We start from the raw sequence: 112653 nt of genomic DNA, 5'->3' as shown, positions 1-112653 counted from the left end.
AGGCATCTCAGGCGCAACCTTGGGCGCATCCTCCGGTGGTGCCTCCAAAGGCATCTCAGGTGCAGCCTTGGGCGCATCCTCCGGTGGTGCCTCCAAAGGTATCTCAGGCGCAACCTTGGGTGCATCCTCTGTTTTTGCTTCTAATAATTCTGGTTTTGTAAGTTCGGGTGCAAATGTTTCTGACGTGTTCTCGCTTGATGGTGGCGATGCTGTTTCAACGGGACGCGGCTTTTCCTTTGGTTGAAATGGTGCAAGACTATCTATTTGTCCCTCTCCAATATGGCGTGCATCTTCTTTCTCTTGTGGCTGCATAGTTGGTTTGACGGCAGGGATTGCACGGATAGGAGCCCTCACGGCTCCTTGTTGAGAGGAAAACTCGTCCACCAAAGGAGCAAGAGTGATGGGAATTGCTTCCAACGGTTGTGGTAAAGAGACAGAGTTTGTAAACTGAACGGCTCCCCAACTGAGAAAAATGACATGGACCACAAGGGATAAAGCCAAGCCTCGTTTCATACTATGATAGGAGTCTTTGTTCATTCTTTATGCCTTACTTATGCCTTACATTTTTTCATTTTTAATCACTCTATGCTCTTTTAAAAACATCTTAAAAACAACCGGTTATGCACAATTTTATTACTTATTATTTATTGTGCTAAACTTGCTAACGCGACTTGAGAAAACCCCGCTTTTTGAATATCTGCCAGCAGTTTTAATACTTGCTGATATTCAACAGTTTTAGCAACCCGTACAAAAACCCGTTGATCTTTTTGTGTAGCATCTGCTTCCAGAAGAGTTTTCAGGTGTGCAATCAGGGACTGTGACGTTTCATAATAATCTTGATTAATGGCAAAGCGCCCTTGCGCGTCAAGTGAAACCGTAAGAGGTGTTTTTTGAGCTCGTACGGGACCCGCTTGACTACGAGGCAAATCTAGAGGAACACCGTTCACTAAAAGGGGGGCAGAGACCATAAAAATAATCAACAAGACCAGCATGACATCCACAAAAGGAGTGACATTGATCTCACTCATCAGTTGGCTTCGTGAATGATGCCGCCTACGTGTATTTTTGCGAGAAGAAGAAGCAACAGAAAAGCCCATGGGATAAGATCCTTTTTATAAAGAGGAAGGTGCTGTGCGTGTTTCATCAATACGCCGCGATACAATTGTTGAAAATTCATCGGCAAAATTTTCTATTTGTGCAATGATGCGCGCACTTTCATGAGTCAACTTGTTATAAGCAATAACAGCTGGAATTGCTGCAAACAAACCAATAGCGGTTGCCAAAAGCGCTTCTGCAATCCCTGGCGCGACAATGGCAAGTGATGTATTTTGAGAAGCTGAAATAGAAAGAAAAGATTCCATAATACCAATAACTGTTCCAAAAAGTCCGATAAAAGGTCCCGCAGATCCCAGTGTCGCAAGAAAACTTAATTTTGATTCTATTTTTTCACTTTCACGTCCCAGCGTCAAATCCATAGCCTTATCAATTCTGCTCTGCAAACTTTTCGATGTATGGGTCCCTTTTTCAAGAGATTTTTTCCATTCAACCATTGCTGCCATAAAAACTGCGGATATACTATTGGTACGTTGACTTTTGCATGATGCATAAAGATCTTCTAGCGCTTTGCCAGACCAAAATGTGCGTTCAAACTGCTTTATTTCACGCCGTATTCTCCGATACGTAAAAATTTTATCAAAAATAATTGCCCAACTCCAGATAGAAGCGAGCAGCAACCCGATCATAACACCTTTCACGATCCAACTCGCTTGCATAAACAAATGCAACATTCCAATTGTTTCTGGATTCGTTAGTTCTAAATGCGGCATAATTTTTGTCCCTCTAAATGAAAGATGCATTTTTAAAATTTATAAAACAGATTATTTTATAGTTTCTAAATTTAAGTAAAGACTCTAGTCTCACATAAATCCATGCGCTAAAACAAGACTTGTTTCTTAAATTTCCTTAAAAAGTGATGACGAGAGACATCCCTCAATGCACGCCCCTCTCATTTCACAACAGCATTTATGAAAAATATAACGATCAGGATTTCTCCATAAATGCTATAAAAATAAAAGATATAAAAATGCATGATATAAAATCTATTATGCACCACCATCTTTACGCTTATGAAAAGAACGCTAAATCATCATACGCGTTTCTAGCTTAAAATGCTGCAATAAGTCTTAGCACTTGAAAAGATTCATAAGAGGCATTTATTCCTTTCTTAAGTGTTTTTGTACCCACTCACCAACTCCGCTTGTGACATGTAAGAAAATGTTTTTGATTAATTCGCGGCAATAGAGCTTGAAAAGAAAAAGTTTTACAAGTTTCAGAATTATCTGAAAGTGACAACGCAATGTATTATCATTGTAAATAAATATGTTATCATCATAAAAGATGACGCTTTGCCTCAGGCTATTGTTTCTCTCATTCTTTAATAAGATCACACCATCGGGCACAAAAAACGACACTAAACCACCCTAAAACGCCTCACAACAATGCACCTCACCTAGGCCCCCTATAAGTCCTATATAATCTAGTGTAAGTCTCATGTAATCTCATTGTGTTGTGAATTAGCCCCTTTCAATGCCTATCATCTCTCTGGCACCTTGGTATAACGTACAAGCTTCTGTGACATGAAAAAAGCCTTTTCACATTTTTACCTCATCAAAACCGGCTTCTTCGCTCTCTTTGCTCACTTGCGATATTTGATCATTATTGCATTGAGAATGATCCATAAGGAACATTTTTACAATTTTTTCAATGGTTTATATTGTTCTCTTATGATGTATAAGCAAATGATTTTAATTGTTTCAACATGAACAGATCTGAAATGAAAGTATTTTATTCTATTCCTCTATTGGGGTTTGTGCCCGTGAGAAGTGATAATATATCTTTTTAAGTCAATATATTATATAGAATAATATGCTTTTGAAACTTTAAATGCAAGAATGCATTTCTGCTTTGTATACATTGATCTCTCACTCATTCACTACGTTTAGAAGCGCACATAAAGTTATGCATGATGGATAGAAATGGATGAGAGACGCGCTCTTGTGAGACCAAATGACAATCCAGTAAAAAAACAAATCAAATTGCTTAAAAACACCCTTTGGGTGTTTTGAGACAATTTTCGACCTAATAGCTTATTATCCCTTTATTGCAATATGTTGCTGGGTATATACATTTTTATTTTTTTATATTTTGTACCTTTTCGCTGTTTTCTGATGCCAACAAACCTTTCTTCAAAAGAAAGAAAAATATCTTGAGCTTATAGCAGAAAATGGATGATATGACATTGATTTCGAATCATAACATGGATGGGGCGTGTTTAATTTTGTGGGATATCATCTTCAATTTATTGTAGTTATTGTAGCAGAGGTGCTTTCTTTTGCTGTATCATATAACCTTATTGAAAAACATTTAGGCTATAATAAATGTATAGTCTTAGATTATAGATTACTTTATATCTGCTGATCTCTCCTGAAACTGCTAATTCAATGAATAACACTTTTAACCAAGCATTTTTGCAAAAAGCTCTTTGGGTAAACGTCGCGGTTTTGCCTCCTCATTAATCAGAGCAATTTCAACTTTGGCTGTTACCAACGTGGTCATCTCATGCAAAATAGATTGCTCCATAAAAAAGCGGGCCCCTTGGATATGAGTAACACGTGTTTTAACGACTAAAAGATGATCAATTTTAGCGGGTCTTGAAAAATTAATTTCCATATGACGAACAACAAAAAACAGTTTTTCCCCCTCACCCCCTGCTGCTAACATCTTATTATTAAAACCGGTATCGCGTAAAAACTCTGAACGTCCTCGTTCAAAAAACTCAAGATAACGCGCATGATAAACTACACCGGAAAAATCTGTATCCGCAACATAAACGCGGACCTGAAAATTATGAAAAGCGTTTGTATGATTGCTCTTAAAAGGTGTTATTTCTGTCATCGACTTCATATCCCATAAAATCATCTAATATAGCAAATTATCTATCAATCAAAAGATTGAACACATTTTTGTGTTGAAGTTGTGAAAAGCAAAAGCAAAAAATCTTTAATAGTGCCAAACCTTTTTAGCCAGAATATGCTAAAAGAAGGCACGTCTCTTGTATTTTATGACCTTGCTATAAAATATTCACATAGTTTCTTTTAACAAAGAGAATGCCTTAGTCATCTTCCCCATCCCATAAAGATGTCTGAAGTGATGAATTGTCTTGAGCATCAGAAAGTTGAGAACGCCTTTGTATAGACGTTGTAGAGGCTGGAGCAGAAAGCCCTAAATGGCTCCAAGCCTTTTCAGTTAGAATGCGTCCACGAGCGGTTCTTTGAATAAAACCTTGTTGAAGCAAATACGGTTCAACAATATCTTCAATGGCATCGCGTGGTTCTGATAAAGCAGCAGCAATTGTTTCAATCCCCACCGGCCCCCCTAAAAAAGTTTCCGCAATCAGGAGCAAGTAGCGGCGGTCAAGCGGATCAAGCCCAAGATGATCAACCTCAAGGCGCGAAAGGGCTTCATCGGCGATTTTTTGGTCAATTTGTTTTGCCTGTTTAACCAGAGCAAAATCACAAACGCGCCGTAAAAGCCGTCCGGCAATACGAGGCGTCCCGCGTGCTCGGCGTGCAATTTCATGAGCACCATCATCACTGATCTTAACGGCAAAAAGTCGTGCATTACGCTGCACAATATATTCCAATTCTTCTATCGTATAAAAATTGAGACGAATTGGGATGCCAAAACGGTCTCGTAGAGGTGTGGTTAAAAGCCCCAAACGTGTGGTTGCTGCCACCAAAGTAAATTTAGCCAGATCAATTTTCACCGAGCGTGCGGCCGGCCCCTCCCCAATGATCAAATCAAGTTGATAATCTTCCATGGCTGGATAAAGAATTTCCTCAATCGCCGGATTTAAGCGATGAATTTCATCAATAAACAAGACATCACGTTCTTCAAGATTGGTCAAGAGAGCGGCTAAATCTCCTGCTTTAGCGATGACCGGCCCTGAAGTAGAGCGAAAATTAACGCCTAATTCTTTTGCCATAATCTGTGAAAGCGTTGTTTTTCCCAACCCCGGTGGCCCTACAAACAAAACGTGATCCAGCGCTTCTTGCCGCGTTTTTGCTGCTTCAATAAATATTTTTAAATTAGCCCGCGCCGCTTCTTGACCAATAAAGTCATCGAGAACTTGTGGCCTCAAGGAACGATCTGGATCGTTAGGAAGGGGGGCGGAACCCAGAAGGCGTTTATCTTCATCTTTATGCATTGTTACCTTGATTTTAAGTAGGAGAAGAAAGCAATTTGAGACTATGGCGGATCAGCAGGGCAGAAGAAACAGTTTCCCCCTCAAGAGCATTCATCGCAAGAGCAAGAGCACGAGATGCATGCTCCCGTTCAAACCCTAGCTTCATCAACGCGGAAAGCGCATCATGCGCAGGTTGATTGGTCATCTCACGCTGAGAAACCGAAACAGTCTTGACCGCTTGTTCAAAGGGGAGTGTTTTACTTTTCAGTTCACCCACAATTCTTTCACTGACTTTTTTACCAACGCCTGGCGCTCGACTAATCATCGCAACATCGTTTAAAGCAATAGCCTGTGCAAGTTCATCTGGCGATAAAGTACCCAAGATTGCCAAAGCAACCTTTGCCCCTACTCCAGGAACATTTTGTAGAAGACAAAACCACTCCTGTTCAGCTCTTGTAGCAAAACCAAAAAGGCGGATTGCGTCTTCCCGAACATGCGTTTCAATAAAAAGGCTTAACGCCTCCCCAACAGAGGGTAAAGAAGGACGCAGCCGATTTGACACAAAAACAACATACCCCACACCGTGAACATCAAGAAGGATATGATCATCAAAGATATGTTCAAGAGTGCCCTTTAATTTGCCAATCATGCTTCCACCCCACTCATATCGCCATCCTTGCCTGATAAGATCGGTCAATACTGTTACGGTGCATACTATGACAAAGAGCAAGAGCAAGAGCATCAGCCGCATCACTGCTATCAAATTCAGCCCGTGGGAGGAGAACTTTGACCATCATATGGATTTGTTCTTTAGCCCCATGTCCAACCCCAATAACTGATTTTTTCACTTTGTTGGGCGCATATTCAAAAACAGGAAGATTTGCTTGCGCAGGAACCAGCAGTGCAATTGCACGCGCTTGGCCAAGTTTTAAAGTTGCTGTAGCATCTTTGTTGACAAATACATGTTCTACAGCGGCTTCATGGGGCATAAATTGATGCACAACCTCTGAAAGACCTTTGTGGATCTGACATAGTCTGGAAGCCAGCTCACACTGTACATCAGAAGAAACCGTCCCTGCTGCAATAAACTGAAGACGATTACCCGCAACATCGATAACGCCCCACCCTGTACGCCGTAATCCGGGATCAATACCTATAATACGAATCGTCTCTGCCATAAACTACAGTCTATACACTTTTCCCCCCTGTGAATAAAGATGTGAATAAAGACAAGACCACAAAGAAACCAGCAACCCAAGACAAAACCAGTAAAAAGATAATCATATCCCCCAAATTTATACAATTATAACACACAACGAACAGCATCTTTATGGAATACACTTTATGAAGCATAACTGAAATCAATCAAAACCATTCACACATCACAAGCAAGCACCTTATCAAGCACCCTCTAAAGCATAAAAATTCCCTTTCTGTATCATTTCCAATGCCATAATGGTTAAACATCGCAAACGAGCAAATAGATCAGTGCTGGATTGCACATTCATAAGTATAAAGAGGCTATGCAATGGATAGTATACACTTTACGGAAACTTTTTACATTATAGCATGACGCTACCACAATAACTCAACACATTGATTTACAAAGATAATTAATTATTTTGTATGTTGCATAAGAATCCCGAATATCCTAAGATTTTCTCATTACAAATCTGTTTATATTGAAGCAATCAAAACCATTCTCTTACATATGAAACGTGGGATTGCCGTATAGAGTGAAACTGTACAAGAAAGGACTAAAAATGCCTCTAATAAATTGACTCAAGTGCCAAGAGCTTGTCGCAACATTGGGGACTGGCAAAGATGATGATAGTGTCGGCTTTTTCCTTTGCAAACGTAAAGATGAGGAGAGCTCAACGAATGTGAATAAGAACTGAGAGGTGTTTTTGAGTATACTCATCACACCACAATGACATTGCATATAGAGGGACATTGCATAGGGGCACAGGGAACCCATGGGACATTCATTATATGGCACTTTATTTTGGATATTTTATTTTACGCGAGGGAAAATAACTTCCATTCAAAACAAAAGAAGCCCCAAAACTGCAACAATGTGTATCATCCTCATTAACACACACTTTACAGCAGCTTTATAGGCATAAATTATAGAGCATAAATAAATTGATGTACAAGCCCCTACTCTATCTTAGAGCCAAAACAAAATCACACGATAGATCAACAGAAAGTGTTCCAGCTGCAATCAACCAAAGCCGATTTCCCACAAAACCAACCATACTCCATCCCATGCCATATTCGAAATCAATACTTATACACCCCCTCTAAGCTATAAGCTCAAGATATTTCTACGCCAAATAGAAATTAGGCAGAAAAAAACACTCTAGATTAGTTTTAATTGTGAAATTTCGGTTGTAAAAAAAATGGGTATACTGCTCTAAATATCGTAAGAAAGAAGCAAGGAGCTATTCTTCTCAGAACGCCCAAAAGCTGTTTTCAGTAATTCAATTTATTTTCCCACTGGATTATCATCGCTTAAACGTACAGCCGCCGCTTATTGACCAAAGCGCTTAAACTACAGCCGCATCTCTAAATGAAACAAAATGCACGCTTCTAAACGTAATGAATGAGAACAAATTGACGGAAAGTTTCTGGCAATTCATGCCAATGAGGGGTTTCAAGTTCCAATGTCGGTGTATGAAGTGACACTTTTACAATTTCTTTTTTTATTTGTTCTGATGATATTTCCCCTTCGCACAAAGCAAGGGAGTACCTCTAAGAACGCCCAAAGGCTGTTTTGAGCAATTCGATTTGTTTTCCTACTGGATTATCATCTTCTAGAGCAGAGGAGGCCGCAGTTTCCCACCCAGCACGCATATAGGTTATCCGCGCTTCTAAACGCAATGAATGAGAAACAAATTGGCGAAAAATTTCTGGCAATTCATGCCAATAAGGGGTTTCAAGTTCCAATGTCGGTGTATGAAGTGATACTTTTACAATTTCTTTTTTTATTTGTTCTGATGACATTTCCCCTTCACGCTCTGCGCGAAGAAGAAGGAGTTGAGAAGCGATTTGCATAAGTCGTGTACTTAAATACATAGCCTCTTTCGCATAAACTGCAGAAACCTCTGCCGAAAGAGAGCGTGCTACTAATTTCCCTTCTGAGTCAATATACGCTGCGGTTTTTTCAATCAGCGCCATTGTTTCTTCATAGAGACGATTAAAAGCATTTTCAAAAGCATTATGCTCAATCATGATAATAGGTTCATCATATGGACGTTTATGTACACTCACGCTTTTATACTCCAAGTATCAGCACAAAATCATACCCCTTAACGAATAGAGTATTAAAAAGTTTCTTTTGTTGCTGTATAGAACGCTTTTTTTTAAAACTGCTACCTCTTTTAATTTTTTTGCGCAACGCACTTTTTATACTAAGGTTAACGTGCCCAACAAACACTACAGGAATATTTTTTATAAACGGATCATTTTCCTTGAAAAGGACCACTGCCAAGATTGCCGTTTTTCACAATAATAAGCGACTCCAAATTGCAAAGCAATACCCGTTATTATTAAGAGGGTATCGGAAAAAAACGTTTCTGTCATCACTGTTTTTATAATTTGTCCAAACATCGCAAAAATGGTTCCCGTTACAAAGACCGGTAAACTATGTTTTCCTAAGATTGCTAAAGGATGTTTTGGAGAGACATAAAACCATTTATTGATGCGCGGCAAAGAAAGAATGAGAAAGGCTAATGCAAGAACATGGAGTAAACGTGGCAAGCTTAAAAAGGTTTTATTAAAGTTCAACAATGGGGAAGACCAGCCAAGCCACCCCAAAATGCCCCACCAATTTAAGCGAACCCATGACAGCGCCAACAAGAGATACGCTGCCGCACAAACAATCCAAAAAGACTGAAAAGCGATTTTTTTTCCTTGTTTAAGCGCTAAAGTACTGGTCAATCCTATGACAAATAAGAATTGCCAAGACAAAGGATTTAAAAACCACTTTCCCTTTAAAGGATAAGAAGGAGGAGCAATTTTGTAAAATCCGCAGATAAGATACAATGTAAAGGAGCCCAAAAGCAGCCATTTTGTCTGCTTACAACTCAAATAAAGGATAAAAGGCGCAAAAAACATCAAAACGATATAAAGAGGAAGAATATTATTATATCCCAATTGATGCCCAAAGCTTAAGGTACTCAAAAATGCGATACTAGGCTCTTTAAAAAAGAGTCCCACATTGTTCATCGATAAAAGTTTTTCTGTTCGCCATAATAAAAAGGCAGCAAAAAAAAGACTTAACGTGACAAAAGTCGTAAAAAGATATGCCCCATAGAGCTGCAGAGCTCTGTACCAAAGTTTTCGGATAATAAAAGCAAAGGATTTTTGCTGTAATCGTCCATGAAAGCTTAACCCAAGAGCAATCCCTGAAAGCAAAACAAACACTTCTGCACAATCAGAAAAACCGAAGTTTCTATGAGTAAAAGACTCATAGATCGTTCTGGGAATATGGTTGATGAAAATCGTCAATAAGGCCAAAGAACGAAAAACATCAATGCGTGTATCACGATGAGAAGGTTGAGTATTATGCTCAAGAATACCTTGGTATTTCATCAGTGGACTCCCACACGTTGCACCCCCCTTGAAGTCCCATAAAAATGGTGCTTACCCTTATTGCCAACAAGCATGAACAGGATGAAATTTTAATTTTTAAGAGTCAAGTTTCATTTTAAGCGTTTATTTTTTTAAAAGCAAAAGTTTTTTAAAGGCAAAAGAACGAAAAGCGTCCATACGTGTATCACAACAAAAAGGCGACATATTATGCTTAAAAACACTCTCATTTCTCATAAACAGGCTTCCACACACCCACAAATCCTTTAAATTACGTGAAAATGGTGGTCAGTTTCATCGCAAATAAGCATAATAGAATGAAACTTTAATTTTTAAGCGTTATTTTTTCTAAGAAACAGGGATTTGACATGACACAACAAAAAAATAAACCAATTGATCCACCTCTTTTCCCTCAGTTGATTTTAACACTTGATGTTCGGCGCAACACCCCACACACATTTTTGCAGCAAATTTTACAAACAAAGTCTTTTGCATGCGTCATCCTCTATGATTCTGAAAAATTGAAAGATGATAGCTCTTTTTTACAACAACAAGCGCAAACTTACGCAGAAGATATTCAACATCATGACGCAGCCCTTCTCATTGCTGATGACAGCCGCATTGCTGGGCGCATAAAGGCTGATGGATTGCACATAGAAAATGATCTTAACGCTCTTGAAAGCTTCAAAAATCAGCAAAAGGAACAAAAAATTATAGGCTTTGGCAATTTACGCAATCGCCATAGTGCTATGCTTGCAGCGGAAACAGGTGTTGATTACCTGTTCTTTGGAAAACTCGGTGCTGATAAAAAACCCCAAGCGCACCCCCGCAATCTCCAGTTAGCAACATGGTGGGCAGAAATTATGCAAACCCCCGCCATTATCCAAGCAGGAAGCGATTTTTCAACCTTTGATGAAGTCTTAAAGACTGGATGTGAATTCATTGCTGTAGAAGAAGTCATTTTGAGGAACAACAACCCCTTAATACTGCTTAAAACAATGCAAGAAAAATGTGAGAACACCCCCTTGTAATATAGGAGGAGAATTTATAAATAAAGCGTTAACTTTCGTGTTTCTTATATAGAGAACATAATGGAATATATAAATAGGAGAAAAATTCGTTTCGTTCATTCACAATTCAATCAGATCGCTTCATCACGCAGTAAAATTTCCCATCATTTAGTCAAGTTTTCCCACGTTTCAATCAATTGAATGGAAGGTGACCGTCTCTTTTTGTGCATAGTATAAGAAAATGAAATCATAAAGCTATTTAAATTCAAATAGTTATAAAAATAAATCAACATTTTATATTAATAACCAGCGATATTGAAAGAATATAAACAGTGAAATATAGCGGCACCTTCGAAGACCTTAAAGATATAGTTAAAACAGCTGGATATAAAATCATAGAAACTAAGTCTCTATCACTTAATTCTTCTAAAGGATATCAGATCAAAACCTCCGAAGGAGGCGTTATTAATTGGTATGAAAGCACAGGAAAACTTCAAGTTCAAGGCAGCGAAAACATAAAACAAAAGTTAATAGAAGATTTAGCAAAGCATATAGAAGAAACATCAACGATTCTTCTCTCAAAAATGGCTTCCAATCCTTCAAATAAAAAAATCTTTATCGTTCACGGTCATGATCGTACTGCCCTAAAGCAACTTACATCTATTCTTAATGATTTTAATCTTGAACCATACATTTTACAAAATACGAGTGGTAATGGCTTAACCATCATTGAAGCTTTAGAAAAAGGAATCTGTAGCGATTTCATAAAATTTGGTATTGTGCTGCTTACTCCCGATGATATAGGCTATGCCAAATCTGCCGGCAAAAAAGCAGCACAACCCCGTGCACGACAAAACGTTATTTTCGAAATGGGCATGTTAATCGCTGCACTTTCTCGCAAAAATGTCGCTATTCTAAAAAAACAAGACCTTGAACTCCCTTCAGATATTAATGGAATTATATACCTTCCTTTTAAAGAACACGTAAAAGAAACACTTAAAGATCTTTCTCATCGACTATGTGAAGCCGGCTTCAATTTAGATGCGAAGAAAGTTACTACAGCATCACGTTAAATTTGAATAATGCTTATGTTTATTTTTTTTAAGTGCACGCCCAAAAACACGTAGCACCCCACCACATGCCACAGACACACCCATTCTATAGGCTCAAAGAAACGATTCCCCTCACCCTTTTTCAAACAGCAAGCAATTGTGCAAATTTAAATGAAGGGACAGCAATTCACTACCGTGGAAGAAATCATTTTAATCCCTTTGATAAACACGGAGGCTGTTGTCATGATTTTGACAATCATTCCAGAAAGGTTTAAGAGGCAGATAGCCTCTGATTAGATTAAAGAAAAATAGGAAATTCACGTCGGGCATGTACTACAGCTACAATTTCGATTTTATGTGCAGCTACTCGATACAATATAAGGTAATTTGGATGCGCTACAATTTCTCGTAATCCTAATACCTTCTCACTCTGTCTGTATAAATATGGATGTTCAGCCAATGGCAATACAGATGCTTCCAAAAACCTTTTCATTCGGCGCGCAGCAGATGGTTTCTCGCGAGCAATATAGGTAACATCTGACGCAAATTGTCGCGCGCCGAAGACAACCAAACAACCGGAAGCATCACTTGTCCTGTTCAGCTTCAAGCTGACTGATTATAACTTCCATTTCAGCCATAACCTCATCATGCGGAATAGGAGGATATGGATTTGCAAGACTGCTCGCTACCTTATCGCGCAGCCATGCAGTGTAGCTGCTTTCCTGTTCAACGGTTTCGAACTCTGAAATTAGCGGAGAAAGGGTGGTCTTCATAATATATGTCCTTTCTATTCCTGAATATTGGAGATAATTACTCTTGTCTATGTTGTCAATATTAGCGAATTGAAAATGTTTAACTTTTAAGCGTCCAAAGTTCTTTTGATCTTAAAACTTAAGGCTTTTTAACCCTCTCAAAAAACACGGGGGCTGATGTCATGATTTTGACAATCATTCCAGAGAGATTTAAGAAGCAGATAACCTCTCATAAAAAAACAAATTTTGTAAGTAAAAAACTATTTTTATTGTAAATTTCCTGAAATTACTTTATGAATTAAAAGATGTTTTGGTCGCATACGCAACGACCAAAAGGGGCCTTGAAAACCCTAAGTTCTAGCGTAAAGATGAGCCCACTTTGTGGGTATCCCGGAATTCCGGGAGTTTTTGCTATGTCCAGGTGCTTTAAGCACTAAAAGCAAAAAGGCTGATTTGAGTTCAGTATTTTCAAGCTCCCGGAATACTCATGCGAGGGCGCTCGCAACCGGCGGGGAAAAATGCAATCTCAAAATCTTAATATTGATCTTTTTATTGGCAAAAAAATTCGTTTGAGACGAAAAATGCTAAAAATGTCTCAAACAACTTTAGGGCACGCTTTAGGCGTAAGCTTCCAACAAATTCAAAAATATGAAAAAGGCTTAAATCGTGTCAGCGCAGGGCGTTTAATGGAAATTTCTGATATTTTGAATGTTCCCATTGCCTTTTTTTATGCCGATATCATTACAAAACACCAGCCCCCGTATCATCATGATGAAATCGCATCAAGCACAGAGGAATACCTGCTGCTCAAAAGATTTAGAGTTCTAACAACGGTAAAAAAGAAAGCCTTTTTACAGCTGATCTCTGATGAGAATGCAAGCTAACATCACGCGATAGTGTGTGCTATTCAAAGTCCCCTTTGTGAACACTTTATTGCTTGAATGCAAAACATGCCACCCCTCCATTTTAAGAAACGACACGTTAAGAGACACTATTTTAATTTTTATTGTAAATTTCCTAAAATTACTTTATGAATTAGAAGATGTTTTGGTCGCATACGCAACGATCAATAGGGCCTTGAAAACCCGAAAACTCAAACATGAATTTATCCCACTTTGTGGGTATCCCGGAATTCCGGGAGTTTTTGCTATGTCCAGGTGCTTTAAGCACTAAAAGCAAAAAGGCTGATTTGAGTTCAGTATTTTCAAGCTCCCGGAATACTCATGCGAGGGCGCTCGCAACCGGCGGGGAAAAATGCAATCTCAAAATCTTAATATTGATCTTTTTATTGGCAAAAAAATTCGTTTGAGACGAAAAATGCTAAAAATGTCTCAAACAACTTTAGGGCACGCTTTAGGCGTAAGCTTCCAACAAATTCAAAAATATGAAAAAGGCTTAAATCGTGTCAGCGCAGGGCGTTTAATGGAAATTTCTGATATTTTGAATGTTCCCATTGCCTTTTTTTATGCCGATATCATTACAAAACACCAGCCCCCGTATCATCATGATGAAATCGCATCAAGCACAGAGGAATACCTGCTGCTCAAAAGATTTAGAGTTCTAACAACGGTAAAAAAGAAAGCCTTTTTACAGCTGATCTCTGATGAGAATGCAAGCTAACATCACACGGATAGCGTGCGCTATTCATAAGCATTCATACGTATTTTAAAAAGCAACCTCCATTGTAAGAATTTTTTCATTTTAGGGGGATAAGCCCTTGATATAATAGAAGATAAGCATCTTTACATACGATAACCCTTCATCATTATTATTTTTAACAGAACTGTTTTAAACAGTCTGTCTCTCGTCGACATTTATGCTACTTTTTTAACTTACCCAATCCTACCTTGAACCAAGACGAAAAACTGAGAGATAAAAAGTAATATAGAAATGAAATTCTTATACGGCTTGTAATGATGAAAAAAAAATGTGAAAATTCTGATCGGTAATGAGGAGAAAACACCATGATCAAGAGAAGCGTGAAGCTGCTCATCTTAGGCGTGATTGGGCTTGCAAGTTCTGCTGTAAGTTCAGCGGGAAACACTGAAGAAATCTCAAATTCTGAAAGCTCTTTCAATACGATTCAAGAAGCTTCAAACACTCAAGAACCCTTTCAGCCCTTAAAAGCTGGAGACTATGACCAAGCCTATGACTATTACATCCAAGGTTATTATTTAAAAGCTTTTCGTGAAGCACTCCGACGTGCTGAAAAAAATGATCCTTTTGCACAAACTCTTCTTGCCCGAATTTATATGGAAGGATGTGCTGTTCCTATTGACGGTGCGCGTGCTGCTTTATGGTTTGAACGTGCTGCAAAACAGGGGGAACCCCAAGCACAACTACGCTATGGACTTATGTTGTTTGATGGTAACTTTATAAAACAAAATCAAGAACTTGGTGCGCAATTCATTCAAAAAGCTGTCAAAGCAGGCGTCAAGGAAGCCTATTTTTATTATGGACAACTGCTTCTTTATAAAGCCTCACAGGAAAAACAAGCTCTCCCTGGTGTTTCTTCCCAAAGTCGTGAAAATGAAGCAATAGAGCAAGCCTTAAAATGGTACTTAAAAGGTGCTGCTCTTGGGGATGCTGAAGCGGCTTTTTCTGCTGCAAAAATTCTTTCCTTAGGCACATTAAAGCGACCAAAGGATGATCGCAATGCCCGCAAGCTCATGGAGGTAGCGGCTCAAAACAACCACTTAAAAGCTCAACTTCATTTAGCACAATGGCTTGTACAGGGGCGTGGAGGAGAAACAGATTTTCAGCGTGCTTTTCATTTACTTCAAAGAAATGCGATCAACATGATTGCACCAGCACAGATTTCCCTTGCAAGGCTTTATCGAGATGGCACAGGAACAAAAGGCGATATAATAATGGCAGCGGCATGGTATATGCTCGCAAAGGAGGCAAAAATGCAAGCTCCTGATCTTGAAATAATGCTCCAAGGCATGGATAAGGCACAACTAGAAAAAGCGCACAAAGAAGCAATAAAGCTCCTTCCTGTTTTTTAAAATACTCCTCTCTGCATCAAAAAGATAAAATTTATAGAAATTCCGGGAGATTTTGCTCTGTCTAGGTGCTTTAAGCACTAAAAGCAAAAAGGCTGATTCGGATTCAGTATTTTCAAACTCTCGGAATACCAACGCGAGGGCGCTCGCAACCGGCAGGGGCTTTAAAATGCGAGCCAAAAATCTTGATAATGACATTTTCATTGGTAAAGAAAACGCACTGGTATCATTTGCTTAAGCAAACAATATCCAATAAGCAAAAGAGCTAGGCTATCCCGAAAATTCCGCAAGCTCTATTTTTTCATTCTTTTTGCTTGGATGAAAAACACGCCAACTCTCATTAAAAAACTATTTTTTATTGCCAAGCCTCCGAAATTACTTTACATATTGAAAGGTGTTTTGGTCGCATACGCAACGACCAATAGGGCTCTAAAAACCCGAAACCTCGTACATAAATTTACCCCGCTTTGCGGGTATCCCGGAATTCCGGGAGATTTTGCTATGTCCAGGTGCTTTAAGCACTAAAAGCAAAATGCTGATTCGAGGTCAGTGTTTTTAGACTCCCGGAATACCAACGCGAGGGCGCTCGCAACCGGCGGGGGCTTTAAAATGCGAGCCAAAAATCTTGATAATGACATTTTCGTTGGCAAAAAAATTCGTTTGAGACGAAAAATGCTAAAAATGTCTCAAAAAACATTAGGTCAACATTTAGGTGTTACTTTCCAACAAATCCAGAAATATGAGAACGGCTTAAATCGTGTCAGCGCAGGGCGTTTAAAAGAAATTGCCGATATCTTAAATGTTCCACTTGTCTTTTTCTATGCAGATATCTTAACAAAACAACAGCCCCCGTACTCTCATGATGAAATCGCATCAAGTACAGAAGAATACCTACTGCTCAAAAGATTTAGAGTTCTAACCTCGATAAAACAAAGAGCCATTTTACAATTACTCTCTGATCAAAATGAAAGCTTTTAACATCATAATATAAGGCGCTACACTCTCTGTTCTTGACTTGCCTCCCACCCCTCAAAGGACAGAAGCCCCTTCCCTATCCAGTTGGGAAACAATCCGTCTTCTCAGAACAGAACTCTTTTAGCTTCCCATTTTATGTGGTTCATTTCACAAGATTATCCGGACAAGCTCTCCCTCAAATATTCACCACACACTCTCATAAAAACATCACATGTACAAAGTTTTATGCCTTACAAACACCACACCTCAAACGACAGTATTTTACAGCAAACAGAATAAGCATTCATACGTATTTAAAAAAAGACAGCCCTCAAAAAGCAATGCTTGAAAATTTTTTTGGTCGATCTGGAACAGAACCTAACGCATCATTTTATAATGGTGATAGAGGACATGATCTTAACATGCAAACGCAAAAAATTGCTTTTTTATCATAATCACTAAAAGCAGCTGTTTATTAAAATATACGCCACCAGAAGCACTTCAAGCAGCCTTTACAGCTGAAACCATTATTCATTGATTAATTAACCGATTGATTAGATACCGATATGTTGTTAATGTGCTATAAGTAAAGTTGCTCTTAATTTCTGGAAGAGGAGCTTCGCAAATAAAGAGCAACAATAAGTAAGGGGAATTAAAGATGTTAAAATATTTATTGCTGTCACCGGTTGTGTTGGTGGCTGGTTGCGCATCTGTAGGCAATTATTCATCAAATTATGTTGATCAAAGTCTTACAAAGCGTCAGGCACAATTAGTTGCTAACAAATTTATTAGCGATATCAAGAGATCTCTACCACCAGCTACAACCACACTTCTTATAAAGAAAAATAATACAGCAGACAACTTTACTCCTTTATTTATCAATCTGTTGCGACGGAATGGATATAATGTGATCTATACAGATCAACCTCAAAAGCAACAAAATATGGGTGTAACTTTGAGTTATAGAATAAGATTAAATAGTAGAGTTATAGTGTCTCTTCTTCAGTATAATGTGAACGGAGAACCACGTGCTCATATAAGTACTCAGCCCAAATGAACCCGCTATTTAATGTAAACATTCTCTATATTTTACACGTAAAGACTTAAAAGTTCTTGCGAAAGGCAAAGAGATTTGCACCTCAATAAAAAACCTCATTTTTAGCCAGAGTGGATAAATTTTATTATAGATTGTGACAATACAAAATAGTGTAAATTATAGCTTTGAGATTAAAGAAGAATACTAAAAATAATGAAAATGCCCCACACCCTAGTGAATTGTTACGCGAAGATGTAAATGCAAAACTTGGCTTATCTGTGATTGAAGCAGCTGAAGAGTTTTCTATATCCCGTGTAGCATTTTCTAGGGTTTTGGTAAAAATCCTTATAACGACATTTTCAGCGGCAAATTCATTGGCAAAAAAATTCGTTTGAGACGAAAAATGTTGAAGATGTCTCAAAAAACATTAGGTCAACATTTAGGTGTTACTTTCCAACAAATCCAGAAATATGAAAACGGCTTAAATCGTGTCAGCGCAGAGCGTTTAAAAGAAATAGCCGATATCCTAAATGCTCCACTTGTCTTTTTCTATGCTGATATCTTAACAAAACAACAGCCCCCGTACTCTCATGATGAAATCGCATCAAGTACAGAAAAATACCTGCTTTTAAAAAAATTTAGAGTCCTGACCTCGATAAAACAGAAAGCCTTTTTACAGCTGATCTCTGATAAGAATACAAACGAACACCCCGCGATAACACACACCACGCTCTATCCCATGAGACACTCATAATAAACTCCGTATTCACATATTCATCACATATTCTTAATTAAAAACACCTCATGGTTTTAGGGAACTTATATCATTGCCATCAATTATATTATTGCCATCAATGATGATATTTTACGACACAACGGGATAAATTTCCCCAAAAATTCTAAAAAATTTTTGTGCAAATTTTTAAAAAGCTTGCGTCTGAGCGCTTTTTATGGTCTTGCAAAGAACTGAAAAGCAAAAATACATAAAGGTCCTTTTTTACTTAAGCTTTTCTCTTTGCAAAAAGTAGGAGAAAGCCCATAAAGAGCACACAGGACCATGAGAGAGCCGCAAGGTTAATCAAAGGGATTTTAGCCCGAAAATAACAAAAGAGCTTGACTGTTAAAGGCAGCAAAGAAAAGCGCCATAAAAACAACAAGAGAGTTCTTTTTGCAAGAATAGAATTGGATAGAAACGATGAAAATTAATGGCAATGAAATTCGCCCTGGTAATGTGATCGAACATCAAGGAAGTTTATGGGTTGCTGTTAAATGTAACGCTGTAAAACCAGGAAAAGGTGGTGCATTTAACCAAGTTGAAATGAAAAATTTGATTGATGGTACAAAACTTAATGAACGCTTTCGTGCTGCTGAGACAGTTGAACGCGTGCGCCTTGAACAAAAGGATTTCACATTTCTTTATCAACAAGGGGATGCTTTGGTCTTTATGGATTCAGAATCTTATGAACAACTTGAACTTCAAAAGGATTTTGTTGGTGAACGTGCTGCGTTTCTCCAAGATGGGATGACTGTTACAGTTGAACTTTATCAAGAAAAGCCTATTGGCATCTCACTTCCTGATCAAGTTGCTGTCACGATTGCAGAAGCCGACCCTGCCATCAAAGGACAAACGGTTACCTCCTCTTATAAACCCGCCATTCTTGAAAACGGGATTCGTATTCTTGTTCCCCCCTTTATGAATGCTGGTGAACGTATCATTGTAGACACCAATGAGTTGATTTATTTGCGTCGTGCAAATGAAAAAGATAAATAAAGGAATAAACAATGGCCCATTCTGCAGTCATGAATGTCATGGTGCAAGCTGCAATGAAAGCAGGACGCTCGTTGGTACGTGATTACGGTGAAGTGCAAAATTTGCAAGTGTCTTTGAAAGGACCAGCAGATTATGTCAGCCAAGCAGATCGCAAAGCGGAAAAAATTATTTTCAATGAATTAAGCAAAGCGCGCCCCAAATTTGGTTTTCTGATGGAAGAGTCAGAAGAAATCATTGGAGAAGATTCACAACACCGTTTTATTGTTGACCCTTTAGATGGCACCACAAATTTTCTCCATGGCATTCCTTTTTTTGCTGTTTCCATTGCCTTAGAAAGCCAAGGAAAAATCGTTGGTGGTGTCATTTACAATCCCGTGAGTGATGAACTCTTTACCGCAGAACGCGGGTGTGGTGCTTTTTTCAATGACCGCCGCTGTCGCGTTTCTGCTCGACGCAGACTAGAAGATTGTGTCATTGCTACAGGAATGCCTCATTTTGGTCGCCCAAATCATGGAGCCTATCTTATTGAATTACGTAATGTGATGGCAGAGGTTGCCGGACTTCGCCGTTTTGGTGCTGCTGCGCTTGATTTAGCTTATGTTGCTGCTGGAAGAACCGATGGCTTTTGGGAAGATAACCTGCAAATTTGGGATATGGCTGCTGGAATATTGATGGTTCGTGAAGCAGGTGGTTTTGTCACCGATAAAGAAGGCGGCAACAATATATTTCGCAAAAAAAATATCATTGCCGGCAATGAACACATTCGCCTAAAATTAGAAAAAACCCTCAAAAAAGGCATTTAAGCCTAAAAAAATCCAGCAGATTACCTCAGCCAAGCAGATCGCAAAGCGGAAAAAATTATTTTAAATGAATTAAGCAAAGCGCACCCCAAATTTGGTTTTCTGATGGAAGAGTCAGAAGAAATCACTGGAGAAGATTCACAACACCGTTTTATTGTTGACCCTTTGAGATGGCACCACAAATTTTCTCCATGGCATTCCTTTTTTTGCTGTTTCCATTGCCTTAGAAAGCCAAGGAAAAATCGTTGGTGGTGTCATTTACAATCCCGTGAGTGATGAACTCTTCACCGCAGAACGCGGGTATGGTGCTTTTTTCAATAACCGACGCTGTCGCGTTTCTGCTCGACGCAGACTGGAAGATTGTGTCATTGCCACGGGAATGCCTCATTTTGGTCGCCCAAATCATGGAACCTATCTTATTGAATTACGCAATATAATGATGGAAGTTACTGGATTGCGCCGTTTTGGCGCTGCTCTTGAGTTTATCTTATGTCGCCGCAGAAAAAACCGATGGTTTTTGGGGAGATAACCTGCACATTTTTGATAAAACTACCAGCATACTGATGCTTCGCAAAACCGGTGTTTTTGTCACTGATAAAGAAGGCGGTAGCGATATATTCCGCAAAAAAAATATCATTGCCGGCAATGAACACATTCGCATCAAACTATAAAAAAAACTTCAAAAAAGCATTTAATTCTTACAGTTTTTTACAAAACCCTTAGAACCTTAAACAAACACATGAAGAAAGAGTTTTTAATTTTCTTTCAAATAACGATAGGAAATAACTGATTAGATAGTGACAAAAAACATCACCACGAACAAAAAATGTACTTGCTATAAGCCCCCACAAAAGCAATCCCCAATAGCTTACCTTATTGACGTTTCTGTTATTCAAATTCCCCTGCAAACAAGCTGCAAAAGGCAATAAACACAAATCCCATCATAACCAAACGCCACAAGAAACAATTATCGCACCTGAGGCAAAAACCTCTCCTACTTCTCTTGAGAGATCACTCTTACACTGCGCGCAAAAACTTGACTCTAGAAGAGCCCACTCTCTCCTTTTTGGTAAGAGCTGCGGCATATACCTCTATTCTCTTTTCACAAAAATACGCAATTATGCCAATTTCCATTAATATATTAATTCATACAATTGTTATCAGCTTCTCCTTCTTTTCAGCATTATTCTAAAGTATGTATCAAATAGGCATGGGATTTATAAAAATGCACATTTTTGTTCTCGAGAATTGCTTCTTGAAATTCGCTCACGAACTGTTCTTGATCTTTTTTGATAGCCTCTTCCAGTGCATTTACCTTTTCATCACCAAAAATGATTTTTAATTTTTCTTTTGAATTTCCTATTTTGACAAGCATTTTCCAAAAGATCCATTGATTATCACATTTCTTACTTGACCACTTCATCCATTCTATGACTCCTAATTTATAGGCTTTTTCATATGTTGGAGTCTCTTTAGCAATACGCAACCCCTTTTTCTTTTCTTTATCTTTCTCTCTACAAACATCAATGTCATTTCTAACCGTGGAGTAACGACAATCCTTATCAAAGGCCATATATCCTTCTTTTACCGTATCAATAAGCTGCTTATAGTAAATAAAAGTTTTTCTTGCCGCTTTATAAGCACTGGAAATATCATACAATAATGCTAGAAGCTCTCTTTTACAAATGCATAGTAATTCAGCATCTCTAGGCAGACTAAGATACCAACAAGACAGTATCTCTTCTAGCGTTTCATATTCTGTATATTTAGGTATATCTTCATAATAAATTTCCAAAGACTTTAACTCTTCATAGTATCCTGAAGCCTTGTCTTGTAGTTGCTGTTCATATTCAGCCGTAATCATATCATCAATCATATATAACCACCAATGAAACAACAGCATTGTAGGCTTATAGCGCTTTTTTTTCGTCAAAGGGTCCACAAACTTTCGTAATGTGACACCATTCTGTCTCATGAATCGCACAACTTTAGGATAAGTTTCTTTAAAAATTGGACGCATCATTAATTCATTTATTTTTTTGATATGTTCATCAGTCAGTTCTTTTGTCAGCGCCTTTTCATACAAAAACCACGCTTCTCCATATCCTTGCATACAAATATCTTTTACCATCAAAGGCCATTGTCCGCTCGATTCAGAAGATAGCCAATGTTCAGGATTTTTTATCTCCAGTAAATCTCTTTCCCAATGCTTTGCTTCTTCATCCCATTGTTTAATCCATTTTGGCGATATTTTTTGAGTTTTTTTAACAAGCCTTTGTTCCCATTGTGCAATAATATCGTGGTATATCGCGCACTCTCGATCTTTTAGCTGCAGTAATTTCTCATATTGCTCAAGTTGTTCACTTAATTGCTTTTTCTGATAATTTGCTAACCAAAGACTATAGATTATGCTCCCTATTATAACTATTCCTACTATAACTATGAAAGTATCGTGATCACTCATTCTTGCTTTCTTCTATCCTCACCAACATTTAACGCAGCTCTTTTATCGACTTCTCGATATTGCATCATTATGTGTATATCTGATTTGAAAATCACTACATATTCTATTTTAATAAAAACAATACACAAAATATAGATGTTTTTATTGGTAAAATAAAACAATTTGTATTTAATTGTACTGCTCTAATGATTTATGCACTTTTAAGAAGAGCTTTATAATTCTTAAAATGCACTCCCACAATATTGGTTCAAAGTACTCAAAAGCCTAACACAGCAAAACATGGCTGCGTGCTCACCTTGTTTTATAAAATTGATAAAAAGCGTCTTTTTACTCATTTATCGGCTCTTTTTTAGTAAAGCGACATCATCATACACTTTCCTAATCCCCTCAATATTACTACAGCCCCTAAAACTTGAGACGATTCATAAAGAGGACTTATTCTTTCTAAAGTGTTTTATTCACGCGAGCTCTCTCTGCTTGCCACATACAAGAGACATGGTTTTGATTGATTTAATATAACTACATTTGGCATGAGAAAATCCTATGTTTTTCATGATCTTTCATGAAAAACAATGAATTATCCTTATAAATCAACGTGACAGTGCTGTTATGAAGAGAACTCCTTGCTCATCTTAATAGTCCATAGCGATTTAACTGGGTATTATTTTATATTCTGTACACAGAAGTGTCTTTATAAAAATACTTCATCTCAGGCAAAAAAAGAACAGCCCGTTAAAAAAGAAAAACACCTCAATGCTTGCCTTTCTTTTTTCCATGAGAGTTTCAAATTGATAAGCCTGTCTGAAAAGAGTGCTGTTTATGCCCTTAAAAATACTGCTTTTGTATCAAGATCACTTACTCAGATGAAAATTGCAGTTGAGCCAAATGCGCATAAACATTATTTTTTATAATGAGTTGTGTGTTCCTTCTTCCACAAGGGCGCCTTTATCCATCACAAGAATGCGATCTGCTTTTAAAATTGTTGCCAAACGATGTGCAATGACTAGGATTTAGGATTTTGCATCAATCCTTCTAAGGTATCTTGCACTAACTTTTCACTGTTTGCATCTAAAGAAAATGTTGCTTCATCAAGCAGCAACATTTTGATTTATAATAATAATTCATTATTTTATAGGTTGAATGAGAATCCCGAATACCGTAAGATTCTCTCATTTCAAACCTGTTCCATGGTGAACCAACCAAAACCATGTCTTTTGCACGTACCAAGCGGAGAGAGCCCGCGTGAATAAAAAACTATTAAGAAAGAACTTAAAATGCCTATAATAAATTATCTCAAGTGCCAAGGGCTGTAGCAACATCCACGAGTTGGCAAATATAATGACGGTGCCAGCTTGCAACAAGAGGGCTGCATTTCTTAAAAAATGCGTTGTTTTTGCCCCCCAGAAAGCATAGTACCACGTTCTTCTACTTGCGTATCCAAGCCATCTGGTAAAGCTTGAATAAATTCAAATGCATTGGCAGCTTTAGAAGTGGCCAAAATTTCCTCTCCATGGGTATGTTCAGTTCCAAAAAAAGAAGAAAAGTTTACAATTATTTTATTTCAAGTCTTTATACTCTAGGGAAGAAAGGATTTATGCATATATTCAAAATGATTTTTGAATTTAAAAACGCAACCACAATGATTTATAAGTGTTTAAGACCCATCTGTTTATGTCGGATGCGTTTTTGAATTAATATTTAAAGTGCACTCTTTGATAGGATAAAAAACTCATCGTTTGCAATCGATTTGTTTAAAACCCTTGTTCCCCATAAAAAGGAGGCTTTTACATGCCAATATTACCAAAACGATTTTTGAATTTAGAAAGACGACCACCACGATCTACGAGTGTTTGGGAGCCACCTGTCCATGCCGGATGCGTTCTTGGATCAATATCTAGATTAAGAGTATCGCCTTCTTTTCCCCAAGTAGAGCGCGTCGTATATTGGGTTCCATCCGTCATAACAACGGTAATTTTATGATAATTGGGGTGAATATTCGCTTTCATGCGTCAAACCTTTTGCGTTTATAGAATGAAATAGCACTTGCTTGTTTTTTTAAGTGCACTTCCTTTGTCTTTTTGATACATTGATTAAAGTATTTATTTCTATAACTGAGCACGCATCAAAAAACAAGTGTTCAAGATACATCATTGTATCAAGTGTTACAAATCCAATACAGTGAGCAAAATTTTATGACATTACGTTATCGTTCAGAAAAATCGACAAAGTCTTCCCCTAAAAAATCTTCATTCTCTTCGCTTGCAATTTTTGTTCCTTATCTTTTGCGCTATCGTTGGTTGTTTATCTTTGCTTTTCTAGCGTTATCTGTTGCTGCTCTAGTCACATTAGCTTTGCCTGTGGCTATCCGCCAAATGTTTGATCATGGGTTTTCTACTTCAAGCCATGGACATATCAATTTTTACTTTGGAATTTTGTTTATCTTAGCCTTGTTTCTCGCATTTGCTTCAGCAGCCCGTTATTACTGTGTTATCACCTTGGGAGAACGGATTGTTGCCGATTTACGGCGTGATGTGTTTGTCCATATTATGAAACTTTCTCCTGCTTTTTTTGATCGATCACATTCAGGAGAGATTGTTTCAAGGCTTCTAACAGATACCACACAAATAAAATTAGCTGTGGGCTCTACCGCCTCTACCGCTTTGCGTCAGCTGATTATCGTGATCGGAGCCGTCGTAATGATGGTGATCACCAATGCTAAATTGTCTTTGTTGGTTTTAGCAGCTATTCCTGTTGTGGCCATTCCCTTAGTAGTCTTTGGACGTAAAGTTCGCTCTCGTACCCGCGCGGCGCAAGATCGTCTCGCAGATGCCAATGCTGTTGCTACAGAGCAGGTAAGTGCTATTCGCACTGTGCAAGCTTTTACCGCTGAAAAACGCGTTACAATACGTTTTTCACAATTGATAGAACGTGCTTTTCAAACAGCACGTGCTTCTGTAATCTTGCGCTCCTTTTTTACGGGGTTTGCAATTTTTTTGGTTTTTAGCAGTGTGGTTGCTGTTTTATGGATTGGATCGCGCGATGTTTTGAATGGAACGATGACAGGAGGGACATTAGGGCAATTTGTTCTTTATGCGGTTTTTGGAGCTTCTACTTTTGCGCAATTATCGGAACTTGGGGCAGAATTAATCCAAGCAGCAGGCGCTGCTGAACGGCTTGCCGAATTATTACAAGAACAACCTACTATTGTAGCACCTAAAAATCCTTTATCATTAGAGCAACCTATTCGAGGTGAACTTGTTTTTGATCAGGTTGATTTTACCTATCCTTCTAGACCACAAGAGAAAGTTTTACGCTCGCTTTCATTTTCTGTAAAAGCAGGCGAAACGGTTGCTTTTGTTGGGGCTTCTGGAGCAGGAAAAAGCAGCATTTTTTCTTTGATCCTTCGTTTTTATGATCCGACAAATGGAACAATTCGGTTGGATGGCATGGAAATTAATCGCCTTTCTTTACAAGATTTACGCAGTGCAATTTCCTATGTTCCACAAGATGTTGCCATTTTTGATGGAACATTGCGTGATAATATTATTTTTGGAACTGAAAATACCCATGAAGAGGAAATCCTTGCTGCCGCTAAAGCGGCTAATGCACTTGAATTTATTCAAGCTTTACCAGATGGCTTGGATACGCAAGTAGGAGAACGCGGTACCATGCTTTCTGGGGGACAAAAACAACGCATTGGTATTGCGCGGGCAATTTTAAGAAATGCACCCCTGTTGCTGCTTGATGAAGCAACATCTGCTTTAGATGCAAACAGTGAAAAGTTGGTGCAAGACGCCTTAGAAGGGTTGATGCAAAACCGCACAACCTTGGTCATTGCACATCGTTTGGCAACAATTTTAAAAGCAGATCGCATTCTTGTGATGGATAAAGGCGCCCTTGTGGAAGAAGGAACCCATGCCGAACTTGTGGCAAAAAATGGCGTTTATGCTTACCTCGCAAAATTGCAATTTTCACCCGAATAAGTAATCTTGATACAAGAGCAATATCTTTAAGGGCATAAACAGCACTTTTTTCAGACAGGCTTATCAATTTAAATCTCTCATGGAAAAAAGAAAAGCAAGCATTGAGATGTTTTTCTTTTTTAACGGGCTGTTCTTTTTTCTGCGCAAGATGGAGTATTTTTATAAAGACACTTCTGTGTACAGAATATAAAATAATACCCAGTTAAATCTCTATGGGCTATTAAGATGTGCAAGGAGTTCTCTTCATAACAGCACTGTCACGTTGGTTTATAAGGACAATTCATTGTTTTTCATGAAAGATCATGAATACCATAGGATTTTCTCATGTCAAACCCTCATAGTGAGTCAAACAAAATCTCTTGGCTTGCTCATCACAAGCAGAGTTGGCGTGTGGAGTGAAACGGTACAAGAAAGGAATAAAATACCTCTCTTGCCCCTTTACGTTCTAAGGGCTGTCAAAACATTGGGGCGCTGACAAAAGAGTATACGCTGGCAAAGAGTATAATGGTGCTCGCTTGCTGAAACCCTTATGCGGCTCACTTGATAGGCTCTAGGGACACAAGCACTACCCTAAAGACTGACCACACTCTTTAAAAAAACTGAATATGAAAATTTTTTCATGCCCTCTCTCACCGCTCTAAACAATAGTGCTTACCGAAAATCATGACAAATTGTAATTCACAAATACGCTTCTCTCTATTGCAAGAATATCCTTTTATTCTCTTTCAAACACACGAACACTTTTTGAATATTGTTTGCAGATTCATATTATTGAAAAAGAGCAAAGACTTTTTTAGCACTTTTGGGCTTCTTATAACTTTGTGAGAGCACATGAGCAACAGCTTTTATAATAAACCGGCTTTTGGCAAAATTGTAAAATTTTATCAAATTTATTGTTTGTAAATATCACCACGATCACTGTTCTGCTCTTGCAGACACCGCAACCTCAAAACACCGTTCTCTTTGCTCATAAATTGTCTCTCCAGCCCTCTCTTTCAGGCATAGCCCATAAAAATAAGGATAGAGTACTTCGATTGAACACCGTCTTCTCACCCCCTCCAAGCCCCATATATTTTACAGCCCTCAACTTTATAGCACCCCCTATCATGCTTTAAGAAGGCACATTAACGATGATAAGAACATATACAAAGAAGATATATCTTTAGGGTATTTATGTTTAAAAGCTTGCACTAAATCATAATTTTTTTGTATAGCGAGCTAAGCGTATGCAGAACTGACACCCTAACCATTTCAAACCATTCAACTGTTTCAGGAACAGATAAGCCAAGTTTTACGATTATATCTTCAACCACGAATTCACCAAAATGCAGCGGTTTTTCCATCATTTTTTAGCGCTCCCTCTTCAGTGATCCTCTAGATAATTAACTCATTCAGCATCTATACCAGAAAAGCGAAATATTACATGCTAATTTTCCTTTACATTCATTAGCCAAGCCCCCTCAAAATGACCTTTTAGTGAATAGAGCTAAAAGGATAAGTCTTCAAAACCATTTGGTGAGATAGCTATATCAAGAGCACCTAAAATACGCCTTAGTTTCTAAGATAGGCAACTTCCCCCCTTTATCGTATCAGTCTTGTAGAACTTTAAACCCTTTATGTTTAAATCAATAAATCATAATTGGATTATATTGCATAAAGATGCTTTTTCTCATTTTTCCATTTAACACACGATAAGTTACCATTTAGGCACGATGAGAAGCTTGCCCTTTATATCATGATTTCAGAACCGCATGAGAAGAATAAAAGATGATGTGGCTTAATAAGAGAGTTTGTTCATAAGCCGTTTGGGTGTCTTAATCAAGGATGCCGTTAGGCGCGCACCGCCCTTGTAAAGGGTTGCCTTGAGGCTTAAGGACCCAAGGCTTTTTAGTCCCTTCATTAAAAACGCGGGTCTGATGTCATTATTTTGGAGAGCGATTATGAAGAATTTGAGAGGCAGACAGCCTCTCATTTTGATTTGTATGCAAACGAATTGCACTCTATTTATTCAGGGAGAATAAGAACATACCCAGGAGGTGCTAAACGGAACAAGAGAGCGTCGTAACCCCACATAGCATACATGCAGCAAATAGAAAAAACGCCTTCACCAATTGCTAAGATTAATGTGAGCGATATACCGGCTTCATCTGCTGTTGCTTCGCGGCGTTGTAAGTAGTATCCGACAAAAAAGAAAAAGCACGCTAATCCACTCGCACCCGAAAAGAAGCTTAGTATGGCATGAACCGGTCCACGTATGTTGAACAGGATAAGAAAAATTGTGAAAGTAAATACTGTAAAGATCCCTTCGAATACCCCACGCACCATATTGCACAATTTTCGCATCATAATTGCAGAAAAGCTCTGTTCTGCGTATCGATTTTTTCTTTTGATGCTTGTATTCTTAGAAGATATACTGTTATTTTTAGAAGATATACCGTCCACAACTCCCCCCGTTTTAAGCCAAGATGCTATGAAGTTAGACATTTGTAATTATATCATCAAAAAATACAAGAAAAATTTATCCATTTTAATGAAAAAATAGGTGTTTTATTGAGGTGCAAATCTATTTTCTTTCGCAAGAGTTATTCAATTCGCTCGTTAATAGAAAAACTACCCCCATTGAAGAGGAAGCTATCCTGACGTAGAAAAGCTTCATAAGCTGTATTCCAATCCGCTCAGAAATCGCAACTTTCTAATCTACCCGCTTAATCCACCTTTGAAACTGCAATCAAATGAATTCTGCCGATGACAAGTAATGATAACATGAAAAAGAAAAAATATCACAATATCAAACTCTTCAATACAGTATGAGCTTTATGATTTTCACGCAAAAAGTAAGTACCACCTCATGAACGACACCATACTAAAGTGCTGTGCATTCACAAATTTCCTAGCATTGTCTCCCCTTCTCGAAATTGCACCTCTCCCGCAATCTTATCTCTCGATAGCACCCATTAAAGACTTTTAAAAGGTCCAAGGAAAAAACTCTCTGAGAAAGCTTTTAAGCCTAAAATGCCCCCGCCATTCTTATCATGATGAGGGCACAAAAAATCACGCAGAAATATGAAAAATCTCTCCGCATTTAAAAACAGAGCTTGTGCTTCAAGCGCACGCTTTTTCTTGTTCTTTTGTCCATTGTCCCAAAGCCGCAAGATGATTCATCCGAGCCCGATGACGAAATGCCTTCTGTGCAACAGCAATATTCTCATCTTTTCCTGCCCATGCTTTTAAGGCAGCTGCTTGCAATGCGCGTCCATAGGAAAAGGTCAATTTCCAAGGCAATACGCCCAAAGAATTCATAGCAGATAAATGCGCCGTTGCTTCCTGATCAGACTGCCCTCCAGAAAGAAAAGCAATTCCTGGAACAGCAGCAGGAACAGTTTGTTTAAGCACTTGGACGGTCTTTTCAGCAACTTCTTCAACAGAAGCCTTGCGTGCATCCTTTCCATCAATCACCATATTGGGCTTTAAAATCATCCCCTCCAAAAGAACACGAGCTTCAAACAATTCTTTAAAGACAGCTTGCAAAACAGTGCGTGTCACCTCAAAGCAGCGTGTGATTGAATGCCCACACGATGATCCATCCATCAACACTTCCGGCTCAACAATAGGCACAATATTGAACTCCTGACATAAGGCAGCATAGCGTGCAAGAGCTTGTGCATTTTGTCTTATGGCGCCTCTTGTTGGCAAAGTGTGTTCATCAATAGCAATTACCGCACGCCATTTAGCAAAACGTGCTCCCAAAGCATAATAATCTTTTAGCCGCTCACGAAGACCATCCAACCCTTCGGTAATTGTCTCTTGGGGAAAAGCCGCCAAGGGTTTTGCACCGGTATCAACTTTAATGCCTGGCAAAGCGCCTGAATCCCGAATAAGATCCGTCAACATTTTCCCAGTTGATGCTTTTTGCCGAATGGTTTCATCAAATAAAATAACCCCAGAGATGGCGTTTTCCATCGCTTCTTTTGTACTAAAAAGCATTTCACGATAAGCACGGCGCTTATCTTCATTGGATTCAACACCAATGCTTTCAAAACGCTTTCCAATGGTCGCCGTACTTTCATCTGCCGCCAAAATACCTTTACCCGCATGCACCAAAGCAAGTGCAATATCTTCAAGCCGTTCATTCATAAAAAAATTCCTCTTTATTTTGTCTTAATTTCTAAAAATGCGCAACACTATCAAAAACACTCTACACGACTGTATAATTTTTCTTTAACCTTCCCCTCCAAAGAAGCCCTTTAAGCCTGCATGAGGGCAAGAATACCAGGAAGAACCTTACCTTCCATCCATTCCAAAAAAGCTCCTCCAGCAGTCGAAAGATAAGTAAAATCATTGGCAACACCGGCATGATTAAGGGCAAAAACCGTATCGCCCCCTCCCGCAATTGAAACCAACTTTCCCGTCAAACTACGTTCTGCTGCATGGCGTGCAACGGCAATGGTTCCCTTATCAAAGGGAGGCATCTCAAAAACACCAAGGGGTCCATTCCACACAAGAGTAGCAGCTTCATCTATCGCAGCATTGATATGCGCAATAGAGCGCGTCCCAATATCCAATATCATGCCATCTTGTGGAATATCTTCAATGTCATAAAGACGATGCGGTGCATCTTTTTCAAAACGAAATCCCACAACAGCATCCTGAGGGAGCAGAAGCGTACAGTGACACTCTCGCGCTTTTTTAATAATTTTTTTTATCGTTTCCATCAATGCATGTTCACACAGAGACTTTCCTACATGGATACCTTGCGCAGCTAAAAAACTGTTAGCCATCCCCCCACCAATAATTAAGGAGTCAACTTTTTCCACCAAATGATTGAGCACAAAAAGCTTACTAGAAACCTTTGCTCCTCCCACAAGAGCAACCACAGGACATGCTGGATTGCCAAGTCCTTTTTCTAATGCCTGCAATTCACCTTGCAAAGAGCGTCCTGCATAAGAAGGCAACAAATGCGTTATTCCCTCCACCGAAGCATGGGCACGATGAGAAACTGAAAAAGCATCATTGACATAGAGATCTCCATTATGAGCCAAAGCTTCTGCAAAAGAACAATCATTCTTTTCTTCACCAGCATAAAAACGAACATTTTCAAGCAGTAAAACACCACCATTTTGTAATGACTCAACTGCAACCTGCACCGCCGAACCGATACAGTCAGGAGCAAAAGCAACCGGCTGATTAATGATCTTTTCCAGCACTTGCACAACAGGACGGAGTGAAAACTCTTGCTCTACCTTTCCTTTGGGGCGACCACAATGAGAAAGCAGAATAAGTTTAGCACCACGCTTTTGTAGCTCAACGAGTGTCTCTTTATGTCGTACAAGACGCGTCTCATCGCATACCTTACCTTGCGCCATAGGAACATTAAAATCTACGCGCACCAGAACACGTTTACCCAAAACATCAACATCATCAAGTGTACGAAACCCCATCACTGCTTCCTCTTCACTTTCCATTGTTTCAAATAAAAACGCATCCAACAACCCTGCCCACTTTTCTTTCCACTTATCCCCCCCTCTTTGCTTTTACAAGAGATCCACGACAGCCCATCTCTCACCCTCTGTTTGAAAAGCCAAAGCTTTTATCGTCAAATGTACAAAAGCCCACCATTGCTCTTAATCTTCATATTCCATTGTGGCAAACAAATGCATTAGCTCAACTTGATCTCTATTAAAGCTTCCTTTTACTTCTAGGAAAAAGAGTTTACATCTCCTGTTTTCTAACGTTTTCTCAAAAGGTATCTCGTTCAGATCTTACTTTTTAAAAGTTTACTCTTTCATTCATCTTTTAAAAGCACGTATTGACACAGTATTAAAACAAAACACATCATCAATGTTTCAATAGCCTCTTCTCTCTAGCGCATGAGAACAACAGCCTCTAACTGTTTTTCTCAAAATTGCACAAAAATGAGACTTTTCCTTATAAAAAGAGGACCCTGAGGTCCTCTTATATTGTCTGAGCAAAAGCTACAGCAGTATCACTCATACGATTAGAAAAGCCCCACTCATTATCATACCAAACCAGAACGCGACAGAACTTACCATCAATCACTTTGGTTTGATCATTGTGGAAAATAGCTGAATGAGGATTATGATTAAAATCACAACTCACGAGCTTTTCTTCTGTAGTGTCCAAAACGCCCTTCAGATGCCCTTGTGCAGCAGTAGCAATAGCTGTATTAATTTCTTCGATTGTTGTGGAACGCTTAGCGATAAATGTCAAATCAACCACAGAAACATTAGGGGTCGGAACACGAATCGATACACCATCAAGCAATCCCTTTAATTCTGGTAAGACCAATCCCACAGCTTTTGCCGCTCCTGTTGAGGTAGGAATCATAGAAAGAGCTGCCGCACGTGCACGATAAAGATCCTGATGCATTGTATCCAACACAGGTTGATCCCCCGTATAAGAATGGATTGTTGTCATAAAGCCTTTTTCAATACCCACTGTGTTATGCAAAACTTGTGCAACAGGCGCCAAACAATTGGTGGTACAAGAAGCATTTGAAACAACGCGATGCTCGCTGCTTAAAGATTGATGATTAACCCCATAGACAACCGTAAGATCTGCTCCTTCAGAAGGCGCAGAAATAAGAACACGCTTTGCCCCCGCATCTAAATGAGCACTTGCTTTATCACGTGCCGTAAAAATACCCGTACATTCCAAAGCAATATCGATATCCAAATCTTTCCAAGGCAATTGAGCAGGATCACGCTCTGCGCATACCTTTATTAAACCACCTCCCACATCAATAGCATCCCCTACCACCTTAACGATCCCAGGGAAACGCCCATGAACTGAATCATAGCGTAATAAATGGGCATTTGTTTCCACCGATCCCAAATCATTAATTGCAACCACTTCAACATCTTGTCGTCCACTTTCCACAAGCGCACGTAAAATATTGCGACCAATACGACCAAACCCATTAATTGCAACACGAACTGTCATTTCACATGTTTCCTCATCAATTTTTAAAAGCACAACATTTAAAACACAATAAATGGGTATTTCACCAATCCAAAATCATTAATTCCCACAATGTCAATATCTTGATCACTCACTCACTTATCCACAATAATGCACAAGATCATCCACAATACTGCACAAAATATGATGCCCTACAATCACCCCATTCATGACAACACAAGCTGTCACTTTGTCTTTTCCTCTTTGATCTTTTCCAGCTCTTTTTCAACGGTGGCAACAACATTTTCCCAAGTAATACCAAAATGCGCATAAAGGGCATCAATTGTTCCACTTGCCCCAAAGCCCTCCATACCAACAAACACACCATCACAGCCAATAAAACGGTCCCATCCTTGGGCGACAGCAGCTTCAATGGCAATTTTAATCGGTGCATCTCCAATGAGAGCACGCTGATAGGAGAGAGATTGTTGAGAAAAAAGTTCAAAACAAGGCACAGAAACCACACGCGTTGGGATGCCTTTTTCTTCTAACACCGTATGTGCCTCCACTGCAATTTGCAATTCTGAACCAGAAGCAAACAGCGTCACTTGTGCATCATCGCTAGCTGTTAGGAATTCATAAGCACCAAGCATACAAAGATTTTCTTCTTCATACTCTTGACGCAAAAGCGGTAGATTTTGTCGACTTAAAGCCAAGGTAGAAGGCGTCCCGCGTGCTTTCAAAGCCAATTGCCAACACTCGACTGTCTCCATAGCATCGGCAGGACGAAACACAAAATGATTAGGCATTGCACGCAAGCAAGCCAAATGCTCTACGGGTTGATGGGTCGGACCATCCTCACCAAGACCAATAGAATCATGAGTCATGACATAAATCACCCGCAACCCCATGAGAGAAGACAAACGCATAGCAGGACGCATATAGTCAGAAAAGCATAAAAAGGTTCCCCCATAAGGAATAAAGCCGCCATAAAGGGCAAGACCATTCATCACAGCTCCCATTGCATGTTCGCGAATTCCATAATGCAGATAGCGCCCTGAAAAATCTTCAGCAGAGATACTTTTCATCTGGCTACTTTTTGTATTATTAGATCCGGTTAGATCAGCCGAACCACCAATAGTCTCACTAACGACCTCATTGATCACTTCAAGAGCCATTTCCGAAGCTTTACGCGTAGCAACAACGGGGCGCTCTTCAACCAATTTCTGTTTATAAGTATCAATAGCGCCATCAAATCCGCCCACGAGATCGCCCCGCATCAATCTTTCAAACTCCACACGCTCTGAGACAGGAAGATCAGCAAATTTTTCTTCCCATTTTTGGCGTTTTTTAGCAGCATTGAGACTAGCCAAGCGCCAATTATCGAGAATATCGGCTGGAATAACGAAAGGCTCAGCATCCCACCCTAAAGCGATACGGGTTTCAGCGATTTCTCGTGCGCCCAAAGGGGCTCCATGAACTTTATTGGTACCCGCTTTATTTGGTGCTCCAAAACCAATTGTTGTTTTACAAGCGATCAAAGTTGGTTTATCGGAATTTTGTGCCGCCTCAATAGCCCGCGCAATTGCTGCTTGATCATGCCCATTGACTTTATGTGTCTCCCAACCAGAAGCCTTAAAACGCGCAATCTGATCTGTACTGTCAGCAAGGGAAATCTCTCCATCGATAGAAATATTATTATCGTCCCACAACACAATAAGCTTATTGAGTTTCAAATGACCGGCAAGGGAAAGTGCTTCTTGAGATATCCCTTCCATAAGGCATCCATCGCCCACCAACGCATAAGTGTAATGGTTGATAAGATCACCAAAACGGGCATTTTGCAAACGTTCCCCAAGCGCCATCCCCACGGCATTCGCCAATCCTTGTCCGAGAGGACCAGTCGTTGTTTCGATTCCTGCCACATGCCCATATTCTGGATGCCCAGCAAGCTTTGCTCCTAATTGGCGAAAATTTTTGAGATCTTCAATGCCAATATCTTCATAACCAGAAAGATACAAGAGAGCATAAAGCAACATAGACCCATGTCCTGCTGATAACACAAAACGATCACGGTTAGGCCAGCGAGGTTTTTTGGGGTCATGAGCAAGGAATCTTGTATAAAGAACCGTAGCAATATCGGCTGCTCCCATTGGCAAGCCCGGATGACCAGAATTTGCTTTTTCAATCGCATCAATAGCAAGAAAACGGATAGCATTGGCCATCTGATTCTGTTGGTGGGTGTTTGTCATGAATAATCGACCATTTCGTTAAATACGTTATTCTGTTGCTTTTTCCGTATTCTCTTAAAATTCTCAAGAAATACTATTTTCTAACCATTAGCGTGAGACTTTTTGCCACCACTTCAATAATATTAATAACATTCCCCTCACGCGTTCTGTATATCCATGTCATTTATGCCAATACGCGCAAAAAATCCAGCTTTTAATTTATATCTATCCCCTGCTTTGCTTGCTAAAATATCCTACATACTTAAAAATAAAATGCACACAACACAAGAGTGAAAGTGATTCGTTTTTGCATAACACATTGATAAAGGATACAATTACCCAAAGGATAAAAGCAATGAACCAAGAGACTACAGTTCTACAAGATGCTTTAGAGCACCTAGAAAAGGCACTTAGAACTTTAGAGATCACCATAATAAACCGCAATGCCGTTATTGATAAAAATAACGAATGGGAAGAAGAAATCCAACGAATGAATGCTGACCGCAGCCATCTTGCCCAAGCGCTTGACAAAGCTGAAGCCCAAATTGAACGCTTAGAGTCCGTAAACAAAGAAGTTTCCAAACGTCTTATTAAAGCAATGGAAACAATTCGTGTTGTCATTGATAGATAAAGGTTTGAATGTATGGAAACTGTTTCCGTTACCATTGATGGTAAAGTTTATCGCATGGCTTGTGACAAAGGACAAGAACGTCGTCTTATTGCGCTTGCTGCTCAATTGGATCAATATATCACACATTTAAAGAACAATTTTGGTGAAATTGGCGACCATCGTTTATCGGTTATGGCTGGCATAATGATTATTGATGAAATGGAAGAAATAAAACGAGAAAATAAAAAATTACAAGAAGACTACAATACTCTTTTACGACTCCACAACGAAAGAGACCGCACCATGGGGAAAATTATGCGTGACACCACACAACGCATTGAAAATCTCACCAACCAATTGCTCAAAGATGATCAAAACTGCACAAACCTTCAAGAACAAGAACAGGAAGATTTCTAAAAATTACATCAGCGCGTAATAAACCAGAGATTTGACTTGTCCGCCACATCTCACAGGATAAAAATTCTTAAACCCACGCCAGTCTGTAAACAGTCTGGTTTCTTATAGGAAGGATTCCAGCTACTCACGACTTATAGGATTAACTTAAACCTCAACAAGAAAGCCCTACCCTGAATATTTCACCTCCGCACAAACGCTTCCTATATCAAGGAGACTGCCTTATATCACCACATTTCAAATGAGATGTCTTTTAACCGCGCAATAAGATAACAAAATCAACATCATTGTAAAAAAATCATATAAATGACAACAGCAACAAACAAATAAAGCACCCTTCGAAAAAAAGAGCTATATTCATGTTCCCTATGAATGCATGCCCAAAAATCCTTGCCCCTTAGATAATATCAAGCAGATTCAATATATATTAAAAAATAACCTTATCTATTATACCGTAAAACACCGCTATTTGATACTATAAGCACCATGGAGTCTTTGCACCTGAGATGTCCATCCGATGAAACCCACCGAAAAGAACCGTATCATTTATAAACCAGCGTGAATTAAGTATTTTCATCCTTTAGAGCAAGAAAAAAGTCAAAACCGAAGAGTATGTTAATCTCATACAACCTCAAACATCATAAACAACAATAATAGCTCTTGAAAACATCCTCTACCGCTATTTTTATCCTTATAACAAATAATCCATATTTCTCTCCCCACCCCTCAAAATCTCCAAGCTTAATAAAAGAAAGAGCAAGTCGGCATCATCATTATAGTCAGCCCTCAATATTGCGATAGCCCCCTTGGCTCGTAAAACGATTCATAAGAGGGACGCCTTTCTTGTACAGCTTTTTCCCATAAAACCCACCGGCTTGTGATGTACAAACAAAGAGTTATGATTAACAAAACATAAATAAATTGAAGAGAATTTTACGGAATTCGGGGTTCTAATTCAAGTTTAATAACGATAAATTATCATTATAAATCAATATGTTGCAAATGCTTCGACAAAGCATATTTTAAAAACACATTCACCCATCACTTTTTCTCATAACATACCAGTACGATTTTTTAGGCACATAATTTTAATTTTATTCAATTCTGTTTGCAAAAGTTTAAAATGGGAAAAATTTCAAGGCTCTCATTCAAAAAGAAAAAGAATAAATTCTCATTATCAATGAACATCTGGCTCGTATAAACATCAATAAAGCAATCCCCAATATGCCTTAATGAAATAAAAGGGGGGCTCCCATTAAATGCCCTACCGTAAAAGCAGCTTCCTCAAAACTAAAACAAAATCAACAGACAACATCACCGCATCTGCTTCCATCCCCAAACTGGACGACCTAATGCAACACCTTGCTATCTTACGATAGGAGATAAAAGAATAATGGGTCTATGGAGGCATTCACAAGAAGCGCACACCCGTTGTTTTTAAAGCCTGTTCAAAGGCGCATGAAAAAACACCATGCGTAAACGGCTCAAATCCCTTTCGTTCCATCTTGAGAGACAGAAGCAATACGCAAGAGATTTGTCGCACCGGGCGTTCCAAGAGGAACACCGGCTGTTACAAGGAAACGATCCCCTCCTTGGCAAAAGCCTTCCTGAAATGCAATGGCTGCTGCTCGATCAACCATATCTTCTAAATTGCGAGCATCTTGCGTGACCACACAATGAAGCCCCCAAACGAGAGCCAAACGCCTTGCTGTTTCCACAATGGGCGATAAAGCAATAATCGGTCTATTAGGGCGTTCACGAGAGGCGCGCACCCCCGTTGTTCCTGAAGCCGTATAGGCAACGATAGCGGATAGAGCAAGTGTTTCAGCAATCTGACGCGCAGCAAGAGAAATCGCATCCGTTCCTGTTGATTCTGGTGCTGGATGTTGTGCTCCAACCTGAGCGGCATAAGTGTGATCCTGTTCGATTTGTCGCGCGATTCGGTCCATCATAAGCACAGCTTCTTCAGGATAACGACCAGAAGCAGATTCAGCAGACAACATCACCGCATCTGTTCCTGCATAAACTGCTGTAGCAACATCTGAGACTTCTGCGCGTGTGGGAACAGGAGATGTGATCATTGATTCGAGCATTTGTGTTGCCACCACAACCGGTTTTCCAGCTAAACGACAAGCTTTTATCAACTCCATCTGAAGTGCAGGGACCTTTTCCAGAGGCATTTCCACACCGAGATCACCCCGTGCAATCATAATACCATCGGAAATTTCAATAATCTTCTCTATATGCTCCAAGGCTTGAGGCTTTTCGATTTTAGCCATCAAAGACACCTTACTTTTCGTCAACTGACGCACCGCCATAATATCTTCTGGACGTTGAATAAAAGAAAGAGCAACCCAATCAACAGGCTGCTGTAAAAGAGCCTGAAGATCCTCCTTATCTTTTGACGTCATCGAATCAAAAGGCAAAATTGTATCGGGAAAACTGACACCCTTTCGATCAGAAATACGGGTACCAGCAACCACGCGGCACTGGACAGAATAACCATCACATACTTGCGCGCGCAGTTCCACCCTTCCATCATCAATCAACAACCGGTCCCCTGGTTTAACAGCCGCAAATACATCCTCATGAGGGAAAAAAACACGCTGCGCATCGCCAAGAACATCGCGATTATCTAATGTAAAGCTTTGCCCAACACGCAAATCTTCTTGCCCCTTAGCAAAACGCCCCACACGCAGTTTTGGCCCCTGAAGATCCACCAAAATACCAATGGGGCGTCGAACTGTTTTTTCAACTTCTCGTATAGACTCGACCAAATCACCCAGCATATCACGATCAGTATGGCTCATATTAAGACGAAAAACGTCTGCTCCTGCCCTAAAAAGCTTCTCAATCATCAAACGAGAAAAAGAAGAAGGACCAAGAGTCGCAATAATTTTTACTTTACGTGCACGTTTCACGGTGGAGAATTTCCTGAAAGAGAAGGTATAACTGAATTGTTTAACAAAGACTCATCCGTCAACTGTACCATCCAACTGGTTTGATTTCCGGTATCGATCTCTTTAAATTCAGCCTTTTGATATCCTCGAGGGAAACAATCATGAACCCCTTGAATAGTAAATTGGCTATCTTGCACACACATGGTCACAGAGCCTGCCCAGTTCCCTTTTTTTTGTGCCCCTTCCGCATAAAAATAATAAAACCGTGAAGCAAGGGGCCCCTCAATTAAAGTTTTACATTCCGTCACTGGTACCGTCCACCAGCCTTCGCTCACCCACCCTGAAAATGTACGATATCCAAGAGCAACCCCTACAGACTGTTGGGTTGTATTACAAACTCTAAAGTCAGCTTTTGCAAAAACAACAAGGGGAAACAAGAGCAAAATGCTCAAGAGAAAAACTTTTAATCCTTTCTGAAACACCCAATATCGCTTTTTTAAAATCACAAAACTTCCTCTATAATGCCAAATTCTCAAAACAAATTACACATTTCTTTTTTTTAAAGCTTTTCAAATCTAAAACGTATATTTTTATATTTTTCTTTTTATAGCCCTTTTATCAATGCATATATCTTAAAAATTTTACAAAATATTTAAAGTCAATTTGTAAAAAAGCTGTGTAGCTTGATTTACTTTTTATTTTCAAGCTTTTTTAACATAAATTCGTCGTCGAAAAACAACTTAAAATATATAACCTGGAGAAAAATACAATGAACGATACAGTAACCGATCAAACACACGCTATATCCGTAAACCAATTACGCTCTTTTATCGAACGTATTGAACGACTAGAAGAAGAGAAAAAAACCATTTCTGATGATATTAAAGACGTTTACACTGAACTTAAAGGCTCTGGTTTTGATAGTAAAGCTGTTCGAAGCATTATACGGCTGCGTAAAAAAGAAGAGCATGAAAGAATGGAAGAAGAAGCAATCATTGAACTTTATAAAAATGCGCTTGGTATGAATTAAAACCATTGATAACATTGGAAATTTTCTTAAGAAAAGAAAATACAAAAAACAAATGGCAAAAAATAAATGAATGTATAAAAATTTCACCCAACAATAAGCCGTTTGTGTAACTTGTAACGAGACTATCGGTCACAGAATACACAATATTGCAACAGCCCTCACATTTAAAAGGATTTATACAGAGAATTTTTATTCTTGTTCTTCAATCATTGTTTATCCACATAAACCCTCACTTGTATGCCAACCCAGTTTGTGATGTGCAAGAGAGGTGTTTTTTATGATTAAACATCTATAAATTTGAAGTGAGAAAGTCTTCCGATATTGAGGACTCTCTTCAAATTGAAAAAAATGAATTATGATGATAAATCAATTTATTATCTACGAAAAGAAACATATGAAAGCGGTCAGCAGTTGAAACCCGCTAAACGAGAGTCTGAACCGTTTACAAAAGAAGAGGTGGTTAAGGATCTTCGTCTTTTAGGATAGGGAAAAGTGCAGCATATTTACACATTTGATAAAAAGACCCTTATCAAAACTTTATTCGAATCTATTAACGGACTCATAAAGATCATTGATTCGAGAGGTTAGAATGTGATCTCTCCATTTTCCAGAAATCATCAAATAGTCTTTGGCATAGCCTTCTTTTTCAAAATGAAGGCGTTTTAATAAACGTTCGCTTTTTATGTTCTCAGGTCTATAATTTGCCATCACTCTATGCAGATGATAAACATGAAAGATATGGCGTATTAGAGCCGATAAACTCTCAAACATGAGACCTTTGCCTTGTTGTTTTTCATCAAGAGAAAAACCAAGATGACAGGCTTGAAAAACACCCCGAACCACATTTGTAAAATTCACAACACCGATGACTGTGTTTTCATTTTTTAATCGTACAGCATATCGGTATGCTTGTCCCTGTGCGCTTTCATAAGCAAATGCATTGGCTCGTGTTTCCCAAGCTGTTAGGCTGTGGTAACCATCAGATCTAACAGGTTCAAAAGGACGCAGATGATTCGCATTACGGAGGAAATAAGAAGACAGTTCAGCTGCATCTTCTAAACCGATCAATGTGGAAATTGTTCGCTTTGTTTTAATTGCCATCATTTTCTCCTCCTAGACAATGTCACAATAACACGTTGATTTATCTTAACAAATCATCATTTTTAAACTCAAATCATAATGTCGAATACAGTAAGCTTTTCTCATCACAACACTTCTTACGTTAGAATCAATGAGGATCTTTTGCTTTTCCGTCATAAGTGGGGGTGGTATGTTTAAAGCATAAGGTAAAGACAGGGGAATATTTCTTATGAATGCTCTCAAGTTCTAAGGGGCGCTGTAGCAACATTGGGGACTGGCAAAGTATGCAAGGGAATTGGCGTACTTCCATATACGAAATTCTGAAAAAACTTACGGCAAAGATAGTTTTGTTTCTTTGCCTTGTAAGCTCAGAGCATGCTTGTTTTGCGCTACCATATCACTGCTCCCCCGTATACAAATCCCAATGACCATCGCCTTGAGATGCTATATGTTACAGTGCGATCTAAAAAGTCTCTGTCATAACTCGTCAACAACACTGTTCCCGCTAAATCAGCCACAAACTCTTGTAACAAATTAAAGAAAAGCGATGATGCAATACGAATTAAAATGTTTAGATATTAATATCTGAAACATTACCGTGAACGCGCTTCCATTTCTTCGCGTAAAATTTCAAGTTCTAACCATTCTTCTTCTTTTTGTGTGCAAGTATTTTTCTTTTTTGCCAACGTTGTTGATAAACGTTCAAAACGCTCTTTATCACTGCGATAAAGGGCTGGATCAGAGAGTTCTTGCTCAATTTTTTTGATTTCGTCCTGTAAAACAGCAATTTCTTCAGGCAATTTTTCCAATGCATAAACCTGCTTATAAGACAATTTACCTCGTGTTTTTTTCTCCCGCCCTATCAAGCGATCATCTGTTGATGTGTCCTGTTTTGAAAGCTCTCCCGCATGAGATTTTGAAGGTGCTTTACGTTGCGATAATTCTGTTTTTTTGCGTTGTAAACGAAGAGCATGCTGGTTTTGCGCCATCATATCACTATAGCCGCCCGCATACAAAACCCAATGACCATCACCTTGAGGTGCCAACATATGCGTTACAGTACGATCTAAAAAGTCTCTGTCATGGCTGACCAACAATACTGTCCCCGCAAAATCAGCAATAAATTCTTGCAACAAATCCAAAGTTTCCATATCCAAATCATTGGTCGGTTCATCAAGAATCAAAAAGTTTGCAGGACGAGAAAGAAGTCGTGCAAGCATGAGGCGTGCTCTTTCTCCCCCAGAAAATTCTTTAAGGGGAGTGCGTGCTTGTTCCGGTGAAAATAAAAAGTCTTTCATATAAGAAACCACATGCCGCTCCAACCCATTGATCACAAGAGTATCACCTCTTCCCCCCGTTAAATAATGCGCTAAAGTTTCTTCTTCATTTAAAATACGTTGCTGATCAAGCAATGCCATAGAGAGGTTATAGCCATGCCTCACCGTTCCACTATCCACGGCTTCTTGCCCAATTAATGCAGAAAGGAGCGTTGTCTTTCCGATTCCATTGGGTCCTACCAAACCGATTCGATCACCCCGCTGAATGCGCAAAGAGAAATCTTTCACGATAATGCGATCACCATAGGATTTTGAAATTTTCTTTGCTTCAAGCACCAATTGCCCAGAATCATGACTTTTTGCTGCTGTCAAAAGTGCATTTCCTGGCTGCCCTTTATAGGTTTGATGACGCTGTCTTAAGTCTTTTAATTCGCCTAAGCGCCGTACATTACGCTTACGCCGTGCGCTCACGCCATAACGCAACCATTGCTCTTCACGAGCAATTTGGCGCCCCAATTTATGCTGTTCGATGGCTTCTTCTTCCAGTGCTTTATCACGCCAATTTTCAAACTCAGAAAAACGCTTTTCCAGTCTTTTGGTTGTGCCACGATCAAGCCATACCGTTGACCGCGTAACATTTTCTAAAAATCGCCGATCATGGGAAATCACCACAATCGCTGAACGCAAAGAAGCCAAAACAGCTTCCAGCCATTCAATGGTTGGTAAATCAAGATGATTGGTTGGTTCATCTAAGAACAAAATATCGGGTTTTGCAGCAATGGCCCGTAACAATGAAACACGCCGCTTTTCGCCTCCCGAAAGCGTTTCCAATTTTTCCGTCCCAGAAAACCCTAAATTTGTGCGAAGCGTATTAATCCACTGAACATCAGATATATCATCCAGCCCCGCTTCCATATAAGCATTAATATCTTCAAATCCTGAACAATCCGGATTTTGTGAGACATAACGGAGCGTTACTCGCGGGTGGCGAAAAATTTCGCCACCATGAGGTTCTAATATTCCTGCGGCAATTTTTAATAAGGTTGATTTTCCACAACCATTACGGCCAACCAACGCAATACGCGCCCCCTGCTCAACCGATAAAGAAGCTTGATTGAGCAAAGGCGTTTTTCCAAAATTTAAGAAAATGCGGTCAAGCCGCAGAAGCGGCACCGCCATTAACGAACGCGGCGCGGACAAGGTGCTTGATACATCACCCCTCTTGCATCACGGTAAGCACACAATTGCCGTACAGGAACTCTTTGTCTACAAGGTGCTTGGTAAACATGCCCTCTACGACCACGATACGTGCACAATTGTGATGCCTGTCTTTGTTGTTTTCTTTGATTTGCAGCTGCACCTGTTACTGTTCCAGCCAAAGCACCAAATGCTGCACCGGTAAGTGCTGCTCCAGGCGTACTTCCAGCAATAGCAGTTCCAGCCAAAGCACCGATTGCTGCTCCTCCTACGCCGTAACGTGCAACGCGTTCATCATTTGTAGTACAAGCGACTGAACTGAAACCAATGGCTGCAACAACGGCCACTTTAAAAATTGATTTTAACATATCAAAACCTTTCCTTCTCAAGATCAATACATATATCGTTTATGTCGGCACTTCATCACTAGGCCCCCCCCTGCCTTATTCAAAATATATTGGAAGAGCTTTATGGAATAGGTACAGACACTAGCAATATAGCTTTTCCAGAACCTAAATGGCAAGAAAAGGTTCCACAAATACGGTTAGAAAGTGTTAAAGAAGAGCCAAATGACACATTTTTGTCACAAATTGGCCATTTTACTCCCTTAAGCGTTAAACCTTTTAAATCAGAAAAACCGATAAGACTAAACAAACACCCTTTAGGCAAATCATATGAACAAGGCTTTGGCAAAACCGGCCAACCTTCTTCCAAACCGCTTGTCAACAACACTGAAATACCCCTTTCAGCCATCATCAACGCTTGCGTCATATGAGAAAGGCTATGATCACTTCGCTCCCCTCCCAAAGCACCGCATAAAATAAGCTTTTTAGCACCCTTTTGCAGCGCTCTTTCACATGCCAGAGCACTATCTGTCATATCTTTATCAGAGGGAAAAACTTCACGCGGAACATGATTATATTGGCGGATTAAATTCTCATCTGATGAATCAAAATCTCCTAACCACAACTCAGGCGTTACATTAAGCGTTGCCGCATGACGCATACCACCATCCGCAGCAATCACCCGACTGTTTTGAATTTGATTAAGCAAACGATCAGTGATATGAACATCCCCATTTAATAATATCGTAAATGTTGTCATGCCATACTTTGCCTTTCACAAAATTTTCTTTACAGTGCATCTTTTTATAAGTGAGAGTTATTTTTTATAAACAAAAAGCATGATATAGCCAAACGAATCCTTATCCCTAATGCCTTTCTTAAAGAAACATACGATACAAAGATACAAATGCAATTTGCCAAATTACTCCGCAGAAATAATGTGCACCATGGTCCAACGCACCCCATTTTTCACCGCAATTTTCTTTTTCGCTCTTGCCTGTATAAAGCAACTTTCATAAGTCTAACGTTTCTCCTTTCGGCTTGTCATACACCACTTTCTCAAAATGATAGGCTTTCTTCCACTTCTTCTAAAACGATCAAACGTACCAACAACCACAATATCTATGTCACATTAAGCGCTCTGCAACACCCACGTATTTTGCAAATGTATGGTGGCGCTTATCATGATGCAAAACTTGAACACCTTTTAGCAAAGATTGTCCGTAAACTAGCAGTTGCATCCCATAGTTCTCATCAAAACTATTCTGTAACAATTTTAAACTCAGAAACTATCAATGCTTTTGCGCTCCCCAACGGCTCGATCTACATCACTCGTGGTATGCTGGCATTAGCCAATGATTCTTCAGAAGTTGCAGCCATTTTAGCCCATGAGATAGCACATATCAGAGCCAATCATGGCATTTTACGCCTGCAAAAAGAAGCCCAATTAAAGATGACCAATCACATGTCTTCACGTCTTCTTTCTTCTATTGGCAAAAAACTTCATAACCCTATGCAAAACAAGCAACAACTCGCGCAATTTTCCCGCAATCAAGAGCTGGAAGCTGACTCCCTTGCGCTCGAAATGCTCCAACAATCAGGATATGATCCTTTTGCTTCACCACGCTTTCTTCAAACAATGGAAGCCTATAGTGCTTTTCGTAATATCTCTGGCACCCAAAATGCCTCTCTAGATTTTTTAGCCTCCCACCCAACTACCCCTCAACGCATTCGGCTTGCGATAGAAAAAGCGCGTAAAATCAGTAAAGGGAATAGTAAAATATCCGATCATGATTCTTTTCTCAAAAGCATTGATGGCATAATTTTTGGAGGAGGCTTTTATACAGGTTTTGTACGAGGCAACCAATTTATTCACCCACAATTGCGCATAGCTTTTTCTGTTCCAAACAATTTTACAATAGAACATTCAGCACACACTGTTTGGGCCAGTGGACCAGATAAAATTGCGATTCGTTTTGATGCTATTCCACATCCTGCTGAAATATCTGCGAGTGATTATTTGAAAAGCGGCTGGATTATCGGTCTAGATCAATCATCTATCCGCCCCATCACAATTCAAGGGCTCCCCAATCAAGAATTTATGCGCCAAGAATCCCAAAGCCAAAGTTTACTTGGAGCGCGGGCCTATGCTACCAATGATCAATGGCAATTTGATGTGGTTGTCATTCCATTCAACAACCACATCTTTCGTTTTTTGACGGCCGCTCCATATAATTCTCGAAATTTTGCAGAGGTTGCCCAAAAAACGCTACAAAGCTTTCATTCTCTTTCATCTTCACAGTTAAAAAAATTGCAGCCCTTAAAAATCCGTGTTGTCCGTGTTAAACAAGGAGAAACCGTTGCCAATCTTGCAGATAAAATGCAATACACACCATATAAAGAAAAACTCTTTCGCATCCTCAACGCCCTCTCACCAACGCAAACTTTACCCGCAGGTACAAAAGTGAAAATTATTACAGAATAAGCCTTTCTTCTCATCCGTTACAGTTTTGATTCTTTTCTGCCTGTATCACGCCCTCCCCCTTAAAGCATATTCGAAAATAAAGAGGAACACTTTAAAATCCAACTTCATCATGCCTTTATAGGTCTCCGTTTGATATATATATTTCCTCCAACTAACAGCCCCCTATCTTCCTCTGTTTATCAGTAGCGCCCCCAAGGAGGCATATTCCTAAACAAATATGAACACCCCCTAAAACTGACTTTATCATATTCTCATATGCCCCCACTTAATACATTCTCTTTCCTCCCCCCCCAAAGCCTTTCACTGCTTATATATCGTAAGCGTCTTCTGAATGAACCGTAAGGAGAGCAGAGCGCAATTTTTGCAAAGCCCTAGCTTCAATTTGACGCACGCGCTCTTTCGAGATTCCTAACTTTTCACCTAAAACTTCGAGAGTCGCCCCCTCTTCATTTAAGCGACGAAAGCGAATAATTTCCAACTCCCGTTCGTTGAGAATTTGCAACGCATCGTAAAGCCATTGTGTACGCCGTTGACCATCAATGACTTGCTCAATTAAAGCATCAGGAAGAGGACTATCATCCACCAAAACATCCATCTTAGCAATGGGATTATCACTGTTCTCAGAAACAGAAACACTCAAGGAATTATCAGAACTGGAAAAACGAAAATCCATCGTTTCAACATCGCGCACGGAAACACCGAGTTTTTCAGCGATTGTGCGAAAAATATCCTGTTTTGACAAAGCACTATCATCTTGTATCAGTTTTGCACGCAAACGCCGAAGATTAAAGAAAAGTGCTTTTTGCGAAGAACTCGTTCCCCCTCGAACGATTGACCAATTTCGCAAAATATAATCTTGAATAGAAGCGCGTATCCACCACGTTGCATATGTTGAAAAACGCACTTCCCGATCAGGTTCAAAACGTGCAGCTGCTTCCAATAGTCCCACATACCCTTCTTGTACCAAATCCCCCAATGGCATTTTGAAACGTTTAAAGCGATTAGCAATAGCAATCACTAAACGCATATGAGCCGCTGCAATTTGATGCATGGCATCATCATCACGTTTGTCTTTCCACCGCAGAGCCAAATCATGCTCTTTTTGTCGTTCAAGATAAGGTGCTTGCATAGCAGAACGCATCATATTACGTCCTAAGCTTTTGTCTGCATCGCTATAATTTTTGCTGCTTTTATAAACAGCATTTGAAAGATTACCCATAATAACCCCTTGCGATTAAAATTATCAAAATTGATTTGGCAACGACATCATTGTTCTTCGCTTAAAAAGAACGCAAAAGTTGTTAACTTCTGTGACCACTACTTTAACGTGTAATTTTATAATCGCAATTGTTTTTTTTACTGTCATGGTAAAACTTCTTGACATAAGACACAATTTCACCTGCAAAATGCCTTTACAATATGCCTTTTAGCCTATGAAATATTTGAAAAAACTTTCTCTTCACTTTTCATGACAAAACAGCAAAAAAATAAAGTGATCATGCAAAAGAAATGCCGTTTTTTGATAACCGGTTCCGTTTCCTTTTAAATTGAAGAATTTATTTATGCTTTTAGCTTTACAATACAACTAATAAGTGTAATTTGCAAATATAAAGCATCCAAACTGAATGAAAACTGAATGAAAAAAGAATCATTCAAGTTTTAAAGGCGCAAAGAAACAGCAAAAAATGACAAGAGTGATTGAAGCAAACGCAACAAACGTGTTAAAGAAAGAGCACCATTATGAAATTGTCGCAAAAAGCTTTTGACCAGTGTCACACTGAGAAAGAAAATGATCATGGATAGCAAGATTGTTCAACAGAATGAGATTCTTCAAGATGATATTCTCATTGAAAAACACGGAAGGGGTAAATTTGAAGGTTTTCGTTTTTATGCCAACAAAAACAGTACCGATCAAATAGCTGAGAAGCAAATTTCAACAGAGAATGAGAATTTGATTCTTGCTTTTTCCAAACGCGCGACACGTTTTTGTGCTTCTGCAAATGGAGATTTTACCCTCAGTTCTGATGGAATTGTGCGCTGGATTGGTCAACCCGTAGGACAACTTGTAGCAACAGAAGATTTTTTTAAACCAAAACTGATTGTTTTAGCAGATGAACAACTCACGGGAGAATCCCGCAATAACGTTGTGAAACGATTAGAACGCTTTGTCACCTTTCATTTTGAAACGACTTTAAAACCCCTGTTTGATTTGCGCAATGCTGATAATTTAACGGATTCAACAAACAGTCTTGCTTTACAACTTTTTAACTCTTTAGGGATTTTACCACGCCGCGAAGTCTTAGACATTGTCAAAAACCTTGCGCAAGAATCACGTGCCGTTCTTCGGCGTCTAGGCGTGCGTTTTGGCGCTTTTCATATCTATGTTGCCGGAATGCTTAAACCTGCTCCGGTTCAAGCCATTACTCTCCTGTGGAATCTTCAAAATGCGGGACAAGATCAAACTGGTTTGGGTGAAGTTTTTTCAGCATTATCTGCTGGTCGAACCTCTTTAATTGTTGACCCTACCTATAACCGCCAATTTTATCAATTAGCCGGCTACCGAATCTTAGGACAACGTGCTGTACGGATTGATATTTTAGAACGTCTTGCCAATCTCATCCGTCCCGCACTTCATTGGAAACAAGGAAGTGATCCCAGACCCGATGGAGCCTATGATGGCAAAAGTTTTTTTGTTACACCAGCCATGATGTCCATTCTTGGGGCCAACGGAAACGATATGGAAGAAATCCTCAAAGGACTTGGTTATCAATCGTACAGCATAAGCAATACTGTTTTTGAACAAAATCTCTTTGCACACCAAGCCTCTTCCCCTGTCAATAGGGCAATGCAAGATGTTCCTGCAGCAGAATGCGTTGGAAGTCAATGGCAAACAATAAGCGATTTAGAAACAACACGAGAAGAAAAAAATACCTCATTCCCAAACACTTCATCCTCTGGTATTGAAAAACATCTCCATAAAACCAATCGTTTACCAGCAGCTGAACCTGTTGGGAATTTCGCCAAATCCCCTCGCTCTACAGAAGAAGATAAAGTTATTTTGTTATGGCATTATAAGCATCAATTTCCCCACCATGCACAAAAAAAACGTGATAAATTAGGAAATAAGTGGCAAAATAAATCGAAGAACGCTGTAAAAAAAGCGGAATACAAAAATGAAAATTCCCCTCAAGAAGCACCATCACAAGCAAAACGCTCTCATAAGTTCCACAAATCCCAAGGAAAACATGCAAATCATAAGCCCTTTCAAAAAGAAAAGCGCCTTAATCCTGATTCACCTTTTGCGAAACTAGCTGTACTACGCGATCAACTCACCAATCATAAAAACACGCACACACTTTCCTCTAAAGAGAATTAAAGTAACAAATGGAGTTTGATCTTGACCCACGTAGTAACCGACAACTGCATTCACTGCAAATATACGGATTGCGTTGAAGTCTGCCCAGTTGATTGTTTTTATGAAGGGGAAAATATGCTTGTTATTCACCCCGATGAATGCATCGATTGTGGTGTTTGCGTGCCAGAATGCCCAGCAGAAGCGATTTTACCTGATACAGAACCAGGATTAGAAAAGTGGTTAGAACTCAATCTTCATTATGCAAACAAATGGCCTAATCTAACCACCCGAAAAGATCCCCTTCCTCAAGCAAAAGAAATGGATGGTGTTCCAAATAAATTAGAAAAGTATTTTTCAGAAAATCCAGGAAGTGGCGAAGAGTAATGATAAAGTGTACACTCTCCTCCTTCAACGATTGAAAGACTTCTCTTGTAAAAATAAAAAATCCTTAAGCGAAATGATTGATTCTTTTAAATTTTGATGTTAGTGTTATTTTAACATGATCATCTTTCTAAGTATTTTTCTTTGCTTGTTATAGTAAAGCGGTGTATTTTTTTTTGATTTAAAAGTACTCGGCTTTTATGCTCACTTAATTGGTACAATATACTTGGTTAAAGAAAACTCAACCCTCAGGTTTATAACCTGTTTTCCGATACATTTGTTGATCATAAGGGAGTAAACTAAAATATGGCATCCCAACATGGAACGTCTTCCAAGACCAAAGAATTTGCAACCTCTGAATATATCGTCTACCCTACGCATGGAGTAGGACAAATTATAGCGATTGAAGATCAAGAAGTTGCAGGACATAAATTAAAACTTTTTGTCATTCATTTCGCGAAAGATAAGATGGATGTCAAAGTCCCCATTGCAAAAGCCCTTTCCGTTGGAATGCGTAAATTATCTGCTAGTGATTCTGTCGAACGTGCCTTAAAAGTTTTACGTGGAAAAGCACGCGTTAAACGGACCATGTGGTCACGTCGTGCACAAGAATATGATGCTAAAATCAACTCAGGAGATCTTATTTGTATCGCCGAAGTGGTCCGTGATCTTTTCCGCTCTAATCTACAGCCTGAACAATCTTACTCTGAGCGCCAACTTTATACAGCTGCTCTTGAAAGAATGGCCCGCGAAATTGCGGTTATTAATAGTCTTTCTGAAACAGAAGCTATCAATCTCATAGAGATGCATCTCTCCAACAAGCCGGAACGCGAGTTTAAAACTGAGAGAGAAGAAACAGATGAAAACAGTAAAGCTGTCTACGCTGCATAATACACTCTTTCATCATAATGATGATATTTCGATAAAACCAGCGAAAAGCTGGTTTTATTTTTTAACATCCTCTCTGCCCTTAAGGACAAAGTTTCTTAACCAGCGCCAATCTATAAACAATCTAACTTTTCGACAAATTCCTCTTCCTCATTTTCTTTCTTCATAGATAACAAACTGATTAATCATCATAATCTAGCATTATTCATATTAAATTAGAATCTTGAATATGGTAAGATTACTCATTTCAAATTTCTCTCATGTTGAAGCAATCAAATCACTTGCTTGTCAATCACAAGTGGAGCTGATCTGTGGGTAAAAACTGTACAAAAAGAGCGAGACACTGTCTCAAGCACCAAAGGATATACCAACATTGGAATCTGGCAAGATGTGTAAGGCTGCAGGCTTGCTTTTTTATTAAGCGTAAAGATCATAGTGCCGTTTATACACTACACCGAAACTTTACCATTTACCCCCTTCTACAAAACCATTGGAACATTCAAAAACACCGTCATAAAATGGATGCCACAAATATTGAAAAATATTCCTTTTAAAAAAAGCGTGACAGTACAACATAAGCATATTTTGTCTTGGGCACTCTATTTTGCATGAGAAGCATTCCCCCCATTAAAAAACGCGATAAAAAAAGCATGAACTAAAACCATCATCTCCATTCTGTAAAAGGCATTCCAAATACTTTTGAAAGCTGTAAAATTAACTTAAAAAATAACAATAAAAATGAACGTTAGCATTGCCCCTTTCAATTTCATATTTTTCCAAAATGAGGTTTCTTATTTCAGAGATTACGAAATATATGCAATATTCTTACTCCAATCGGACACAAAAAATCTAGAACGATTCATAGAACTCTTAAAAGTCTCAATCTCTATTTTAAACAGACCGCTAAAGATTGGATATTCTCAGCAGGAATTGTCCAGTTATCATCTTCAATCTGATCTTCACGAATATGACGCAAAGGATTAGTACGAACGCCTGTCAGGATAAGCAAACGCAAAGCCAGTCGTGTTATGTTTTGTGTTTTACAGAGTAACTGATAAAAGGCAGGAACATCTTTCCAATCCATGGCTAGTCTATTAATAGTTTTATAGCGTTGCTTACCTTAAGAGTGCGCGTGCTTTTTTTTGCTTGTAAATCAACATCCAAACCCAAAGCAACCGCATGCTTAAGACAACGATTAAGACGCTTCAGTGCTTTATCTGCTGTTGCAGCTTTTGCATGCCAAATAGAGGCAAGGGTATTGCGTATCTCTGTTTGCGTAATCTCTGAAACGGGTAGACAGCCTAATTTGGGGAGAATATGGAGGCGTAAATGTAAAAACCAATTACAAGCTTCACCATCATTTTTTAATTCAGCTTTACGGCTTTCAAAAGCATCTAGAGCAATGTTTTTTAAATAATGGAGATTACGCATTGCCTCACACTTTTGTTTATCGCGTTCTTTAATGGGGTCACGCCCCTCACGTAAAACAGCACCCCACCCAATTGCCAATTCACGGACTTGTTTAAAGAAACATCTCGCAACGCTCCCAAGCCCATTTCGCGGCCCCCGTGAAAGGTATAACGGTAAATCCATTGACCACCCCCATCTCTTACGTTTGTGAAGAAGCAAGCCGGTACCATCATTATATTTTCCAGCTCGTGGGTGTTACGACAGCCCTTGGCTCTTAAGACGATTCATAAGAACCATTTCTAGTCCTTTCTTATACAAATTTTATCCACACACTCATCCCACTTGTGACGTGCAAACGAGTGGTTTTGATTGATTCTAGATAGAGAGATTTGAAATGAGTGAATCTTACGTTATTCGGGGTTCTAATTCAATATGAAAAACAATGAATTATATATATAAATCAATATGTTGTCTAGTGATGAACAGATAACAAAAAAATCATAAACTTAGGTAAGAAACACTATAAAATCATTCATAAACCAGCTATGAACTGGAGAATCGTACCGGCTTTGATAAAATACTTTGCTCACCCCCACACATAACATATCTGGTTTTAAGTTTACTTATTTTTACAAGCTGTTCGCAACAAATCCCTTATATTCACAAAAATACGAAAAATATATGGACAATTTTTAGTTCAAAAATATGAAAAGACAGCGTGATATTCATAGAAAAGTCTCATATACCTTTATCATAAAAAGCACTAAAGGTTATTGAATGTGTACACCTTCTGTCTTGTAACGGTTTTCTCTTTTCTGCTCATAAGAAAGCACGCTGGCATCAGCATACACTTAACCCCAATGTTACAACAATTCTTACATTTGAAAATATTCATTATAAACATTTTTCCTTTTTATAGAGTTTTCACCCACATGCCAGCCCCACTTGTGACCGAAAAGCAAGTGATTGTCATTGATTCAACATAGGGAAAAATTTGAAATGAGAAAATCCTACGATAGACCTTCCATTCAAGGCGCAAAACAACAAATGATCTTTATAAATCAATGTGATGTCGATCTCTATTTTTTTAAGGAGAATCACATGTCACAATATAAGCCTATAGACAAACCATTGCCTTAAATATTCTCATAAAAAATACCGGTATGCTTAAAGCCTTACATAGATCAACCGCCTTAAACGATGATATTTTACGGTCTAATAGGATTCTCTCTATAGTCAATAAAGATTAAGTGCGATACAAAATGATTCTATTACTGAGCTAACTTATATCAATACCCAAGCTCTTAACGAAGTCATCATAAAAGACACTGATACAAGCAATCCCTTATAGCCTCTCAAGAAAACAAGAAAATCATCTCCCACAATAGAATCATTTCTCTACAGCAAAACTTTATCCCACACATGTTCTCAAGAAAAAGTGAAAAACGCATCTTACCCAATGCATTCACTAATGAAATAAAAGAAGTTCACCACTGGAAAAGAAAGAAAACGCGAAAGTTTTATAACCTCTAAAACAGAACGCCCACGATACATTCCCTGTTTCACATCGATAGAAGACGATGCAAGGGAACCTCAACATTCATCTTAAAGCGAAAATGCACGCCCCAAGCGTGCATTGATCGATGAAATAAAAGAAGTTCACCACTGGAAAAGAAAGAAAACGCTAAAGTTTTAACCACTAAAACAGAACGCCCACGATATATTCCTTGTTCCACATCGATAGAAGACGATGCAAGGGAACCTCAACATTCATCTTAAAGCGAAAATGCACGCCCCAAGCGTGTATTGATCGATGCAATAAAAGAAGTTCACCTCTGGAAAAGAAAGAAAACGCTCAGTCTTTAACCACTAAAACGGAACGCCCACGATACATTCCCGTTTTCAAATCAATGTGATGAGGACGACGTAATTCACCAGAATTTTTATCTTCGATATAAGTCGGCGCCTTCAGAGCATCAGCCGAACGGCGCATGCCCCTCTTCGCTGGAGAGGTTTTTCGTTTAGGTACAGCCATAAAAAGACACTCCAAATCCATTAAAACAGAAAAAGCAATGTCAAAAATGACAATGCTTCATTTAAAACACCATAAAATTCGAGGATATTATACACTGATAAAAAAGAAGAGGCAATGTCAAAATGATCCTCCTCTTACCAAAAATGACCTTCCTGTTATCAAAAATGGTGTCACAATAATCAAATGAATATCAAAAACACTGCAAAATTTAAGAATTTTATACACCAATGAAAGCTTTTTTATAAGCCCTTCATTCAATTTTTATTTGGTTTAAAAAGGGATTTGCGCATACAGTAGAGATACGGATAAAAAGAGAAGTTGATTTTTAATAAAAAACGACGCCAATTTATGAAAACAAGAAAAAGCGACAACCTTTCTCTTTAAACTTCATAATTTCATTTTTGTAAAAACAAAGGAAGCAAGAATGCACGAATTTACCACCCTTCTTGCAAAACATAGAGACACCGTTGAAAAACGGCTTGATACCCTGTTAAGTGATCAAATCCAAAATGGTGAAATTTCACGCCCTAAAAACTTAATCAAAGCCATGCGCTATGGTGTGCTGAACGGTGGAAAACGCTTGCGTCCTTTTCTTGTAATTCAAAGTGCTGCACTTTTTGACGTCCCTGTAGAACATTCTCTTGATGTTGCATGTGCCTTAGAATGTATCCATTGTTATTCGCTCATTCATGATGATCTTCCCGCTATGGATAACGATATACTCCGGCGTGGAAAACCCACCGTCCATATAGCATTTGATGAAGCAACAGCAATTCTAGCAGGCAATGCCCTCTTAACATTTGCCTTTGAAATTATTGCTCATAAAGCTAGTATTTTATCTACAGATATTAGAATCAAGCTGATCACGTCTCTTGCACAATCGGCAGGACTTGGCGGTATGTTAGGTGGACAAATGCTGGACCTTGAAGCTGAAAAAAGACCGCAAGAAAGTACTGACATCATCACTCTACAACACATGAAAACAGCAGCCCTGATAAGCTTTGCTTGCCAAGCAGGTGCCATCATTGGCAATGCATCTAAAGAATTAACTGAAAAACTTACTGATTTTGGTACCTATCTTGGTTTAGCTTTTCAATTAACCGATGACCTTCTTGATGTCACCGCCAACACGCAAACCCTAGGAAAAACGGCTGGGAAAGATGAAACGGCACAAAAAGCCACTTTTGTTCATCTTTACGGCATTAAAGAAACCCAAAAAAAGCGAGATACACTCATCAGTAAAGCAGAAGCATTCTTACATCCTTTTGGCGCTAAAGCACTCCCCCTCCAACAAGCAGCACACTTTAGTGCAATACGCCAAAATTAAACTTCATCCACCTATTGTACATAGTGTACACCGTCATATTTATTGAATGCATAATAGACTTTTCCAAGAAACATTACCATTAATCTCCATTATAGTCCTTATCATGAAATGGGTGCGACAAATCTTAAGAGGAATTTCATTAAAACAAGCCGCGTAAATTTATAACACAAATGCATTCTAGGTATCCTATTTTGCATGAAAAATGCCTTTCATTAAAGACTAAAAGAAACAAAATGTAAAACAATGCGTAATCACCATGTTTTAAAAGATATTACAGTGGGTAGTGGGTGCTTTAAAGCCGAATAAAAAACAACCGGAAAGAGAAAAACTCGTTTTCTCCTTTATGTCTTTAATCTTCTAACGATAAGGCAAAAAATAAACAGAATAAGTAATAAAACAAGGCATTTTATAAACCCGCAAAAAACAATAAAAATGCCGATTGGCTTTGTAGCCTTATCAAAGTCATCTGTTGTTTATTGCCAACCCTAGGAGTACACTGCCCTCAGTAAAGAGTCGTAATTTTTATGCCTTTCCACGCTATCTTGTTGTAAAAGATCAAATATGGTTATATTCTGTAAATTCACTCGTGTATTACTTGCTCTCTAAAAACACTTTTACAAAAGTGCTCGTTGTTTAGTTTAGGCATCATTTTTTTGAAGCTCGTATTTAAAATATCAGAAAAAAATGAATATAATGGCTATTTTGATTTTTATGCCACCCTCAAAGAACAAAGTCTTTTAACCTAATCTGCTCTGTAAACAGTCTAGTGTCCTACCGAGTAGGTTTCTCTCGTTTTCCACGCATGCGATTCACTTAAACTAAAGACGCAATAAACAGACTTAAGAATATTCACCATGCACTTCTTAAAATACTTAATGTATCAAACAGGCTACCTTCACCACCCCTCAAATGACAGTATGTTACGGCATAACAGGATAAATAAAACCACTAATTTCAATAGAACGAAAGACCAAAGCAGTATTATTACCGATCTCTCTTTTCTTAGCAAGAATAATACAACACATTGATTTATAATCATAATTTGTGGTTTTTCAACTTGAATAAGAACCCTGAATATCATAAGATTCTCTCATTTCAAATCTGTGTATGTTAAATCAATCAAAATCATTTGCTTGCACGTCACAAGCGGGAAAAGCCGTGTGGGGCAAAACATCAAAGAAAAAACTAAAAAAATGCCTCTTATGAACCGTCTTAAAAGCCAAGGGCTGTCCGCAACATTAGGGGCGAGAAAAGTGAATAATTGTGTCGGCATGCTCCTTCAAAAGCAGAAACATTTTTATTTACAAAATTGTGTAATAACTTCAATTTAATAATAATCTTGATCACTGTACAACTTTAATTCATCACGCTCTTTATCTCGTTTATTCAATTCATCACATAAAAAGAGAATTGATAAGATTAAACAGAGAATGATCATTGCAACAGAAAGATAAAAAAAGTCCTTATTATTATATATAATAGCGCAATCTAATTTGTGATAAGTAGTTTTTTCAATCCAAGTGCAAATTTCCTCCTTTAAGTGCAATTTTCTTATTAAGATGAAAAGCATCATTGTAAGTGAACCTATGCCTGTTGTAAAAGCTGGAAAATATGTCCACCTTTTGAAGCCATAATAAAAAAACATGCAACATGGCCAAGAAAATGCCGCAATTATCAAGAGTATTATAGCCATTGAATATCCTTCGAGAGAATTTTTCTCATTATCCATTCAATGTCATTTGTAAATTCTTCTTGGTTTCATCATGTCATATATCGTGTTTAGCTCTATGCAAAAACGCGCTATTTGTTTAACATTTTCATCATCACCGGTCCTCATACTCGACACGAGATCAATCATTTGTGTTTTGAAACTCATGCCATTTTCACTTGAAGAATTAAGAAACTTTTTCGCGTAATCAATCATGGGGTCGGTAGAATTCATAGACATATTATAAGCCCAGATAAAATCGCTTTCTCTCCAATTATAGTCATAACGCAAACTGCTTATGACATTGAGTAACATATCTGCTGATATCCATTCATTATAATCACCACGCAATAAATTAACAAAACGTCCACATAAAACAATCAGTATGTGACGATGCCGTATAATGTCAAACTTTGGTACGATATTCTGATAGCCACGGCTATAGACGAAATTTCTTGCTTGTTCTTGCTTTTGAAAATGTTCAAAAGCCTCGTATTTTTCACTTATATATTCTTCGTAAAGTTTATTATACTACTCTAGACTATCTACGCGCGTACATCCCAACAACACAGATACAAAAAAAGAGTTATAAATGTTACAACACGCGTTATGGATAACGATTTCATCGCTTTACCTTTTAATGACCATAATTTGTACGGCTTAACAGATTCCTATCAAATATATCAATATATGCTGTTTTCTTGTGGCTTATTTATAGCAAATTGTACTCAACAATATTTCTGTACTTGGTTTTATTCCCTCTCAACGAGGGGAGATATCATTCAAAGTTTCCATAGATAAGTTTATTATCTGGATAAGAGTATTTTCTAACATCAGAAAATACAGAGCTAACGCCACAATCAAAGAGAAAATACTCAAAAATGAGAATGTACAACGTAAAAAAATTATCTCAACAAGATGATTGATATTTTAAAGGAGGCAATGGTAAAATCCGCTAAATATACCAACAATAAAATAGATCATCAAAATATCAAAATCGATCATACGGGAATTCTTATGAGGACAGGCTATAAATTGTCCGACTGCTTAAATTAGCTCTAATGAGATAAAGGGTTACCAGCAAGGAACCAATGAAAATGGGAAAACTGCTCTATCACCATTCCTTAATAAGCATATAATCTGGCACAATCATTTTCTTTATCAGCGTCCACTCTTGTCAGCAACTCTTTGTGCAATATTCATGAGCAGCATTTTCATTTCTTTTGTAATGATTGTTATGCCACGCCCACTTATAACGTACAAGCAGGTGACTTTGATTGCTTCAACATACATAGATTTTAAATAAGAATAACTGAGACTATTCAGCTTTCTCATTCAACATGCAAAAACAACGATGCGCCTTAATAAATAAAAGCCTTGCCCCACTATGAAACCCTATAAAATACATATCGTAATAAGTTAATATTTTCACTGAACTTTTTTGAGAGTTCCTTCTAAAAAAAATACCGCCAACAAGTAAATCAATAAATAAATAGCAAAAATATAAACGAGTGAGAAAAAGCCAAATATATTGACCATATACGCACTCATGTAAAAAAATACCAATAAGCTAAATCTCCCAACGGTTGACAAGAAAGATTCATATGTAGCCCTGAAATGATCACTAATACTATCGTGCAAGATAACTTCTACACGAAGATATGTATACTTAATGAGATAAAAAATCATACAGACTAAAATGACAGCCATTTCTTTTCTTGGTTCAAAGAAAGCGACTGTAGAAATCAGTAAAGCCGAAAGAAACAACAGTAAAATAAAATTCACTCTTTCACTTAGTTTTGTAAAGAGAAAACTAGCCAAGAGCTGAGAGAGCAATATCAATGAAAATGTCACACCAAGATCAAAATAAGTGACATTAATATTATGATCTTTAAATATCCACTGCCAATACTGCGAGAATATATTGAAAAAAATCAATGAAAAATAAAAGCATAAAGAGATATAAGGAACTTTAATAAAAATAGATAACATCTCCTTAGCTTCACAAATGAGAGAATTCGCTTTATTTGGTTTTTTCTCCCCCTTCAAGTCATCAAGAAAAAACAAACCAAATAGTGTCGTCATCAACATTAAAAACGCCGCGATATACCATATATATTGGCTAGAATAATCAGCAAAATATGCCCCGATTAAACTGAATATAAACATGCCGATGTAATTATATTGAGAGCTGGAACCAAGCACTTTTTTAGTGGATGTCAATTTTTCTTTTGCATATTGAACAAGTAAAGCATTATAGGCTCCAGCAATTAATGTCAGCGATAAGGCATTAAAAGTTTCTGCCAAAAGAAAACCATAAAAGCTTGTAGAAAATCCCATGAGAAAGAGCCATGTGGCAGCAAAAGCCGCTGCCAAAACGATCGATATTTTATAACTTTTTCGATCAGCAAAATATCCCAGAGGAATATCGGTAACCATCATAATAAAAGCCTGAAACGACTTAATGACACCTATATCAATAAGCGTTAAGCCTTTTTCAAGCATATAAAAGACAATAAAGGCGCCAGTTAAAATCCTTATACCGTTAAATAAAAAGCCAAACGCTAATATACTTGTCATGCACTCCCCCAATAACGCCAAAAAAGGCACCCGTATACATCATTTTATATCAATATAAAAGCTTACATTTTACGACAAATAGGACTATAATCGCTATAAGGATTTCCAATCCTATCAATTTGATACCCCAAAAAATGCTGGGAAAATGCCTGAAAAATCAATAAACAATGTTCTTTCTATAATTTGATATTTGAAGAATCCGTTAAATATTTTACTGTCTCAAGAGCAGCCAAAAAACCAGCAACAACATTTACGGATCTATTTAAAGTATTCATATCGTTTTGCTTAATAGTCTTAACACACTCAAACTCATTAATATCCTTCATAAGCTTCTGATTCTAAAACAGGCATATCATCTGGTTTTACCTAAAATAATAAGCAACCAACAACAGTATTGACCATAGCTAAAGCAGCATACAACAGCACCATCTTCACATTGAAGACAGCTTGTTTAAAAAAAAACGACACACCCTTTTTACTTCAACCTTATGCGATTTTTACCTCAACCTTGCCCAAAGCGTGTATGAATATAATCACTCAAAAGCGCTTCAAATTCTTCAGCAATGTGATCACCCCGTAAAATTTTTACCTTTTGTCCCTCAATAAAAACAGGTGCCGCAGGACTTTCCCCCACTCCAGGCAAAGAGATTCCAATATCCGCATGCTTTGACTCCCCCGGTCCATTGACGATACATCCCATCACAGCAACCTTCAAGCTTTCAACGCCAGGGTATTTTTCACGCCAAACAGGCATATTTTTGTATAAATCTGCTTCAATTTTTTGTGCCAATTGTTGAAAGACCGTTGAGGTTGTGCGCCCACAACCAGGACAAGCCGCAACAACAGGCAAAAATTGCCGAAACCCCATCACTTGCAAAAGTTCTTGCCCCACCTTTACTTCTCGTGTCCGATCACCACCAGGTTTTGGTGTTAAGGAAATTCGTATCGTATCACCAATCCCTTGCTGTAATAAAATACCCAAAGCCACCGAAGAAGCAACAATGCCCTTTGTTCCCATCCCAGCTTCCGTTAATCCCAAATGAAGAGCATAATCACAACGCGCCGCCAAGGTGGTATAAACAGCAATAAGATCTTGGACATCACTCACTTTAGCAGAAAGAATAATTTTATCACGCCCCAATCCTAACTCTTCTGCTAAAGCAGCCGAAAGCAAAGCCGACTGAACAACAGTTTCCCGCATCACTTCAGCAACCGATAAAGGATTTTCTTGCTGTGCATTTTCATCCATAAGCCGTGTTAACAACGCATTATCAAGAGAGCCCCAATTCACGCCAATGCGAATAGGTTTATGATACCGACAAGCAATCTCTATAATTTCTGCAAATTGACGATCTTTTTTTGCGCCAAAACCAACATTTCCAGGATTGATGCGATATTTTGCAAGCGCCTCAGCACACGCAGGATGCTCAGATAAAAGCTTATGACCAATATAATGAAAATCCCCCACCAATGGGATAAAAAATCCTAACCTCTCCAATCGCTCCCGTATTTTTGGTACAGCCGCCGCCGCTTCATCGCGATCAACAGTAATTCGAACCAATTGTGAACCAGCTTGCCAAAGAGCAGCTACTTGAGAAACAGTTGCATCAACATCAGCGGTATCTGTATTAGTCATTGACTGTACAACTATCGGGCTCTGCCCCCCAATAATCACATCACCAACAACAACACCAACAGATCGACGACGCTCAAGTGGTTTAGATAAAAAATAGGTCGTACTCATCAAGTCCTCAAATTTTTAAAACCTGCGCTATCAATCATTATTTACATTGACTTCCTCCGCGCTTCAAAGGACGAAAATTACACCGCCCACCAATCTTAACAGATTGCTCTCAAAAGGTTCTACCTACTAACACTGATGCAATACAATTCATAGGTAGATTCATTCTATAGACGCACCGGATAAGTTCTACTACTTCTGTTCAAGTTTATACTTCTACACTTGGTTGCTTCAAAAAGAAACTGAAACAAAACAGAGACAATACTGTATTTTTAAGTTGCATGCCGATACCTTAATCAACGTCACCACAAAACAATGTTTTACAACACAACAGATAACGCCTATCAAAGCGCAATTTTTAAAAATGCATGAAAGACATCGCCAAATTAATCCAACATATTGATTTATAATAATCTATTTTTTACAAATTTGAATAGCAACCCCAAATATCGTAAGATTTCCTCATTTTAAATCTTCTTAATTGAATCAATCAATACCACTCCCTACAGCCACAAGAGAATAGATAGATAAAAACTCCTTATAAACTATTTCAAGTGCCAAAAGCTATCCCAACACTTTAAACAAACAAAAAAATGAAGACATCGCCCACCATCTTTATGAATGAATCTTACACCATTTTGTAAAAATTTTTACCTTACATCCTTAACAAACACCATCACGAAATGAACTCAAGAACATTAAGAAATGCCTCATTAAACCCAAACTTTTAATTCTCATCTCACCCACGCGCGGCATTATCAATGCAACCTTTCAATGTTCAAGCCGTTATAGCAAAACCCCAAACACCATCCCAACTGTCACACAACAATTTAACACATGAAGGAGTCAATAAATGTGTCTATTTTCACCCCATAGAAAAAATGCTAAAATTAAAAAACGTATAGCACAATTAAAAAGAGAGCTGGTCCCCGTAAATCATTGGAGTTTTCAAAATGATAGCTTTGAAAATATTTCTGAGCTGTTTAACACATGGAAACAAAAAGGCCGTCACGCACTTTATCACCTCAACGAACATGCTACAGAATTAAAGAAAAAAGCGAAAGAAAATCCTAAAAAAACCCTCGCATTAGCAGCAGGAGTCGTTTTAGTAAGCTTCTTACTGATCCGTAAAAATTAATAACACAACCAATAACCTTCCCTTTTAATGCCCGCCTTAAAACGGGCATTTTTATGGTTTACAAAATATAAACTTTACGTCTTCCTCCTAACTTTACGCCCTCACCCAAAAGGATAAGTTTCCCATCCGACCCAGTCTATAATCCAGTTTTTTATCTGGCATCCCCCCTACCCCCATCTTCCAAACATGCGGTGACACCACACCTCAAAGGACAGTGTTGTGCAAAACCACAGGCAAAGCTTCCAATACTCCCCCCCCCTACTAAGTTAGTTCAAAAGAAATGGAAGTGAGTAAAGATGCATGCGCTTTAATATTCTAAGGAACATTATTTTACATCATGACATAAAAGTATAAGAAGCCTAAGAGCTTTAAAACATTTAGTATAGCAAACCAAACGAAATCTTCCAATGTAAACAACCACTTGCTATAAGTAAATGACGCAAAAATTAAACTGAAAAAACCCAAAATTTCATCCTCCAGAATCGACTCGCTGCGAAGTATCTACATAGGTAACCACGGACATGCCAGGAATGAGTTTTTCAATTCCTTCCTGCCCAGGATCTAAAGCAATCCGTACTGAAATACGTTGCGCAATTTTGATAAAATTACCAATTGTCGTATCCGTTTTTAACAATGAAAACTCTGAGCCTGTAGCAGGTGCAAAACGAACCACACGCCCTGTTAACTTTTTGTTGTTCAATGCATCAACAGAAAAAACAACCGGTTGTCCCACACGCATCTGAGAAAGTTGCGTTTCCTTATAATTAGCAATAATCCAAATATCATCAGAAATAACAGAGACCAATTGTGTCCCTGGCATAACATATTGCCCTACCCGCGCTCCAACTAATCCAATATAGCCTGTTCGAGGAGATAAAATCTTTGTGTGATCGAGATTAAGTTTTGCCAACTCAACACTCACCTTCGCTCCCGCAATTTCTGACTGTAAACTTTGCCGTTCAAGATCCAATTGTTTTTGCAATTGGCGTTTTGTTTCGAGAGCTGTCAAGAGTTGTGAAAGAGGACGAGAAACAGAACTTGCCGCATCACCAAAACCTAACTTTTTACTATCTGGAACAACATTGGAAAATGCTCGTGAACGCGCCAATTCCACCTCTGCTGTATTAATTTCGCCCTGCAAAAGCTGTGCTTGTAATTCAATACTTGCCAGTTTTGCATTTTTTGAATCGAGAACAGCCTGTGCCCGTGCAAGCTGCTGCCGAAAAAGAGAATCATCGAGCTCAAAAAGCAGCATTCCCTTTTCAACACGTTGATAATCTTGCACATAAATCCGTGCAATCACCCCAGAGATCTGTGAACTAACCAGAGTAACATTGCCCTTAATAGAAGCATTATCCGTTATTTGAATGTTACTCACAAAAGGAGGAAGCCTCCAAGCCCACAAAATCAGCAAAACACCCGTAATGCCCGATAGGAATGCAACAATCGTAGCTTTTGACCGTAATTTTTTTATCATTTTTTGCACCCCTCTTTCTATGACATTACTCTACTTTTCTAATGCACGCAAAGAGCATGACTTAACAATCATTGTGACAAGAAAAATAACGAATACAACCATTGAAATATAAAAATAAAGCCGAAAAACGTCATCATAAGCAAAAATATTTGCTGTTAACTTAAATTTCTCTATCAACATAGAAGTACCCTGCTCACTTCTCAAGCCATTGGGAACAGAAACACCATAAGAAGGCGAAAATAAAGTATTCATCTCACCAGAAATAAGCGGATCAGTAATAATAATATTTTGTGTTAAGGACTCAAAGTTCTTATGGGCAAAATAAAACTGAAGGCTGCCAAAAAAAGCCGACCCCATCAATCCCCCTGTCACTTGCGTTAGCAAAAAAACAGCAATAAAACTTAAAACGTAACGCGGTCCTCGCTCACCAGCGATCACAAACCCTTTGAAAAGAGCCGGAGGCAAAAAAAGTGCATAACTAAAACTCACCAACCCTTGGCTCAACATCATATCTTGTGGGCGCGTTAAATGGTTTACATGACTATCTAAATAAGCTCCTAACGCCAAACAACCCAAAGACAACAAATAAAAATAATCCTCACGCCCCGCCCGTAAAAAAAAGACACAAACAGCCCCCCCTAACAGAATCCCTAATGTCACCGCAAGATACATGGGCGCCATCTCACGATTGAGCAAACCAAAAAGATTAAAAAACCCTACGGGCAAATTTGACCGCTCCAATAAAAAAACATGAAAAATAAATAAAATAAAAACAGATTGGACCATTTCTTTACTGAAAATCCAACGGAGATCAATCAACGGTTTTTCTCTATTAAGCTCAATAATAATAGCAATAGCCAACGAGAAAATAGCAAGTGCGAGCCCCCAACCAATCCATGGTGCTTCATACCACCAATACAATATGCCAACAGACATGATCACAGCATTTAATCCAAGACCAAGAGCAATCAAACCATAGCTTATCCAATCTAATTTTTGAATAACCTTACTACGCACAACAGGAGTAAGAGGCAAAGTATAGATACAGACCAAGCTGATAAGAACCAACCCCATTTCCAGAGCGGAAAGACTGGAAAAACCACCATTTTCCAGCAAATCAGGAGAAATCAAACGTGATAAAGGTGCCGCTAAAGCCGCATTCATATAATTCAAACTAAGACCAACAGTAAACTTCTTTGCTGGAGCAAAAGCCTCCATCATATAAAGCAGCGCAAGCGAAGCCAAAGGAGCAGCAGCAATCCCAGCAAAAAAGCGAATAATCAATGCAGAACGCAAATCCGTAACAAAGAGCTGCAACACGCAAACCAAAACAAAGCCAAGAATTGATAATTCAGCAAAAGCGCGCAGCCCAAATTGATAGCGGATTTTGATCAACATAATCGCTACACTCACATTTGGCGCCATATAAGCCGCTACCAGCCATGTCGTCTCGGCCAAAGTTGCATGAAAATCACCCGTAAGATGGACAATGTTAGACTGAACAATATTAGCCCCTAAACCATAAGCCCATTGCAAAATAAGAGAAGCAAAAATATAAACAAAGCACTTTGGCAAAGGTCCCGCAAAGACACGACCAGGATGAGGAAAAGGTTTTGCACTCCTTTTAGCAGACACAACCGTACTCTTTTTTCCGCTCATGTCATCTTTTCCTGTATACTCTGCTACGCTTCTATCAACACAGCACCATCAGCTGACAACTGCTGGAAAAAAGCCTCTATTTTATGATTGTCCTCATCACTTGTCCCTCCTTCTAACGTCGCTTGAATCTGCAAAATCTGCTGTTCTAATACATCAAAAGAAAGATTCTCTACAGCCACAACGTGCTCTACCAATAAAGAGCAGCCTGAAAAGGTAATATTTGCAACACCCCCGCATACAGCAAATAATTTTTCACCCAAAGAGGTGCGAACACGAACACTGCCCAACACAATACTTGCCGCCAATGGCGCATGGTGCGCCATAACTGTCAAATAACCTGAGGCTGAAGGAAGAACAACAGACACTACCTGCTCTGAAAACACAATTTTTTCAGGCGATACAAGCTCAAATAAAAAATGCTCTTCTCTATTGTTTTCCACAAAAGTCTCCACAATACCCGATATAAGGACTCTCCGTTTTCTCCAACGACTCGTCCTTTTTAACGAAAAATACCCATGACAGTTTTCTCTTGAATAAGAAGCTTCTTACTAAGAAGCCTCTGCCATGAGACGCTTTCCTTTTTCAAGTGCTTCATCAATCGAACCAACCATATAAAAAGCAGCTTCTGGCAAATCATCATAATCGCCAGCACAAAGCCCCTTAAAGCCTTTGATTGTCTCTTCCAAAGGAACGAGTTTCCCCGGTGAACCAGTAAAGGCTTCCGCAACATGGAAAGGTTGCGAAAGGAAACGTTCAATTTTACGCGCCCGCCCCACCAGCAATTTGTCATCTTCAGAAAGTTCATCCATTCCAAGAATAGCAATAATATCCTGAAGCGCTCTATAACGTTGTAAAATGGTTTGCACTTGACAAGCAACAGTGTAATGCTCTTCCCCCACAATCAATGGATCCAACATACGCGAGAAAGAGTCAAGCGGATCAACCGCTGGATAAATCCCCTTTTCCGCAATAGAGCGCGAAAGAACAGTTGTTGCATCCAAATGAGCAAAAGACGCTGCCGGCGCCGGATCCGTCAAGTCATCTGCCGGAACATAAATTGCCTGAACGGAAGTAATAGAGCCTGTTTTTGTACTAGTAATACGTTCTTGCAACGCCCCCATATCTGTTGCCAAAGTTGGCTGATACCCCACAGCAGAAGGAATACGCCCTAAAAGAGCAGACACCTCAGCTCCTGCTTGCGTGAAACGGAAAATATTATCCACAAAGAAGAGAACATCTTGTCCTTCATCACGGAAACTTTCTGCAATTGTCAATCCTGAAAGAGCCACACGCGCACGCGCTCCTGGTGGTTCATTCATTTGCCCGTAAACAAGGGCACACTTTGACCCTTCCGTTGAACCATTATTCTCTTTTGGATTCACATTCACGCGGCTTTCGATCATTTCATAATAAAGATCATTTCCTTCACGTGTACGTTCTCCCACACCAGCAAATACAGAATAGCCACCATGTGCCTTTGCAATATTGTTTATAAGCTCCATAATGAGAACGGTTTTTCCAACACCAGCACCACCAAACAAGCCAATTTTACCTCCTTTAGAATAAGGGGCTAACAAATCCACGACTTTAATACCGGTGACAAGAATTTCCGAAACAGTCGATTGTTCAACATATTCAGGTGCCTCTTGGTGAATAGAACGTGTTTTGGTTGAAGCGATTGGTCCCACATTATCCACCGGTTCCCCAATCACATTCATAATACGTCCCAACGTTGCTTCTCCTACAGGAACGCTAATTTGTGTGCCTGTATCCACAACCTTTTGGCCCCGCATCAAACCATCAGTCGTATCCATAGCAATCGTACGCACAGTATTTTCACCCAAATGCTGCGCAACTTCTAATACTAAGCGATTACCTAAATTCTCTGTTTCCAAAGCGTTGAGAATATTTGGCAATTCACCTTCAAATTGCACATCAACGACAGCACCAATAATCTGCTTGATTTCACCAACAGCGCCTTTTGCACGCTCTTCTTTTTTTGCGGATGTATCTTTTTTTACAGGTGTATCTTTAGCTGCATCACGCGCAGGTACAGAGGAAGCCTTTACATCCACTTGAGATTTCGAAGCGGCTTTTTTCACGCTGGAACGAGCAGCTGGTTTCTTTTTTTCACCTTTTTCTGTTCCTTTGCTTGAGGTTACTGCTTTTACCATCAATCCTTACCTTCTCCATTTAAAGCGCTTCAGCGCCCGCAATAATTTCGATCAATTCTGTCGTAATCTGTGCTTGACGTTGACGATTATAAGCCACCGTCAATTTACTAATCATTTCACCCGCATTGCGCGATGCATTATCCATAGCTGTCATCTTGGCGCCCATTTCACCAGCAACATTTTCTAGCAAAGCCCGAAAGATTTGCACCGAAAGATTACGTGGTACAAGGGCCTCTAAAAGAGACGCAGCATCAGGTTCATATTCATAAACAATCGATTGTGAACCTTTGTTATGATCGGTTTGCTCCACAATATCTATTGCCCTAACAGTTGCTTTTGGAGCAACCATTGGAATCAAATCCAAAGCTGTTGGACGCTGATTAATTACGGAAACAAATTCAGAATAAAACAGCGTACAAACATCGAAAGCGCCTTCATTGAATAAATCAACAATCCGTTGACTAATCATCACTGCCTCTGCAAAACCAATTCGCTTTACAGCATGCAAATCGATATGGTCAATTATCAAACCTTTGTAATCACGCGATAAAATATCCGCGCCCTTTTTACCCACAGTGATAATTTTTACTATTTTATCAGCCGCCAACAATGCCTTAATCTGTTCACGTGCACGACGAGCAATTTGCACATTAAAAGCACCACACAAACCGCGCTCAGCAGTACACACCACCAAAAGATGCACATCATCGCGCCCCGTACCACGCATAAGAGTAGGCGCATCAACACCATCTACATCAGCAGCAACACTGGTCAAAATATCAGCCATTCTCTTCGCATAAGGGCGTGCAGACTGCGCTGCCTCTTGAGCACGATGCAACCTTGCCGCTGCAACCATTTGCATAGCTTTGGTAATCTTTTGTGTTGCTTTAACCGAAGCGATACGGTCTCTAAGATCTTTTAGTGAAGCCATTCAAGCATTCCATCAATTCATCACGAGAAATTTTTCGCATAAGTATCAAGAACAGTTATCAACTTATCTTTCAGCTCATCTGTTATTTGCTTTTGCTCAGCAATTGCCTTTAAGAGATCTTGATAATCACTACGCAACAGCACTAAAAGTCCCTGCTCAAACCGCGCAACATCAGAAACCGCCAAAGCATCAAGATAGCCATTCACACCCGCAAAAATAACCACCACCTGTTCTTCTGTTTTGAGTGGAGAAAATTGCGGCTGCTTCAACAGCTCTGTCAAACGCGCACCCCGATTTAACAGACGCTGGGTTGACGCATCCAAATCAGAGCCAAACTGCGCAAAAGCTGCCATTTCACGATATTGCGCCAATTCACCTTTAATCGAGCCAGCAACTTGCTTCATTGCCTTAATTTGTGCAGCAGAACCAACACGTGATACAGAAAGACCAACATTTACAGCAGGACGAATTCCTTGATAAAACAAATTAGTCTCTAGAAAAATTTGCCCATCAGTAATCGAAATCACATTTGTAGGAATATAGGCAGAAACATCATTTGCTTGCGTTTCAATAACTGGCAAAGCTGTCAACGACCCAGATCCATTTTCCGCATTCAACTTCGCAGCCCGCTCTAAAAGACGCGAATGCAGATAGAAAACATCTCCCGGATAAGCTTCACGACCTGGAGGACGACGCAATAAAAGAGACATTTGACGATACGCCACCGCCTGTTTTGATAAGTCATCATAACCAATCAAAGCATGTTGCCCATTATCACGGAAATACTCACCCATAGCACACCCAGCAAGAGGTGCAATAAATTGCAGTGGTGCTGGATCAGAAGCGGTCGCTGCAACAATAATAGAATATTCCAGCGCTCCACGTTCTTCTAAAACTTTAACGAATTGTGCCACCGTCGAACGTTTTTGACCGATAGCCACATAAATACAATAAACTTTGTCTTGCTCTCGTCCAGCCCCTGTCTCATGAAAAGGTTTTTGGTTTAAAAATGTATCGAGCAAAATTGCTGTTTTTCCTGTTTGGCGATCACCAATCACCAATTCACGCTGCCCCCGTCCAATAGGGATGAGTGCGTCAATCGCTTTCAATCCGGTCGACATCGGTTCATGGACAGACTGACGCGGAATAATTCCAGGAGCCTTAACATCGACACGACGACGCTCTGTTGCTTTAATGGGCCCCTTCCCATCGATAGGGTTTCCCAACGCATCAACCACACGCCCAAGCAAAGCGGGACCCACAGGAACATCGACGATAGCGCCTAGCCGCTTTACACAATCACCTTCACGAATATCACGATCTGAGCCAAAAATGACCACACCAACATTATCAACTTCCAAATTGAGTGCCATACCACGCACACCGTTTGGAAAGGCGACCATTTCCCCTGCTTGGACATTATCCAAACCATAAACGCGAGCAATACCATCCCCTACAGAGAGAACCCAACCAATTTCTGAAACCTCAGCCTTTTGGTCAAAGTTTTTGATTTGCTCTTTTAGAATTTTTGAAATTTCAGATGGTCTAATATCCATCAGCTGACCTCTTTTTTCAATGCAAGCTTAAGTGAAGACAATTTTGTGAGAAGAGACGTATCAATTTGAGACGATCCCACACGAACGATTAATCCACCAAGAATTGTTGGATCCACAATGATGTGCAGCAAGACTTTTCCTCCAACAACACCTTGCAAAGCCTCACACAACTCTTGTCTTTGTTGAGAACTTAAAGGGCATGCAGAAACAATTTGCGCAGTAACCTGCCTACGAGCGCGTGCAACACAATGCTGGAAAGCACGTAAAATACCAAATACGGCACTAAGCCTACGGTTTGTTGCAATAACGCGTAAAAAATTACCAATGACCTGCCCTGCGTTTTTATCAGCAAATTTGATGTTTGCACAAACAGATTGCATCACCTTAATTTGCTCTTTAACTGAAAAGAATGGACTAAGCACAAAGCGTTTTAAATCCTTATGCTCCAAAACAAGTAAAAGATCCTCTACTGCCTTTTCAACCTTTTCAACGTTTCCGGCTTCTTGAACGCAATCAAAAAGCGCTTGCGCATAGCGTTGATCTACCAACGGCAGCGGTATGAGAGAAAATGAATCCGACACGAAATACCGCCTCTTTCCCTTGAGCGACTCTCTGATAGTTATCAGATGAAATGAAACAGACATTCTCAATCTTAAGAATCTTTTTCTTAAAACCTAGAACAAAAATCACTTGGTTTCTAGCATAGACATAGCCGACTCGCAACACCACAAATCGCTGCTTTTTAAAAATTTTAATAAAATATTCAAAATATTTTTGAAAAGCATTTTTTTTAGATATACAGGATGGCATCACAGTTTTTTTATGCCTCTTTTTGACATTCTCTGAGCGATTTTTTCACTCTCTTTGATTTTTCTTCAAATGCCCTTGCCACCATAATAAAATACTTCTTCTCCCAAAAACACTCCCTTTATCACCACAAGACCTTTAATGAGATGCAGCTGCGATTGAAAAAGTCTATTATTTCAAACTGATAAGAAAGAAAAAATAATGAATATCCTCCTAAAAATTAAAGAAAACATTGCTCTTTTTTCTTCAAATACCCACTCCTTTTAAAAAATTTCACCAAGTAATATTTTCTTGTAAGCACACTCTTTAAATATACAAAACATTGATTTATAATGATAATATATCATTTTTCATACCGGACAAGCTTCAAATATCGACAAATTCTCTCTTTTCAAATTTTTTTATCAAAATCACGCCCTTCATTAAGCCCGCATAGCTTCACTTTATATGGCACTATATTGCACTGATTTAGAAAAAGCATAGATCAATTTGAACGCGAATAGAATTGGGTATTTTGGGTGTACAGCTAAGCATTTTCAGCCCTTATAAAAAGAATCCGCCTATCAAAAGAATACTGTCCCTCATACAAAAAAGAAGTAAAAGCCGAAATGATAGTGCCCTCGAAGAAGAGAGGCGCTTCTGCTGGTTCTATAACAAAGATATTTTTTCCCGTGGCTCTACTTAATGCAATACATGTATCATATTTTGCTGCTTGGATGCTTATTCTGAATAATATAAGAGTTCAAGTAAAGCACCTTAAGCAAAGAGACCTTCACTTTATGCGATACTGGTTTTAGAAAAAACTTTGCGGATCAATATCAATTTGAACCCGAACGGAACTGGGCATTTTGGGTGTACCGCTAAGCATTGCACGTATAAACCCTTGTATATCAAAAGAACGCTGTCCTTGCAGCAAAAGCCGAAAACGATAACGCCCCCGAACCAAAGCCAAAGGCGCTTCTGCTGGTCCCATAACCAAGATATTTTTTTCCCGTGGCGCTGCCTGACGCAATGCGCGCGCATAATGTTCTGCTGCTTGGCGCTGTTGTGCAGACACGATCAAAGAGGCAAGCCGCCCATAGGGAGGCAAATGATAATGCTGACGTGCTGCAATCTCACGTGTGTAAAAATCTTCTGGCTGGCATGCAAGTAAGGCTTTGATGACCGGATGATCTGGTTGATAAGTTTGCAATAATCCTAAACTTTTCAATCCCACACGCCCTGCTCTTCCGGTAACTTGAGAAAGCAGCTGATAGGTACGTTCACTTGCGCGTAAATCGCCATTGGCAAGACCAAGATCAGCATCAATAACGCCAACCAGAGAGAGCTTGGGAAAATGATGTCCTTTAGCGACCAACTGTGTTCCAATAATAATGTCCACATCGCCATTTGCAATGGCTTGTAATTCGCTTCGCAACTTCCCAATCCCTCCTTTGAGATCTGTTGAAAGGATCAATGATCGCGCTTGAGGAAAAAGCATTTGTGTTTCTTCGGCAATTCTTTCCACACCCGGTCCACAAGCCACGAGATGATCTAAGGTTCCGCATTCAGGACAGGCTTCAGGAAGTGGTTCATGATATCCACAATGATGACATTTCAGTTGCCCTTGCGCACGATGTTCTACCAACCAACTTGAACAATCGGTACAATGAAAACGATGTCCGCAAATTCGGCATAAAGTCAAAGGTGCATAACCACGACGATTAAGAAAAAGAAGAGCTTGTTCGCCCTTATCAAGCGTTTGTTTTAAAGCCCTTTCAAGAGCAAAGGAAATAAAGCGCCCCTTTTGCACCCCTCCTTGGCGCATATCAACCACCCGCAACTGTGGAAGTGCAGCTTCTTTAAAACGGGAAGGTAAATGCACCTTTTGATAACGCCCTTTTAAAACATTGGCTTGGCTTTCAATCGACGGTGTGGCTGAAGATAAAATAACAGGAAAATGCTCAAAAGAGCCCCGTGCAACAGCCATATCACGCGCATGATAAAAAATGCGCTCTTCTTGTTTATAAGCGCTATCGTGCTCTTCATCGACAACAATCAAGCCAAGCTCATGAAAGGGAAGAAAAAGTGCTGAACGAGCCCCCGCAACGACACGCACCCGCCCTTCTGCAACTTGCCGCCAGACGCGTTCTCTACGACGTGGCGTCAGATCAGAATGCCATTCTGCTGCCGCAGCGCCAAAGCGTGCATAAAAACGATCTAAAAACTGCTGCGTTAAAGCAATTTCCGGCAATAAAATTAAAACCTGCTTACCTCCTCTGAAGGCTTGAGCGACCGCTTCAAAATAAACTTCCGTCTTTCCTGATCCGGTAACACCATCAAGCAAAAAAACTTGAAACTGAGAAGATAAAACACCTTCCCGCAATAATGTTGCTGCTTCATTTTGCGCTCCCTGCAACTGAGGGGGACAAAAATCAGGATCAGGCATTGCCACAAGATCAGGAGCAGGAACCTTAACATCTTCAAAAATTCCTAGCGCTTTTAAACCTTCAACAACAGAAACCGAAGTTCCAGCCGCATGTGCCAGACCAGAACGTGTCCATATCTTCTCATTACGCACCAATTCCAAAATCCGTGATCGCGCTGGTGTGAGACGTTCTACATTTCCACCACAATATCGCAAACCCAGCATCTGCGCTTCCGGCTCTAAAGCAGCCGGTACCGACAAAACCAATCGTGCTACAAGACCAAAAGGTGCCATTGTATAGCGACTAACAAAACGCAAAAATGTGATCATTTCTGCCTTTAATGGGGGACAATCAAAAACATGAAGCAGAGAGCGTAATTTTTCACGCGCCACAGGAGCAGACTTTTGCCCATCGGCTGTCTGCTCTCCAACGTCCACAACAAAACCGCAAAGCTCACGCCCCATCAACGGAACCCGAACAAAGGAACCAACGTTCACCTCCATAGAAGATGGAACTTTATAACTATAAGCGTGAGCAACAGGAAGAGGAACCAATACGGATACAATCTTTTCCTCTATCATGTTTGAATTCATCTTTTAAACCAATCTACGACCTATTGAACACCAACAGGCCTAAACCTTAATCTTTAAACACTCTTATAAAATTCATTGCAGGATTCAATCCCCCCGATTACAACACTTTTCTAACAAAAATTCTTTTTAATACTCATTTCATCACCAAAGTGCCAATAAAAGAACCAATCTCATCGTCTATAATAAAAAACTCTATAGCAAAAAAAACAGCGCCATTCTTCTGTGCAAATAAAGCGCATCACTATTAAGCATTCAACATGCTATCGGTTAAGTGCATCCTTCAACAAAGCGATCCCATAATATGACTTCTTCCCAACGCACACTTTTATTTTTTTACCGCCTCATATCTCAATTTATCTTCAACAAACTGATTTATAAAGATATAATCATCATTTTACCTATTGTAATAAAACCCTCAATACGATGAATTTTTCTCATTTCAACCCCATCGAGGAACATTTGTAAATCCTTATTGATGAAAGAGTATCCCATGATTTTAATTATAGGGAGAATAATATTGCAAATGGAGCCGTTACAATATTCACCTTGGCTTTGTGCCAAAACGTGAAAACACGTGTATACATCTTTCAGCTTGATTGAGAATCAAGCAACAATACAAGCAGCACAAAAGCGTATTGTTGAAGAATGGAGAACACAGAATAAATCAATGTAATTGACCATAAAAAAACCCTTCATGCGTAAAATTTTACAGGCGTTCTTCAACAGTGTTTTACGACAAAATAAATCCATCCGCTTTCATCAAAAACAAAGTTAAACATACCCCCTAAAAAAGGAAGGTATCTTATGATGCACTCTCAAATATCAAGAGCAATCGCAAATAGGAAATGAGCAAAGTGTTTGATAATGCTAGCTTATTTCCATAAATATAAAAACACCGCTACGCAAAGATGCCAATACGCAAAAATATTGGTACGCAATGAATTCTATGCCTTATCACGAGTAACACTATGAAATGGGTGTGGAAACGATAAATCATATTTCTTTACCGAAAACGGGTACATGATTAACACCATAGCATTCTTGTTCTTTACACAGATATTAATTCTTTCTCTTGCTTTTGCAGTCAACAATAGCGCATAACAAAAAATAGGATAAAGCTAAAAAGAAGAGGTTAGAGATGAAATTTTTTGTGGATAGCGCCAATATTGAAGAAATTCAAGAGTTACAGAATTTAAGCCTTGTTGATGGTGTCACAACCAATCCCTCTCTTATCCTAAAATCAGGACGCAATATTCTTGATGTTACAAAAGAAATTTGTGCTCTCGTTAGCGGACCTGTTTCTGCTGAAGTTGCAGCAACAGAATTTGAAAACATGATGAAAGAAGCAGCTGTTTTAGCAAAGATTGCCGACAATATTTGTATCAAGCTTCCTTTAACACTCGATGGATTAAAAGCCTGTAAAGCCCTCACAGCAGCAGGACTAAAAACAAATCTCACCCTTTGTTTTTCTGCCAATCAAGCCTTATTAGCCGCCAAAGCAGGCGCAACATTCGTTTCACCTTTTATTGGTAGACTTGATGATTGTGGAAATGATGGAAGTGAACTGCTTCATGAAATTCGCACAATTTATGATAACTATAACTTTGAAACACAAATCTTGGCCGCTTCAATCCGCACCGTTAATCATGTCAAAGAAGCAGCACTCAGTGGTGCTGACATTGCAACAGTTCCACCAGCAATCTTAAAAGCACTGGTCAAACACCCTCTCACCGACAAAGGGTTGCAAATATTCCTCGACGACTGGAAAAAAACAGGACAAAATATTGCTTAATATCTAGAATTTTTATTGGAAAGATCTTTTGAAAGTAACAAAAAGATCTGTTCAGCCAACTCTTCCGCAACACGTTTTTTTGCATCTTCTTCTGCTTGCAGCGTTGCATATTCTTGACGAAGTCGCTCAAAAGATGCATTCATCATTGCTGTTCCTTTTGCAACAAGAGTATTTTTCATATCCTGCAAAGTGTAAGAAGCTCTGCTCATAACAGTTCCAACAGAAGGTCGTCCCTTTCTCTTTTTCTCGAAATCAACCTCTATCTGCATAGATTCTCTTGTAAAGACGGATATCTGTAATGCCAATTGATAAGCAGGTAGAGAAGGTTTAGCACCATTTCCATACAAAAGAAAAAGCAGATGGTTGCGCACCATTTGTCCAAAACGATCCGAAGGTTCTTCCACAACAATAGAAGCAAGCTTTTGCGCTAATCCCAAAGAAGCTTGTCCAGAAGGGTATCCAGAAGCAGGATTCCCATAAGAAGCAGAATCCATTGTCATTGCACTCTGCAACTCTTGACGGTAAAGCGGTTCAACTTTGCATCCACACAACAGTGTGAATACACCAGCTAAAATGACAAGAATAGAACTTCTAAAAAACGACATTCACAATCCTTTGTGGAACAACAATGATTTTTTTCACAGGCTTTTCAATTAGCTGCGCCTTTACAAAATCTAACGCCAAAACCGCTTCTTTAATCATCACCTCATCAGCAGTTGCTGCAACGCTCACCTCACCACGTTTTTTACCATTAATTTGTACTGGCAAAGTATAGCATTCCGCAACGGTTAACGTGGGATCATAAATAGGCCAAGCAAGCGCAGATATTAAATTTTTTCCCCCTAAAGCAGCATGACATTCTTCTGCTAAATGGGGCATCATGGGTGCAATCATAGCAAGAAAAAAATCCATGGCTTGACGTAAAGAAGCTTTCATTTCATCGTCAACACTTTCTATCCTATTTAACAACGGCGCCATAATATTCAAGAATTCATAAAGGCGTGCAATAGCCCGATTAAAAGCGAATTTTTCCAAATCATCTTCTACAGCGTGGAGCGTGCGATGTGCGACCTTTGAGAGTTCCAAAGCCGCTCCCTGATGCCCTGCACAAGGCGCCACATCCTTTAAAATAGAAGCACTCACAGCCACATGGCGCCAAACACGCTGTACAAAGCGATGTGCACCTTCAACACCAGATTCTGTCCAAATGACATCCCGCTCGGGAGGAGAATCTGACAACACAAACCAACGCACAGTATCAGCGCCATAAGATGCAATAATATCATCAGGATCAACGACATTCTTTTTTGATTTTGACATTTTCTCAATCAAACCAATCGTCACTTCACTTTGATCGGTTAATTTATAAGCACACCGCTTTCCATCTTTTTCAACAATCGAAATTTCTGCTGGAGAAACCCACCCTTTATCATCTCGATAGGTTTCATGCACCACCATACCTTGGGTAAAAAGCCCCTTAAAAGGCTCATCTACCGTCACATGACCGACCAATTTCATGGCACGCATAAAAAAGCGTGCATAAAGAAGATGCAAAATGGCATGCTCAATTCCACCAATATATTGTTGCACAGGCAACCATTCAGAGATTGCTTGTTTGTCGACAGGTTCCTGCGCAAAAGGAGCCGTAAAGCGTGCATAATACCAAGAAGAGTCAACAAATGTATCCATGGTATCGGTTTCACGTTTGGCAGGTTGACCACAGGAAGGACAAGTAACATTCTGCCATGTTTCATGTCGTGCAAGAGGATTTCCTGGTTGATCAAAAGTAACATCATCAGGCAACACAACCGGTAAATTGGCACGTGGAACAGGAACAACCCCACAAGTTGTACAATGGATCATCGGAATGGGACACCCCCAATAACGTTGACGTGAAATCCCCCAATCACGCAAACGAAATTGCACTGTTTTCTTCCCTTGCGGTTGCCCATTGAGCATTTGTTTTTCAAGCTTTTTAGCAGCTTCTTCAAAAGCTTGTCGGGGTGTCAAACCATCCAAAAAACTAGAATTGATCATCACCCCATCACCCGTATAAGGTGTTTCAGGTGTAACAAAATCTTCTGCTTGCTCTCCTTTTGGTAAAACCACGGGTTTTATTGGAAGATCATATTTACGCGCAAAATCGAAATCTCTCTGATCATGAGCTGGACAACCAAAAACAACCCCTGTTCCATAGTCCATAAGCACAAAATTCGCGATATAAACGGGAATATGTACTGTTGAATCGAAAGGATGAACAGCCAAAAGGGGCGTGAGAAACCCTTGTTTTTCAGCTGTTTCAAGTGCTGCCGTTGTCGTTCCACCACACCGACAATTTTCAATAAAAGCACTCAACGCTTTGTCTTTTTTTGCCAAAGCTTGTGCAATAGGATGATCAACAGACAGAGCCAAAAAGGAAGCGCCAAACAGTGTATCAGGACGCGTTGAATAACAAACAACCTCATCAAATTTCTCACAAACATCATCAGCATCACCCGCCGACTTTAAAGCCCAACGAATCAGCAAACCTTGTGATTTTCCAATCCAGTTTTTTTGCATGGTGCGAACTTTTTCCGGCCATTGGTTCAGCTCTTCAAGCCCTGCCAAGAGATCTTCACTAAAGTCGCTAATTTTGAAAAACCACTGCGTCAACTCACGTTGTTCAACCAACACACCAGAACGCCATCCCCGCCCATCAACAACCTGTTCATTGGCCAAAACAGTATGATCAACAGGATCCCAATTCACCTTAGCCACTTTACGTGCTACCAACCCCTTTTGATAGAAATCAAGGAACAACATTTGTTGTCGGTGGTAATATTCCTCATCACAAGTCGCAAATTCCCGAGTCCAATCTATCGAGAGCCCTAATTGTTTTAATTGCCCACGCATCACCGCAATATTTTGATAGGTCCAAGTTTTAGGGTGCACTTTATTTTGCATAGCGGCATTTTCAGCCGGCATCCCAAAAGCATCCCACCCCATGGGATGAAGCACATTAAACCCCTTGGCGCGTTTATAGCGTGCAACCACATCCCCCATGGCATAATTGCGCACATGCCCCATGTGAATACGGCCAGAAGGATAAGGAAACATCTCTAAAACATAATATTTTTCACGAGCATCTTCTTGGACAGTCTGAAAAATTTTCTTTTCATCCCAAATTTCTTGCCATTTTTTTTCTCTCGCCCGTGGATTATAGCGTTCGCCTATCTTATAATGCTCAATCGTCATTCCCATTATACTCTTTTAATAAAACTGAACCAAAAACTTGTTTTATTATGCTTGACCATGGATTAACCTCATCGTCAACATTTTCGTGAAATATTTCCCTAAGTATTTTATAAAACTTTAAAAAAAAACGACCAACTCTTGAACAAAAAAGGTAAAGCACAAAAATATGAATACACAAACACCCCTTGATGCCCCTTCCGTTGAAGCATGGCAAAACCTTCAAAAAGACATTGCTGAAACATGTCAAGAGTTACAACGCCCTGTAGAAGAAATTGAACTTATCGCTGTTTCAAAAACTGTTTCTGCTATTGATATACGACCCCTTTTGCAAGCAGGCCAATCTTTGTTTGCAGAAAACCGCGTACAAGAAGCAGCACAAAAATGGCCTGCTTTACGTCAACAATTTGAAAATATTAAACTTCATCTCATTGGTCCCCTACAATCAAATAAAACAGCAGAGGCGATCAAACTTTTTGATGTTATTCAAACGGTTGACCGTGAAAAAATAGCCAAAAGCTTAGCTGAAGAAATGGAAAAACAAAAAAAGCATCTCCCCTGCTATGTTCAAGTTAACATTGGCTTAGAACCGCAAAAAAGTGGTATAGCACCACAAGAAGCTACATCTTTTGTCAACCAATGCAAAAACAATTATGGACTTGATATCATCGGACTTATGGGCATCCCCCCTGTCGACGAAAACCCCGGTCCCTATTTCGCTCTTCTAGCAAAATTAGCAAAACAAGCAGGTCTTCCAAAGCTTTCCATGGGTATGTCCAGTGATTTCAAAACCGCTCTACAGTTTGGCTCTAATGTCCTTCGCATTGGCTCCGCTTTATTTGGAAAACGCCCTGTGTAAAGCAATTTCCCCTCATATAAATCTATTCCCCCTTCAATAAATTCCCATTGAAGATTCTACGAACAAGCCAAAAACAGCAGAAATGAGAAAAATATTTCCTTCAATCTCAATAAAGGAGCAATTCTAGCAAAAAAGATTCCAGTCCCTCTTTCATCCTGTTAGCAAAATAAGCAAAAAAGCTGGTCTTCTCAAATTTCTCACCGGCACATCCACAACACGTACAATAGCTTCAAAATAGCATTACAATTTGGCTCTCATATTCTCGCATATTGGCTCTACTTTACTCCCCTCTGAACGCCTCTCCAGCAAAAGCAACATAAAAAATAAATCCTTATATAAAAGCAAAATGATAAGAGGGGCGTTGAGCATGAATGAAAAAACTGTCGCAAAATCACTAATAGCAAAAGAATATTGAATACGATTATCGCAATGATTTTCATTGAAAATCACGCATTCTCTTAACTTCTCCAACATGCGTAAACAATTTCCCCGCATGCCAATGGCGTAAAGCAGGCAAAAGAGGCTTATGGCTGCATAATACAATAACAAAACTCTTTCATGTAAGTCACTTGAGCAAAATAAACATCTCAAATACCCAATAGAGCACCAAGAGCCGCGCTAAACAACATGCTAGCAATCTATAAGATCAACGATAGCATAGAGGCTTTCTATGCTCTACAAAGCGTAAATACAGTCAATATCCGCCTGAAAAATAAAAGAACTAATCCCAAGCATATGCGCATAATACATGCAGGCAAAACAATGGCAATGAGACCGATTTCAATAACGATATTTCTTTATCTTTCTCGTAAACAAAGAGAAAAACTTCAACTTTTCATATGCGCAATTTTTCTGATTTTAAACTTTAATTAAGAAAAACCATGGGGTATTTCTTATATTTTAAAATATTGTAAATAATATTATTATCTTTTTAAGAAAAATATTAATATATACATAACATATATATGATTTATATAGTATTTTTATTTCCATTTTTAAAATTTATCTTTGACAATGATCTAAAATACGTAATAACCATTTGAAATGTATCATTGTGATACTACTTTTAATGTGGATAATTAAGGAGAATTAATATTTTTGGTTCATTCAACACATTCGGTCATATGGCGACAAAGATATCTCTGAAGTTAAATAATTTTGTAAGTATATTTGTAAGAATATACCAAAATTAAATATCTACATCTGTGCATAAAATAATTTTCAGAGATATCTATTGTGGATCACATCTTATAATCAGGATTTTTTTATAATGAATATTTGTTATGAAATAATAAGGCTGTTTTGTATTCTCATTGTCTTTATCCCTATATATGCTATTGGTTTTAAAAAAATTGGTGGTTACAGTTGGAAAGTAGCTATAAAATAAACTTTATATACAGTAATTCTTTTCATTATTTTTGATATTTTGGTTTAATTAATTATTAATAAACTTATTCTTTTTTTAATAAGGGAATACAAAATAAAAAACATTTAAAGCGATAATCAATAAAGCACCTTCATCTCCCTTTTTATATGATATTTTTTAGTGCCTTTGTGCGTTTATAAAAAGCTCTATACCGCAATAGTCTTTGCCATATTTGAATATCTTAAAAGCATAAAATACCTTTTTAAGAAAAACGTATCAGATTTAAAAATTGACTATTCTAATCTTTGTCATTTAGTCTAACCTCATAATGAAAAGCTTTTGGGAAAACTCTGCCACAAATATAACCATACAAAAATACAGAGGCAGATTTTTCCAAACAATAAAAAGAGGGAAACATGACTGAAAAAATTTATCCAATATCAGAAGAGATCAAAAAAAATACTTTACTCGATGAGGAAACTTATCAACAATGGTATCGAGAAAGCATCAATGATCCAGAAAGCTTCTGGGCCAAACATGGTCAACGCATTGAATGGTTTAAACCTTTTACAAAAGTAAAAAACACTTCTTTTAACGGAGATGTCTCCATTCAATGGTACGAAGATGGGATAACAAATGTTACCTATAATTGCATTGATCGCCACCTGAAAACCCATGGAGACAAAATCGCGCTCATTTGGGAAGGAGATAATCCTTATCATGATAAAAAAATAACCTATAACGAGCTTTATGAACATGTTTGTCGTTTTGCTAATCTTTTGAAAAGTCGTGGCATTAAGAAAGGCGATAAAGTAACCATTTATCTTCCTATGATTCCCGAAGCAGCCTATGCCATGCTTGCTTGTGCTCGCATTGGTGCTGTTCATTCGGTTATTTTTGCAGGCTTTTCTGCTGAAGCAATAGCAGGACGCCTTGTCGATTGTGAATCAACCTTTATGATTACCGCTGATCACGGCTTGCGTGGCGGCAAACGGATCAACTTAAAAGACAATGTTGATCATGCTATTGAGATAGCAGCACGCCAAAACGTGCATGTGGACCAAGTCATGGTTATACGGCGGACTTGTGGACCCATTCAATGGGTAGAGGGGCGTGATTTTTGGTACCACGAAGAGATAGCTCATACCAAAACAGCTTGTCCACCAGAACCAATGAATGCTGAAGATCCACTTTTTATTCTTTATACTTCAGGCTCCACCGGCAAACCTAAAGGTGTTTTGCATACCACAGCAGGCTATCTTGTTTTTGCCTCGATGACTCACCAATATGTTTTTGATTACCACCCCGATGAAGTTTACTGGTGTACGGCTGATATTGGTTGGATAACCGGCCATTCTTACTTGGTTTATGGACCTTTATGTAATGGTGCGACCACTTTAATGTTTGAAGGCACACCAACCTTTCCTGACAAAGGAAGATTTTGGGAAATTGTCGACAAGCATCAAGTCAATACACTCTACACCGCACCAACAGCTATCCGCGCCTTAATGGGAGCAGGAAATTCGTTTGTTGAACACTCAGACAGAACATCGTTGCGTCTTTTAGGCACAGTAGGAGAACCTATTAACCCAGAAGCATGGGAATGGTTTTATCATATAATTGGAAATGACCGTTGTCCGATTCTCGATACATGGTGGCAAACGGAAACAGGAGGGCATATGATCACACCCTTGCCTGGTGCAACCCCCCTCAAAGCAGGATCGGCCACACGTCCTTTCTTTGGTGTTCAACCCCAAATTGTTGATGCCCAAGGCAATGTTTTAGAAGGTGAAGCAGAAGGCACTCTTTGTATCAGTGATTCATGGCCCGGACAAATGCGCACACTTTATAAGGATCATGAACGCTTTATTCAAACTTATTTTTCCTCCTATAAAGGAAAATATTTTTCAGGCGATAGCTGTAGGCGCGATAGCGACGGTTATTATTGGATCACAGGACGAGTTGATGACATTCTCAATGTCTCGGGGCACAGATTAGGAACCGCTGAAATTGAATCAGCTCTTGTTTCTCATCCCTCTGTATCAGAAGCAGCTATTGTGGGTTACCCGCATCCCATTAAAGGACAAGGAATTTATAGTTTTGTGACCCTCATGGAAGGAACAGCGCCAAGTGAAGAATTGCAAAAAGACCTTATCAAGCATGTGAGACAAGAAATAGGCTCTATTGCCATATTGGATAAAATTCAGTTTGCTCCGCAGCTTCCCAAAACGCGATCAGGGAAAATTATGAGACGTATTTTACGAAAAATCGCTGAAAACGATTTTGATACTCTCGGAGATATTTCAACTCTTGCCGAACCACAAGTTGTTGAAGATCTGATTGCCAACCGACAAAACTAAAAAACACGACGAAATACAACATACGGTGGTTTTTGTTTTTTGCTAAAATTATCTCAGCATTATTACGAAAACCACCGAGGAGAATAAAAAATAAAACAATTCACGAGAAGCTCAATCATTCTAACAACAAACGCTTTTTTTCATAACAGGTAAGAAATAATTTAAGCAAAAACCTCAGGATTGGGATGCGAACAAGAATAAGAAAGTAAGATAAAAAGAGCAACATAGCTTTTTAAAATCACCCAATGTCCACTCAGTGCAAAAAAAGCCTCTGAGTAAGAAGGAAAAATAGTTCTGATGTTTATGCTAGAATCCCTTTGAAATTCCTGCTAAAATCATAAATAAGGCTAAAAAAAGAAAGTATAAGTGATAATATTCTTGAGCAAAAATATTTATCTATAACGAGGGTGTATAAAAAATATTGAAAACCATGAAATCTAAAATAAACAAGCTTACAACAAAAATCTAAAGCAATGAAAGTAAGAGTTTTTAGAATAAATGATGCAATATAAAATCAGGAGTAATAATAAAAAGTGATTCATTTTGAAAATGTCGGCCTACGCTATGGAATGGGCCCTGAGGTCCTTCGTGATATTAGCTTTCATATTCCTCCTGGATCATTTCAATTTCTCACAGGTGCCTCTGGAGCAGGGAAAACGTCGCTGATGCGTCTTATGTTTTTGGCACTAAAACCCACCCGCGGTCATATTGATCTCTTTGGAACAGACACAGCATTGCTCAAACGACAAGAGCTCCCTGCGCTGCGACAACGTATCGGGGTGGTTTTTCAAGATTTTCGTTTACTCGACCACATGACCACTTATGAAAATGTCTCCTTACCTTTACGCATTAAAGGACAAGAAGAAGCAACCTATCGCAGTGAAGTGGAAGATCTTCTCTGTTGGGTAGGTCTTGGAGATCATATTCATGTTTTACCACCGGTTCTTTCCGGTGGGGAAAAACAAAGGGTAGCCATTGCACGCGCACTCATTGATCAACCTGAAATTCTACTTGCCGATGAACCCACCGGAAATGTCGATCCGCCCTTGGCAAAACGCCTCCTCCGTTTGTTTATTGAATTAAACCGTTTTGGAACGGCTGTTATCATTGCCACCCATGATATTGCCTTAATGGAACAAGTTGCAGCACGGCGTATGCTTCTCCATAACGGACGGATGACGATTCATGAATAAGTCTTTCCCCATTTTTACAAGCAATAAAAAAAATACAACAGCGATTATTCCCAGTGGTAATATTTCTGGAAAAGCATTAGTTGCCGTGATTGCTATTATGACATTTCTTTCAAGCCTCACCTTAATCGGTGTTGATTTGGTCCAACGTGCCGCCCAAAATTGGAGTAATCAGATTAGCTATGAAGCAACAATACAAATACGCCCCATTGACAATGTTGATATCAACAAAGCACTCCGTGATGCCGTACAATTGGTTAAAACATTTTCTGGTGTACAAGATGCAAAAATTGTTGACCAAAAAGCTACAGAAAAGTTACTGGAGCCATGGCTTGGAACAGGCTTCAATGTCAATGAACTACCCCTTCCCCGCCTCATCATTGTGACCCTGAAGAGAGATGAAAAAATCAATTTTGCAGCCATTAATCACGCCATTAAAACCCAAATTCCAGGAGGTCAATTTGATGATCACCGTGTTTGGGTTCATCGTTTTGCGACCATGGCACACACCACTGTTTTCATTGGTTTTTCAATTTTAGCATTGGTTTTAGGCTCTCTTATCCTCACCATCATTTTTGCCACCCGCAATGCATTGGCAGAAAATACACATATTATCAATGTCTTATATTTCCTTGGTACTGAAACTCTTTTCATTGCGCGCCAATTTGACTGGCATTTTTTTAAAACTGCGCTGCGTGGTGCTTTATATGGTGGTCTCACAAGCATATTTCTATTTTCAGCCTTTTGTCTCTGGACGAATTATAACTTGGGAAGAGTAGAAGCTAGCCAAGTAACAGCTTTGTTTGGACATCTTTCCATAAGTTCCATCCCCTACGGAAAAATCATTTTTCTTATTATTTTCGTTTCTTTTCTTACCACCCTTACAAACCGCATGACTATTTTAGCGCAACTGAAAAAAATCGATCAATGTGAAAACGGTTTATTTTAATTTTATGACTCACAACACTTTCAACTCATTGACGCAAAACAATTTAGAACGTCCTCTTCCAAAACGGCCCCACTATAATAGTTGGTCTCCCTGCTTTTTATTTCACTATTTTCCACCGACAACCCTTACTCTTTCAATCATTGTTTTCATTTTCTGGAGCGGTTTTATCATTTTTTCTGAAAAAACTGAACGACTTTCTCCCCCAACACCTCTCCCCAAAGCGGATGCCATTATCGTGCTTACAGGCGGAGAAAACCGAATAGAGACAGGACTTAATCTCTTACAAAGGGGGTTTGGTTCACGTCTCCTCATCAGTGGCGTAAACACCACAACCAATCTGAAAAGTCTCATGCACAACATGCATATTACCCCACGGCTTATCTCCTGTTGTATTGACATTGGGCATCAAGCGATTAACACCAGAGGAAACGCCGAAGAAAGCGCCGCTTGGATCAAAAAACACCACTATAGAACTCTTTATATCGTCACCCATGATTACCATGTGTGGCGCTCAATGCGAGAACTTAAATATTTAATGCCTGATATCCATTTCATTGCCTATCCTGTTAAAAAGAACAATGCTGAAAGCGCAATACAACAGATCAATCAAATCCGCATTCTTATATTCCAATATATTAAAACGCTCCAAGTCTATATCAGAACCGCATTCTAATCTTTATCCTTCTGACTTTTTAAAAACCTTGCCACCCACGAACCGCTTCATACCCTTCCACACGAGTTGCCTCTATAAAAGCTCGACAGAGCTTACCCTCATACAACGCAGAACATCCCAATGCACGTGTCACTGTATTTGCACGTTCACCCAAAACATCTCTTACATCCCAAACATATCTCACAGCGCGGATCTGTACATACCATCCCAATATATAAGCTCTTGTAAATAGAGCCCCCAGACAGCCATAAGATCTCCAGACTTGTCATAAAAATCTATTTATACCACTGTCTTACCCTTCATAAAAAATGCAAACCGCCTCACCCTATATTTTGCCACCCCCCAAGTATTACGATAGCTCTTAAATCTCTTGGGATGATTGGTAAGAGGCATGCATTACCCCTTTCTTAAACACGAACATACCAACCTTGTATGACATGCAACGAAGTAATTTTAATAGATTTAAAATGAGAAAATTTATAATACTTAGATTTCTCATTCAACAGAGAGAAGGTTAAACTATCATTATAAATCAATATATTAGAAACAATCTCTTCATTATACAAAGCGTCTTCATAAGAGCATTTTAGATCACAGATAGGAATAAGCTCAAAACGCACACCGCGACAAATACCCTACGTTTTTTATCGCAATCTTTTTTGAAATCATTTCGCTCTCTAAGATCACCTTTTGTCTGGTTTCATCCCCAAAAAGAACGAAAATTTTTAAACTCTATTGATCTGTAAACAATAATAACTCAGCTTCTTGTCTAACGCGTTCCACCTGCTCACTTCAATATCAGAACACCTCAAAAGACAGATTTCATGAGAATTTTCATTTCCTCTCAACATCTCAAAAGGCGACGATTCTTATTAGCAACGATTTGTAAACAATCCACTTTCTCTGGACAGGTTCCACTCAGCTTCCCCATTTATATGGTTTACTCACATAAAGCTAGACAAGAAAACCCTGCCTGAGAATATTCATCACTACCGCTAAAGCTCATGCGTCATAATTTTAGCGACCTCACTGCCTAAGGTGCTGTATCACATACAATATATTGATTTATAATGAAAATTTATTACGCTACAACTTGAATGAGAGCTCTCAATATCATCAGATTCTCTCATTTCAAATCTGCTCTCTATTGAATCAATCAAAACCATTTTCTTGCACATCACATAGGACTTGCACATCACAAAGGAAGAGAGCCTGCGCAGCGTAAAACTGTACAAGAAAGACATGCCTCTTATGGACTTGTCTCAAGTGCCAAGGGCTGTCGCAATACCCACGAGCTGGCAAGGTGTATGATAGTGCCAGTTTGTTACGACTCAACACTTTTTTACCGCACAATGGATAATTTAACCTTTTCAGTTTCTCTCACTTCCAATTTTGGCAGGTTGCGCACAATTTTCATTGTTTCCAAGCTTACAGTAATAACCCGCTGAAACAATTCCAATGGATAAGCTGGATTACCCACCGTTTCAACAGCATAGCGATTGGCATCATTCACAATCCCACTCGCTTTATCCGTTTTGACAACCTGCCGCTCCATAACCCATTCAAGAGCAGGCCTGCCATTGATCACATACTCATAAGCTTCAAGAGGAATATTCTGCATCGTGATATTCGCATTATAAACCACGGTGCTTTTGTCAATAGCACCACGCTTACCAGCAAATTTCATTGCTTCAACACGATAAAAACTCTTCTCATCAGAAATCACCCAAGTTCTTGGATCACCCTGTTTATAGGTAACGGGATAGGGTTCAACCTCTTCATAATTCATATGCAAATCACCAAGCTTTCGCCCCGCTGTAACAAAAGCCCAAAAATCCTCTACCTTTTTAACTGTTGGAATACGCGGCAATTGTTTAGACAGATTATGCGCATAACGAGCACGATAATCTTCAGAATGCAAAATCCCATAAACATAATAAAACAAATCATCCTTTGTTATCATTTCGCCAGGATAAGCTGCCTTAAAATAAGCCAACCCTTCGTCCGTAAGAGCATCACGCCGCTCTAAACCAGTTTCTTTGCTTTCCTCTGCAAAATTTGCAAACAAATGAACCTGATCCCCCTCCTTATTTTTCAAGGACACAGTATCTTCATAAACATACCGTGGAAAACATTGACCAGTATCCATTGCATGAAGATTAGATAAATTCTTAGTCATCAGAACAGAAAATCCACTGCTTGCTCCAATTCCCGTAACTTGTATCACCTTATTTTCAGCCGCTTGTTCCAGAGGAAAAATACGTGGCATTTGTAAAACTCTATGGTTAAAAACACGATTGTAATAGAGCCACTGTTGTGTAAAAGGACGATAAAGGCTCTGGGTAATATACGTATCTTTAAATTTAAAAGCTTTCCCCCTTATTAATTCTTCTTTAAGGCTACTACTCCAACTAATCTTTCTAGAATCTGTATTGACAAAATCGTTCACAGCATTTGCACGTGCTTTGCGATCAGAATGTAGATACGCAGCATTAAAACGCTCTACTTCACTGTTATAAAAAGCAATCATATTGCTCATATTCTTTGCTAAAGCTTCACGACTTGAGTTATATGTCCAAGCATCACGACTAGTTTGTATACCGCCAGAAAAATTTTCAAAGAGCCTTTTATCACTGCCTTTCTTGTCACCTAAGGCTAGAAATTTTTCAAAATCATTATTGCGCTGATTCAGCCAATCGCCATGCTCATCAGGTGTAATCATCTGCCAGCTGTGTTCACGTGTGATACCACCAATACTCCCCAACCTCTGAAGTTCACGGAGCTTTTCTTTTGCTGTGAGATAATCTCCAATATCACGAAAATATATTTTCCCATGCTGTTGTGCATCCGGATTTTTAACCAAAATGGAAATCGCAATAGGTGCGCGAGACCCAGAACCAAAAATCTTTCCCCCCTCCTTTCGAGAGAGTTCTCCAGAAGTTCGTTGATTCCCCCGCAAATGGAAAATATAAAGGCTGCTAAATTCCTCGATTAAACATTTTCGTAAACCATCCGTAGAGTAACTACTAATAAAACCTGCATTTGTCACAAAACCAATAACACCACAGTCTTTTATACGGTCACTTGCCCAACGAATGGCACGAATATAACTGTCATAAAGTCCATTAACATTGCTTGCTTTAGATTGAGCGGCATAGGTTTCACGAATGCGACGATCCAATTTAGGATAGCCAATATTCTGCGCATTGTCGTTTTCACTTTTTTGTCCAGAAGAATAAGGGGGGTTGCCAACAATAACACGAATATCCAGTTCCTTCTGGTGCGCCCGACGTGTACTGTTATCCACCAGCAAATCACTGATCAGGTCTTTTTCTTGCTCATAAAGCTGGAATGTATCGGTCAAACAAATTCCCTCAAACGGAACATAACCTCCCCCCATCAGACCATGATAGGTCGTCTCAATATTAATGGCTGCAATATAATAGGCTAAAAGCACGATTTCATTGGCATGAATTTCACGACAAAATTTGTGTTTCATCTCCTCTGGTTTTATCAGACCCGATTGTAAAAGCCGCGTGATAAAAGTACCCGTTCCAGTAAAAGGATCCATGATGTGCACACCCGATGAGCCAAGCGTTTGCCCAAATTCTTGCTCTAAGACATCATTGACAGAGTGCAAAATAAAATCCACAACCTCGACGGGGGTATAAACAATGCCTAGTTTTTCTACAGTGCGTGGAAAAGCATAACGAAAAAACTTATCATAAAGCTCTACAATCAACCTCTGTTTTGCTTTTGGATCCGTAATGCCACTGGCTCGTAATTTTACACTTGCGTAAAATTTTTCCAGATCTTTGGATTCCTTATCAAGATTTGCCTCATCAAGCACATCAAGCATACGCTGCATAGCACGCGAGACAGGATTCTCACGTGTGAACTGATAGCCTTCAAACAACACCTGAAAAACAGGACGCGTGATAATATGCTGTGCCAACATCTCAATCGCATCAGCTTCTGTAACAGCATCATTTAAATCATCACGCAGTTCTGCCACAAACCTGTCAAAGGCTTGACGCGCCTCAGTATCTGGCTTTGCCAGAATACCTGTTAAGCGTGCAATATGATTCTTAGCAATTTCCGCAATATTGCTCGCCCAATCCTCCCAATAATCTCGTGTCCCACACTTTTTGACAATCTTTGCCATGATGGCACGCGAAATCTCATCCACAGGGAAAGCAAGCTCCCCTTGTTCATCTGTAAAAAGGACATCACGCTCCGCTGTACCAATACCCAATCGTGCTGGTTGTGCGCGTAGTGGAAGATTGTCTACAATAGCCGTAATAGCCTTTAATTCAGTGCTCTGTGTGACACCAATAATCTCAATCACATTGCTGATATCTTGCCCGAGGGATGCCTTATTAATCGTCGCATCAAAACGATCATCATGCGCACGCAAAGCATTTAAAATTTGCCAGATAACCCGATATTTATCATTGTTGTTCAAAGCCTGTTCCACTGGAGTATCAGGAGGAATGCCAATTGGCAAAATGACATATCCCATCTTTTTACCCTCAGAGCGACGCATCACCCGCCCAACCGCTTGCACAACATCAATCTGGCTTTTGCGTGGATTTAAAAACATGATCGCATCAAGAGCCGGAACATCCACCCCCTCAGACAAACACCGAGCATTGGTCAAAATACGACAAACATCCTCACCACTATCAGCTTTCAACCAGTCAAGTAATGCACCACGATCCTTCGCATTAAAAGTGCCATCAACATGCTCAATTTCACACTTCAGAAAATGCTCATTTTCTGTATCCTCTTTCGTATAATCAAGATATTCTCTAACAACCGTAGAAAACTCATCACGCACAAGTTCAGAACTTTTAATAGTTTTACAAAACGCTAAAGCACGATGCATAGGATATAAATCCGCACCAACATCAGCCTTCATATTTTGTTTTGTCAAAGCCTTATAACAGCCAATAATCTTTGTTGCATCATCAAGAATAAGCTCAGAATCGCTATCACTAAGGCGCTTCTGAACAGCGGAACTGACCAATTTTTCGTCCATTGCTAAGACAATAACCTTATAATCTGTTAAAAGATCATTTTGTACTGCCCATGAAAAACCCCGATAAAAAAGTGTTTTACCAAAAAGCTTTTCATCATCCATCGAAGCAAGAACAGCATTAACTTCATTCGCGCGACTTTTTGCGTTATCACCAAAAATACGTGGTGTCGCTGTCATATAAAGGCGCTTCTTGGCGCGAATAACATCATTGGAATGCACCTTAACAAAATTGGATTCATCCTCTCCCACCAGCGTTGCCCCTGTTGTACGGTGCGCTTCATCACAAATGATAAGATCAAATGTTGGCAAACCATAGTTTTTCTGAGCATCAGCAATCACCTGAATGGATTGATAGGTTGCAAACACAACGGTCATCTTATCTGCAACACTCTTCCCCACCTGATCTGCAAGTTTAGCCGCATTAGTTGTCGCCGGAAAAGCAAGATCAAACACATCAATTTCAGCAACATCATCACTATTTTTACGACGCTTTCCCACTTGTGTATCAGAACAGACAGCAAAGGATCTCAATCCAATTCCTGCATCCGTTGTCCATTCACGCACCGTCTGTGACATCAGCGCCAAAGAAGGAACAAGAAACAAAACAAACTTGCCTTCACCTGCCAAATCCTCAGCAATTTTAAGACTGGTAAATGTCTTACCAGTACCACAAGCCATAATAAGCTTCCCCCGATCTGCTTGAGCAAGCCCAGCACGCACATCACGCAATGCTTCCAATTGATGTGGACGCAGCTTCTTTTTATCCTCCAAAACAACTTTGCCCTGGGCTGCAAAAGTTTCCCAACGGATCGGACTTTGTTGTATATCGGAAAGATTAATCCGTATAACAGGAATATCCTGCCCCCGTATCATTGTTTCAGCGTTATCACTCCAAGTACTTTCAGTACTATCTATAATAACACGCCGCTTGAATGGAGCTTTCCCTGATGCCGAAATAAAACTATCAATATCTGCTTTTCTAATCCGATAGGCTGCATCATAAAATTTACATTGGATTGCCGCAAAACCCCCTCCATCACGAAGCTTTGCCACAAGATCGATACCAGTATCACGACCATCCCAATCATTTTCATGAGCCCAATCTTTAAAGGTTTGAACCTTCTCATAACACCCAGACTGAAGAGGATCATGTGTCAGATAAGCAAGAGCAAAACGCTCAAAATATGTACCTTTATCTCGTTCGGTACGCGCTTCATCACGATAGCTCTGTAAAAGCGATTGCAGCGTCGTCATGCTTTTCTCTCTATTAAAAACATTTTCAATTATCGAATCTAGACCTATTCATTAATGCCTCTTGTTCTACCCAAAAAACTTAAAAAAAGCTTAAAATTGCTTGATTTTAAGATATTTCGTCTATGCTTAATTAAATCAACAAGAGAGAATCTTTTGATCCTTTTGAGGATCCCCCAAATCATATGATGCATTTATTGATGTCTATATCCCTATGGAAATAAACGGTAAGGCGTGATGATTTTGAAAATATTTTTTGCCTTTTGTTAAGAATACACAATAAAGTGCGCAATAATTTTAGGATTTAGCTTAAGAATGAGAGGAGGAAATGGATAGGACACCTGCGAACACACAAGACACCAAGGAAGAAACTCCACACACAAAACAGCGCATTTTACGAACGATCATGCATATAATTTCACTATAATACGCAAAATATTAGTCGTGATATTCAAAATATTGATTTTTGAAATATTTCTTTGTCTTTTGTTCTTTCGTAGACTAATTATTCGCTTCTTATACTTTATAGCGGGTGGTTTTAGAATTCTTTTTTATATGTACAATATATTGATTTATAATGATAATATAGCGTCATTCATATTAAATTAGAACTCTGAATAACGTAAGATTTTCTCATTTCAAATCTGTTTATCTTGAATCAATCAAAACCACCTGCTTGCACATCACAAGCGGGATGAGTGTGTGGAGAAAAACTGTACAAGAAATGACTAAAAATGGCTCTTATGAACCGCCGCCTTAATGCAAGGTCTATCGCAACACCCACGAGCTGGCAAATATAATGATGGTGCCGGCTTATTACTTCATAAGCGTAAAGATGGAGGTGCTCAATAGATTTACCATGAACAGCGTCGCAAAATAGGCTTGGATACCTTGAGAAATGTTTCTTTAAAACAAGAGTGTTAATGTGCAACACAATGGCGCTCTGTATCGAACTTGTAGCAGGAGGAAGAATACCATACCAACTAGACATACCATTGCTCATCACTAGCGCCATTATGTTCTTTAGCAGCATAACTGCAGCTTGGTATTACTATGCTCTTACTTCATCTCACATCTGCTGAATATGAGCTTATTCTTTTTCAATAAATGAAAGCCCCTTTCATTCATACATCATTCAAAATAAGAAGTTATCCGCCTCTCAAACTTTTTGTCTTCCTCACCAAACTCATGAAATCAAACCCGCATCTCACGGTATTAGTTCCTAAGATCACGCCCCCTACCGAGTATCTGACGGCATCCTTACCCTAGAAACTCAAATGGTTTGTTTATCCTTCAGCTCCAAAATCATGAGATAAGGCAGAAAAAAGCGATGCCTTAAACAAAATATTCTAAAGAAAGCTAAGTTACTCGCATAAAGGAACAGAAAATGGCTGTGTCTTAGGTCACATTTTAAAACTTGAGCACGATCATAATTTATTTGCATAAACCTAAACACCTATAATTTGCACCACCTTCTGCAAAACTAAAAGTGAGAAATCCTCATAACCTCTTTTCCGAAAATCTTAAAAAGACTAAACGAAACCTCTTAAACTGCTCAACTATCTCGATACCAGTTCATTTTTTTGGAAGAACGCAGGTTTAAGCTGTTTTTGGCATCAACCTTCTTTTTTGTTCTTTTGTTTGTTAGCAGATATACTATTCCCTCGCCTCTTTTTAGGTTAAATCTTAAGAATCGCCGCGCAGTATATTTCATTTGTCCTCCTCTTCACATCTCAGAAGACGAGAATTTTTAACAAAATTCAGTCTGCAAGCAATCTCATTCTAACGGGTTCTATTTAATTTCTCCTTAATAGGATTTACTTCCATAAGACTCGACAAGAAAGATTTAAAATATTCATCATGCATTCTCAAAACATTTAATGCCTCAAGAAGGCTTATATGCCTACCATATCTCACATGATGGGGTGCCCTATAAAACGTTCACCTCTAGTGGTACGCTCCACTTAATGAACAAAGCGTTTTCTAAAATAGAGCAGCAAATAATGCTAAACTTTTTCCATTCATGTTTCGCTTCATAAATGCTTCATCCAAGTGGAAAGCATCACGAACAAACATGCCCCAATTGATAAAGCTTAATCGCGTGAAAGAGCGACAACAGGGTCAAGCCGTGAAGCTTGCCGCGCTGGAGAAAAGCCAAAACATATTCCTATGAGGGTTGAAAAAGTAAGAGACATAATGATCGATTCAATAGTATAAACCAAATGAATAGGTGCCTTAAACAGAAGAAACAAGCCACCGATAGAAAGTCCAAGCAAGATCCCCAAACCACCACCAATCACACAAACCAAAATCGCTTCAATGAGAAATTGCTGTAAAATATCACTTTGCCGTGCACCAACTGCCATACGCACGCCGATTTCATTGATCCGCTCAGAAACAGTGACCAACATAATATTCATCACCCCAATACCCCCCACAACCAAGGAAATAGCTGCAATTGAAGAAATTAAAAGTGTTAAAATATTTGTACTCTCCATAACACGTTCACGGAAAAATTCAGAATTTCTAATGAAAAAATCCTCCCCGCCATGCCGCATAATGAGAAAACGTTTTATCATGGTCTCCGCTAAATGTGAATCAATATCATCAGCAATCCTAACAGTAATCGCACGAACTTCTGTTGTACCAAGAAAACGCGTCTGCACTGTTGTATAGGGTAAATAAAGCTGTAAAGTATTTGATGTATCTCCATTTGCATTATTTTGCGAATCAACAACACCAATAATACGCGCAGGAACATTACCCACATTCACCACCTTTCCAAGGGGGCTTTCATGGCTATGGGGGAAAAGAACAGACAATGCTTCTTTCTCGATCACGAGATCAACCGCCCGATCATGGACACTTTTTTGATCAAAAAACTGTCCTTTGAAAACTTTGAGCCCCTGTGTCTGAAAAAATTGTTCTCCCACCCCCGCAATAATGGCATTGACTTCAACTGCACCAAAACGCACTTTCGAGCTTGCTGAAATCTGTGGTGTTACACCAGAAACATAAGGTAATCCAGACAAGGCTTCTGCATCAGCTTCAACCAAACTGGTTATTTTTTCTGCTTGTGGATCAGAAAAACTTTTACCAGGAAAAATGGTTAATGTATTAGTACCCAAACTTTTAAAATTTTCCAGAATTTTCTCTCGTGTACCATTCCCTAAAGCCACCATAGCAATAATCGCCCCAATACCGATAATCACCCCAAGCATTGTTAGAAAAGTCCGCATGCGATGTGCATTCATTGCCAACAGAGCCATCACAAACGCCTCACGGAATCGCTCAAAAAAAGAACGAAAAAAGCCCAGTTTTTGTTGGCCTTTTAGATTTTGTTGTTCCTGAAGAGATTTTCTACCAACTTTTGTTTTTGCAACCCTTGACCGCTTATCAGCAATAATTTCCCCATCACTGATTTCGATAATACGCTCTGCTCTTTCAGCCACCTGCATATCATGGGTTACAATGATAATGGTACGCCCTTCTTGATGAAGTTCATCCAAAATATGCAATACTTCTTGCCCACTCTTTTTGTCCAATGCACCAGTTGGTTCATCTGCAAGAATGACCTCCGCATTATTCATGAGCGCCCGAGCAATAGAAACACGTTGTTGCTGACCACCGGAAAGCTGATTTGGACGATGATTTATCCGATCACCCATGCCCAAACGCGTTAAAAGATCCTGTGCACGCTTTTTTCTTGCTTCCACGGCACATCCCGCATAAATAGCCGGAATTTCAACATTACCAAGAGCTGTCAATTCATTCAACAAATGGTAGCGCTGAAAAATAAAACCAAAATGATTACGTCGTAAAGCCGACAATTCATCCGCAGAAAGAGAAGCTGTTTCTTTACCAGAGATCCAATAACGGCCAGAAGTTGGACGATCAAGACAGCCTAAAATATTCATCAAGGTAGATTTACCTGAACCGGAAGCACCTACAATTGCCACCATTTCACCACGTTTAATGGTAAGATTGATGTTTTTCAAAACGGTAACAAACGTTTCGCCCGCAGGAAATTTGCGCACAATATTTTCCAAGACGAAGACAGCATCTGCTTGATTTGTGCTCATGCTTTAACTCTCGTCTTCGCTATGCATGTTAGAAGACTCTGGCATCACTCCATCAGACGAACTGGTGATGACGACATCACCCTCGTTAAGTCCTGAAATAATCTCCGCCATAACCTTATTATTCAACCCAACACTCACCTGTTTAGTAACCACCTTATTTTCCCCCACCAAAACAGAAACCCATGCTTTACGCTCTCTTGTCTCATCGCGTAAAGCATCACTTGGAACCAACAAGACATTCTGCGCGCGCCCTAAGATAATATGAACTTGAGCAGTCATATAGGTTCGCAAAAAATTGTCCGCATTATCAACATGTAGAATTCCATTGTAATAGATAGCCGATGATATTAAAGCACTAGAACCACTCACCATACCAGGATTAATACTCACATCAGCACGAATTGCTTCAGGAGCCGGCTCTACTTTTTCTAAAACGCCTTCATAACGACGCTGTGAATTACCTAGAACTGTAAAATAAAGTGGTTGTCCAGCTCGGACTTTAAGAATATCTGCTTCTGAGATTTGCGCCTTGATCGTCATCTTTGATAAATCACCCAAAATAACAATTGTTGGCGCCGACTGAACCGCATTCACATTCTGCCCTTCTTCCACAACTGTTGCCAAAACCGTTCCCGCTGAAGGGGCAGTGATGCGTGTATAACCTAAATTAACCTCTGCACTCTCCACATCAATTTGTGCTTGCACAATCTGCTGACGAAGTTGTTCAATTTGCGCCTCGCGTATTTTCACCTGTGTCGTAGCCTCATCGAGGTTCGCACGTGAAACCGCACGTGTTTCAATCATTTTTTTCTGACGCTCTAAATTTTTCTGTGCAAGAGAAAGATAGGCTTCTTGTTCTACCAAACTCGCATAATAATGCGATAATGCTGCTTTTTTTCTTTTTAAATCATTTTCCTGATCTGTAGGATCAATTTCTGCCAAGAGATCGCCTTCTTTCACAACACTCCCAGGGGAAACATGCATTGACACCACACGCCCTGTTGCACGCGCACCAACAGCCACCAACCGGTAAGGACGTACAAGACCAGAAGCTAAAACACTTTCCTCAATATCCCCACGCTTCACCACCGCTGTTATATAAGTTGGAGTAGATGTTCCAAAAAAAACAGAACGTAACCATAACAACAAGAGAATGAGAAATATAGCAGTTAAAAAGAAGGAAAGTTTTTTATGTTTTGTAATGAAATTTTTGAGTAAGTTTTTTTTCATTTCCCTACCTTTGCACGCGAACGAGGTGCATTATCAACGACTTCTGGACGCGATACATCAACAACGCCATCCCAGCCTCCCCCCAATGCTTTCATCAACGTGATATATTGCGTAACCAAAGAAACACGGCTATCTTTAAGCGCCATTTGTGCAGAATAATAAGAGCGATCAGCATTTAACAATTCAAGAAAACTAGTATTTCCATTCTCAAAAAGGCTCCGTGAAAGTTTTAAGGAATGAAGAGAAGCTTTATTCGCAACGATTAGCTTTTCTAAGCGTTGATGTTCCTTCGTTAATCTTACAAGCGCATTTTCTACATCTTCTAAAGCTTCCAACACAGCAGCTCGATAAGTAATAAAAGCTTGATCACGCTGCGCGCGCGCTACCGCAATAGAAGCCTCGACCTGACCTCCATTAAAAAGAGGAAAACGAAGACCAGGTCCAAAAGACCAGCCAATCGTTGAATTTTTCCATAATTGATCAATTGCCGTTGCTGCTGTTGAAATATTACCTGTTAAAGTAAGTGATGGATAACGATCTGCTTCACGTTGACCAATCCGTGCTGTCGCTTGCGCATATTGACGCTCTGCCCGTCGTAAATCCGGACGTGTTAACAAAATATCAGCTGGAATTCCTGCTGGTATCGGCCAGCGTGGTTGTGGAATCTTTGCATGCTTAGCATTTTTTTGTAAAAGATCCTTCAATGCCGTAGGCACACGACCAGTTAAGACAGAAAGGCGATGAACGCTCATTGCTACATTCGCTTCCATCTGTGATATATCTGCCTCTGTATTTGCCATTTGCGCTTGCGCATTTGAAACATCAAGCTCAGAGACATCACCAGCTGTTAATCTAGCGCGCATCAGTTCATAAGTTTTACGTTGTGAGACAGCAATTTGCCGCACAATAAACAACTTTTGTTGCCAACCACGCATTTGCACATAATTTGTTGCCACATCTCCTAGTAATGTCACCATGGTAGCACGCATATCTTCCACAGCCGCATCAAGGCCATAACGCGCTGCTTCAACCGCACGTTTATGCCCACCAAAAAAATCCAGCTCCCAGCTTGCATCAAAACCACTACTATACTGGTTTAACAATGCATCAGACTGTCCAGAACGACTACGGGTTCCTGAAATTGAATTGGACACATTTGGCAAAAGAGTTCCCACAACCTGCCCTAAACCTGCACGCGCCTCACGTACCCGAGCTTTGGCAACAGCAACATTATTATTTCCAGAAATAGCATAATCCATTAACGCATCTAGAACAGGGTCATTCAAATGCCGCCACCATCCGGCAAGCGCAACGGACTGCCCTGCAGTCTGTGCAGATTTTTCTCCCCAAACTGCTGGAACACGAAAAGATGTTTTCTGGTAATTAGGACCAACCATACATCCTGACAAAAGCAAACACAACAAGACACTAGAAAATAATCCACGAGAAGCGCCCCATTTGAGATTTCTGATATACATCCAGTCTCCCGCATTCTTTCAGAATCATTATTTAATATTAATACTTTATTTACCTCTTATTTCAAACTTGACGTGAAAAATCAAATACAGTTTGCACAGGAATATGATCTGAAGGACGTTCCCATCCGCGCGCATCACGAAAAATAGAAAGATCTACAACAAAAGGTGCTAAATCTTGAGAAGACCAAACATGATCAAGCCGCCGCCCATAATCGGTAAATGCCCAATCGCGAGCACGATAACTCCACCATGTATAAAGCTTGGTAGGAACAGGAATATGCAACCGCATCAGATCAACCCATCCACCTTGACAACACAAATCCTGTAAACGCTCGGTTTCAATGGGAGTATGGCTTACAACCTTCAACAATTGCTGATGAGACCAAACATCCTCTGCCAAAGGAGCAATATTTAAATCTCCCACCAAAAGAGAAGAAAGACCATCGCCGTGATCCGCACGAATGGAAGACATTTCTTCTAAAAAATCAAGCTTATGACGAAATTTTTCATTCACATCAGCATCAGGGATATCTCCCCCAGCAGGAACATAAAAATTATGAATCCGCAAGCTTCTCCCATGGGCTTCCACAATAACTGAGATATACCGGCAATCTTGGTTTTGACAAAAAAAACGTTTTTCTACCTTTTTAAAAGGCAAACGAGAAACAATAGCCACCCCGTTATAAGATTTTTGTCCACTCAATGCGATATGCTTATAACCCGCTGCTTCAAAAGCCTCCACTGGAAATAAAGCATCTGGACATTTTGTTTCCTGTAGACACAAAACATCTGCGGAAAAGAGTTCCAAATACTGAAAAACCTGTGCAAGACGCAAACGAATAGAATTAATATTCCAAGTCGCAATACGAAAGAACATTTGTTTTAATCCAAATAACGTAACACTCTTTCTTCATTTCTTCGAAGGAAGCGTGAACATCCCATTAGCGAACCGGACGTCTGTCCGCACATTCATAACCTGCACAGTAGTTTCCAAATTTTGTTGGTCAACAATTGTCCACTGCCGCAAAGCAGAGCCTTTAGAATCAAAAACCATCCTTATTTGCCCTGCCCCAATCGTTTTATCACGCAGAACAATCGTCACAGCCCCTGGATCTTCGCGAAATGCCAACAAGCGCCCAGAAGATACATCAATTTTATCATCCAACAAAAACTTCATTGGCGTTTGCGAAAGTTGTGAAAAGTTCCAAGTATTCAAAGCCCGATTGTTAATACCCACAAATTGGCCATCTGCAATAATTTGTAAAGGCATTTTTTTGTAAATGAAACGAATTTTCCCTGGACGCTCTAAATAAAATGTCCCCTGAGACATTTTTCCCTTTGGACTAAACTGAATAAAATCACCTGTCATTGTTTTGATTGCCGCAAAGTGATTCACAACATTTTGCGCCTTTATCACTTTATTAGATACTTGCGAAAAAACAGGAAAAGTTAAACACCAAAAGATAATAATTCCCACCAACCCAAAGATTCTTCTTTGCGGTAAAAAAGACGTTTTCATAAAAAATGCTCCCAAGCAATACTTAATTAACTTTATAATTCATAACTTAAGTGATCAACGACGAATAAATACCTATCTTTATAAGATAAAGATATCGTTTGAAAAAACTATCAAAAGATTTTCAAGAGTATTCTTCTTCGACAGCCTCCAAAACTTTTTGCTTACCCATATCATTTACTGGACTAATGATGCCTTCTTCTTCCATCCTTTCAATCAATGTTGTAGCACAGTTATAACCAATGCCTAAACGACATTGAATATAAGAAGTCGAAGCCTTACGATCACGAAGCACAATAGCAACAGCTTGACAATAGGAATCATCTGCTAAAGAAACATCCCTCTTTATTTCTTGCGATCTCTTTCGGTATCGTTTCCAAATAACCAGTCTGCGTTTATGTTTCCGAAATCATCAAATTTTCCTGCTTATCTGCTGATTTTCTAAACGCATAATATATTCTTTCCCCCCCCCTAATCTATGAAGCAACATAAATTATAGTCAATACATAATGGATTAAGGACTAAACATATTACTCGCGAACCTGAAAGCTCTTTTAAGTGTCAAAAATGCTTTTTTGACTTCCTTCCCACCCAAAAGAATAAAAATCTTCATCCGAACCACTCTGTAAACAGTTTGGAGTTTAGCAAATTTCACTTAGCTTCCCACCCCATATAATTCATTTATATTAAGACTCGACAGATCAGCCTTGCCCTAAATATTTAGAGCGCACTTAAAAAGACACTTAAATACCAAACCTTACATGCTTTTACCCCCCTCTACACTCGCAATGACATTATTTTATACCAAGATATTGATTTATAATAATTTATCTTTTTAACTTAAATCATAACGCCAAATACAATAAGATTCTCTCATCACATACTCTCTCATATTGAATCAATTAAAATCATTTGCTTGCACATTACAAGCAAGGTTGGTGTATGGATAAAAGTTATATAAGATAAAGAATCCCCTTATAAGGAGTCTCAAGTACCAAGGAGCTATCGCAAATTGAGAGCTGGTATATGAAAATGCAGACTTTCTACGATACAATAGGATAAACACTTGTTTTACAAGGTATTATAAAAAACAACTATAAATATTTTTCAAAAGCGTTCTTCTTCAGCAGGCACTAAAATTTCTCGTTTCCCTGCGTGATTTGCTGGACTAATGATACCTTCTTCTTCCATCCTCTCAATCAATGTCGCAGCGCGGTTATAACCAATGCCTAAACGGCGTTGAATATAAGAGGTTGAAGCCTTACGATCACGAAGCACAATAGCAACAGCTTGACTATAGGGATCATCTTCTGAAGGAGAAGACAAAGAAACATCAGCACCATCCTCTTCAACTTCTTGCGTAATTGTTTCTAAATAATCAGGTCGTGCTTGCTCTTTGAGATGCGCAACAACCTGCTCCACTTCATCATCCGCAACAAAAGGCCCATGCACACGCTGAATACGTCCTCCTCCCATCATAAAGAGCATATCTCCTTGTCCCAATAATTGCTCGGCCCCCTGTTCGCCTAAAATTGTTCGGCTATCAATTTTGGAACTCACAGAAAAAGAAATGCGTGTAGGAAAATTGGCTTTGATCGTCCCAGTAATAACATCGACGGAAGGACGCTGTGTCGCCATAATTACATGGATACCGGCAGCACGTGCCATTTGTGCTAAACGTTGAACCGCTCCTTCAATATCTTTCCCAGCAACCATCATCAAATCAGCCATTTCATCAATAATGACAACAATATAGGGCATAGGACTAAAATCAAGTGTTTCCGTTTCATAAAGAGGCTCACCGGTCTCGCGATCAAATCCAACTTGAATTGTCCGCACCATTGTCTCTCCCTGACTTGCAGCTTCCCTAAGACGTGCATTAAACCCATCAATATTACGAACGCCTAGTTTTGACATTTTACTATAGCGCTCTTCCATTTCACGAACAGCCCACTTTAAAGCAATCACGGCTTTTTTAGGATCTGTCACCACGGGTGTTAATAAATGGGGAATGCCATCATAAACCGAAAGCTCAAGCATTTTCGGGTCCACCATAATGAGACGACATTGTTCAGGTGTCATACGATAAAGCAATGATAAAATCATTGTATTGATAGCAACAGACTTTCCTGATCCTGTTGTACCAGCAACCAAAAGATGGGGCATTTTTGCTAAATCTGCAACAACAGCTTCTCCTCCGATTGTCTTACCCAAAGCAAGTCCTAGCTTTGCTTTGCTGTCAATAAATTCTTGCGCCTGCAACATTTCTCGTAAATAAACCATCTCACGCTTTGCATTAGGCAATTCTATTCCAATAACATTACGTCCTGGAACCACCGCAACACGCGCCGAAATCGCACGCATCGAGCGTGCAATATCATCTGCCAAACCAATGATACGGGAAGACTTAATGCCTGCAGCCGGTTCAAATTCATACAAAGTTACTACCGGTCCAGGACAAGCATCTATAATTTTTCCTTTGACCCCAAAATCTAACAAAACCCCTTCAAGTTCCTGAGAATTTGCTCTTAAAACAGCAGGAGAAAGTTTTGCATCCCTAACAGACGGTGGTGGAACCGAAAGATAATCTACAAGAGGAAGAACAAAACCACCATTTGAAGAAGCTGTTAAAGACTTTCGATTTTTAACAGGAGAAACATAGGCTTTATTTTGATTTTTCTCACACTTTACTTTTTCACCCAAAAAAGTTGGCTCAATCCGATCAAATGGCTTTCCTTGCCCTTTACTCTGAAAACGCCTTTTGAAACAAAATAAACGAAAAAAACGCGCTTGTAAAAAATAAAAAAGATGCAAAAGAGCGCCACAAGTTGTCGCAAAAAAACCATGATTTTCACGATCCTCCTCTGCGGCATATTCCGTATCTTCTTCCAACTCAAAGACTGGATTAACGATTTCGTCTTTTGGAATGCTTTTTTCTTTTCTTTTCTTTGTTCGACGCCGCCATATCACATTACCAGCAAAAGCAGCGGTGAAAAAACCTAAAAGAATAAAAACAACACTGAAAAACACCGTGTAAGGAGGAGAAAGAAAAAGAGGAAAGACTGAAGAAGCAACACTTAAAACTTTATCTCCTAAAACCCCTCCCAATCCCATTGGCAATGGCCAATAAGTAAAAGAAGCAACAGGTGACATAAGGGCAAAAGCAATTAAAAAACAAATCGTTGATAGCACCCATAAAAAAAAGCGCAAAGTCAAATTGTAGATATTCTTTTGCGCCAACAAGAGAAAAGACCAAAATAACGGTGGCAACAAAACAGAAAGACTTGCCAAGCCAAAAAACTGCATAATAAAATCTGAAAAAATTGCCCCCATCCACCCCATAAGGTTTGTAACCTCATTTGTACTTGCATGGGTTAAAGATGGATCCGCAACATTCCACGTCGCCAAAGCAAACACACAAAAAATAATAAAGCCCAAAAGCCCAAGCCCAATAAATACCCCTATCTGACGTAAAAACATCTCAATAAGACGCGAACCTTGAGAATTTCGCACTTCTAATGAATCATAAGGAGAAGAACTTCGGTGCATCTATCAATTCCAAATACAAAAATTTTATATTTTAAAGAGTTATAACTCCCTCTCTCTCTTAAAAAAGGATGAAGCTTAAACTCTGTACCAATTTGTAAACAAATAGCCTGTAAACAATCCGACTTCTTATCTAGCGCGTTCTACCTTCTAACCACTTCATATCATTCATATACCACCACCCTAAGAGATAATCCTTCATAAGGCGCACAAAAAGCTCTCCCTGAATATTTATCACACGATCAACCAAAAAACACCTTATGTGTAAAGTGTTACATGGGTGCTATAGGCACCTTCTTAAACAAATAATATTTTTTACGCTACATCATGATAACGGCGAAATATGAATACTGTTTTAACCATCACGAATGACCACAATTTTTTATCTATTTTTATCTATCATACTAACGAAATGTCCCCCTTCAGGACAAGCATACTGAAGTAACTCACACAACTTAAAAAATACACGACCATCTTTGTTTATTTTTAGTTTTCTTTTTTATCAACCAAGTGTAAAAAGAATTGAAGAAGATATTAAAAAAAGCTTATCCGATAAATCTGTAAGATGAATCACATAAATGATTAAGCAGAAAAACTCTGAAAAACCAATCTGTCATCAGATTGGCGCTAAAAAGAAACCTCGTTTTTGTAAAGCAGAGAGAAAAGTAAAAGTTAAGATATTTTAGGCAATGTAAAAAGATATTCTTTTTAAAAGAAAGCAAACTATAAACAATGGAAGAAGTATTGTGTGTTCTAATCGCAATAAAGACGTACAACCCAATAAAAAAATTAAATCTCATAAAACTAAACAATGTGATCTGCTCATTGCAGGAGGAGCGGCTGTCGGTTTAGCCCTAGCGATAGCACTCAAGCAAACAGCCCCTAATCTGAAAATAAAAATCGTTGATGCTGCTCCACAAGGAGATACCCCTGCTTCTAACATACGAACCATTGCCCTTGCTGCTGCTTCTATTCGTATGTTAAAACAATTACAATGTTGGGAATCTATAAAACCCTATGCGCAACCCATTCATTCAATGATCATCACAGATACAAGCACAAATGATCCTGTCAAACCCACTCTTTTAACCTTTGAAGGCGACATTAATCCCGGCGAGCCCTTTGCTGCTATGGTAGAGCATAGAGAACTCATCAACACTTTAAAAAAACGTGTCAAAGATCTCAATATCCCTGTTATTACAAACACCCGTGTCATTGATTTTCATCAAGAAGACCAACATACAACCGTCACTTTAAATAATGAAGAGGTTTGGCAAACAAAATTGCTTATTGCAGCTGACGGAGCCCATTCGAAATTACGCCAAAAAGCAGATCTTAAAAACTTTTCTCATCCCTATAAACAAACAGCAATCATCTGCACAGTTGAACATGAAAAACCCCATAATGGTCAAGCAATTCAACATTTTTTACCTGCCGGTCCTTTTGCTCTTCTCCCTCTTAAAGGCAACCGATCCGCCATTGTGTGGAATGAAGATCATAAAACTGCGCAATATTATCTCAAAGCTGATGCACTTATTTTTGAAACAGAACTCGAAAGACGCATTGGCCATCGATTAGGCAAACTCTCTTGGGATGGCGAACGTCAAGCTTTTCCTTTGAGTCTTTCTTTAACACGTCAATGCGTTAAACCACGTTTTGCTCTCGTTGGCGATGCCGCCCATACCATCCACCCCATTGCAGGACAAGGACTCAATTTAGGATTACGCGATAGCGCTGCGCTGGCTGAAGTGATTATTGAAACAGCACGACTAGGTCTTGACATTGGCTCCCTCACGGCTTTAGAGCGCTATCAAAGCTGGAGACGTTTTGAAATTGTCCGTATGGCTTTAAGCAATGATTGGCTTAATAAACTCTTTTCTAATGATAGCCTTCTTTTACGGATGCTCCGCGATACCGGCCTTGGAATCATTAATCAAGCACCAAAAATAAAAAAATACTTCATTCAAGAAGCTGCCGGACTCTCTCCAAATGCCCCACGTCTTCTACGCGGCTTCCCACTTTAAGAAAAAATTCATACTATTTTACAACCTTTCCCTTCCTCCTTCAAAGAACAAAAAATTCCTATCTCATCCAATCTGTTTACAAACCGGATTCCTGTCGAGTAATTTTTTCTTGACTTCCTCCTCCCATATTTCACTTAACATAAAACTCGACAAGCAAGCTACATTATGAGAGTATTCACTACGCACTGAAAAAAACGTTTAATATCTCAAAGAGGTTGTTGCTTTATATCACCACACCTTAAAAGAAGCCATTTCACGGCATAATAAAATAAACAAGACTTTTTAGCACACAACACTTTTATTTATAATAATAAGTTCATTGTTCTCATATTGAGTGAGAAATCTAAAGATCATAAAATACCCTTATTTCAAATCTCTCTCATGTTGAAGCAATCAAAATCATTCGCTTGCACATCACAAGCGAAAGTATCGTATAAATAAAACAATTAAACAAAGCGACAAAAGCCTCCCTCTCTCAAGAACTAAGGACTTTAGCAATATTGGAGGCGAGTAAAGTATATAATGGCACCGGCTTATACTTTTTATTGAAGTAAAAATGGTGGTGTACAATGGATTTTATATGCTCATAGAGACTTTTACGTTATACTATTCACGAGAAGCGCTATAAAATAAGCTTAGTTGCATTGAAAAATTTTTCTTTTAAAAAAGCGCGTAAATTGGAAACATAAATGTATTCCGTTTGGGGCATTCTGCTTCTCAGACAAACTCTTTAACTTATTGTGGAATACCACACAATTTTAGAAAAAATATTCCGATATATAACAAAGTGTTCCGCACTCTATACCATCACACACAATTGTAAAACCGCATATCATTCCCTTATTTCACACCATAAAAGAAGATAAACTGCAATAGAAATAATCCAATCCTTTTATTTTCAAATAAGCTCTTTATTCATTATTCATAAACGCTCAGAAATGAATTTTAATCACAAACGCTCAGAAATATGTCATAAATTCTATAAAACCCATAACAGCCATAGAAATTTTCCATTTTTCTACACACTCACTCATCTCAACTAAACGAACGATAAATAAAGTAAATGCCTCATATATAATCTTACAGAAAAAAGACCAAACAAAATCTATAACATCAGGCTTGTTCTACAGAACAGTATTTCAAAAATATAAGTATGCTAATTTATTAACATATTAATTGATAAAATTATCATTTTACATATTGAGTTAAAATCCCTATGCAATAAATTATTCTCATTTCGACCATTTTTGTAAATAATCAATAAAACTCTTTATTTACATAGACTAAAAAGAGCAACGTTAATGAAACGATAAAAAGAAGTAAAATACCCCCCTCTCTCAAATGCCAAAAGCAATTACAATATTTCAACCTGGCATCATCATTATGCTTGCCAGATTATGACAACAAGACCTTTTGCATTTAAATAAATTGTTCACGCTCCCTATTGTTGTATTTGGTAACTCAATACTTTAATATATTTGTTCAGTATGTTTATACAATCAAATTACCCAAAAGAGCATACTTCTTGCATTTACATTCCTTAGTATTCCCTTATCTTGTAAATATCGCACACGTGTTACGTTACTTCGAGTTCATCAAGTGTATACCCATTCTCCAACCACTCTTTAATCCACTTAGGTCTACGTCCACGCCCATTCCATAATTCCCATTGGTTATTGGGATTTCTATAATGGCGCTCTTTGCTCACAAGATCAGCGATATCAATTCCATGGGCATTAGCAATTTCAAGAATTTTTCGTCGCGCATTTTGCTTTTCCTTTGCTTGCCGTTTTTTTAATTCCACATCGATTTGTGTACGCATCTCTTGTAGCTCATCAAAATTCATATTCTTGAGATCATTCACCTTAATTACTCCCCTTGCAAAAAAGAATTTCTTTTTGCCATATTTTAAACACAATTATAGACAATTTCTGTCCATTTATTATCGAAATTAAAATTACGATACATATATCACTTTGACGGAGATGTGCTTTGAGCCACAAAGAACTGTTTATTGGTATATCAACTACCACCACTGCATCTTTTTTCAGTTCAATTACTGGAACTACTAAATGCAGTGCTCAAACACCATCACACCTCTCTGACTCTCATGAATCAGTAGTCAAAAGTAAATATAAATCGTCACTCTATAAATTATGGCAATACGCAACAAAGAACAAGCCCTCTCTGTATAATGATAGTGTAGTTCATTATAACAGTAAAACCTCCCCTTACACACAACGGCTTTTTACTTCGTATAAATTTTTTTTGAAAAGATTTTTGCAACTAGAGAATTATATAAAACAAGCAGCTTCAATACAGTATCAAAGATTATTATTTTTTAAAAGCAGCGCCTTTTTTCGTGATTCCAATAATATTGGTTGGCGTAATGTGCTCTGTTTTATTCAACACTTTTATCTCGTTGGTTGGATATTCGCATATATTAGAAATCTTCTTAGAAGAAAACAAAGCAATAATCACAAGGAATATTCTAAGCTAAACAATCTCATTCTGCAAATTTATAAAATCAAAAGACAACGAGAAAAAGCACCACAAAGAATTAGCATTTTTATTAATAAAATTCTTCGTAATAAGGTGTATTGCTAATGATTGTTCCAGATTTCACATTTTTTGCTGCTGCATACATATCCAATACGCCCCCCATAGCATTTTCAGTTATCGCCAAACAAGAAGCGCGGGACAATGTCTATGTAACAGATGATAAAGATAACTTGTTCTATCAATCATCTCAGCTTAAGGAAACAATCGCAACAGCTGAACAGTTTAAACAGAATAAACATAATTTTAACATAATTTTAGGGCAAATTGATGTTGGAAATGTGAAATTGTTTTCTCTTTTTGATGCATTTGATTTTTGCAGAAATCTTACAGCTGCACAAAGCGCTTTAACTTACTGCTATGAACAAACAACATCAAAGTGCGTCTTTGAAAAAGCGACTTTGCAGTCTGTGCTGAATTTTTACAATACAGAAAACTCAAGCCACACCCGTATGCAAAAAATTACTTCATATGTTGGAGTAAAAGCTTCTGTACGAGGAAATGAAGACTTGCAGGAGCCTGTAAAGCTTAAAAAAGAAGAACCAGAACAGACAACTAAAGTAGATTCTCTTTCTCTCTCTTCAAAAGGAGAAGAAGATGCATTTACACATAAAGAAAGTAGCGCCAGAGATGCTTTTTCAGCTGAAGATTTTCTTCATCGAGAAGATCACTAGAGTAACGACTGATATTTTCACGAAACCCCAGAAATTTGATAGGATATTATAATGAAAGGTAGATAAGAAAATGTTAAAGCTCTAATTAGTAAGATTGAACAAAATCTCTTCTAATTGAGGGCAAAGATAATGAAAATGATAGAACAAAACAGCGTTGATATAGCATTTAGTCAAAAAGCAGCACGTGAGATTACAGTCGTGATGCTTTCAGAAAGGGAATGGTATTTCACGTTTATTTCCGATGATCCAATCACCGGAAAGCCAAATAAATATACGTTACTTACACAAAGAGGAAAACTAAGAACTTGGGCTGATCCAAAATATCTCTTTAAGTTTCTTCATGAACGAGGGGTCATTTGTGGGAGTTTTAATCTTAATCAGGATAAAGAACATGAAACAATTAAATATTCTTCACACAACAGCTCGTAATAAAATTGCTGCATTGTCTGCAGCTTTAACTGTATTTTTTATGACCAATTCCACATATGCCCAAGCAGCGGGTTTAGATCCTGCAAAAAAGGCTTTAGAGGGACTCCAAACAGATTTAAAAACGATTATCCCTATCGCTGCTGCAGTTATACTTTTATGCTTAGCAATTGGTTATGCAGGACGCTACATCGGAAAAGACACATTTGTACGGTGGGCAATCGGTGTCGTTATCGCGGGTTCAGCAGCTGAACTAGCAAATTTATTATTTAAGCCTACCTGATAAATCCATTAAACACGAAGTATTTCTTTCATGAAAAAAGAATTTTAGACTTTAATACTTTTATCCCACATCAATTCAATGAAATTATCCCTATTTCATGGAAAAACTACTTGCGCCAAATACAATTTTATAAGGTTGAACGATATGAAAAAATTAATCAATTTTCAATTGAACGATAATAACAAAATTACAGCAACCTCTGCAGCTTTAACTGTATTTTTTATGGCCAATCCTGTGTTAGCCCAAGCAGTAGTTTTAACTCCTGCAGACAACGCTTTAAAAGCGCTCCAAAAAGACTTGAAAGATATTATCCCCATTGCTGCTGCCGTTATACTTTTGTGCTTAGCAATTGGTTATGCAGGGCGCTATATCGGAAAAGATACATTCGTACGGTGGGCAATTGGTGTCGTTATCGCTGGTTCAGCAGCTGAGCTTGCTAATTTGTTATTTAAAAGCACCTGATAAATCCTATTAAACACGAAATGTTTCTGTTATAAAAAGAAACTTAGATTTCTGTATTTTTATTTAGTGAAATAACAAACTATATCAAAAAAAGAGATTATTTATACCAACTGTAATCTAAATTGGAATAAGCAATATGAAACAATTAAAAACTCTTCAAACAATAATTTGGAATAAAGCTACTAAAACCTCTGCAGCTTTAACTGTATTTTTTATGGCCAATCCTGTGTTAGCCCAAGCAGTAGTTTTAACTCCTGCAAATAACGCTTTAACTGCACTCCAAACAGACTTAAAAACGATTATCCCCATTGCTGCTGCCGTGATACTTTTGTGCTTAGCAAT

Annotated in this window: 83 protein-coding genes and 7 pseudogenes; 35 read left to right on the top strand and 55 right to left on the bottom strand. The window is 38.9% G+C overall.

Annotated elements, in window-relative coordinates:
* From ACFINY_RS04860 to ACFINY_RS04815, 10 genes and pseudogenes are all read right to left on the bottom strand, one after another.
* Positions 1-537 (bottom strand): annotated as a pseudogene (locus tag ACFINY_RS04860) (cell envelope biogenesis protein TolA); the annotation flags it as partial.
* Positions 538-644: 107 nt separating this feature from the next.
* Entirely contained in the window at positions 645-1097 is a 453-nt protein-coding gene (tolR, locus tag ACFINY_RS04855; protein ID WP_375611761.1) for a protein TolR, read from the bottom strand.
* Positions 1098-1112: 15 nt separating this feature from the next.
* Positions 1113-1826: a protein TolQ gene (tolQ, locus tag ACFINY_RS04850; RefSeq protein WP_375611760.1), complete on the bottom strand. Its 714-nt coding sequence runs from the start codon at positions 1824-1826 to the stop codon at positions 1113-1115.
* A gap of 1687 nt (positions 1827-3513) precedes the next feature.
* Positions 3514-3954 (bottom strand): tol-pal system-associated acyl-CoA thioesterase, encoded by a 441-nt coding sequence (gene ybgC / locus ACFINY_RS04845; RefSeq protein ID WP_375611759.1) that lies wholly within the window; start codon positions 3952-3954, stop codon positions 3514-3516.
* A gap of 217 nt (positions 3955-4171) precedes the next feature.
* Positions 4172-5266: a Holliday junction branch migration DNA helicase RuvB gene (gene ruvB / locus ACFINY_RS04840; protein ID WP_375613207.1), complete on the bottom strand. Its 1095-nt coding sequence runs from the start codon at positions 5264-5266 to the stop codon at positions 4172-4174.
* A 13-nt stretch (positions 5267-5279) separates the two neighbouring features.
* Positions 5280-5894, bottom strand: a complete 615-nt coding sequence (ruvA, locus tag ACFINY_RS04835) for a Holliday junction branch migration protein RuvA (protein ID WP_375611757.1) — start codon at positions 5892-5894, stop codon at positions 5280-5282.
* A gap of 13 nt (positions 5895-5907) precedes the next feature.
* Positions 5908-6423, bottom strand: a complete 516-nt coding sequence (gene ruvC, locus ACFINY_RS04830; protein ID WP_375613206.1) for a crossover junction endodeoxyribonuclease RuvC — start codon at positions 6421-6423, stop codon at positions 5908-5910.
* A gap of 1409 nt (positions 6424-7832) precedes the next feature.
* Positions 7833-7966 (bottom strand): annotated as a pseudogene (locus ACFINY_RS04825) (DUF1465 domain-containing protein); the annotation flags it as partial.
* Positions 7967-7999: 33 nt separating this feature from the next.
* Positions 8000-8518, bottom strand: a complete 519-nt coding sequence (locus ACFINY_RS04820; protein ID WP_375700898.1) for a DUF1465 family protein — start codon at positions 8516-8518, stop codon at positions 8000-8002.
* Between the two features lie 180 nt (positions 8519-8698).
* Complete coding sequence (locus ACFINY_RS04815) at positions 8699-9841, bottom strand: OpgC family protein (RefSeq protein ID WP_375700897.1); 1143 nt, start codon at positions 9839-9841, stop codon at positions 8699-8701.
* Between the two features lie 365 nt (positions 9842-10206).
* Between ACFINY_RS04815 and ACFINY_RS04810 the strand changes: the two genes are divergently transcribed.
* A complete protein-coding gene (locus ACFINY_RS04810) occupies positions 10207-10869 on the top strand; it encodes a thiamine phosphate synthase (protein WP_375700896.1) in 663 nt (220 codons plus the stop codon).
* Between the two features lie 311 nt (positions 10870-11180).
* Complete coding sequence (locus tag ACFINY_RS04805; protein WP_375700895.1) at positions 11181-11921, top strand: TIR domain-containing protein; 741 nt, start codon at positions 11181-11183, stop codon at positions 11919-11921.
* Positions 11922-12198: 277 nt separating this feature from the next.
* On the opposite strand, the gene ACFINY_RS04800 is transcribed toward ACFINY_RS04805, so the two are convergent.
* Together ACFINY_RS04800 and ACFINY_RS04795 are read right to left on the bottom strand one after the other, a co-directional pair.
* The gene (locus ACFINY_RS04800) at positions 12199-12507 is read right to left on the bottom strand and encodes a type II toxin-antitoxin system RelE/ParE family toxin (protein ID WP_375611751.1); all 309 of its coding nucleotides are present in this window, start codon (positions 12505-12507) and stop codon (positions 12199-12201) included.
* Complete coding sequence (locus ACFINY_RS04795; protein ID WP_375611750.1) at positions 12485-12673, bottom strand: antitoxin; 189 nt, start codon at positions 12671-12673, stop codon at positions 12485-12487. The genes ACFINY_RS04800 and ACFINY_RS04795 overlap by 23 nt, the downstream gene beginning before the upstream one ends.
* 497 nt (positions 12674-13170) lie before the next feature.
* On the opposite strand from ACFINY_RS04795, the gene ACFINY_RS04790 reads away from it, so the two are divergent.
* The 10 genes and pseudogenes from ACFINY_RS04790 to ACFINY_RS04745 all read left to right on the top strand — a co-directional run.
* Entirely contained in the window at positions 13171-13536 is a 366-nt protein-coding gene (locus tag ACFINY_RS04790; protein WP_375680196.1) for a helix-turn-helix domain-containing protein, read from the top strand.
* A 370-nt stretch (positions 13537-13906) separates the two neighbouring features.
* Complete coding sequence (locus ACFINY_RS04785; protein ID WP_375680196.1) at positions 13907-14272, top strand: helix-turn-helix domain-containing protein; 366 nt, start codon at positions 13907-13909, stop codon at positions 14270-14272.
* 344 nt (positions 14273-14616) lie between these two features.
* On the top strand, positions 14617-15660 hold the full coding sequence (locus ACFINY_RS04780; protein ID WP_375700894.1) for a tetratricopeptide repeat protein: 1044 nt from the start codon (positions 14617-14619) through the stop codon (positions 15658-15660).
* Positions 15661-16266: 606 nt separating this feature from the next.
* The gene (locus ACFINY_RS04775; RefSeq protein WP_375632054.1) at positions 16267-16635 is read left to right on the top strand and encodes a helix-turn-helix domain-containing protein; all 369 of its coding nucleotides are present in this window, start codon (positions 16267-16269) and stop codon (positions 16633-16635) included.
* 634 nt (positions 16636-17269) lie between these two features.
* Positions 17270-17668 carry a hypothetical protein gene (locus tag ACFINY_RS04770; protein ID WP_375649877.1) on the top strand — a complete coding sequence of 133 codons (399 nt, stop codon included), beginning with the start codon at positions 17270-17272 and terminating at the stop codon, positions 17666-17668.
* Positions 17669-17832: 164 nt separating this feature from the next.
* Positions 17833-18042 carry a hypothetical protein gene (locus tag ACFINY_RS04765; RefSeq protein ID WP_375700893.1) on the top strand — a complete coding sequence of 70 codons (210 nt, stop codon included), beginning with the start codon at positions 17833-17835 and terminating at the stop codon, positions 18040-18042.
* A complete protein-coding gene (locus ACFINY_RS04760) occupies positions 18003-18401 on the top strand; it encodes a helix-turn-helix domain-containing protein (protein WP_375611779.1) in 399 nt (132 codons plus the stop codon). Before ACFINY_RS04765 ends, ACFINY_RS04760 begins: the two co-directional genes overlap by 40 nt.
* Before the next feature lie 441 nt (positions 18402-18842).
* A complete protein-coding gene (gene efp / locus ACFINY_RS04755; RefSeq protein WP_015856958.1) occupies positions 18843-19418 on the top strand; it encodes an elongation factor P in 576 nt (191 codons plus the stop codon).
* Positions 19419-19429: 11 nt separating this feature from the next.
* Positions 19430-20221, top strand: coding sequence for an inositol monophosphatase family protein (locus ACFINY_RS04750; RefSeq protein WP_375629708.1), 792 nt, complete (start codon positions 19430-19432; stop codon positions 20219-20221).
* Between the two features lie 6 nt (positions 20222-20227).
* Positions 20228-20906 (top strand): annotated as a pseudogene (locus ACFINY_RS04745) (inositol monophosphatase family protein); the annotation flags it as partial.
* A 495-nt stretch (positions 20907-21401) separates the two neighbouring features.
* On the opposite strand, the gene ACFINY_RS04740 reads toward ACFINY_RS04745, so the two are convergent.
* From ACFINY_RS04740 to rpmE, 4 genes and pseudogenes are all read right to left on the bottom strand, one after another.
* On the bottom strand, positions 21402-22682 hold the full coding sequence (locus ACFINY_RS04740; RefSeq protein ID WP_375611744.1) for a hypothetical protein: 1281 nt from the start codon (positions 22680-22682) through the stop codon (positions 21402-21404).
* Positions 22683-23537: 855 nt separating this feature from the next.
* A pseudogene (locus ACFINY_RS04735) lies at positions 23538-23784 on the bottom strand (ABC transporter); the annotation flags it as partial.
* Positions 23785-24057: 273 nt separating this feature from the next.
* On the bottom strand, positions 24058-24180 hold the full coding sequence (locus ACFINY_RS04730; protein ID WP_375611743.1) for a hypothetical protein: 123 nt from the start codon (positions 24178-24180) through the stop codon (positions 24058-24060).
* Positions 24181-24466: 286 nt separating this feature from the next.
* Complete coding sequence (gene rpmE / locus ACFINY_RS04725) at positions 24467-24688, bottom strand: 50S ribosomal protein L31 (RefSeq protein WP_005774581.1); 222 nt, start codon at positions 24686-24688, stop codon at positions 24467-24469.
* Between the two features lie 186 nt (positions 24689-24874).
* Here rpmE and ACFINY_RS04720 point away from each other — a divergent pair, with 186 nt between their 5' ends.
* A complete protein-coding gene (locus ACFINY_RS04720) occupies positions 24875-26665 on the top strand; it encodes an ABC transporter transmembrane domain-containing protein (protein WP_375700892.1) in 1791 nt (596 codons plus the stop codon).
* Between the two features lie 1190 nt (positions 26666-27855).
* On the opposite strand, the gene ACFINY_RS04715 is transcribed toward ACFINY_RS04720, so the two are convergent.
* From ACFINY_RS04715 to tkt, 6 genes are all read right to left on the bottom strand, one after another.
* The gene (locus ACFINY_RS04715) at positions 27856-28011 is read right to left on the bottom strand and encodes a hypothetical protein (RefSeq protein WP_375700891.1); all 156 of its coding nucleotides are present in this window, start codon (positions 28009-28011) and stop codon (positions 27856-27858) included.
* Positions 28012-28669: 658 nt separating this feature from the next.
* On the bottom strand, positions 28670-29107 hold the full coding sequence (locus ACFINY_RS04710) for a hypothetical protein (protein ID WP_375613192.1): 438 nt from the start codon (positions 29105-29107) through the stop codon (positions 28670-28672).
* Positions 29108-29767: 660 nt separating this feature from the next.
* Entirely contained in the window at positions 29768-30799 is a 1032-nt protein-coding gene (locus ACFINY_RS04705) for a class I fructose-bisphosphate aldolase (RefSeq protein WP_375700890.1), read from the bottom strand.
* A 110-nt stretch (positions 30800-30909) separates the two neighbouring features.
* A complete protein-coding gene (locus tag ACFINY_RS04700; protein WP_375700901.1) occupies positions 30910-32103 on the bottom strand; it encodes a phosphoglycerate kinase in 1194 nt (397 codons plus the stop codon).
* A 514-nt stretch (positions 32104-32617) separates the two neighbouring features.
* Entirely contained in the window at positions 32618-33625 is a 1008-nt protein-coding gene (gap, locus tag ACFINY_RS04695; RefSeq protein WP_375700889.1) for a type I glyceraldehyde-3-phosphate dehydrogenase, read from the bottom strand.
* 203 nt (positions 33626-33828) lie between these two features.
* On the bottom strand, positions 33829-35835 hold the full coding sequence (tkt, locus tag ACFINY_RS04690) for a transketolase (RefSeq protein ID WP_375700888.1): 2007 nt from the start codon (positions 35833-35835) through the stop codon (positions 33829-33831).
* A gap of 334 nt (positions 35836-36169) precedes the next feature.
* Here tkt and ACFINY_RS04685 point away from each other — a divergent pair, with 334 nt between their 5' ends.
* On the top strand, positions 36170-36445 hold the full coding sequence (locus tag ACFINY_RS04685; RefSeq protein ID WP_005774573.1) for a DUF4164 domain-containing protein: 276 nt from the start codon (positions 36170-36172) through the stop codon (positions 36443-36445).
* A gap of 12 nt (positions 36446-36457) precedes the next feature.
* Complete coding sequence (locus ACFINY_RS04680) at positions 36458-36841, top strand: cell division protein ZapA (RefSeq protein WP_375611737.1); 384 nt, start codon at positions 36458-36460, stop codon at positions 36839-36841.
* 1481 nt (positions 36842-38322) lie between these two features.
* On the opposite strand, the gene pyk is transcribed toward ACFINY_RS04680, so the two are convergent.
* Positions 38323-39759 carry a pyruvate kinase gene (gene pyk / locus ACFINY_RS04675; protein ID WP_375668280.1) on the bottom strand — a complete coding sequence of 479 codons (1437 nt, stop codon included), beginning with the start codon at positions 39757-39759 and terminating at the stop codon, positions 38323-38325.
* Positions 39756-40244 (bottom strand): DUF1036 domain-containing protein, encoded by a 489-nt coding sequence (locus tag ACFINY_RS04670; RefSeq protein ID WP_273790491.1) that lies wholly within the window; start codon positions 40242-40244, stop codon positions 39756-39758. Before ACFINY_RS04670 ends, pyk begins: the two co-directional genes overlap by 4 nt.
* Before the next feature lie 263 nt (positions 40245-40507).
* On the opposite strand from ACFINY_RS04670, the gene ACFINY_RS04665 reads away from it, so the two are divergent.
* Positions 40508-40768: a DUF2312 domain-containing protein gene (locus ACFINY_RS04665; protein ID WP_005774567.1), complete on the top strand. Its 261-nt coding sequence runs from the start codon at positions 40508-40510 to the stop codon at positions 40766-40768.
* 537 nt (positions 40769-41305) lie between these two features.
* On the opposite strand, the gene rimJ is transcribed toward ACFINY_RS04665, so the two are convergent.
* From rimJ to ACFINY_RS04645, 4 genes are all read right to left on the bottom strand, one after another.
* Positions 41306-41869, bottom strand: a complete 564-nt coding sequence (gene rimJ, locus ACFINY_RS04660; protein ID WP_375628687.1) for a ribosomal protein S5-alanine N-acetyltransferase — start codon at positions 41867-41869, stop codon at positions 41306-41308.
* Between the two features lie 572 nt (positions 41870-42441).
* Positions 42442-44304 (bottom strand): ABC-F family ATP-binding cassette domain-containing protein, encoded by a 1863-nt coding sequence (locus ACFINY_RS04655; protein WP_375668281.1) that lies wholly within the window; start codon positions 44302-44304, stop codon positions 42442-42444.
* Positions 44304-44690, bottom strand: coding sequence for a hypothetical protein (locus tag ACFINY_RS04650; protein WP_375645924.1), 387 nt, complete (start codon positions 44688-44690; stop codon positions 44304-44306). The genes ACFINY_RS04655 and ACFINY_RS04650 overlap by 1 nt, the downstream gene beginning before the upstream one ends.
* Before the next feature lie 100 nt (positions 44691-44790).
* A complete protein-coding gene (locus ACFINY_RS04645; protein ID WP_375613185.1) occupies positions 44791-45426 on the bottom strand; it encodes a thiamine diphosphokinase in 636 nt (211 codons plus the stop codon).
* Between the two features lie 147 nt (positions 45427-45573).
* Here ACFINY_RS04645 and ACFINY_RS04640 point away from each other — a divergent pair, with 147 nt between their 5' ends.
* Complete coding sequence (locus tag ACFINY_RS04640; RefSeq protein WP_375674804.1) at positions 45574-47151, top strand: M48 family metalloprotease; 1578 nt, start codon at positions 45574-45576, stop codon at positions 47149-47151.
* A 307-nt stretch (positions 47152-47458) separates the two neighbouring features.
* Here ACFINY_RS04640 and ACFINY_RS04635 read toward each other — a convergent pair whose 3' ends face one another.
* Positions 47459-48370 carry an RNA polymerase factor sigma-32 gene (locus ACFINY_RS04635; protein ID WP_015856975.1) on the bottom strand — a complete coding sequence of 304 codons (912 nt, stop codon included), beginning with the start codon at positions 48368-48370 and terminating at the stop codon, positions 47459-47461.
* 576 nt (positions 48371-48946) lie between these two features.
* On the opposite strand from ACFINY_RS04635, the gene ACFINY_RS04630 reads away from it, so the two are divergent.
* The 3 genes from ACFINY_RS04630 to ACFINY_RS04620 all read left to right on the top strand — a co-directional run bounded on the left by ACFINY_RS04630 (position 48947) and on the right by ACFINY_RS04620 (position 51778).
* Positions 48947-50527, top strand: coding sequence for a hypothetical protein (locus ACFINY_RS04630; RefSeq protein ID WP_375700887.1), 1581 nt, complete (start codon positions 48947-48949; stop codon positions 50525-50527).
* Between the two features lie 21 nt (positions 50528-50548).
* Positions 50549-50890: a ferredoxin FdxA gene (gene fdxA / locus ACFINY_RS04625; protein ID WP_375617846.1), complete on the top strand. Its 342-nt coding sequence runs from the start codon at positions 50549-50551 to the stop codon at positions 50888-50890.
* 303 nt (positions 50891-51193) lie between these two features.
* The gene (locus ACFINY_RS04620) at positions 51194-51778 is read left to right on the top strand and encodes a CarD family transcriptional regulator (RefSeq protein WP_273790499.1); all 585 of its coding nucleotides are present in this window, start codon (positions 51194-51196) and stop codon (positions 51776-51778) included.
* A gap of 907 nt (positions 51779-52685) precedes the next feature.
* On the opposite strand, the pseudogene ACFINY_RS04615 reads toward ACFINY_RS04620, so the two are convergent.
* A pseudogene (locus ACFINY_RS04615) lies at positions 52686-53404 on the bottom strand (tyrosine-type recombinase/integrase); the annotation flags it as partial.
* Positions 53405-55040: 1636 nt separating this feature from the next.
* A complete protein-coding gene (rpmF, locus tag ACFINY_RS04610) occupies positions 55041-55220 on the bottom strand; it encodes a 50S ribosomal protein L32 (protein WP_005774555.1) in 180 nt (59 codons plus the stop codon).
* A gap of 424 nt (positions 55221-55644) precedes the next feature.
* Here rpmF and ACFINY_RS04605 point away from each other — a divergent pair, with 424 nt between their 5' ends.
* Positions 55645-56547 carry a polyprenyl synthetase family protein gene (locus ACFINY_RS04605; RefSeq protein ID WP_375611731.1) on the top strand — a complete coding sequence of 301 codons (903 nt, stop codon included), beginning with the start codon at positions 55645-55647 and terminating at the stop codon, positions 56545-56547.
* A 1327-nt stretch (positions 56548-57874) separates the two neighbouring features.
* Here the strand turns inward: ACFINY_RS04605 and ACFINY_RS04600 are convergent.
* The 4 genes from ACFINY_RS04600 to ispG form a co-directional block, all read right to left on the bottom strand.
* On the bottom strand, positions 57875-58276 hold the full coding sequence (locus tag ACFINY_RS04600) for a hypothetical protein (RefSeq protein ID WP_375700886.1): 402 nt from the start codon (positions 58274-58276) through the stop codon (positions 57875-57877).
* A 6-nt stretch (positions 58277-58282) separates the two neighbouring features.
* The gene (locus ACFINY_RS04595) at positions 58283-58606 is read right to left on the bottom strand and encodes a hypothetical protein (RefSeq protein WP_375611730.1); all 324 of its coding nucleotides are present in this window, start codon (positions 58604-58606) and stop codon (positions 58283-58285) included.
* Between the two features lie 1077 nt (positions 58607-59683).
* Entirely contained in the window at positions 59684-60835 is a 1152-nt protein-coding gene (locus ACFINY_RS04590) for an MFS transporter (RefSeq protein WP_375621014.1), read from the bottom strand.
* Between the two features lie 502 nt (positions 60836-61337).
* Positions 61338-62579, bottom strand: coding sequence for a flavodoxin-dependent (E)-4-hydroxy-3-methylbut-2-enyl-diphosphate synthase (gene ispG, locus ACFINY_RS04585; RefSeq protein ID WP_375700885.1), 1242 nt, complete (start codon positions 62577-62579; stop codon positions 61338-61340).
* Positions 62580-63429: 850 nt separating this feature from the next.
* On the opposite strand from ispG, the gene ACFINY_RS04580 reads away from it, so the two are divergent.
* On the top strand, positions 63430-63714 hold the full coding sequence (locus ACFINY_RS04580) for a hypothetical protein (protein WP_375611728.1): 285 nt from the start codon (positions 63430-63432) through the stop codon (positions 63712-63714).
* A gap of 469 nt (positions 63715-64183) precedes the next feature.
* Here ACFINY_RS04580 and ACFINY_RS04575 read toward each other — a convergent pair whose 3' ends face one another.
* From ACFINY_RS04575 to ACFINY_RS04540, 8 genes are all read right to left on the bottom strand, one after another.
* Positions 64184-65191, bottom strand: a complete 1008-nt coding sequence (locus ACFINY_RS04575) for an HlyD family secretion protein (protein WP_375611727.1) — start codon at positions 65189-65191, stop codon at positions 64184-64186.
* 30 nt (positions 65192-65221) lie between these two features.
* Positions 65222-66850 carry an MFS transporter gene (locus ACFINY_RS04570; protein WP_375638260.1) on the bottom strand — a complete coding sequence of 543 codons (1629 nt, stop codon included), beginning with the start codon at positions 66848-66850 and terminating at the stop codon, positions 65222-65224.
* Positions 66851-66873: 23 nt separating this feature from the next.
* A complete protein-coding gene (gene atpC, locus ACFINY_RS04565; RefSeq protein WP_375686006.1) occupies positions 66874-67290 on the bottom strand; it encodes an ATP synthase F1 subunit epsilon in 417 nt (138 codons plus the stop codon).
* Positions 67291-67398: 108 nt separating this feature from the next.
* A complete protein-coding gene (atpD, locus tag ACFINY_RS04560; RefSeq protein ID WP_375611724.1) occupies positions 67399-69024 on the bottom strand; it encodes a F0F1 ATP synthase subunit beta in 1626 nt (541 codons plus the stop codon).
* Positions 69025-69043: 19 nt separating this feature from the next.
* Complete coding sequence (locus tag ACFINY_RS04555) at positions 69044-69955, bottom strand: F0F1 ATP synthase subunit gamma (protein WP_375611723.1); 912 nt, start codon at positions 69953-69955, stop codon at positions 69044-69046.
* Between the two features lie 20 nt (positions 69956-69975).
* Positions 69976-71511, bottom strand: a complete 1536-nt coding sequence (gene atpA, locus ACFINY_RS04550; protein ID WP_375611722.1) for a F0F1 ATP synthase subunit alpha — start codon at positions 71509-71511, stop codon at positions 69976-69978.
* Positions 71511-72092, bottom strand: a complete 582-nt coding sequence (atpH, locus tag ACFINY_RS04545) for an ATP synthase F1 subunit delta (RefSeq protein ID WP_375611721.1) — start codon at positions 72090-72092, stop codon at positions 71511-71513. The genes atpA and atpH overlap by 1 nt, the downstream gene beginning before the upstream one ends.
* Before the next feature lie 1019 nt (positions 72093-73111).
* Positions 73112-75307 carry a primosomal protein N' gene (locus ACFINY_RS04540; RefSeq protein ID WP_375611720.1) on the bottom strand — a complete coding sequence of 732 codons (2196 nt, stop codon included), beginning with the start codon at positions 75305-75307 and terminating at the stop codon, positions 73112-73114.
* Between the two features lie 1150 nt (positions 75308-76457).
* Here ACFINY_RS04540 and fsa point away from each other — a divergent pair.
* Entirely contained in the window at positions 76458-77111 is a 654-nt protein-coding gene (gene fsa / locus ACFINY_RS04535) for a fructose-6-phosphate aldolase (RefSeq protein ID WP_375668291.1), read from the top strand.
* Here the strand turns inward: fsa and lptE are convergent.
* The gene (lptE, locus tag ACFINY_RS04530) at positions 77108-77716 is read right to left on the bottom strand and encodes an LPS assembly lipoprotein LptE (RefSeq protein WP_375628707.1); all 609 of its coding nucleotides are present in this window, start codon (positions 77714-77716) and stop codon (positions 77108-77110) included. The two genes, fsa and lptE, sit on opposite strands and share 4 nt — an antisense overlap.
* The gene (gene leuS, locus ACFINY_RS04525; protein ID WP_375700884.1) at positions 77703-80345 is read right to left on the bottom strand and encodes a leucine--tRNA ligase; all 2643 of its coding nucleotides are present in this window, start codon (positions 80343-80345) and stop codon (positions 77703-77705) included. The genes lptE and leuS overlap by 14 nt, the downstream gene beginning before the upstream one ends.
* Before the next feature lie 166 nt (positions 80346-80511).
* Here leuS and ACFINY_RS04520 point away from each other — a divergent pair, with 166 nt between their 5' ends.
* The 5 genes from ACFINY_RS04520 to ACFINY_RS04500 all read left to right on the top strand — a co-directional run bounded on the left by ACFINY_RS04520 (position 80512) and on the right by ACFINY_RS04500 (position 87739).
* The gene (locus tag ACFINY_RS04520) at positions 80512-81201 is read left to right on the top strand and encodes a YggS family pyridoxal phosphate-dependent enzyme (RefSeq protein WP_375649803.1); all 690 of its coding nucleotides are present in this window, start codon (positions 80512-80514) and stop codon (positions 81199-81201) included.
* A 1782-nt stretch (positions 81202-82983) separates the two neighbouring features.
* Positions 82984-84927: an acetate--CoA ligase gene (gene acs / locus ACFINY_RS04515; RefSeq protein ID WP_375700883.1), complete on the top strand. Its 1944-nt coding sequence runs from the start codon at positions 82984-82986 to the stop codon at positions 84925-84927.
* Positions 84928-85460: 533 nt separating this feature from the next.
* The gene (gene ftsE, locus ACFINY_RS04510) at positions 85461-86120 is read left to right on the top strand and encodes a cell division ATP-binding protein FtsE (protein WP_273723097.1); all 660 of its coding nucleotides are present in this window, start codon (positions 85461-85463) and stop codon (positions 86118-86120) included.
* Positions 86113-87066, top strand: coding sequence for a cell division protein FtsX (locus tag ACFINY_RS04505; protein ID WP_375611715.1), 954 nt, complete (start codon positions 86113-86115; stop codon positions 87064-87066). The genes ftsE and ACFINY_RS04505 overlap by 8 nt, the downstream gene beginning before the upstream one ends.
* A gap of 4 nt (positions 87067-87070) precedes the next feature.
* Positions 87071-87739, top strand: coding sequence for a YdcF family protein (locus tag ACFINY_RS04500; RefSeq protein ID WP_375649789.1), 669 nt, complete (start codon positions 87071-87073; stop codon positions 87737-87739).
* A 19-nt stretch (positions 87740-87758) separates the two neighbouring features.
* Here ACFINY_RS04500 and ACFINY_RS04495 read toward each other — a convergent pair whose 3' ends face one another.
* Both ACFINY_RS04495 and ACFINY_RS04490 read right to left on the bottom strand, forming a co-directional pair.
* The gene (locus ACFINY_RS04495; protein ID WP_375611713.1) at positions 87759-87893 is read right to left on the bottom strand and encodes a hypothetical protein; all 135 of its coding nucleotides are present in this window, start codon (positions 87891-87893) and stop codon (positions 87759-87761) included.
* 1188 nt (positions 87894-89081) lie between these two features.
* Entirely contained in the window at positions 89082-94034 is a 4953-nt protein-coding gene (locus tag ACFINY_RS04490) for a DEAD/DEAH box helicase (protein WP_375700882.1), read from the bottom strand.
* Positions 94035-94765: 731 nt separating this feature from the next.
* Between ACFINY_RS04490 and ACFINY_RS04485 the strand changes: the two are divergent.
* Positions 94766-94952: pseudogene (locus tag ACFINY_RS04485) on the top strand (integrase); the annotation flags it as partial.
* Positions 94953-96124: 1172 nt separating this feature from the next.
* Here ACFINY_RS04485 and ACFINY_RS04480 read toward each other — a convergent pair.
* The 7 genes and pseudogenes from ACFINY_RS04480 to ACFINY_RS04450 form a co-directional block, all read right to left on the bottom strand.
* Positions 96125-98113 (bottom strand): MacB family efflux pump subunit, encoded by a 1989-nt coding sequence (locus ACFINY_RS04480; protein ID WP_375700881.1) that lies wholly within the window; start codon positions 98111-98113, stop codon positions 96125-96127.
* A 3-nt stretch (positions 98114-98116) separates the two neighbouring features.
* Positions 98117-99343: an efflux RND transporter periplasmic adaptor subunit gene (locus tag ACFINY_RS04475; protein ID WP_375700880.1), complete on the bottom strand. Its 1227-nt coding sequence runs from the start codon at positions 99341-99343 to the stop codon at positions 98117-98119.
* Positions 99340-100821 (bottom strand): efflux transporter outer membrane subunit, encoded by a 1482-nt coding sequence (locus ACFINY_RS04470; protein WP_273790528.1) that lies wholly within the window; start codon positions 100819-100821, stop codon positions 99340-99342. Before ACFINY_RS04470 ends, ACFINY_RS04475 begins: the two co-directional genes overlap by 4 nt.
* Before the next feature lie 61 nt (positions 100822-100882).
* On the bottom strand, positions 100883-101698 hold the full coding sequence (locus ACFINY_RS04465; protein WP_273790529.1) for an exodeoxyribonuclease III: 816 nt from the start codon (positions 101696-101698) through the stop codon (positions 100883-100885).
* A gap of 33 nt (positions 101699-101731) precedes the next feature.
* The gene (locus tag ACFINY_RS04460) at positions 101732-102340 is read right to left on the bottom strand and encodes an outer-membrane lipoprotein carrier protein LolA (protein ID WP_273790530.1); all 609 of its coding nucleotides are present in this window, start codon (positions 102338-102340) and stop codon (positions 101732-101734) included.
* Positions 102341-102461: 121 nt separating this feature from the next.
* Positions 102462-102720: pseudogene (locus ACFINY_RS04455) on the bottom strand (DNA translocase FtsK); the annotation flags it as partial.
* A gap of 724 nt (positions 102721-103444) precedes the next feature.
* Positions 103445-105886, bottom strand: a complete 2442-nt coding sequence (locus tag ACFINY_RS04450) for a DNA translocase FtsK 4TM domain-containing protein (RefSeq protein WP_375643239.1) — start codon at positions 105884-105886, stop codon at positions 103445-103447.
* 743 nt (positions 105887-106629) lie between these two features.
* On the opposite strand from ACFINY_RS04450, the gene ACFINY_RS04445 reads away from it, so the two are divergent.
* Entirely contained in the window at positions 106630-107907 is a 1278-nt protein-coding gene (locus tag ACFINY_RS04445; RefSeq protein WP_375611704.1) for a ubiquinone biosynthesis hydroxylase, read from the top strand.
* A gap of 1576 nt (positions 107908-109483) precedes the next feature.
* Here the strand turns inward: ACFINY_RS04445 and ACFINY_RS04440 are convergent.
* Entirely contained in the window at positions 109484-109771 is a 288-nt protein-coding gene (locus ACFINY_RS04440; RefSeq protein WP_015857007.1) for an H-NS family nucleoid-associated regulatory protein, read from the bottom strand.
* Positions 109772-110513: 742 nt separating this feature from the next.
* Here ACFINY_RS04440 and ACFINY_RS04435 point away from each other — a divergent pair.
* The 5 genes from ACFINY_RS04435 to ACFINY_RS04415 form a co-directional block, all read left to right on the top strand.
* Entirely contained in the window at positions 110514-111140 is a 627-nt protein-coding gene (locus tag ACFINY_RS04435) for a TrwN protein (RefSeq protein WP_375611703.1), read from the top strand.
* A gap of 129 nt (positions 111141-111269) precedes the next feature.
* Entirely contained in the window at positions 111270-111569 is a 300-nt protein-coding gene (korA, locus tag ACFINY_RS04430) for a KorA family transcriptional regulator (protein ID WP_015857010.1), read from the top strand.
* Positions 111532-111849 carry a VirB2 family type IV secretion system major pilin TrwL gene (gene trwL / locus ACFINY_RS04425; RefSeq protein ID WP_375611702.1) on the top strand — a complete coding sequence of 106 codons (318 nt, stop codon included), beginning with the start codon at positions 111532-111534 and terminating at the stop codon, positions 111847-111849. The genes korA and trwL (ACFINY_RS04425) overlap by 38 nt, the downstream gene beginning before the upstream one ends.
* A 144-nt stretch (positions 111850-111993) precedes the next feature.
* The gene (gene trwL, locus ACFINY_RS04420) at positions 111994-112311 is read left to right on the top strand and encodes a VirB2 family type IV secretion system major pilin TrwL (protein WP_375611701.1); all 318 of its coding nucleotides are present in this window, start codon (positions 111994-111996) and stop codon (positions 112309-112311) included.
* Between the two features lie 136 nt (positions 112312-112447).
* The coding region (locus ACFINY_RS04415) for a TrbC/VirB2 family protein (RefSeq protein ID WP_375611700.1) at positions 112448-112653 on the top strand (206 nt) is incomplete at its 3' end.

The sequence above is a fragment of the Bartonella sp. AA23NXGY genome (assembly GCF_042197165.1).
Taxonomy (GTDB): Bacteria; Pseudomonadota; Alphaproteobacteria; order Rhizobiales; family Rhizobiaceae; genus Bartonella.
This window is presented reverse-complemented; position numbering and strand designations above follow the sequence as displayed.

Coding starts and splice junctions, on each gene's coding strand:
- tolR (WP_375611761.1), bottom strand. CDS start 1,097: ATGGGCTTTTCTGTTGCTTCTTCTTCTCGCAAAAATACACGTAGGCGG.
- tolQ (WP_375611760.1), bottom strand. CDS start 1,826: ATGCCGCATTTAGAACTAACGAATCCAGAAACAATTGGAATGTTGCAT.
- ybgC (WP_375611759.1), bottom strand. CDS start 3,954: ATGACAGAAATAACACCTTTTAAGAGCAATCATACAAACGCTTTTCAT.
- ruvB (WP_375613207.1), bottom strand. CDS start 5,266: ATGCATAAAGATGAAGATAAACGCCTTCTGGGTTCCGCCCCCCTTCCT.
- ruvA (WP_375611757.1), bottom strand. CDS start 5,894: ATGATTGGCAAATTAAAGGGCACTCTTGAACATATCTTTGATGATCAT.
- ruvC (WP_375613206.1), bottom strand. CDS start 6,423: ATGGCAGAGACGATTCGTATTATAGGTATTGATCCCGGATTACGGCGT.
- ACFINY_RS04815 (WP_375700897.1), bottom strand. CDS start 9,841: ATGAAATACCAAGGTATTCTTGAGCATAATACTCAACCTTCTCATCGT.
- ACFINY_RS04810 (WP_375700896.1), top strand. CDS start 10,207: ATGACACAACAAAAAAATAAACCAATTGATCCACCTCTTTTCCCTCAG.
- ACFINY_RS04795 (WP_375611750.1), bottom strand. CDS start 12,673: ATGAAGACCACCCTTTCTCCGCTAATTTCAGAGTTCGAAACCGTTGAA.
- ACFINY_RS04790 (WP_375680196.1), top strand. CDS start 13,171: ATGCAATCTCAAAATCTTAATATTGATCTTTTTATTGGCAAAAAAATT.
- ACFINY_RS04785 (WP_375680196.1), top strand. CDS start 13,907: ATGCAATCTCAAAATCTTAATATTGATCTTTTTATTGGCAAAAAAATT.
- ACFINY_RS04780 (WP_375700894.1), top strand. CDS start 14,617: ATGATCAAGAGAAGCGTGAAGCTGCTCATCTTAGGCGTGATTGGGCTT.
- ACFINY_RS04775 (WP_375632054.1), top strand. CDS start 16,267: ATGCGAGCCAAAAATCTTGATAATGACATTTTCGTTGGCAAAAAAATT.
- ACFINY_RS04770 (WP_375649877.1), top strand. CDS start 17,270: ATGTTAAAATATTTATTGCTGTCACCGGTTGTGTTGGTGGCTGGTTGC.
- efp (WP_015856958.1), top strand. CDS start 18,843: ATGAAAATTAATGGCAATGAAATTCGCCCTGGTAATGTGATCGAACAT.
- ACFINY_RS04750 (WP_375629708.1), top strand. CDS start 19,430: ATGGCCCATTCTGCAGTCATGAATGTCATGGTGCAAGCTGCAATGAAA.
- ACFINY_RS04740 (WP_375611744.1), bottom strand. CDS start 22,682: ATGAGTGATCACGATACTTTCATAGTTATAGTAGGAATAGTTATAATA.
- rpmE (WP_005774581.1), bottom strand. CDS start 24,688: ATGAAAGCGAATATTCACCCCAATTATCATAAAATTACCGTTGTTATG.
- ACFINY_RS04720 (WP_375700892.1), top strand. CDS start 24,875: ATGACATTACGTTATCGTTCAGAAAAATCGACAAAGTCTTCCCCTAAA.
- ACFINY_RS04715 (WP_375700891.1), bottom strand. CDS start 28,011: ATGATGGAAAAACCGCTGCATTTTGGTGAATTCGTGGTTGAAGATATA.
- ACFINY_RS04705 (WP_375700890.1), bottom strand. CDS start 30,799: ATGAATGAACGGCTTGAAGATATTGCACTTGCTTTGGTGCATGCGGGT.
- ACFINY_RS04700 (WP_375700901.1), bottom strand. CDS start 32,103: ATGGGGTTTCGTACACTTGATGATGTTGATGTTTTGGGTAAACGTGTT.
- gap (WP_375700889.1), bottom strand. CDS start 33,625: ATGACAGTTCGTGTTGCAATTAATGGGTTTGGTCGTATTGGTCGCAAT.
- tkt (WP_375700888.1), bottom strand. CDS start 35,835: ATGACAAACACCCACCAACAGAATCAGATGGCCAATGCTATCCGTTTT.
- ACFINY_RS04685 (WP_005774573.1), top strand. CDS start 36,170: ATGAACCAAGAGACTACAGTTCTACAAGATGCTTTAGAGCACCTAGAA.
- ACFINY_RS04680 (WP_375611737.1), top strand. CDS start 36,458: ATGGAAACTGTTTCCGTTACCATTGATGGTAAAGTTTATCGCATGGCT.
- ACFINY_RS04665 (WP_005774567.1), top strand. CDS start 40,508: ATGAACGATACAGTAACCGATCAAACACACGCTATATCCGTAAACCAA.
- rimJ (WP_375628687.1), bottom strand. CDS start 41,869: ATGGCAATTAAAACAAAGCGAACAATTTCCACATTGATCGGTTTAGAA.
- ACFINY_RS04655 (WP_375668281.1), bottom strand. CDS start 44,304: ATGGCGGTGCCGCTTCTGCGGCTTGACCGCATTTTCTTAAATTTTGGA.
- ACFINY_RS04650 (WP_375645924.1), bottom strand. CDS start 44,690: ATGTTAAAATCAATTTTTAAAGTGGCCGTTGTTGCAGCCATTGGTTTC.
- ACFINY_RS04645 (WP_375613185.1), bottom strand. CDS start 45,426: ATGACAACATTTACGATATTATTAAATGGGGATGTTCATATCACTGAT.
- ACFINY_RS04640 (WP_375674804.1), top strand. CDS start 45,574: ATGCAATTTGCCAAATTACTCCGCAGAAATAATGTGCACCATGGTCCA.
- ACFINY_RS04635 (WP_015856975.1), bottom strand. CDS start 48,370: ATGGGTAATCTTTCAAATGCTGTTTATAAAAGCAGCAAAAATTATAGC.
- ACFINY_RS04630 (WP_375700887.1), top strand. CDS start 48,947: ATGGATAGCAAGATTGTTCAACAGAATGAGATTCTTCAAGATGATATT.
- ACFINY_RS04620 (WP_273790499.1), top strand. CDS start 51,194: ATGGCATCCCAACATGGAACGTCTTCCAAGACCAAAGAATTTGCAACC.
- rpmF (WP_005774555.1), bottom strand. CDS start 55,220: ATGGCTGTACCTAAACGAAAAACCTCTCCAGCGAAGAGGGGCATGCGC.
- ACFINY_RS04605 (WP_375611731.1), top strand. CDS start 55,645: ATGCACGAATTTACCACCCTTCTTGCAAAACATAGAGACACCGTTGAA.
- ACFINY_RS04600 (WP_375700886.1), bottom strand. CDS start 58,276: ATGGATAATGAGAAAAATTCTCTCGAAGGATATTCAATGGCTATAATA.
- ACFINY_RS04590 (WP_375621014.1), bottom strand. CDS start 60,835: ATGACAAGTATATTAGCGTTTGGCTTTTTATTTAACGGTATAAGGATT.
- ispG (WP_375700885.1), bottom strand. CDS start 62,579: ATGAGTACGACCTATTTTTTATCTAAACCACTTGAGCGTCGTCGATCT.
- ACFINY_RS04580 (WP_375611728.1), top strand. CDS start 63,430: ATGTGTCTATTTTCACCCCATAGAAAAAATGCTAAAATTAAAAAACGT.
- ACFINY_RS04575 (WP_375611727.1), bottom strand. CDS start 65,191: ATGATAAAAAAATTACGGTCAAAAGCTACGATTGTTGCATTCCTATCG.
- ACFINY_RS04570 (WP_375638260.1), bottom strand. CDS start 66,850: ATGAGCGGAAAAAAGAGTACGGTTGTGTCTGCTAAAAGGAGTGCAAAA.
- atpD (WP_375611724.1), bottom strand. CDS start 69,024: ATGGTAAAAGCAGTAACCTCAAGCAAAGGAACAGAAAAAGGTGAAAAA.
- ACFINY_RS04555 (WP_375611723.1), bottom strand. CDS start 69,955: ATGGCTTCACTAAAAGATCTTAGAGACCGTATCGCTTCGGTTAAAGCA.
- atpA (WP_375611722.1), bottom strand. CDS start 71,511: ATGGATATTAGACCATCTGAAATTTCAAAAATTCTAAAAGAGCAAATC.
- ACFINY_RS04540 (WP_375611720.1), bottom strand. CDS start 75,307: ATGATAGAGGAAAAGATTGTATCCGTATTGGTTCCTCTTCCTGTTGCT.
- fsa (WP_375668291.1), top strand. CDS start 76,458: ATGAAATTTTTTGTGGATAGCGCCAATATTGAAGAAATTCAAGAGTTA.
- lptE (WP_375628707.1), bottom strand. CDS start 77,716: ATGTCGTTTTTTAGAAGTTCTATTCTTGTCATTTTAGCTGGTGTATTC.
- leuS (WP_375700884.1), bottom strand. CDS start 80,345: ATGACGATTGAGCATTATAAGATAGGCGAACGCTATAATCCACGGGCG.
- ACFINY_RS04520 (WP_375649803.1), top strand. CDS start 80,512: ATGAATACACAAACACCCCTTGATGCCCCTTCCGTTGAAGCATGGCAA.
- acs (WP_375700883.1), top strand. CDS start 82,984: ATGACTGAAAAAATTTATCCAATATCAGAAGAGATCAAAAAAAATACT.
- ACFINY_RS04505 (WP_375611715.1), top strand. CDS start 86,113: ATGAATAAGTCTTTCCCCATTTTTACAAGCAATAAAAAAAATACAACA.
- ACFINY_RS04500 (WP_375649789.1), top strand. CDS start 87,071: ATGACTCACAACACTTTCAACTCATTGACGCAAAACAATTTAGAACGT.
- ACFINY_RS04490 (WP_375700882.1), bottom strand. CDS start 94,034: ATGACGACGCTGCAATCGCTTTTACAGAGCTATCGTGATGAAGCGCGT.
- ACFINY_RS04480 (WP_375700881.1), bottom strand. CDS start 98,113: ATGAGCACAAATCAAGCAGATGCTGTCTTCGTCTTGGAAAATATTGTG.
- ACFINY_RS04475 (WP_375700880.1), bottom strand. CDS start 99,343: ATGAAAAAAAACTTACTCAAAAATTTCATTACAAAACATAAAAAACTT.
- ACFINY_RS04470 (WP_273790528.1), bottom strand. CDS start 100,821: ATGTATATCAGAAATCTCAAATGGGGCGCTTCTCGTGGATTATTTTCT.
- ACFINY_RS04465 (WP_273790529.1), bottom strand. CDS start 101,698: ATGTTCTTTCGTATTGCGACTTGGAATATTAATTCTATTCGTTTGCGT.
- ACFINY_RS04460 (WP_273790530.1), bottom strand. CDS start 102,340: ATGAAAACGTCTTTTTTACCGCAAAGAAGAATCTTTGGGTTGGTGGGA.
- ACFINY_RS04450 (WP_375643239.1), bottom strand. CDS start 105,886: ATGCACCGAAGTTCTTCTCCTTATGATTCATTAGAAGTGCGAAATTCT.
- ACFINY_RS04435 (WP_375611703.1), top strand. CDS start 110,514: ATGATTGTTCCAGATTTCACATTTTTTGCTGCTGCATACATATCCAAT.
- korA (WP_015857010.1), top strand. CDS start 111,270: ATGAAAATGATAGAACAAAACAGCGTTGATATAGCATTTAGTCAAAAA.
- trwL (WP_375611702.1), top strand. CDS start 111,532: ATGAAACAATTAAATATTCTTCACACAACAGCTCGTAATAAAATTGCT.
- trwL (WP_375611701.1), top strand. CDS start 111,994: ATGAAAAAATTAATCAATTTTCAATTGAACGATAATAACAAAATTACA.